The following is a 107,078-nucleotide window of genomic DNA, read 5'->3' as shown; positions in this document are numbered from 1 at the left end:
GATGGCGTGTTCCCACGTCCGGATATCACGGTGGTCGGCCGCGACTAATTCGTCGGGGACGGCGGTCCGTTCGGCCCAGACGGAGCGCTTATACAGATCTCGCTCGCTCAGCCGACGGGCGTATTCGGCCGTCTCGTCGCACTGCCGCAGGCGGACGAGCAAGTCGGCGTCGTCCCACCGGCGCAGGTCCGAGGCCGTCACGTTCGTCGCGGTCAGCAGCCGTTCGGCCCCGCGGCGGAGCATCGATTTGGCGATGCGGGCGACGTGGTGGGCGTAGACGGTCGGGTTCATCAACGCACGAGCGAGCAACAGCGACTCAGCGGTCTGGACGTTCCCCTCGTCTAAGACGAGTTCGCCGTCGACGAAGCGCAACTCCCGGACCAGCCGTTCGTGGTCGATAGTGCCGTAGGGGACGCCGGTGTGGTGGGCGTCGCGGACGAGGTAGTCCATCCGGTCGACGTCGAGTTCGCCCGAGACCAGTTGGCCGAGTTCGCCGTCACCGGCGACGAGATCGGCCACCCGGTCGGTATTCAGGCCGTGGTCGGTGAGCACGCGAGCGACCTCGCCGCGGTCCAGCAGGTCGTGGACGTCGTCGTGGTACTTTCCCGTCTTGCGGTGGATGACCGCCTCGACGTTGTGGCTGAACGGGGAGTGACCCACGTCGTGCAGGAGGGCAGCGGCACGGACCCGCTCGGCCTGCTGGCCCTCGATACCCAGATGCGAGAGCGCCCGGTCGGCGAGGTAATAGACGCCGAGCGAGTGTTCGAACCGGGTGTGATTGGCCGACGGATAGACCAGCGTCACGGTCCCGAGCTGCTTGACCCGGCGGAGGCGCTGGACGGGCGGGGTCTCCAGCAGGTCGGCGGCGACGCCCTCGACCGCGATGTGGTCGTGGACGCTGTCCTTGATGGTGGTCATCGCGTGTCGGTTCGTGAGCCGTCGGCAAAACGGTACTGCCACATCTCGTGACTGTACCGGCCCGAACGGTGGTCAGAGTCGTGCGACCGACCCCAGTAACTCGAGGAGGGCGTCCTCGTCGGCGTCGCCGTACTCGACGGCGTCCATCGGGTCACGCCCCATCTGCTGGACCGTCTCGATGGCCCGCCTCGGGCCGTAGTCGCGGTTGTATACGAGCCACGCGGCCAGTACCTGTCCCGTCCGTCCGATGCCGGCCAGACAGTGGACGACGGTGCGAACCTCGGTATCTACCGACGTCGCCAAAAACGGCAACACCTCCTCGTGGAGGGCCTCCTTCCCGATGAGTTGCTGGTCGGGGACCGGGACGTGGAGGACGTTCGACTCGCCGAACGCGTCGGCGTACCGCTCTACGTTCGACCCGGATTCGTCTAACTGTGTCCCCGCGAGGAGACAGCAGACGCGCTCTACTTGACAGTCGCGAACAGACTGTATCCAGTCCGAGAGGGCCGCGTCGTGGCTGGCAGCACTGTGCCAGCCGGGTGCGCACGCGCCGAAGACGTACTTTTCGTCGGGGGCTGCGGGGGCGAACCTGTGGGCGTGAATCCTACGCATGACTGCTGTTGTCCACTGCCTCTCAGGCCACTAACTTCAGTCTCCCCCCTCGGTTCTCACGACTGATTATCAGCCGACTGACGGGACTGTGTGGGGCGAACTGCCCGCTGTCCGGACAGGGCCACGTTTATAGGTTCACTCACCCCTACGTCGGCGTATGGTGACGTTCCTTGCCGGCGGGACGGGGACGCCGAAACTCCTCGCCGGCGCCGACGACGTGTTCGACCCCGGGGCCACGACAGTCGTCGCCAACACCGGCGACGACGTGGAACTCGGGGGCCACCTCGTCTGTCCCGACCTCGATACGGTCCTCTTTCTCGACGGGGGCGAACTCGACCGGGAGACGTGGTGGGGTATCGCCGACGACACGGCCGAGACACACGCCGAACTCCACCGCCTCGCCGAGGCCGCCGGCCTGTCGACCGGTCCCCAGTACCTCTCCGACGACGCACAGACGGCGGGCCGCGATATCGCCCGCTGGCGGCGATTCTCCGGCGTCGCCGAGTTCATGCACATCGGCGACCGGGACCGGGCGGTCCACGTCACGCGGACCTCGCTGCTGGACGCGGGGCACTCGCTGACGGACGTCACGCGGACGCTCGCCGACGCGTTCGGCCTCGACCGGACGCTCCTGCCGATGAGCGACGACCCGGTGGCGACCATCGTCCACACGCCGCAGGGCCCGATGCACTTTCAGGAGTGGTGGGTCGGGCGGAACGGCGACCCAGCGGTCGACGACGTGGCGTTTCGCGGCAGCGAGACGGCCACGGCCACCGACGCCGTCCTGACCGCCCTCTCGGACCCGGTGGTCGTCGGTCCCTCGAACCCCGTCACGTCGCTCGGGCCGATGCTCGCCGTCGAAGGCATTCGGGACGCGCTCGCCGAGACGCCGGTCGTCGCCGTCTCGCCGTTCGTCGAGGACGAGGTGTTCTCGGGGCCCGCAGCGGACCTGATGGAGGGCGTCGGCCGCGAGGCTAGTACCGCCGGCGTCGCCGAGAGCTACCCCTTCGCGGACGCGTTCGTCCTCGACACCGAGGACGGCACCGACCTCGACAGGCCGGTGGTCCGCACGGACACGACGCTCGACGGCCCCGGAGACGCCGACCGAGTGGCCCGCGCGGTGACCGACGCCCTCTCGGAGGTGGCCTGATGTTCGAGCCACGGGTCGCGCTGGCGAGTCTCAGCGGCGAGGCGGACGCCGCGTGGGCCCGCGCCGTCGAGGACCACGTCGGGTGTGCCTTCCTCGGGGGTGTCGCGCTGGACAGCCCCACGCGTGCGGCCGCCCGCGATATGGTGGACCGCGACCGCTCGGAGTTCCTGCCGGAGGACCCGGTCGCTTTCGTCGACGCGCAACTGGCCGCACTGGCTGGCGCGCCGATTCGACCCGCGTTCAACGTCCGGAGTGCGTCGATCGACCCGATAGCGCGCGCGGCCCGGGTCTGTCGGGACCACGGCGCTCTCCTCGAAGTGAACGCGCACTGCCGACAGGAGGAAATGTGCGCCGCCGGTGCCGGTGAGTCACTCCTTCGAGACGCCGACCGCCTCGCCGAACAGGTCGCCGCCGCGAGCGAGGCGGGGGCGACCGTCTCGGTCAAGGTCCGGACCGAGGTGGCGGGCGTCGACCTGCCCGAGGTCACACGAACCGCAGCGGCGGCAGGTGCGGACGCCGTCCACGTCGACGCCATGGACTCCGAGGCCGTCGTCGGCGACGTGGTCGAAGCGACGGACTGCTTCGTCATCGCGAACAACGGCGTCCGTGACCGGGAGAGCGCGACCGAGTACTTCGAGTACGGGGCCGACGCGGTCAGCGTCGGGCGGGCGAGCGACGACCCTGCGGTCCTGCGGGAAGTCCGGGCCGCCGCCGACGACTTGACCGGTCGCGAGGTGGTACGGTGAGCGACCGCTCGACGGACCAGAACGCCGAACTGGCGCTGTTGCTGGAGGTCAGCGGGACGCCAAAACCCGGCAACGTCGACAGAGAACGGGAGTACGACGACCTCCGGTTCGAGCACTTCCTGGCCGGCGCCGTCGGCGCTCGCCCCGGCCTCGAACTCGCGGCTGCCGGCGAACGTGTGGGCCACGCCTTCGAACGAGCAGTCGAAGGGATGTCCGGCCAGTCGGGCGGTAACACCCAGTTCGGCGCGCTCTTGGTGCTGACGCCGCTGGTCGCGGCCGCGAGCGCGGACGACCTGACGACAGCCGGCGTCGAGCGAGCGGTCGATCAGACCACCGTGGCCGACGCCGCCGACTTCTACCGCGCGTTCGAGCACGTCGACGTGGCCGTCGACGACCCGCCAGAGGGACTCGAACCGCTGGACGTGCGCCGCGGGAGCGAGGCGATACCGACGTTGGAGAAGCGGGGGCTGACGCTGTCGGACGTGATGGCCCAGAGCGCGGACGTCGACGGCGTCGCCGCCGAGTGGTCGAGCGGGTTCGAACGCGTCTTCGAGGCCGCCGAGGGGATACTGGACGACGAGGGGCCGGTCGCCGACCGCGCCTCGCGTGCGTTCCTCCGCTTACTGGCCGCGGAGGTCGACACCTTCGTCGTCACGCGGAACGACCGCGAGACGGCCGCGGAGGTTCAGCGACGAGCGCAGGCGGTGCTGGACGGCGAGGAGGACGCGACGGAACTGGCCGCGGAGTTCGTCGCCCGCGACGTGAACCCCGGGACGACGGCCGACCTCGTCGCCGGGGCGCTGTTCGTCGCGCTGGAACGGGGGCTGGTCGTCTGATGGGCGAGACGGACTGGCCGGCCGAACTCGCCGGCGTCACCGAGTCCGTCGTGACGACGCTGGGACCCAACGACCGTTGGAACGTCGCGGCGTTGGGCCTCACGGCACCCGACGGCGACGGTCCCGTGACGGCGACGACGTGGGGCCGGACCCGCACGTGGCGGAACTTCCGGGAGCGCGGCGAGGGGTACGTCCAGTTCACCCGCGACCCGGTCGACTTCGCGGAGGCGGCGCTCTCCGTCCGCGAGGAGGCCGACCCGGTTTTAGAGCGCGCCGACGCGTGGGTCCGGGTCGGCGTCGAGCGACTGGCCGACGGTGAGGAAGGCGGGACACAGTGGGTCGAGTGGGCGCTCCGGCCAGTCGAGAGCGGCGTCGAACGACGCGTCGTCCCGACGACGAACCGGGGCCACGCCGCAGTGGTCGAAGCGACCGTCGCGGCCTCACGGCTGGACGTACCGACCTACGACCGCGAGACGCTACTGGATCGGCTCGCGTACTTCGAGTCGGTGGTCGAGACGGCCGGCAGCGAGCGCGAACGGGAGGCGTTCGAGCGCGTCCGGGACCTCGTCGACGCCGAGTGGTGAGACACCGCCCGGCACGAATCGCTCGACACCGCGCTCGAAGCCGCTATAACGGGACCGCTGGCGCCGCATCGGGTGATAACGGTTCGCGTCCCGGCGTGGAAGTCGAACCCTTTTTGAACGCCACCTAGCAAGATGCACGCATGGCAATCAAACCCGCCTACGTCAAGAAGACCGGGACACTGCTGATGGAGCGATACCCCGACGCGTTCGGTGCCGACTTCGAGCACAACAAGGACGTCGTCGAGGAAGTCACGAACATCGAGTCCAAGGGCGTGCGCAACCGCATCGCCGGCTACGTCACCCGTAAGTACAACAACCCGGTCGAAGCGTAACTCGGTCTTTCTCTCTACCGCCTCGTCTCGGACAGCGGCGGCACCGCCCTACTGCTCGGCCTCGGCGGCCCGCGAGTCGGACTGGCGCTTGCGGTGGATGATACCCTGCATGTTCGCGGTGCGGGCGGCGATGTCGCGGAACGCCTCGCCCGTCTCGTCGTCCTCGTCGAGGACCAGCGGCTGACCGCTGTCGCCGCCCTCGCGGACGTCCGGGTCCAGCGGGATCTCGCCGAGGAACGGCATCTCGTTCTCGTCGGCGAACCTCCGGCCGCCGCCGCTGCCGAAGATGTCGTGGTCGCCGCCACAGTCCGGGCAGACGAACGTGGACATGTTCTCGACGATACCCAGCACGGGCGTCTCGTGGCGGCCGAACATCCGCAGGCCCTTGCGGGCGTCGTCGAGTGCGACTTCCTGCGGCGTGGTGACGATGACGGCCCCGGAGACGGGGACGCGCTGGAGCATCGTCAGTTGCGTGTCGCCGGTCCCCGGCGGCAGGTCCACGACCATGTAGTCGAGGCTCCCCCACAGCACGTCGTCCCACAGTTGGGTGAGGACGTTGTCGACCATCGGCCCACGGAAGATGACCGGGTCGTCCTTCCCGACGAGGAAGTCCATGCTCATCAGTTTCATCCCGTACTTCTCGACGGGGATTATCTCCTCGTCCTCGGTGGCGCGGGGCGACTCGTCGGCGTTGAGCATCCGGGGGACGTTCGGCCCGTACACGTCAGCGTCGAACAGGCCGACCCGGGCGCCGAGCCGCGAGAGGCCGGCCGCGAGATTGACGGCGACGGTCGACTTCCCGACGCCGCCCTTGCCCGAGGCGACAGCGATGACGTTCTTGACCTCGGGGAGCGGGTCCTCGGCCTCGGGCACGCCGCGGTCGACGCTGGCCGAGAGGTCCACCTCGCGGTCGAGGTCCGAGAGCGCCTCCCGGACCTCGTTGGCCATGCTCGTCTCGGTCGGCGAGTAGGGCGCGCCGAGCGCGAGGTCGATACGAACCTCGTCGTCTGTGACCTCGATGCTGTTGATGAGACCCAGCGACACGATGTCGTCGCCGAGGTCCGGGTCCTGGACGGTCCGGAGACGCTCACGGACGTCGTCTTCGTTCATGTCTCCGGGTAGGCCCCGGAGGTGCGATAAGGATTGTGACAGGACCGGGCGTCCGCCGTCGGTCAGGGCCGCCGGAACGTGTACGTGACTTGCCCCCCGTCCGACCTGCCCTCGACGTGCAGTTCCCCCGCGTCGTGGTCGAAGACGAGGCGGTCGGCCGGTGCGTCGAAGGCGTGCAGCGGCATCCCCGTCGCCACGCGGCCCTCGGGGCCGACCGAGACGTACGTCGAGGCGCCGAACTCCGCGGTGAGCGTGCCGTCGTCGCGCTCGGTGACGCGGTTCGGGCCCGCGAACCGTTCGAGGTGGCTCCGAACGGCTTCGCTGTCGGTCGGGTCGACTGTGGTGCCGCCGTCGGCACGCGCGAGAGTTTTCACGTCGGGTCGTACGGCCGCCAGCGCCGAAGCAGTTGTGCCGCTCGTCCGTGGGGAATACTCACGTATGCGCCGTTCTCACGGGGGGAGCGCCTTCCGTTGCGTTTAAATACAACCCCGGAATAGCTTGGGACAGACTCGTGTAGGGGGACGCGCCCCCGAGTCCGCGTGCCGCGGGCGCGAGTATCAGAAGCACGTGTCGTGGTAGCCAAGCCTGGCCCAAGGCGCAGGGTTGCTAACTCTGTGGCGTACAGCCTCCTGGGTTCGAATCCCAGCCACGACGCTCACCCAACCGATTACCCATATATGAGTGCAGAAGACCCCAACGCGGGCGAGGACGCGGATGCCGAAGAAGAGGAGGACATCCGCTATTTCGTCCGTATCGGACAGACCGACCTCGACGGTACCAAGTCCGTCGAGCGAGCACTGACAGAACTGAACGGCATCGGCCACCGCGCCGCCCGCATCATCGCCCAGCAGGCTGATGTAGACCGTCGCGCGGTGTTCGGGAAGCTCGACGACGACGTCATCGACTCCGTCGTCGAGGCCGTCGAGAACTACGCCGACGAGGTCCCCGAGTGGATGACCAACCACCAGAAGGACTACTTCACCGGTGAGACCACCCACGAGACCGGGAACGACCTCCAGCTCACCCGTCGGCAGGACATCAACCGAATGAAGATGATCGACTCCTACCGCGGCGTCCGCCACAAGCGCGGCCAGAAGGTCCGCGGTCAGCGAACGAAGTCCACCGGTCGTACCGAGGGGACCATCGGCGTCAACGTCGAGGCGATCAAGGAAGAGCAGGCTGAGGAAGCCGCCGCGGAGGATGACGAATAATGGCACTCGGCTCCAACACCAAGTTCTACGAGACGCCGAACCACCCGTTCCAGGGCGAGCGAATCGCCGACGAGAGCAATCTGCTGGGACGCTACGGTCTGAAGAACAAAGAGGAACTCTGGCGTGCCCAGTCCGAGCTTCGTGGCTACCGCCGCGAGGCCCGGAAACTGCTCGGCCAGACCACCCAGACGGACGAGGCCGACGAGTTCCTCGCCCGCCTGAAGCGCTACGGTATCCTCAGCGAGCAGGACACGCTCGACGACGTCCTGTCGCTCGCCGTCACCGACGTCCTCGAACGCCGACTCCAGACCGTCGTCTACCGCAAGGGCTACGCGAACACGCCCGAGCAGGCCCGTCAGTTCATCGTCCACGGCCACATCGTGCTGGGCGGCCAGCGCGTCACGCGCCCGTCGATGAAGGTCGAAGTCGCCGTCGAGGACACCGTCGGCTTCGACGAGAACAGCTCGCTTGCGGACGAACTGCACCCTGAGCGCGCGGAGGCACAAGAATGAGCGAAGCAGAAAACGACGGCATCTGGGGCGTCGCACACGTCCACGCATCGTTCAACAACACCATCATCACTATCACCGACCAGACCGGCGCGGAGACGCTCGCAAAGAGCTCCGGCGGGACGGTCGTCAAGCAGAACCGCGACGAGGCGTCGCCGTACGCCGCCATGCAGATGGCCGAAGTCGTCGCCGAGAAGGCCCTCGACCGCGGCGTCGAAGGCGTCGACGTTCGCGTCCGCGGCCCCGGTGGGAACCAGCAGACCTCCCCCGGTCCGGGCGCGCAGGCGACCATCCGAGCGCTGGCCCGTGCCGGCCTCGAAATCGGTCGCATCGAGGACGTCACGCCGACGCCGCACGACGGCACTCGCGCACCGAAAAACTCCGGATTCTAACCCATGACACAGGACTACGAGGTTGAGTTCGTCGAACGCGGCGAGCGGGAGTCGCTCGTACTGATTCGGGGCATCACGCCGGCGTTCGCCAACGGCATCCGCCGGGCGATGATCGCCGACGTGCCCACGTTCAGTATCGATACGGTCCGCGTCATCGAGAACACCAGCGTGATGTTCAACGAGCAGATCGGCCTCCGACTGGGGCTGGTCCCGCTCACCACCGACCTCGACGACTTCGAGATCGGTGACGAGGTGACGCTGTCGCTCTCCGTGGACGGGCCGGCGACGGCCTACTCCAGCGACCTCGTCTCCAGTGACGGGCTGGTGAAACCGGCCGACGACAACGTCCCCATCATCGACCTCAAGGACGGCCAGCGCCTCGAAGTCGAGGCCGACGCCGTCCTCGATACGGGGAAAGAACACGCCAAACATCAGGGCGGCGTGGCCGTCGGCTACCGACACCTCCAGCGTGTCGAAGTCGTCGGCGAGAAGAGCGAGTTCGAGGACGACGAGCCCAACATCCTCCGCGGCGTCATCGAGGAGGGTGCGGCCGAACACGCCGCCGTCGACGCGACGGACGGCGACCTCGTGCCGACCGACGACTTCGGCAACGACCTCTCCCAGCGCTATCCGGGCAAGGAGGTCGAGGTCACCGACGTCGAGAACGCCTTCGTGTTCCACGTCGAGACCGACGGCTCGTTCACCACCGACGAACTGGTCCTGCGCGCGGTCGAGACGCTGCGTGACCGCGCGACCGAACTGAAAGACGCAGTCCAACTGTAACGCCACATGCCCCGAAACACCCTTTCGACGCCGATGACCGCCCGCCCCCCGAGCGCGAGGACCGAAGGGGTTTTTACGGGGCACGCAAAACGCATGAATGCAAGCAGGGATAGCCAAGTCTGGCCAACGGCGCAGCGTTCAGGGCGCTGTCCCGTAGGGGTCCGCAGGTTCAAATCCTGCTCCCTGCACTTTTCCTACAAAGGAGGAACTCTATGAGCAAGACGAACCCGAGACTCAGTAGTCTCATCGCCGACCTGAAGTCGGCCGCCCGCTCTGCGGGTGGCAACGTCTGGGGCGACGTCGCCGAGCGCCTCGAGAAGCCACGGCGCACACACGCGGAAGTCAACCTGGGCCGTATCGAACGGTACGCACAGGAAGACGAGACCGTCGTTGTGCCGGGCAAGGTACTCGGCTCCGGTGTCCTGCAGAAGGACATCACCGTCGCCGCAGTCGACTTCTCCGGAACCGCCGAGAAGAAGATCGAACAGGTCGGAGAGGCTATATCGCTCGAACAGGCAATTGAAAACAACCCCGAAGGCTCCCACGTGCGGGTGATCCGATGAGCCTCGCCGAATTCGACGCCGACGTCGTCGTCGACGCCCGTGACTGTATCATGGGCCGTGTCGCGTCCGCGGTGGCCGAGGAGGCCCTCGACGGACAGACCGTCGCCGTCGTCAACGCCGAACGCGCAGTCATCACCGGCCGCGAAGAGCAGATCGTAGAGAAGTACAAGAAGCGCATCGACATCGGTGACGACAACGCGTACTTCTACCCCAAGCGCCCGGACGGTATCTTCAAGCGCGCCATTCGCGGTATGCTGCCCCACAAGAAGCAGCGCGGCCGCGAGGCATTCGAGAACGTCCGCGTGTACGTCGGGAACCCACACGACGAGGACGGCGACGTCCTCGAAGGGACCTCGCTGGACCGACTGTCGAACATCAAGTTCGTCTCGCTCGGCGACGTGAGCGAGGCACTCGGAGCGAACAAGACATGGTAACGAACACGTCTGGCAAGAAGAAGACTGCCGTCGCCCGCGCGACGATTCGCGAGGGCGAGGGACGCGTGCGTATCGACTCCCAGCCCGTCGAACTGGTCGACCCGGAACTGGCACAGCTGAAGATGCTGGAGCCGTTCCGCATCGCGGAGGACGACCTCCGTGACGACGTCGACGTCGACGTGTCCGTCGAAGGTGGCGGTGTCATGGGGCAGGCAGACGCCGCCCGAACCGCCATCGCTCGCGGACTCGTCGACTTCACGAACGACGCGGAACTCCGTGACGCGTTCATGGAGTTCGACCGCTCGCTGCTGGTCAACGACGTTCGCCAGTCCGAACCCAAGAAGTGGGGCGGCCCCGGCGCTCGGGCCCGCTACCAGAAGTCCTACCGCTGAGGTGATTCAGATATGATGGTACCGGTCCGGTGTTTCACCTGTGGTAACGTCGTCGGCGAGCACTGGGAGGAGTTCAAGGCCCGCACCCGCGAAGCCGAAGAGCCAGAGGACCCCGAAATGGTCCTCGACGAACTCGGCGTCGAGCGGCACTGCTGTCGCCGAATGCTCGTCTCGCACAAAGACCTCGTCGACATCGTCGCGCCCTACCAATGAACGCACAGGAGAGCCGATACGAGAAGGCCCGCAAACTCGGCGCGCGAGCGCTGCAGTTGGCCCACGGCGCACCCGTGCTCATCGAGACGGAGCACACCCAGCCCATCCTCATCGCGGCCGAGGAGTACGACGCTGGCGTGTTGCCGTTCACAGTCAAGCGAGGTGACCACAAATGACGCTAATTACCGACGTACGACTCCGCCGCGTCCTCGACTCGCGTGGAAACGCGACCGTGGAAGCCGACGTCCTCACGGAGAGTGGGGGCTTCGGTCGCGGCAAGGCACCGAGCGGCGCAAGCACCGGCGAGTACGAGGCGATCGAACTGCCGGCTCAGGAAGCAATCGCGAACGCTCGCGACGACGCGCTTCCGCGCCTCATCGGTGAAGTCCACGCCGGGAACCAACGTGACGTCGACGCGGCGCTCCACGCCGCCGACGGCACGGACGACTTCTCCGGTATCGGTGCCAACTCCGCCGTCGCCATCTCGATGGCGGCCGCGAAGGCCGGTGCCGACGTGCTGGGCGCACCGCTGTTCCAGCACCTCGGCGGCACCTTCCGTGGCAACGAGTACCCGACGCCGCTGGGTAACATCATCGGCGGCGGCGAACATGCCGCGGACGCCACCAACATTCAGGAATTCCTCGCGGCCCCCGTCGGCGCGCCGAGCGTCGAGGAGGCCGTCTTCGCCAACGCCGCGGTCCATCAGGAGGTCCACGACATCCTGGCCGACCGCGACCTGCCAGCGGGTAAGGGCGACGAGGGCGCCTGGGCACCCTCGATCTCGGACGACGAAGCGTTCGAGATCATGGACGAGGCCGTCGAGACGGTGGCCGACGACTTCGGCTTCGCTATCGCGTTCGGCCTCGACGTCGCTGGTGCCGAACTGTACGACGAGGACGAGGGCGGCTACGTCTACGACGACGGCGTGAAGTCGACCGACGAACAGATCGACTACATCGCCGAGAAAGTCGAGGCGTACGACCTCGTCTACGTCGAGGACCCACTCGACGAGAACGACTACGAGGCCTTCGCCGACCTGACCGACCGCGTCGGCGATCAGACGCTCGTCTGCGGTGACGACCTGTTCGTCACGAACGTCGAGCGACTGGAGGCCGGTATCAGCGCCGGTGCGGGCAACTCCATCCTCATCAAGCCCAACCAGATCGGGACGCTCACGGACGCGGTGGACGCCATCGAACTCGCGACCCGAAACGGCTACGAATCCGTCGTCTCCCACCGGAGCGGCGAGACCGAGGACACCACGATTGCACACCTCGCCGTGGCGACCAGCGCGCCGTTCATCAAGACGGGCGCGGTCGGTGGCGAGCGCACAGCCAAGCTGAACGAACTCATCCGTATCGAGGACAACGCAGTATGAGCGGCAACGAAAAAGAGGGTCTCGACGCGTCCGAGTCCGACTTCGACCCGTCCGAGGAGGACGACGAAGCGGTCGACGCAGAGGCCGAGACGGCAGCCGAACAGCCCGCCGACGCCGAGGAGGCCGAGGCAGAGACAACCGAGGACGAGGAAGACGCCGGACCTCAGCTCGACGAGGACGTCATGCCCGACGAGCAGTCCGAGGCCGACCTCCTCATCCCCGTCGAGGACTACCTCGGCGCCGGTGTCCACATCGGGACCCAGCAGAAGACCCAGGACATGGAGCGGTTCATCCACCGCGTCCGTGACGACGGGCTCTACGTGCTGGACGTCTCGATGACGGACAGCCGCATCCGCACCGCCGCGGACTTCCTGGCCAACTACGACCCCGAGCAGATTCTCGTGGCGTCCTCGCGCCAGTACGGTCGGTTCCCGGCCGAGAAGTTCGCCGACGCCGTCGGCGCCCGCGCTCGCACGGGCCGGTTCATCCCCGGCACGCTGACGAACCCGGACTACGACGGCTACATCGAACCGGACGTCGTGGTCGTCACCGACCCGATCGGTGACTCACAGGCCGTCAAGGAGGCCATCACGGTCGGCATCCCGGTCATCGCGATGTGTGACTCCAACAACACCACGTCGAACGTCGACCTGGTCGTCCCGACGAACAACAAGGGGCGAAAGGCGCTGTCGGTCGTCTACTGGCTGCTGGCCAACGAGACGCTCGACCGCCGCGGTGCCGAACCGTCCTACGGTCTCGAGGACTTCGAGTCCGAACTCTAACGCAGGCGTTCGATACCTTCACTTTCTCTCTACACGGCGCGACAGTGGCGACGATAGGCGTCGCTACGGCACAAGACATAGGACAGCCCCCCGAGTACCGGTCGTCGATGGCAGAACAAGATACCCTCCTCAACGCGGTTATCGGGGCTGTCGCGACAGCTATCCTGAGTGGTTTCCCCTTCGCACCGGTGTTCGGCGGCGCACTCGCCGGCTATCTGGAAGGTGGTGACCGAGACGACGGTCTCCGAGTCGGCGCGATCTCCGGGGCCATCGGCCTCGTGTTCACGCTGGTCGTGTTCGCCTTCGTGGGACTGGTCTTCCTCGGATTCCTGCTCGGCGGGATGCCGATGCATCTGGGGGCGGTCGGTGTCGTCTTCCTCGTCGGCGCGGCGGTGTTCGCCGCCGTCTACGTCGTCGGTCTGAGCGCGCTCGGCGGGTGGTTGGGCAACTACGTGAAGTACGACACCGACCTCGGAAACTGACCGGCGACGGTGTGGCCAGCTATATTACACCGGCTGTCGACAGACACAGACGAGATGCGTGAGACGCTCGTCGACGCCGGCTGGGGTGCGTTGGTGACAGTCGCACTCTCGTTCGTCCCGTTCTCGTCGGTCATCGGTGGGGCTGTCGCCGCCAACAGACACGGCAGCGATTACGCGAGTGGGCTGTGGCTGGGGCTGCTTGCGGGCGTCGGCGCGATGGTGCCGTTGCTGGTGCTGTTCGTCCCGGCGCTGTCCATCGCCGGGGCGATCGGATTCGGTATCCACCCGTCCTCGCCGGCGTACGAACTCTTTCTCGCGCTCGTGTTCGCGTTCTTTCTCGCGTACACGGTCGGACTGAGCGCACTCGGTGGCCTTGGCGGCGTCTGGGCGGCGCGACATACGGAGTGGCAGCTAGACCCCGGCCGCTGGCTCTGACCCGCCTTCGGCCCGTAACCGGGCGATTTGGCATGCGATTCAAACGTGTCCAGTCCTAACTTCGATCGATGGCAGAGACGCCGCCCGGACCGAAAGGCGAACCGCTGTTCGGCAGTAGCAGGACGTACGCCGACGACCCGTTCCGGTTCATCTCGACGCTGGAGAGCGCCTACGGTGACGTCGCTCGCTTCGACATGGGGCCGATGGACACCGTCATGCTGTGTGACCCGGCGGCCATCGAACGAGTGCTGGTCTCGGAGAGCGACCGGTTCCGCAAGCCCGACTTTCAGGGGGACGCGCTCGGTGACTTGCTGGGCGAGGGCCTCCTGTTGAGCGAGGGCGAGACGTGGGAGCGACAGCGGCGACTGGCCAACCCCGCGTTCTCGATGGCACGGCTCTCGGGGATGGCCGACCGCATCACCGGTCACGCACAGGACCGCATCGCAGACTGGCAGGAGGGGGACGTCGTCGACGTCGAACAGGCGATGACGCGGACGACGCTCGACGTCATCCTCGATTTGATGATGGGGGTCGAACTGTCCGAACAGCGAGTGCAGACCATCGAGGAGCAACTGATACCGCTGGGACAGCGCTTCGAACCCGACCCGCTCCGCTTTGCCGCACCGGAGTGGCTGCCGATGCCGGACGACGCGGCGTTCGACAGCGCCGTCGAGACGCTCGATGCGGTGTTGGACGACATCATCGAGGTCCGCGAGGGTTCGGTGGGGACGGACGAGGACGGCCCGATGGACTTCCTGTCGGTCCTCCTCCGTGCCCGCGACGACGGCGAGCAGTCGCCCGAGCAGTTGCGCGACGAGATGATGACGATGCTGCTTGCGGGCCACGACACGACGGCGCTGACGCTCACCTACGTGTGGTTCCTGCTCTCGGAGAACCCCGAGGCCGAACGCAAAGTCCACGAGGAACTGGACGAGGTGGTCGGCGACGAGCGGCCGGAGATGGACCACGTCCGCGAACTCGACTATCTGGAGTGGGTCGTTCAGGAGGCGATGCGCCTGTACCCGCCGGTGTACACCATCTTCCGGGAACCGACCGAGGACGTCGAACTGTCGGCGTACCCCGTCGAGGCGGGGACGACGCTGATGCTCCCGCAGTGGGGTGTCCACCGCTCCGCCCGGTTCTACGACGACCCGGGGACGTTCGACCCGGAACGCTGGAAGCCCGAACGGGCGACCGAACGACCCCGGTTCGCGTACTTCCCGTTCGGCGGTGGTCCGCGCCACTGCATCGGCAAGCACCTCGCGATGCTGGAGGCCCAACTCATCGTCGCCACGACGGCCAAGCAGTACCGCCTCGACTTCACGGGCGAGACGCCGCTCGAACTCATGCCGTCGCTGACCGCCCACCCGCGTCAGGAGATGTCGATGCGAGTACAGACGCGAGATTAGGTCGGCGTCGAAGCGTCGCGAACCTGTACCTCGCGTTCGGCCGCGACGTGACCGGTGACCGACAGCGTGACCGGGCCGTCCTCCATGGCCGTGTAGGCCGTGTCGACGTCGAGGGTCGCCGACACCCGTTCGCCCGCGGCGACGGACCGGTCGACGACGTGGGACTCGTCGTCGTCGGCGATTCCCTTCGTGGGCCAGTACACCGCCGCGAGGAAGCGGCCGTCCGTCTCGGAGACGTTCGTCGCCGTCAGCGACACCGACAACTGCTCGCCCTGCGAGACGCTGTCTGGAACGGTCAGGCTGTCGAGTTCGAACTGCGGTGCCGGTGCCGCGAGCGTGTCGCGTGCGTCTGCCGGTACCGGCCACTCGGTCCCGTCCGAGCGCCGAATACGGGGATTCGACGCAGACAGCCGTGACGGAACCGTGAACGCGACGTACGGGCGCTCGTGACCCGCGACGGCGTGGTTCCGCGCGCCCACGGTGTCGGGAAGGCCTTGGTCCCACGCGCTGTCGGCCGTCTCGAACGTGTACGCCAAATCGTGGACGTCTTCGACCCCTCGAACCGAGCCAACGACGTACTGTCTATCCTCGCCGGTCAGTACGCCACCGGACCCCATCGACGAGTCGTAGGTGATGGCCTTCCGGACGACGACGTCCTCGACGGCGACCTTCGTGTGCGTCTGGGACGGCGTTCGCTGGTCGGTCCGTTCGTCGTCCGTGGGTGTCTCGGACGCCTCGTCCGGAGTCGACGGGGATTCAGAGAGACACCCGGCGACACCGGCGAGGCCAGTCCCGAGTGTGGCCAGTACGCGTCGACGTTTCATACACGCCCGTTCCATCGGCGCGTCAAAGGTCTTTCAGGTAGCTCAAAACCCGCTTGTATCGTTCCATCGGGACGTATCGCGGCCACGGCGAGCGACAGACGGCGGCCGGTAGCCCGAAACTGGCTCCGAAAACGCCTAACCCCCTCCGGTCACACGGGCGGGTATGGTCACGTCGAGCGCTCCCGGCAAGGTGTATCTGTTCGGGGAGCACGCGGTCGTCTACGGTGAGCCAGCGGTCCCGTGCGCCATCGAGCGCCGGGCCCGCGTGACGGCGAGAGAGATAGACGAAGGACTTCGTATTCACTCGGAAGACCTCAAACTCGACGGGTTCACCGTCGAGTACGACGGAGACGGAGCGGGTCGACCCGACGTCGACGCGTCGGAGCCCTTACTCGAAGCGGCGATGGGGTACGTAAACGAAGCGGTGGCACAGGTCCGGGACGCCGCCGACGTACCCGACGCCGGCTTCGAGATACGAATCGAGAGCGACATCCCGCTGGGGGCGGGACTCGGGTCGTCGGCGGCCGTCGTCGTCGCCGCCATCGACGCCGCGACTCGCGAACTGGGCGTCGAACTCTCGGCCGAGGCCATCGCGGAACGGGCCTATCAGGTGGAGGCGGCCGTACAGGACGGCGAGGCCTCGCGGGCCGATACGTTCTGTTCGGCGAAGGGCGGGGCCGTCCGCGTCGAGGGCGACGACTGCCGAACCGTCGAAGGCGTCGACAACCTGCCCTTCGTCATCGGCTACGACGGGGGCGCCGGGGACACCGGCGCACTGGTCGCAGGCGTCAGGAGTCTCCGTGAGGAGTACGACTTCGCCGCGGACACCGTCCGCGCCATCGGTGACATCGTCCGTGAGGGCGAGTCAGTACTGGGTTCGGGCGACTACGAGACGCTGGGCGACCTGATGGACTTCAATCACGGCCTCCTGTCGGCGCTGGGCGTCTCCTCCCGGTCGCTGGACTCGATGGTCTGGGCCGCCCGCGATGCGGGGGCGATGGGTGCGAAACTAACCGGGGCTGGCGGCGGTGGCTGTATCGTCGCGCTTGACGACACCGACGACGCGCTCACCGCCCTGAAGTACACGCCCGGGTGTGAATCGGTCTTCCGGGCGGAACTGGACACCGACGGAGTCCGGCAGGAATGACCGTCGTCCTCAAACTCGGCGGGAGCGTCGTCACCGAGAAGGAGACGCCGGAGACTGTCGACGACGAGGCGCTGGCGGCCGCCGCAGACGCCGTCGCGGCCAGCGACCACGACGTCGTAGTCATCCACGGCGGCGGGAGCTTCGGCCACCACCACGCCGCCGAGTACGGCGTGAGTACGACCGAGGGAACGCACGACGTGGCCGGCGTACAGGCCATCCACGGCGCGATGACGCGGCTGAACAGCAGGATCGTCACGGCGCTGACCGAGCGTGGGGTCCCCGCCGTCCCGGTCCACCCGTTCTCGGCGGCGGACCGGGGCGCAGACGGCACGCTCACGCTCCCGACCGGGCAGGTCCGAACGCTCCTCTCCGAGGGGTTCGTCCCGGTGTTGCACGGCGACCTCGTCGCCCACGCGGGCGAAGGAGCGACAGTCCTCAGTGGCGACGAACTGGTCGTCGAACTCGCGCCAGCCGTCGACGCCGACCGGGTCGGCGTCTGCTCGACGGTGCCCGGCGTGCTGGACGAAGACGGTGCCGTAATCGACCGAATCGAGGCCTTCGAGGACGCCGCGGCGGCGCTCGGCGGCAGCGACGCCACGGACGTCTCCGGCGGGATGGCCGCGAAGGTTCGTGCGCTCCTCGAACTCGAGAGCCCGGCCTCGGTGTTCGGCCCCGATGCGCTGTCGGCCTTCCTCGACGGCGACGCGCCGGGGACGACGATCGAGGCGGACCGGTGAACGTACGACCGTCGTAACCTATTTCACCGCCGTTGCTAATTGTAAATTCATGTCTGCTGTTAGCTTACCCGACGTCTACCGCTACGGCGCTCGGTACGTCGGTTACGTCCTCGTGGTCGCCATCGTTGGCGGTCTGTTCGTTGGCATCGGCGTGGTCCTCGGTGCGTCACCTAGCGCGTCGCCCTCCGTTACGACGAACCGAGCACTGCTCGGCGTCGCCGTCGCTGCTATCGGGGTCTTGCTTACGCTTTCTGGCGTGTTCGGACTCCTGCACAAACTCGTCGCCGACGCGACGATGGTCGGTGCTGCCGCGGCCGTCGCGAAAGCGGACGACGCGGCGGCACCGACCGACGCAGCGGCGCCCGACACCGAGAGCCGCGAGGTGAGCGGCGAACAGGAGGCCGCTGGGGCAGCAACCGCCGGAGCGGCTACCGGTTCGACGGCGGAGTCCCGCGACGAGACCCAGACGGAGACGGCCGATTCGGAGCCGAGCGAGACGACGGACGACGACCCGCTCGAATCGACCGCGGCCGAGGCCACCGACGGCGAGACGGCCGAGGCCGGCCCAGCCGAGACGGACGCACCGTCCGAAGCGGTGTCGACGACGGCAGCGACACCCGAAGAAGAGCCCCCGGAAGCGGACGAACCGGCTTCCTCACAGCCCGAGCCGGCGGCCGAAGCCGACGCGGTGCAAGACGACTCCGAACTGATCGCCGAGAGCGACCAGTCGGCGCGCGAGAACGCCGCGGACGGACAGGACTCCCAGCCCGCGGCCGCTGCCGAACCGGCACGAGAGACGGACAGCGGTTCGGAGCCCGATGCAGATATCTTCGGTGGTCCCGCCGAGGAGGCGGCCGACCAGACGACGACTGCGGACGACGACGACGATTCGTCAGCACCGGCCGAGGATCAGGGGCCTGTGGCGGCCGATGCCGCCGCTTCGGACGAGAACGACATCTTCGGTGGTCCCGCTGACGAACAGGCCGACGACGTCGGTCGCACGGACCCCGCCGCGGCCGAACCGCCGGCCGAAGACGACGCGCCGGCCGAACCACAGGAGTGGTCGCCGCCGGACCCGTCGGAGTTCCAGGGCCGACAGCCAGCCGCGTCGGACGACGACCAGTCGAGTCCGGACGAGTCGGTGCCGGTGGACGACCAGTCCACGACCGAGGAGCAGACCGTCTGGGATGTGGAGTCGGGGACCGGACCGGCCGAGCGCGACGACCAGACACAGTCGGCGGGACCACGGACCGCCGACGACCTGTTCGGCGAGTCGGCGTCCGAAGAGAGCGACGAGGACCTGCTCGGGAGTATCGAGTCCAGAGAGACGCGCATCGTCGACGACGTCGCCGAGGAGAGCGACGAGTCGTCCGCCGACGACGTCGAGGACGACGCGACGCTCTCAGACGAAGGCGTCACCGGGTTCGACGTCGATTCGGACAGCGATCCGCTGTCGGACGCCCTGGACGACGAATAGCCGCCCGGAACCCACACCGTTTTAAGAAGCGACGTTGTACGTCCGCGTAACCGAGCGCACGGCCGCCCGCAGACCGCGGTTTGGCGGCCGGCAGACGACGGGGAAAGTCGTCGGGACGTCAGTCCCTTCCACTTCGGGAATCGAGGCTACGGGGTGTACCCGGCCGGCCTCGACGCCCACAGGAACCGAGACGCCGTTTCAGCAGTTACCGTCGTCGCCAGCACCAACCGCGGGCCCGCGGACGGCTTCCACTCGGACCTACAACCATGGAAGTCGAAATCGCAACAATCGGCGGATACGAGGCAGTTGGCCGTCAGATGACGGCCGTCCGTGCAGGTGACGACGTCGTCATCTTCGACATGGGCCTGAACCTCTCGAAGGTACTGATTCACGACAACGTCGAGACCGAGCGGATGCACTCGCTCGATCTCATCGACATGGGCGCTATCCCGGACGACCGGGTCATGTCCGACCTCGAAGGTGACGTGAAGGCCATCGTGCCGACACACGGCCACCTCGACCACATCGGCGCCATCTCGAAACTCGCCCATCGCTACGACGCGCCTATCGTCGCCACGCCCTTCACCATCGAACTGGTCAAACAGCAGATAAAGGGCGAGGAGAAGTTCGGGGTCCAGAACGACCTCGTCAAGATGAGCGCGGGCGAGACGATGCAGATCGGCGAGCGAAACGAACTGGAGTTCGTCAACGTCACCCACTCCATCATCGACGCCATCAACCCGGTCCTCCACACGCCGGAGGGGTCGGTCGTCTACGGACTGGACAAGCGGATGGACCACACGCCGGTCATCGGCGACCCCATCGACATGAAGCGGTTCCGAGAGATCGGTCGCGAGGGCGAGGGCGTCCTCTGTTACATCGAGGACTGTACGAACGCCGGCCGGAAGGGCCGTACGGCCTCCGAGGCGGTCGCTCGTCGCCACCTCAAGGACGTCATGACCAGCATCGAGGACTACGACGGCGGCATCGTCGCCACGACGTTCTCCTCGCACATCGCTCGTGTGAAGAGCCTCGTCGAGTTCGCCGACGACATCGGCCGTCAGCCGGTCTTGCTCGGTCGCTCGATGGAGAAGTACTCCGGCACCGCAGAGCGACTGGACTTCGTGGACTTCCCGGAGGACCTCGGGATGTACGGCCACCGCAAGTCCGTCGACCGCACGTTCAAGCGGATCATGAACGAAGGCAAGGAGAACTTCCTGCCCATCGTCACGGGCCATCAGGGCGAACCGCGCGCGATGCTCACCCGCATGGGCCGCGGCGAGACGCCCTACGAGCTAGACGACGGCGACAAGGTGCTGTTCTCCGCCCGGGTCATTCCGGAACCGACCAACGAGGGCCAGCGCTACCAGTCCGAGAAACTGCTGGGCATGCAGGGCGCCCGCATCTACGACGACATCCACGTCTCGGGCCACCTCCGTCAGGAGGGCCACTACGAGATGCTCGACGCGCTCCAGCCCCAGCACGTCATCCCGGCCCACCAGAGTCTCGAAGGGTTCGCGCCGTACGTGGACCTCGCCGAGAATCAGGGCTACAAGGTCGGCCGCGACCTGCACATCACGCGTAACGGCAACATGATTCAGCTCACGGAATAACCACATGTCCGAAGGTTATCAGCAGGTCGAAAAAGCCATCCTCGCCCGCCGGGAGCGGGTCAACGAGGCCCTCCCCGAGGAGCTTCCAGTGACGCGGCCCGAGCACCTCTACGAGGCGACCCGCTACCTGCTGGACGCCGGCGGCAAGCGACTCCGTCCGACGGTGTTGCTGCTGGTCGCGGAGTCGCTACTGGACGTCGAGCCACTGTCGGTCGACTACCGTGACTTCCCGACGCTCACCGGCGGGCAGGCCGACGTGCTGTCGGCGGCGCTGGCTATCGAGGTCATCCAGACGTTCACGCTCATCCACGACGACATCATGGACGACGACGACCTCCGCCGCGGGGTCCCGGCCGTCCACAAGGAGTACGACCTCTCGACGGCGATTCTGGCCGGCGACACGTTGTACTCGAAGGCCTTCGAGTTCCTGCTCGAAACCGGCGCGGCCGACGACCGGAGCGTCGCCGCGAACAAGCGCCTCGCGAAGACCTGCACCCGCATCTGCGAGGGGCAGTCGCTGGACATCGAGTTCGAACAGCGCGATGCGGTCACGCCCGATGAGTATCTGGAGATGGTCGAACTCAAGACGGCCGTCCTCTACGGCGCCGCAGCGTCCATCCCGGCGACGCTGCTGGGTGCCGACGAGGAGACCGTCGAGGCCCTGTACAACCACGGACTGGACGTGGGCCGGGCCTTCCAGATTCAGGACGACCTGCTCGATCTGACCACGCCCTCGGAGAAACTGGGCAAGCAGCGCGGGTCGGACCTCGTCGAGAACAAGCAGACGCTCGTGACGTTGCACGCCCGTCAGCAGGGCGTCGACGTCGAGAACCTCGTCGACACCGACTCCGTCGACGAGGTGTCCGAAGCCGAGATAGACGAGGCCGTCGCCACGCTCCGCGAAGCGGGGTCCATCGAGTACGCCCGGAACCGGGCGCAGGAACTCGTCACGAGCGGCAAGGAGAACCTCGAAGTCCTCCCGGACAACGAGGCACGCGACCTGCTGGACGGCATCGCGAACTACCTCGTCGAGCGCGAGTACTGACGCCGCGCGGTCGTTTGTACGCCCATCGCCCACGGCGGTAGCGCCGGGTCGGAATTAAGGCGAACCGACACGAACGAGCGTCCGTGACCGAGTTCCTCCTCTACGGCGGGAAAGGCGGGGTGGGAAAGACGACCATCGCGACGGCGACGGGGGTCTCGCTGGCCGAGCGAGGCTACGAGACGCTCGTCGTGTCGACGGACCCGGCCCACTCGTTGGGTGACGCCGTCGAGCGACCGGTCGGAGCCGACCCCGTGGAGATACACAACGGCTTCTGGGGCGTCGAAGTCGACCCACAGGCAGGTATCGACCGCTACCGGACGCTGTTCGAGGCGCTGGCCGCGGAGTTCGCCAGTGCAGGCATCGACCTCGACGAAGACGAGATTACCGACCTGTTCACCGCGGGTGTGATGCCCGGGAGCGACGAACTGGCCGCAGTAGAGGGACTTGCGACCTACGCCGACAGCGACCGGTGGGACCGGGTGGTGTTCGACACCGCACCGACGGGCCACACGCTCAGACTGCTGGACCTGCCGTCGGTGCTTGACCGCGGGATGGCGACGGCGCTGGACCTGCGCGATCAGGTTCGCCGGAAGGTGAACACGACGCGAACGATGCTGTTTGGTCCGATGGCGAATCGACGGCGCGCCGACGGCCCGGACGACTTCACCGAGATGCGCGACCGGATGGAACGGGTCGGGACCGTCCTCCGGGACCCCGACCGGACGGCGTTCCGTGCGGTCACCATCCCGGAGACGATGGCCGTCCGCGAGACCGAACGGCTGGTCGAGCAGTTGCGTTCCTTCGAGGTCCCGGTGACGACGCTCGTCGTCAACAAGGTCGTCGAGGACCCCGGCGATTGCGAGCGCTGTCGTGGGAAGCAGACCGTCCAGGAGGAGGCGATCGCGACGCTACGCGAATCGCTACCGGACCTGGATGTCTGGACGATCCCGGACGAATCGGGCGAGGTTACGGGTCTGGACGCACTCGAACGCGTTTCTACACACCTGGGAACCGATCTGTAGCGCCGGTCAGTCGCGGTGGCGACCGACCACTCGTCGGACCGTCGCCCCGAACCAGACCAGGACGACGCTACAGAGGTAGTAGGTCACGACCAACCCCACGTAGTAGAGCCCGGAGTTCGACACGCCCAGGAATCCCTCGACAGCGTAGACGACGTTCTCCAGCCCCCAGGGGCTGTCGTAGACGAGGATCGACAGCAGGTACGCGGGGACGTACAGGAGTATCGCGACCGGGGAGACGTACGGCTCGGCAGCCGGGGCCACCTGCCCGATAGCAGCCGCAAGCACCGGCAGGTAGGTCGCCGCGACCAGGTAGGCGAACAGTGCGAGCGTGGTCGGCCGACGGAACACGCTCCGAACCTCGGCACCTGTGGAGGGTCGAAGGGCGCCAGTCAGGGAGTGCATGCACGTCGTCGTAGGGACTCGGGGTAGTTTACGTCAATCGCCGACACCTGTGTCACCCCCTGTCGGTCGTATCAGGACGAGATGGCATCGAGCCCCGAAACGTGTTCACTCCGGTCGCGATGGCGCTCGAAGCACGTACTCGCCCACTCGTAGAACGCGGGGTCGCTCCCGTCGGCCAGCGCGTGGAGTTGGCCCTGGTCGTCGTAGGCCAGGAGGAACACGCGGTCGTCGGTCAGCGTCAGCCCGAACGAGAGCGGGTCGGGGTGGCGGTACAGCGAGAAGCCCGGGACGCCGACGACGGTGGCGAACTCGGCCGGGTTCTGCTCGCGGGCACGCTGGACCGTCGGGCCGTCGAGGACGAGTTCGTGTGTGACGCCGTCGAGGACCTGTCCGGCGTGGGCGTCGTGGAACAGGCGACTCAGGACCGGCGAGAGCATCCTGATCGAGTCGGTCGACGCGGACGCGATGGACTCGACGTAGTGGCTCACAGGGGCCTGCGGCTGGTCGGGTTCGCTCCCGACCAGCGTCGCATCGGCGAGGTGCTCCGGGCGTGGGGCCTGGTCGGCCGGGAGGTGGGCGAACAGTGGTTCCCACGATTCGATGGCCGCCAGCGCGTCGAGATACGAGCGGTGCCGCCGTGTGATCAGCCTGCCGGCAGTCGTGAGGTCGTACGCACCGTCGTGTTTCCGCGCCCAGCCACGCTCGGCGAACGCCGCGAGGTTCCGCTGGACGCTGCGGCGTGACTGTCCGAGGTCGTCGTCGAGATCACTCGGCGTCCCCGGTTCGTCGGCGAGCCGTTCGAGGAGTGCGAGGCGGTCCGGAGAGTCCGCGAGGAAGCGGGCAGCGTCGGCGGCCATGTCTCGTCTACCGACCGCCCGGAGGATAACGGTGGCGCCGTGCCAACCCGACGCCGTTTTGACTGGGGCGGTGCCAGAGTCGTGCATGGACGAGGAGCTTCGTGCCCGCATCGAGGAGGCCGCCGAGACGAACGCCCTCCTCAACGCGGTCAAACACGACAGCGAGGCACAGGTCGGGGCCATCATGGGGCCGCTCATGGGTGAGAACCCCGAGTTCAGAGAGCACGGCGACGAGATTCCGGGGATCATTGCGCCCATCGTCGACCGGGTCAACGGGATGGACGCCGAGAAACGCCGTGAGCGCCTGCAGGAACTCGCCCCCGAGAAACTCGAAGAACTCGAAGCCGAGGACGAGGGCGAGGACCACCCCCTGCCCGACCTGCCCAACGTCGAGGAGTACGACACCGTGCGGATGCGCGTCGCGCCGAACCCCAACGGCCCGTGGCACATCGGCCACGCCCGGATGGCCGCCGTCATCGGGACGTACAAGGAGCGCTACGACGGCGAGTTCGTCTGCCGGTTCGACGACACCGACCCCGAGACGAAGCGGCCGGACCTCGACGCCTACGACCAGATTCTGGACGCTATCGACTACCTCGGCTTCGAACCCGACGACGTGTTCACGGCGAGCGACCGGGTGGAGACCTACTACGACTACGCCCGGCAACTCATCGACGCCGAGGGTGCCTACACCTGCTCGTGCCCGCAGGGGGAGTTCTCCGACATGAAGAACAGCGGCGAGGCCTGTCCCCACCGCGAGAAAGACGTCGCCACCGTCCACGAGGAGTTCGACGCGATGGTCGACGGCGAGTACGACAGCGGCGAGATGGTCCTCCGGGTCCGGACCGACATCACCCACAAGAATCCGGCCCTGCGTGACTTCGTCGCCTTCCGGATGATAGACACGCCACACCCGCGCGAGGCGGCCGCCGACTATCGCTGCTGGCCGATGCTGGACTTCCAGAGCGGCGTCGACGACCACCTGCTGGGCATCACGCACATCATCCGCGGCATCGACCTGCAGGACTCCGCGAAGCGCCAGCAGTTCGTCTACGACTACTTCGACTGGGAGTACCCGGAGGTCGTTCACTGGGGGCACGTACAGGTGGACGCCTACGACGTGAAGATGTCCACCTCGACCATCTCGGAACTCATCGCCGAGGGCGAACTCGACGGCTGGGACGACCCGCGTGCGCCGACGGTGGCGAGTCTCCGCCGGCGGGGCATCCGTGGCGAGGCGCTCGTCGACGCGATGGTCGAACTCGGCACCTCCACGTCCAACGTCGACCTCGCCATGTCGTCGGTGTACGCGAACAACCGCGAGATGATAGACGACGACACCGACCGGGCGTTCTTCGTCCGTGACAGCGACGACCACGGCGGACTGGTCGAGCGACAGGTCGTGGGCGGCCCCGACGCGGGCGAACCGCCGTACCACCCGGACCACGAGGACCGGGGCCGACGCGAGATTCCGGTCGTGGGCGGCGTCGCCGTCGAGGGCGACGACCTGCCGGGTCACGGCGAGCGAGTCTGGCTGAAGGGGTACGGCTGTGTTCGCCACACCCGCGACGCCTTCGAGTACGTCGGCGACGACATCGCGGCGGTGCGCGAGGAGGGCGTCGACGTCGTCCACTGGGCGCCGGCCGACGGTCCCGCGCTCCGACTGCGGACGATGGACGGCGACGTGACCGGCGTCGCCGAACCGGGCGTCCTCGACTACGACGCCGACGACGTACTCCAGTTCGAGCGCGTCGGCTTCGCCCGCGTGGACGACGTGGACCCGGACGGCGAGTCGGTCGCGTACTTCGCGCATCCCTAGAGCGTGTAGACGACTGCATGGTGAACGTCGCCGCCGAACACGAGGACGACCAGCGGAACCAGCGACGGACCTACCACCGTCGGTTCTGGTTCCCGAAGCGGGTCGACGACGGGAGCATCGCCGCGAACCACACCAACGGCATCCTCGAAGTCCGCCTGCCCGTCTCCGAGGGTGCCGTCACTCGCGGCAAGCGCATCGAAATCGAAGGCTAACCCGTCCCCGACGCGTTTTTATTCCGTCCAACCGCAGTAGGGGACGTGACAGAGCGCGCTCCGACGACGGTCACCGTCGACCGAGACATCCCCTTCCACGAGGCGGCCGGCGAGACGCTCCTGCTGGATGTCTACGACTCGACGGCCAGTAGCGGGCCGAAACCGGTCGCCGTCCTCGTCCGCGGGGGCGGGTTCACGGTCGGTGACAAGGGCGAGTTCGCCCGCCACGCCATCGACCTCGCCGAGGACGGCTACCTCGTCGTCGAACCGCAGTACCGACTGGCACCCGACCACACCTTCCCGGCCGCACTCGTCGACGTGAAGGCCGCTATCGAGTGGTGCCGGGCGGAGGCGGACGCCTACGGCGCGGACCCACGACGCGTCGTGGCCGTCGGTCACTCCGCTGGCGCGAATCTCGTGACGCTCGCCGCGGCGACGGCCGACGACCCGGCGTTCGAACCGGACCTGTATCCCGGCGCGTCCTCCGAACTGTCGGCCGTCGTCGGCTACTCGGGTGTCTACGACTTCCGGGCGATGGCGGAGACCGACGACGCGGGCGATGCGGACATATACAGGCAGTATCTCGGCGGCGGGCCCGAGGAGGTTCCGGAGGCGTACGAACTCGCCTCGCCGGTGGCACAGGCCACCGTCTCCACGCCGCCGGCGCTGTTGCTCCACGCCGAGGACGACGAGGTGTTTTCGCCGGCCCAGTCGGAACTGCTCGCTCGGACGCTCGATCCCCTGACGACGGTGGCATACGAACCCGTTCCGGGTGGTCACGGCTTTCCCTTCGCGGGAGCGTTCTACGACGACGTCTACGACCGCACCGCTGCGTTCCTCCAGCGTCACGTCGGTGTCACCGACGACCCGATGAGCGTCCACGACGGTCCGTCACTCGACGAGGGACGTGGTCCCGGCAAACCGCCCGGCCGTGGACCGACCAGTGGGCCCGACGACCCTCGTTTCTGAGGCTGACTGTCGAAAGTTTAAGTATCGTCGCCGAGTGTTGTTAGATACCAATGGCCATAGACCCCGAATTCGAGGACAATCGTGACGTGGTCGAACAACACGACGGCCACAACGTCTGGGGGCCGGTCGAGGAACCCGACACGCTGGGTATCCACGGCACCCACGTCGCCGTCGACTTCGACATCTGTCTCGCCGACGGCGCCTGTCTGGAGGACTGCCCGGTCGACGTGTTCGAGTGGGTAGACACGCCCGACCACCCCGAGAGCGAAATCAAGGCCGACCCGGCCCACGAGGACCAGTGTATCGACTGCATGCTGTGTGTCGACGTCTGTCCGGTCGACGCCATCGACGTCGACCCCGGCCGCGCCGGCCGTATCTGAGTCCAGAACGCCCGTTTTCCGTATCGAGTTCGGCGTAGTGGCGGTATCGTCCGTGTCCTCCAGTAGTCGGTCCGGCGGGGTGCTGTGTCCGCCGCATCACCGACGGACGCCCCACGAAACTGTCACCCGTTATTGTGAACATACATTTATGTTCCGCCCGAGATGAGGTACGTTGACGAGAGTCGTGACAACTATGCACACAGTAGTTCTGACAAAGGGGGTCCCCGACTTCCGAGAGGGACAGGTATCCTTCGACGAGGACGGGCACCTCGAACGCGGGAAGACCCCGACGGTGATGAACCCGAACGACAAACACGCGCTCCGGGCGGCGTTCCAGACTCGCGTACGAAACGGCGGTCACGTCTCGCTCATGAGCATGGGGCCGCCGGGGTATCAGGAGGTGTTACAGGAAGGGATGCGCGACGTCTACGCCGACGACCTGTATCTCCTCTCGGACCGGGAGATGGGTGCCGCCGACACGTGGGCCACGGCGATGACTGTCGCCACAGGCATCCAGAATCTGGAGACGCAACCGGACCTCGTGTTCGCGGGGTTCAAGACCGCAGACGGAGAGACGGGCCACACCGGCCCACAGACGGCCTACTGTCTGGACTGGCCGCTGGTCACCCACGTCGTCTCGCTCGACATCGACGAGGAGGCGGGCCTGTTGCGAGCGAAGCGACTGGTCGACGGCGACGTCTCCGAGATAGAGACGGTCGAGGCGCCGATGCCCTGTTTCGTCGTCGCCGACCCCGAGTTCGAACCGACCTACCGGAAGGCCAGCCACCGCCTCGAACACAAACAGTTGCGCGAGGAGACCCAAGAACGCGCCGAGAACTACGAAGACCTGGTGACGGTCTGGGACCACGAAGACCTCAATCTGGACCCGGACTACATCGGCCTCGACGGGTCGCCGACCATCGTCGCCGGCGTCGACCCCATCCCGAAGGCCCCCTCCGAACGCGAGGCGACTGTCGTCGACGGCGACGATTCGGCGGCGATGGAACCGATACTGGACGAACTGACGCCCTACGCAGCAGGTGACTGATCATGCCAGCAATAGACCCCACTGAGTACGAGATCGCCGAACTCGGGCCGAAGATAACAGACGTCGACGACGCCGACGAGTTGCACGAGATGCTGGAACTGGAGGAAGCGGGCGAGGACCGCGCTCCGGTGAAGACGCTCATCGAGGACCGCATCGAGAAGGTCGAAGCCGAGGACGACGGCGAACTCGACCCCGAGACGGTCGACCTGACGGAGATGACCGTCGCGGACATCGCGAACATGGTTCGCGGCGTCGACGACGCCGACGTCCTGCGGGACGTCCTCGAACGCGAACGCGAGGGGAAAGAACGCAAGAGCGCCATCGCCCAGATAGAGAACCGCATCGACTCTGTCGAAGGCAGCGAAGAGCAAGCGGGCGAGGACGTCGAGTACGTCCCGCCAGAGGAGAAGTACCCCGAACTCGACCACCCGACCAACGACAAGCGGTGGGTCGAGGGCACCGTCGGCGCGGAGTACCGCGACATGTGGGTGTACTGTGAGACGCAGGCGGGCGAACTGGTCGACGTCTCGAAGGAGATGCTGGGGAAGGCCCGCGATCTGATGGACCAGTACAACGCGGACTACGACGCCGAGGAACGCGTCGTCGCCGTCCTCGTCGGTGCCGACGCCAGCGACCACGTCGAGGACGCCACCGCCTACGGCGCCGACCTCGTGGTCTACATGGAGGACGACCGCCTCGAACGGTTCCGGCACACGCCTTACACCGAGATAGTCACCGATATGTCTCGGGCGGGGGGCGAACTCGCCAGCGAGGGTCACGCGGACGTCGACTGGAAGGACTACCACGAACCGCGCTATACGATATTCCCCGCGACGAACAACGGCCGGGACCTCTCGGCGCTCGTCCAGGGGGCGCTGGACTCGGGGCTGGCGTCGGACTGTTCGGGGCTGTACATCGAGGAGGCGATGATCTCCAACCCCGCGAAGGTCGGCAACGCGGGCGACAACAAGGAGTTCGAGCGCGTACTTCACATGAAACGGCCGGACTTCTCCGGGTTCGAGTACTCGACCATCCTCTGTATCGACAAGCCCAACCGGGACTTTCACCCGCAGGGGGCGTCCGTGATTCCGGGCAGTTTCGAGATTCCGGACCCGGACTACGACCGCGAGGCGGCGGTGGTCGAGTACGAGATGGACCTCGAAGAGGAGTGGTTCGAGGTGGAGGTCACGGAGTTCGACCGCCTCTCGGGCGGCGTCGACCTGACCGGCAACGACGTGGTGGTCGCCGTCGGCCGGGGCATCGGCGACGACCCGACGACGGGCATCGAACTCGCACTGGACCTCGTGGACGCCTTCGAGGACGCCGACCTCGGCCTCTCGCGCGGGGTCATCACGTCCTCGTACGCGTTCGACAGCCACGTCGAGCAGTACGTCACGGAAGCGCGCCAGATAGGCGAGTCCGGGCAGGTCGTCGAACCAGATATCTACATCGCGGCGGGCATCTCCGGGGCCATCCAGCACAAGGTCGGCTGTGACGAGGCAGACACCATCATCGCCGTCAACACCGACCCGGAGGCCGACATCCGGGACTTCTCTGACTACGTCATCGAGGGCGACCTCTTCGAGGTGCTCCCGCGACTGACCGAGGCCGTCGAGAAGGGGGAACTGGCCGCGGCCGTGGAGGCGAGCGATGACTGACCACGAACACTACGAGGCCGTCGTCGTCGGATGTGGCCCGGGCGGGGCCGCCGCGGCGGCGAACCTCGCGCGCAACGGCGTCGAGACGCTAGTCCTCGAACGCGGCGTCGACGCCGGGTCGAAGAACGTCTCCGGCGGCCTCATCTATGCCGAGGAGTCCGCACCGTACACCATCGACGGCCTGTTCCCGGAGTTCCGCGAGGAAGCGACGGAGCGACCGGTCACCGAGAACTACATCCACAACGTGGCCGGCGACACGGTGAAGACGTTCGACATCGGCGACCTGCACCACCACGACACGGCGTGGGCCGACTCGGTTCTCCGCCGCCGGATGGACTCGTGGCTCGCCGACCGCGTCCACGAACTCACCCACGAGACGGGCGGCGGCCTGTTGACCGAAGTCCACGTCACCGGCCTCCTCCGGGAGAAGGGGGAGATCGTCGGCGTCACCTGCGAGGAACTGGACCCGATAGCGGCCGACATCGTCGTCGCGGCCGACGGCGTCAACTCCGAACTCGCCCGCGACGCCGGCCTGATGGACTGGGAGGACCCCGACGAGTGGTTCCAGGGGGTCAAGGCCGTCGCCGAGATGGACCCCGACACGATAGACGAGCGGTTCGACATCGACGACGACGAGGGCGAGGCCCACCTGTTCTCGGGCGACCTCTTCGATGGGGTGCGCGGCGGCGGGTTCCTCTACACCAACGAGGCGTCGCTGTCCATCGGGACGGTGTTTCACCTCGATTCCATCGCCGAGGAACGGGCCGAACCGCAGGAACTGCTCGACGGCCTGCTGACTCACCCGCTCATGGCCCAGTGGCTGGGCGAGGACTACCACGAACTGGAGTACAGCGCGAAACTCGTCCCGGACTCGAAGAAGGCGGCGCTCACCGCCCCGCACGAGGACCGCCTCGTCGTCGTCGGGGACGCGGCGGGCCAGATGCAGGCTCAAGGCCCCATCATCAAGGGGATGAACCACGCCGTCACGGCGGGTGCGCTGGCCGCCGAAGCCTTCGCCGACGCCCGCTCTCGGGGCGACCCGCACCGCGCCGGCGAGTTCTACGAGCAGAAACTCCACGACGAAGGAGTCATGGACAAACTGCGACCGACCAGCTACAGCGTGGTGGGGAAACTGGGCGAAATCGGGCCGATAGACGGCGTCGCGAACGCCGTCGCGGAGTCGGCTGTCGGTCGCTTCGGCGTCCGAGCGGCGGAGGGACTGGTCGAGCGGGCCTACAACTCCCCGATGCTCGTCTCGATGATTCCCGACACGAAACTGCCCTACGTCACGCTCCCGACGGTCATCGGCGAGGAACTGGGCGAGGTCGTGACCGACGAGAACCACGTCCAACCGCCCGAACTCGACGACCGCATCGGCGACCTGACCTACGACGTGGGCGATCCGCACATCGAACTGGTCGACAACTCCTTCGAGGCGTCCGGCACCGCCGTGACCGCCTGCCCGGTCAGCGCGACGGACTTCGGCGGCGGGTGTTACCGCGACGAGATGGTCCAGACGAACGGCCACGAGGAACACCTCGTCAGTCTGGACACCCAGCCTTGCGTCGAGTGTGGTACCTGCGCCGTCGTCGCCGACACCGAGTGGGAACACCCCGCCGGGGGCAAGGGCGTCGAGTTCGAACAGGGCTGAGATGAGCCACCAGTACCGCGACCGGATTCGGACGCTCGAACGCCGGGCCGACGAGATCGCCGCGGACTTCGACCCGGACCCGCCCGAGGAGGAGCGAGCGATGAACATACTCAGGCGGGGTGTCGGCCCGACGGTGTCGCTGTACTGCGAGGCCCGGACCGGCGGGCAGTGGGTCCGCTTCGACGAGGCGACCTTCGACCGTCTCGAAGCGACGCTGAACCAGTGGCTGGGGCTGTACGCCGCCTGCTACGGGGTCGAACTGGACGGGACGTACTCCGTCCGCACGGCCGCCGAACTGCTCGTGGACACACACGACGTTCGGGACGTCGCGACGGTGCTGACCGGCGTCCCCGAGCGGTAGGCCTCGACGTATTCGGAAGTGTGTTCTCACCCCTCACGTGACAAACAATTAAATACTGGTGTGTGGTAACAGAACCCATGGAGCTCACAGCGCCACTGCAGTTCGACCACGTAGACCGACAGGACATCTACGAGTACGTCGAGTCTCACGGCCGCGTCGACGCCGAGAAGGTTCGCAAGGCCCTGCAGATGGAGCCACGGCCGTTCGGCCACCACGTCGCCATCCTCCAGCGCTCCGGCATGCTAGAGCGCGACGGGGACGAACTCCGCATCGCCTACGAGGACTCGGACACGCAGGAGTTCGAGACCGAGGAGGTGGAGTACACCATCCGGCAGGCCCGGCAGGAAGACCTGAAGGGTCTCGTCGGGGCCATCCGCGCGGCCATCGGGAGCGGGGCCTACGTCGACGCCGAGACGCTCGCCGACATCATCGACAGCGAGGGCGTCCTCCTCCGACACAACGAACTGGAGTCACGCATCTTCTTCGTGGCCTGCGTCGACGACGACGTGATCGGCTGGGTCCACGTCAAACACCCCGAAATCGAGAAGCTCAGCCACACCGCCGAACTCACGCTGGGCGTCCTCGTCCAGTACCGCGGGCAGGGCATCGGGTCGCACCTCCTCGAACGCGGCACCGAGTGGGCCAGCGACCACGGCTACGAGAAACTGTACAACTCTGTCCCCTCGATGAATCAAGACGCAATCGACTTCCTCGAAGCCCACGGCTGGGCGACGGAAGCCGTCCGCGAGGACCACTACAAGTTCGGCGACGACTATGCGGACGAGGTGATGCTGGCGAAGGAACTCTAGGACCAGTCGTCTACAGCGTCATCGAGCGGTTCGGCGACGACGCCGTCTTTCTGTGCCAGCACGCGGGCGTGGGCGGTACAGACGAGTACGTTGTCGGCCCACGGGACGTGTAGCTCCACTGCGGCCTCGTTCTCGCAGTCCGTCTCCTCGCAGGAGGTCATACGAGCGCGACCACCAGCATCGTCACCAGAATCGACCCGGTGAGCAGCGCCTGTACGACGCCGGAGGCGAGCATCCCGGCCGTCGTCACGAGCGCGGCTTTCAGCCCCTTCCGTGCGTCCTCCTGTCGGTAGAACTCGACGGCGAACACCGTCGCGGCGACGCCGAGGATGATACCCAGCGGTCCCGTCAGGAAGAAGAGGACGAGGCCGACGAGTCCGGCGAGGACGGCCGTGACGTTCGACGCGCCGCCGACGCGGGCCGCGACGGCCCCGCCGACGAAGTCGACGACCCACGTCAGCACGCCGACGAGGGTCAGCACCGCCAGTAACAGCGTCCCGGGTTCGGTCATGCCGGTGGCGACCCAGTAGAGGTAGACCCCCGCGAGCGACACCGGTGCCCCCGGCATCTGCGGAATCAGACTGCCGACGACGCCGGCGACCAGCAGTGCGAAGGCGAGACCGACGAGCAGCAGTTCCATCCCCGGTGTCATGTGTGGCGGTCGAGTTCCTCCTGTACCCACTCCTCGCCGTAGAGCCGTGTCAATCTTTCGACGGCTCCGCCGAGCGCCCGCATACACTGCCGACGGGAGACGAACTCCAGTTCCGCGGTCACCTCGTCCCACGGCCGTGCCTGCAGCACTTTCCGGACGAGCAGTCGCTCCTCGCGGTCGCTGAGGGCGTCCTCGTCGGCGGGCGCGACGAGATGGCACACCGTCAGGGAACGGAACGGCGCGGGGTTCGTGTCGAGGATGGCGGCGCCGCCCGGGACGCCGGCGACGAGTCGCCACTCCCACTCGGAGAGGCCCGGGTCCGGCGTGGCGTCGACGGCCCGGAGCGTCTCTCTGACCACGTCCGGGTCGCAGTCGTCCAGCGTGTCCGACAGCACCGCGGCGACGCGGTCACAGAACCACCCGGCGTGGCGGGCCGCCAGTTCCGCCCCGGCCTCGGAACAGGGGTCGACCATCACGGCCGAGTACTCACCGCTCGTATCGTTGCGCGAGGTAGAGAGGTGGACGGTGCCGTAGCCGTTCGCCCGCCAGAACTGCACGAGTTCCGGCGTCGCGCCGTAGCCGACGCCGACCCAGTCCACCTCGTCGGCGAACTCTGCCCGGACCCCACCGAGGAGACGCGACCCGAGTCCCCGTGACCTGACGGCGGCGTGCGTGGCGATGCGGAGGACGCGTTGTCCGACCGGCACCCCCGCGCCCTCGTCGCGCAACTGCGTCGTCAACACGTCAGGTACCATGTTGCCGCGGATGCGCCCGCCCCCGTACATCGTCGCCCGCGTCTCGGCCGAGAGGCCCCCTTCCCGTGCCAGCAGTGCGACGGCAGCGACGTGCCCGTGGTGTGTCAACGCCCGCACCGAGAGGTTCGGCGCGTCGAGCAGACGAGCGAGGTCGGCCGGTTCGGTGCGGTAGTGGGCCAGCACGAGCAACCCGAACACCTCCCGTAAGAGGTGCTCGTCGGCGAGCAAGTCCGCCGTCGAGAGGCGGCGGTACGCGACCGTCTCCGGCGTGGCGTTGGCGACCAACTGCTCGGCGGGCGGGCGGGCGTCGAGCAACAGCGCCCGGAACGCCCACACTTCGACGGGGTCGGCCTCGGCGTAGCGAATCGGCGTCGTCATGGTCACGTCCGTCACCGCGTGGGCGCTCTCGGCCAGACGGTCGCGAAACCGGACCGAGAACCCGCGACCGGCGCCCTCGTAGCCGTGGACCGTCGTCGTGAACGCGACGGCCGGCGCGTCGAGCAGTGCTTCGAGGCGGCGGACGGGGAGCGCGGCGGCCTCGTCGACGACGACCACGTCCGGGTCGTCGGGGAGTTGGACTGCGACGGCAGGTTCCGCGAACCGTATCCGGCCGCCGCCCTCGCCCCCGACGGCGAGTTCGTGGGGTGTGTCGGACCTGTCTCGTTCGACGTCGACGCCGAGCGTCTCGAACAGCGCCCCCGCCCGGACGAACACCTCGGCGGCGCTCCGGTACTGCGGCGCGGTCACGAGGACGTCCGTCCCGTCCAGCGCGAGGTTCGCCGCGGCGAGGCCGGCGGCGCTGGACTTCCCGCGTCCCCGGTCGGCCTCCACGACGACGGCGTGGCCGGGGTCACAGAGCACCTCGAACGCGTAAACGGCGTCCACTTGATCGTCGGTGAGGCAGGCCTCGTAGGTCTCCGGCCGGAAGACCGCGTCTTTGGGTAGTGCAGGCGGTTCGGGCGGGCGTCGTGGCGGCGGGTCGGTCAGGCCGTCGCTCTCGACGGTGTCACCGTCCGCCTCGACGTGGACGATGGCGACGCCCCGGTGGACCCGAAGCGTCTCGACCAGTCGGCGACGGAAGTGGCCGGTCACGTCGGCCACGTCGAACGGCGGCACCGCCAGCGTCTCGTCGAAGGCGTCGCGCCTACCGGGCCACTCGTCCAGCGGCGGCGTCAGGAGGACGAGGAGACCGCCCCCGTCGACGGCCCCGACGGCGGTGCCGAGCGCGTTCGGCCGGAGTTCGTCGTGGGCGTCGAGGACGACGGCGGTTCGGGTCCGACCGAGCAGTTCGCCGGCGCGTGACTGCTCGTGGCGCTCGCAGTCGAGTATCGGCTCGGGGCCGAGAATCGTGGTCTCGTCCCGGGCGACGTCGGCGGCGTCGAGGGCGTCGGCGGCACGGTCGCGGGTCCGCTCGCGGTCGCCGGCCAGCACGAGCAGCCGGCGCTCGTTCGAGCGGCGGGCCTCCGCGCGGAGCGACCGTGCGAGGTCCATACCGAGGCGTCGAACCGGCGCGGTCATGGGCCTGACGGTTCCGCCGGGAACCGGCCCGAACCCGGCGTCGAGCGGCCGGTCGGAGGACGGCTATGCACCCCGTTCGCACGCCATTTCGGCTTCGAAAGCGCTTTTAGGGCCGGTGGCACAGAATGGGGTACAGCCTGCGCCGGGTTGATGATGCTCCCAGCCCTTTTAGGACTACGCGCACCGCCGCGGTGCGCCGCGGGAACGCCCGCGACGGCGGGGGAGCCTGAGCCCGCGCGCAGGAGGTGACCATACAAATGCCAGTATACGTAGATTTCGACGTTCCGGCCGACCTCGAGGACGACGCCCTCGAGGCGCTGGAAGTCGCACGAGACACAGGCAGCGTCAAGAAGGGAACCAACGAGACGACCAAGGCCGTCGAGCGCGGCTCCGCGGAGCTCGTCTACGTCGCCGAGGACGTCCAGCCCGAGGAGATCGTCATGCACATCCCCGAGCTGGCCGACGAGAAGGGCGTCCCCTTCATCTTCGTCGAGCAGCAGGACGACCTGGGCCACGCCGCGGGCCTCGAAGTCGGTTCGGCCGCCGCCGCCGTCGTCGATGCGGGCGAGGCCGAGGGCGACGTCGAGGACATCGCCGCGAAGGTCGAGGAGCTTCGGTGAGGTGACGACGGATGAGTGCTGAGGAATCCGAAGGCAACGGCGCCACGCCCGCCGAGGTCATCGAGATCGTCGGCAAAACGGGGATGCACGGCGAGGCCATGCAGGTCAAGTGCCGCATCCGCGAGGGCGAGAACCAGGGGCGCATCATCACGCGCAACGTCCTGGGTCCCGTCCGAGAGGGCGACGTGCTCCAGCTCCGCGAAACGGCCCGCGAAGCCGACTCCATCGGGGGGCAGTAACGATGCCACAGACGCGCGAATGTGACTACTGCGGCGCGGACATCGAACCCGGTACGGGCACGATGCTCGTCCGGAACGACGGCACGACCATCCACTTCTGCTCCTCGAAGTGTGAGAACAACGCCGACCTCGGTCGCGAGGCTCGCAACCTCGGCTGGACGGAGTCCGGCTACAACGCGAGCGGCGAGAAGCAGGCCGAGGACGAGTCCGCGACGGAAGCGGCTGACGCAGACGAGAACGACGACGTCGACGCCGCACCCGACCTCGAAGCCGCAGAGGAAGACGTCGAGACTGCTGACGACGACGGCGACGAGGACGACGAGGAAGAGGCCGAGGAGGCTGAAGCCTGATGTCGGACGAGCGTACCTTCGTGATGGTGAAGCCGGACGGCGTCCAGCGCGGTCTCATCGGGGACATCGTCTCCCGCTTCGAAGAGCGCGGTCTGAAGATGGTCGCTGGCAAGTTCATGCAGATCGATCAGGACCTCGCCGAGGAACACTACGGCGAGCACGAGGGCAAGCCGTTCTTCGACGGCCTCGTGGACTTCATCACGTCCGGTCCGGTCTTCGCGATGGTCTGGGAAGGTCAGGACGCGACGCGACAGGTCCGAAAGATGATGGGCGAGACGGACCCCGCCGAGTCCGCCCCCGGGACCATCCGCGGCGACTACGGGCTAGACCTCGGTCGGAACGTCATCCACGGCTCCGACCACGAGGACGAAGGCGCCAACGAGCGCGAAATCGCTCTCTTCTTCGACGACGACGAACTCGTCGACTGGGAAAGCGTCGACGAGACCTGGCTGTACGAGTAAGCCGGGTTCTCCGCGACCACACGTTCTTTGCCGTTCGCTCCGATAGTGCCACCCGTGAGCCGAACGCTCTATCAACTGGACGGCTGTCCCTACTGTGAGAAAGTGGCCGACCGACTGGACGAACTCGACGTCGAGTACGAGAGCATCTGGGTCGACGCGTTACACTCCGACCGGGACGAGGTCAAGCGCGTCTCGGGACAGCGCGGCGTGCCGGTCCTCGTAGACGACGAGTACGGCGTCACGATGGCCGAGTCAGAGCGCATTCTGGAGTTCGCCGAGCAGACCTACGCCTGACGACCGAAGGTAAGCGCCGCACCGATGGTCACGAACACCAGCGGGAACAGCACAAAGAGGACGCCGGTGAAGTAGGGGTCTGGCTGCTGGCTGGCCGACCCGACGACGCCCTCCGCCGTCGTGAGGTCCCACCGCTGGACCATCGTCAGTGAGCCCACGAGGCCGACGGCGAGATACCCGACGGTGAAGCCGACACCGACCAGCGCCGCTTCACGGAGACGGCCACCGCTCGGATTCCGGCGCCGTCGCCCCTCGAACAGCCCCCCGGCGACGGTCAACGCGACCACGGGGACGAGGAAGTAGACGACTGGTGAGACGCTCGCCCCACCGTTGGCCAGCGAGAGGTAGAGGTCGTTTCCGTACGGCGACCCGGCTATCTGAATCGTGGCCCGCAGCACCGTCGGGACGTGGTGGGCGTTGAACAGGACGTGGGCGTACTGGATGAACACCGCCGCCGTCGAGTCGATGGCGGGGACGCTCCGGTCGACCGACGAGGGGCCGACGACGAACAGCGCCGCGACGACCAGATACTCGAGGACGAACGTTCCGATAGCCGCCGTGCTCGCCTCTGTCCACGGGAACGTCCGGAGAGGGGCCGACAGAACGGCGTCGTCGGCGTCTCCGCTCGCGGCGGCTGTGTCGTCGGTATCGGCTTGGGTTGTCACTGCGTACCATATTGCTGCACGAAAGATGAGTCTGGTGGTCTTACCGCTCCTCGGGTTCGAAGTCGAGCGCCGCGCCGTTGATGCAGTAGCGCTTCCCCGTGGGTTCGGGGCCGTCGTCGAAGACGTGGCCGAGGTGGCCCCCGCAGTTGGCACAGACGACTTCGGTCCGGCGCATCCCGTGGCTCTCGTCGAGTCGCGTCTCGACGGTCCCCTCGTCGTAGACGTCCCAGAAACTCGGCCACCCCGTCTCGGAGTCGAACTTCTCCTCGCTGTCGAACAGTTCGGCGCCACACCCGGAGCAGGTGAACACGCCAGATTGCTCGACGTCCAGCAGGTCGCTGCTGAACCGCGGTTCGGTGCCGGCCTCGCGGAGGATGCGGTACTCCTCGTCGGTCAGTATCTCCCGCCACTCCTCGTCGTTGTCGGGCAGCTCGCCCTCTTGTTCGCTCATACCCGCTCGTAGGGGCCGGAGGGGTATAAGCCCACGTCAGCGCCCCGGTTCAGTCGTCGGCCGGCGACCGCTTCTCGGGGAGTTCGTGGGCCGATATCGACGCTTTGGGGGCGAGGAACCTCGCGGGGTCGAACGCCGTCAGGTCCTCGTCGTTTGCGACCCGGTCGGGCCAATCGGGGTTCGCGAGCGCGCTCGTCGCGAGCGTCACGAGGTCGGCTCCGTCGTCCACTGCCTGCCGGGCGGCGTCGGGGTCGCCGAGGCCACCGTTGGCGATGACCGTCGTCCCCTCGGTGACGTGTTCGACGGCCGCCTCGGCGAGCGTCGGTCCCTCGTCGCCGAACGTGGGACTGGTCGCGTCCGGTTCCGTGGTGTGGACGTAGTCCGCACCGGCGGCCGAGAGGCGCTCGAAGAACACTGCCGCTGCGTCCTCGCCCTCGGGCCACGCGTACTCGTCGTTGGTTACTCGGGTCTGTGAGAGACGGACGCCGACGACGAACTCGTCCGGCACGGCGTCGTGGACGGCCGAGACGACCGACTCGGGGTAGCGGACCCGCGCGTCCGGGCCACCGCCGTATTCGTCGTCACGCCGGTTCATGTCCGCCGCGAGGAATTCGTTGAGGAGGTACCCGTTGGCGGCGTGAATCTCGACGCCGTCGAACCCGGCCTCGTGGGCGTTCACTGCGGCGTCGACGAACCCATCGCGGGCGGCGTCGAGGTCGTCTTCCGTGGCTCGCTTCGGTTCGGGGAACTCGCCGCTCCCGCCGTAGGCTTCGGCCTTCTCGGCGTCCGGGCCGACGGTCGACGGCGCGAGGGTCGCCTCGCCGTCGACGTGGGGGTTCCCCTGCGTCTGTGCCCCGCCGTGCATCAGCTGGGCGACGACGGGTGCCCCGGCATCGTGGACAGCCTCTGTGACCCGTGACCACGCGGTCACGTGGCCGTCGGTGACGAGTCCCGGCTGGTTCGGATATCCTTGACTGTAGTCGTCGTCGGTGTAGACGCCCTCGGTGATGAGTACCGAGAAGCCACCGTCGGCGAACTTCGCGTAGTAGTCGGCCATCTCCTCGGTGGCCCGACCGTCTGCGGTCGCGCTCACCCGCGTCATCGGCGCGAGACCGACCCGGTTATCGAGCGATAGCGTCCCGAGCGTCGTCGAGTCGAACAACATCTCGGAGGTGAGTACGCGAGGGTCGGCATTAACCGGCCGTTCGGAGTATGCCGAATCGTGTGTTGGCTCCCCACACTGCGCTTCGGTCGGGGGAGACGACGGGACGCTGGCTATTTGCACGGCGGCGTCGAAAGCCGGCCATGCACGTCGACGCCGCCCGCGGGACGGAGGTGCTGGGGGCGATTATCCACGAAGCGAGGGCCGAGAAGATAACCTTCATGGCCGGCTCTATCGCGTACCACGCCTTTCTCTCTATCCTCCCGCTGTTGTTGCTCGTCCTGACACTCGTCCAGCGGACGCAAAACGTCGCCGTGCGCGACTCCGTCGTCGGCATCATGCAGGCCGTGCTGACCGAGCAGTCCAGCGAACTCATCCAGCAGGGGTTGACCGAAGCGGACGCCTCCGCCTCCCTGCTGGGCATCGCGTTCCTCGTCTGGGGCGCGCTCCGCATCTTCCGCGGTCTCGATACGGCCTTTTCGGACATCTACGAGACCAGCAGCGAGAACACCTTCGCCGACCAGTTGCTGGACGGGTTGCTGTTGCTCGCCACCGTCGCGGTGGCCATCGTCAGCGTCGGCGTCGTCGGCAACCTCGTCTCCATCTCTGGCGACGGCGCTCTCGGTACGGGGCTCCGGGGGGCGGTGACGGCCGTTGGCCTGTTCGTGGTGTTCTACCCCATGTACTACGTCTTCCCGGATACCGACGTCTCGCTGGCCGAAGTCGTCCCCGGAACGGCCCTCGCTGCTGTCGGCCTCACCGTCGCACAGGCGCTCTTTACCACGTTCAAGTCCGGCGGCGCCGGGTCCAACCTCGTCGCCAGTATCCTCGTTCTCCTCACGTGGCTTTACGTCATCGGCCTCGTGGTGTTGCTGGGCGCCGTGGTCAACGCCGTCCTCTCGAACCGCTCTGCGGACGTCGACATCGCACCGGTCGTCGGTGGCATCCCGGAACGAGCGACGGACGGTCGCGCGCCCGTCGACCGCGCCGTGTTGCTCGCCGAACTCGACGGCCTCGCCGACCGTCTCGCCGACGGCGAGGCGGCCGTGACGATAGCCGTCGGGGAGGAGACGGTGACGCTCGTCCCGCCGCAGACGGCCACCGTCGACCGAGAGTCGAGCGTGTTCGGATTGGACGACTCGGTGGCGATGACGCTCCGGTGGTGGCCTGACGACTAGAAACGTCGACGTGGCGACGAGAAGAGCCAGGGGTGGGATTTGAACCCACGAACTCTCGATTACAAGTCGAGTGCTTGGACCACCCAAGCTCCCCTGGCGCTCGCGTTCGTCCGTTGCAGGGGGACTGTTTAGAGAGTATCGTTTTCCGTCGACTTTTCGAGTTCGATTCGGTGGGGGGCGTAGCCGTGGTCGGCGTAGAACCGGCGGGCGGATTCGTTCGCGGCCATCACCTCCAGCGCCACGACTGTGGCGCCGTTCTCGGCCAGCGCTTTCTCGCCAGCGGCGAGGAGTTCGCTGCCGATACCCTCGCGGCGGTAGTCGGGGCGGACGTAGATGTTCTCGATGAGGCCCCGCGTGCGTCGCTGTTCGTAGCGCCCTCGCTCCATCGAGACCATGACGAATCCGACGAGCGTCTCCCCGTCACGGGCGACGAGCAGTTCGTCGGCGACGACTCGCTGAAGCACTGCCTCGCGTATCGCGGTCCGATTCTCGGACGCGAGGAGGTGCGAGCCGTAGGTCTGCTGGTCGCGTGCGAGGGCAACCCACTGGTCGACGACGGCGTCCACGTCGGCCGCTGTCGCGAGCGTTATTTCCACAGGGTATCTCGGATGCACGAGTCCAAAACAGTAGTGCCAAAGCGGGTATCAGACGTCCCGACAGTCCGTACACAACAACTGACCGTTGAACGACGCGAGGTTGCGGGTGAAAGTCCCGCAGGCAGAGCAGATGCCCTGTTCTTCGAACGAGTCCTCGGCGGCCGTCGTTCCGTCCGTCGTCGCCCCCTGTCCGGTGGGGGCCATCTGGGCTTCCTCGCGGACCTGCTCTGTCGTTTCGCTCTCTAGTCGCGCGGTCGAGAGGATGTCGTGTTCGGTCAACGTCCCGAGCGGTTCGCCGTCTTCGGTGACGAGGACCCAGTCTGACGACCACGCGGCCATCTGGTCACGCGCTTCCGGAAGCCGGGCGTCCGGTGAGATGGACGGGACCGATTCGGTCATCACCTCGCCGACTGTGGCCGATTCGAGGGTGCCTTCGGAGACGAGATAGCCGAGGATGTCCACTTGCGTGATTACGCCGACTGGATCGTTACCACGAAGGACCAGTGCGGTCGGTTCGTCTTCCCGAACCAGGAGTTCGGTCGTCTCGAGGAGATCGTCAGATTCGCTCGCGCCGACGTACTCGCGGTTCATCACCTCCCGTACGGAGACCGGATCGTTCATGTGTGTCTTTATCTGCCGAGGCGGCTAAAAGATACCTCCATCACGTTTATGCTACGTGGTACCGAAGACCAAGGTTAATTCTCTCCCACCGATTCAGATCGACCTGCGGGTATGACTGCGCCGACCCCGTCGAGCGCCGTCCCGCAACAACGGCGGACGCGCCTAGCCGACCGAGCGGCCGCTATGCGGTATCGGTGATGACGAGTCGGCGGGCCGAATCAGGTCCGGCCTCGACCGACGATACCCCGGTGCCGTAGCTCGACGGTCCCCAGCATCGAGTCGTACTCGACGACCCCTGTCGCCGTCAACTTCGGGATGTGTTCAGTGAACAGTTCGTCACGCATGATCTCTCGGTCGGCATCACTGACTGTCGACTCCGGAATCCCGCGCTGGCGGGCGACGACGGCCGTCGCGAGGTCGCCGACGACCATCGCTCGGTCGCGTTCGTCGAGAATCGACAGGGCTAGACGCCGACTATCCTCCGACAGCAGGTCGTCGACGACGGCCTCCGGTAGCTCCGCCGGGTCGGAATCGCCGTCAGTGCCTCGTGTCGCCATAGTGGAGCGTACGACAGTCTCCTACAAGTATGTGTCGTGGACTCACACCACACGGAGAGCGTCGCCTCGTCACTCAGGCGTGTTCGAGACGGTAGGGCCACAGATCGGCCTCGCGGAGCGCCCGGCCGAGGGCCCTGTGGAAATCTGGGAAGTCCTCGAACTCGCCCTGATCGACGTACTCGAATATCTCCTCGACGCTGACGACCGTCTCGTAGTCGATACGGACCGGATGGTCGCCGTACTGCTCGACGTACTCCTCGGCCGTGAGCGGGAAGTCCTCGTCTTCGTCGATTTTCTTCGCGAGGACGGCGTGTCCGTACTTCCGGCGGCCTTCGCTGCCCTCTTCACCATCTGGGTCGTGCGGCCAGTCCATACGTGTGGCTGGGTACAGCGACACAAAAAGGATTGCTCTCCGGCGACTCGACCCTAGAGTTGGTCGAATCCGCCGCCGCTGCCACCGCCGCCGCCGCGGCGAAGCACCAACACGAGACCGAAGAACACGACGAGAGCGACCCCGATGCCGCCGCCGAGGTAGACGGTGTCGATACCCATCACCGTCGCCGGGACGCCCGCTGGGACCGAGATAGCGGGGCCGTTATCGGGCGCCGTGGTCTCTGCGGGCGTGGACTGACTGGTGGTCGTCGTCGCTTCCGTCCTCGTCGGGGTGTCGTCTGCGACCTGTCCTTCCGAGATGACGATGCTCCCGGCGTCGTCGTCGTTCAATGCGATTTCGTAGGTGCCGGCCGAGCTAACGTCGTGGGTGAGACGAATCGTGCGCTCGCTGTCTGCCGGCATCGTCACCGTCGTCGCGTTCACTCGCTCGTCGTTGACGACCATCGCCCCTTCGTACTCACCGGCGACGCTGCCGTTGTTCCTGACGACGGCTTCGAGGACGAGGCGCTGCCCACTGTCTAACTGCGTCGTGCTCAGCGACGTGTCCTCGACGGTGAACTCGGGTTCGATACGGCCGGCAGCGAACGTCGAGAACTCCGTCGCCGTCACTTCGTAGACGACGCTATTCGCTCGCTCCTCGACGATAGCGGTGTCGAGGGGCTCCCACGCGGACCCGTTGCGGTGGTACAGCGTCACCTCGCTCTGGTCGAGGCCGACCTCGCGGAGTCGGGACCGGTCGAGCGAGAACCGGACCGTGGCCTGCTCGATGTCCGCCGTCGAGTCGACGGTGAAGACGCTGGCGACGGTCGCCGACCTACCAGACGGGACTTCTACCGTCGCCGCCGACGGGTCGGTGTACTCGATTATCTGCTGTGTGTACGACGACTCGCTCGTCTGGACGGTCCACGTCTCGACGGCGAACGAGCGGTTCGTCGAGTTCGGGATGTCGAGCGTGTACGGGCGCGTCGTCGAGACGGACCCCGCGCGCACTTCGATGGCTCGCTGGGCAGCGTCCGCGCTCTCGACCGTCGCTTTCGCCCGCTGAACCTCGACGAGTCCGGCCTCGCGGTCGTTGACCGAGAGTCTGTAGGTCCCGGGTGAACTGAACGAGACCGTCTGGTTGACCTGCACAGACTCGTCTGCCGCGACGACGACCCGTTGTGAGGCGAAGTCGCTACCGTTGCGATTGAACTCGAACGTGAACCCTCCCGACTCGTCGCCGAGGTTCTTCACTCGGGCGGTCACGGTCACGTTCTCGCCGACGAGGACCGTCGACTCCTGTACGTTCGCGTTCGAGAGATACATACTCGGTGCCGCCGCCGCGGGTGTCGCAAGCGCCCCGGCGACGAGGAGGACTACGAGACCGACGGAAACACACCGGCTCCCGATGTCCCATTCGGACCAGATGTCTGGCTGCATCACGTAGTCCTGACCCGTACCAGTGGCTTAAAACCGCCCGGTCGTTACCACGGTTTTTTGAACTATCGTTGCTGAAAAATACGCCGTCGTACCCAATTTCGACACACTCGGTCACCGTCGGTCCAGACAGCCGACTCGGCCGACCCGGGACGAGGCGTTCGTCGGGAATCACGCTGCCCCGACTCTCGCGTCGTTCTCTCTGGACGGACGGTCGGGCTGGGAGGTGAATCCGATGCCAGCGCACTGCGCTCGGTCTACCGTGGTCCGACTGTCAGTCGTACCGATCCCTCTCGCGTGACTCGGAGCAAAACGGTGGGGCTGGGATTTGAACCCAGGAATCCGTGAGGATACCGGTTTTCAAGACCGGCGCAATAGGCCACTCTGCCACCCCACCGCAGGCACTGCTAACGGGTGATTCCTCTAAGGCCTATCGATTACTCGCGAACCAACATTGGGTCGCCGTCGGCGTCTCGCACACGCAACCCCAACTCGTCGAGGACCGTCGTCGTCCGCGGCGGCACCACGCGTCCGGTCCGGACACGGGCGCGGAGCAGGGGGACGATCGTTCGGAGGTCGGCCGGCGTCTCGACGACGGGGTTCGTCGGGAGGAAGTCGACGCCGTGGTCGGCGTCGGCGGCCCGGTCGACGAGCGTTTCGACGGCCGGCGTGGTGTAGGCGTCCTCGAAGTCTATCGGGTCGGCGAACCCGGCGTAGTACACGCGGCCGTCGGTCGACGGCCCGAGGACGACGTCGCTGGAGCGGAGTTTCATCGCGGCGCTATCTATCTGCTGGCGAGCGAGCAACGCGGCGGTCGGTTTCACGGCGGCGACGGTGGCCACGCCCTCTCGGTCGAGCAGGTGGGTGACGGTGTTGCCGATGCGGCCGGCGAACGTCGACCCGACCTGTACTTCGTACCGGGCCTCGCCGGGGTTTTGCAGGGCGTCGTCGAGTGGCTCTCTGACCGCCGCCTCTGGGTCGACGCCGTCGGGCACCTGTTCGCCGGGACGGTAGTTGACGAGCAACTCGGCACCGCTGGCCTCGACGGCGCGACAGACGTCGCCCAGCATCGCGGTGTAGAGGGCTGTCGCCTCGGATTCGTCGAGCGGTCCCGCGGCCAACTCGGGCAGGACGAACCCCTCGACTGGGGGGTCCGCGAGGACTGCGACCGTAGTCATACCTCACTCTGGGGCCGTCTGTGGTTAGTCGGTTCCGTTCTGTGTACGAGACGAGAACACCCGGGTAGGCGACGACGGAGCTATCGACCGCGCCGGCCCTTCGTCTGGCGGTAGTCCTGTCCGAGGACGTCACTGAAGTGCTCTACGAACGCCTCTCGTTCGTCGTCGGTCTGCTCGGCGGGCGGGAGCATCGGCAGAATCTCGAAGCCACGGCCGCGGATGGTCGTCGCGTGGCGCTCCTCGATGTCCAACTCGTCCTCGGAGAGCGTCGTGTACTCGAAGGCCAGTTCTTCGAGGGGGCGCTGGCCGACGGGGAGTAGAATCTCGGGGTTTATCATCCGTATCTCGCTGTTGAGGTACGGTTCGCAGTTCACGACCTCCTCGTCCGTCGCCGCTCGGTCGGGGTGGCGACACCGGGTGACGTAGGTGAGGAAGACGTTTTTCAGGTCGGGTTCGTCGGCGTCGGTGTCCTCGACCATGTCGACGCTGCGGAGGACGTCCAGCAGTTCGCGGTCCGTCTCGCCGGTGAAGGGGATGCCAGACTCGTCGGCGCCCTCGCTCGGCGAATCGCCGAGGACGACGAACTCCGCGCCGACGTCGCCGTAGCCGTGGACGACGTTCTCCCGGGTCTCACACAGCGCCGGGCAGTTCTGACAGTTCTCGTCCATCCCGAACGGGTTCGCGATGGACTCCTGGTTGGCGTCCATGTTAGTCCTCGTCGACGGTCTTGGCGTGCGTCTCGGCGTCCTCGGGGTCGTTCTGCGGGCTGGACGGGTGGTAGTCGGTGTCGTACTCGCCGGGACGCCCGTCGAGGCGGTCGGGGTTGATGCGCCCGCCCAGCAACATGAAGTCGAGCACCGTACAGTACAGCATCGCTTCGACGACGGGGACGGCACGGGGCGGCAGGACGGGGTCGTGACGGCCCGTCACGGTGATTTCCTTCTCCTCGCCGGTCTCCCAGTCGACGGTCGTCTGGGTCTTCGGGATGGAGACCGGCGGGTGCCAGCTAACTTCGCCGTAGATGGGCTGTCCCGTGGTGATACCGCCCTGGATGCCGCCGTGGTCGTTGCCCTCCGGCACCGGGTCGCCGTTCTCGTCGAACGCCCAGTCCTCGTTGTACTCGCTGCCCGCCGTCGTCCGGGCCTCGCGGCCGATGCCGTACTCGAAGTCGTTGACCGCCGGGATGGAGTACATCGCCTGTGCGAGGCGGGAGGGGAAACTGTCGAACCGCGGGGCGCCCAGTCCGCGGGGGACGCCGCGACACTCGAAGTAGATGGCGCCGCCGATGGAGTCGCCCTCTTTCTGATACTGATCGGCCAGTTCGCGCATCTCCTCGGCGGCCTCGGGGTCGGCACACCGGACCTCGTTCTCCTCGGAGTGTTCCAGCATCTCCTCGAAGGTCACGTCGTCCGCCTCGACGTCTCCTATCTGGCAGACGTGAGCCTTGATCGTCACGTCGTAGTCGGACTGTGCTAAGACCTGCTTTGCGACGCCGCCGGCCGCGACCCAGTTGACCGTCTCGCGGGCCGAGGAGCGGCCGCCGCCGCCCCAGTTGCGCGTCCCGAACTTCGCCGAGTAGGTGTAGTCGCCGTGGGAGGGGCGCGGGGCCGTGATGAACGGTTCGTACTTGCCGGAGCGGGCGTCCTTGTTCTGGATGACCATCCCGATGGGCGTCCCCGTCGTGTAGCCGTCCTGTACGCCGGAGTTGAGTTTCACCTTGTCCGGTTCGCCCCGCGAGGTCGTAATCATCGACTGACCGGGTTTGCGACGGTCCAAGTCCTCCTGAATCTGCTCTTCGGAGAGTTCGACGCCTGCTGGAACGCCCGAGACCGTACATCCCATGGCCTCCCCGTGTGACTCGCCGTAGGTCGTCATCCGAAAGAGACGACCGAACTCGTTGCCGTTCATTAGCAACGTTTCGGGGGCGGGGGCATTTGAACCTTGTAGATGCGTACCCCCGATTCGCTGACTGACGGCTACCGGTCGACGGCCGCACCCAGACCCGACAGCACGTCGAAGAAGTTCGGGAAGGAAACGTCGACGTGTTCGGCCCCCGTGACGGTCGTCTCGCCGTCGGCGACGAGGCCGGCGACGGCCAGCGACATGATGATGCGGTGGTCCGCACGGCCGTCGACCGTCGCACCGTGCAGATCCGTGTCCTCGCCGTAGACGACGAGTTCGTCCTGCGTCTCTTCGACTTCGGCACCCATCTTCGTCAGTTCCTCGGCCATCGCGCTCACGCGGTCCGTCTCCTTGTAGCGGACGTGTTCGGCGTCCGTGATGCGGGTGACGCCGTCGGCGGCCGCACCCAGCGTCGCGATGGTCGGCAGGAGGTCCGGCGTGTCCTCGACGCCGACTTCGATACCCGACAGCGCCGAGCGCTCGACGGTTATCTCGCCGTTCTGCTGATCCCAGTCAAGCGTCGCGCCCATCCGGTCGAGGACGTCGACGATAGCCGAGTCACCCTGCGCGCTCGGGAACGCCGAGGTGACCGCCACCGCGTCGTCGCCCGCCAACGCGCCCATCGCGAGGAGATAGCTCATCGAGGAGAAGTCGCCGGGAACGTGGTAGGTGCCGTCCTCGGGGCCGTAGGACTGCCCGCCGGCGACGGTGTAGCCGTCGTCGGTCTGTTCGGCCGTCACGCCGAAGTCAGAAAGCACTTCGAGCGTGATATCGACGTACGGCGACGATTTGAGTTCGGTCGTCAGTTCCACGTCGATGCCCGTGTCGGTGACCGCGCCGGCCATCAGGAGGGCGGTGATGTACTGCGAGGAGACGTCGCCGGGGATGGCGACGGTACCGCCGTCGACGCCGCCGCCGACGACGAGGGGGGCCTGCCCGTTCGCCCGCGTGCTGTCGGCGCGCCCACCGAGTTGCCCGATGGCGTCCAGTAGCGGCCCCTGCGGACGGGACCGGAGCGAGTCGTCGCCGGTGAGGACGGTTAGGTCGTCCTGCAGGGCGGCCGTCGCCGTCACCAGTCGCATCGTGGTGCCGCTGTTGGCGCAGTCGATGACGTCGTCCGGTGTCTCGGGGCGGCCGTCGAACCCTTCGACCGCGATTGCGCTCTCGTCGCTCCGGTCGACGGTGCCACCGTAGGCGGTGACCGCGCGCATCGTCGCCTTCGTGTCGGCGCTGACGAGTGGGTCGTGAACGGTCGCGCCCTCGGCGTACCCGGCGGCGAGGATGGCCCGGTGCGTGTAACTCTTCGACGGCGGGGCCTGCGTGGTCCCCGCGACCGCAGACTCGCGTATCGTGACGTCCATGTCCGGGCGATTGCGGGCGGGCGACAAGAGGCTACCGCTCTGAGAAATCGAGCGAGAACGGACGTGACGGCTCGTTCAGCGCCGAACTGCGCCGACGACGAAAGCCACCAGCGACACGGCGACGACGTGCAACGCGACGAGGACGGCGACAAGCGTGCTGATAACGACCGGAGCGGCCGCGAACGGACTCGTCTCCCCGGTCGCACCGGCCGGAAGGGCGAGGGCGTCGACGATAGCGAGGACCACCAGCGGGGCGACGATAGCCGCGAGGACGCCGAGCGTGGTTCTGCGGGTGAGTTCACCGGCGTCCTGTGCCATCGGATATCGCGACGTGACTGTTGCTATCGGTCCATCGTACGTCGGCTCAGAGCTTAAACAGCTACTGTGGTCACGGCTATCGTGCGACTGGACACTCGTCGTTCGACCGCCGCCCGGACAGTCTCGTCTCTGTCTAGCCCTGTCGGTTCGCTCTCGACGTCTCCCCGGCGCCCGCTGGCGTCCCTTCAGGACGTTGACGTAGTAGCGATACGCGAAGCGGAGGGGTCACCGCGCGTGTTCGTGGCCGATTTCCCGCGGACCGTCGACAGTGCCGTCTCGGTACGGGCACTGCTACCGTGGCGTCGGTAGCCCTTTGCCGTCGCCGCCCGGACGCCTGCGTATGGACCCCGACCTCTCGGCACTCGACGAGTATCTCGACGAGACGGACACCGACGGCTACCTGCTGGATGCAGATTCGGAGGACTCGGACCAGTACTACCTCTCGGGATTCGACGCCCCGGACCCGTTCATCACGCTGTACGACGGGGAGACGCACCTGCTGTTCCCGCGCAGTCTGGAGTTCGGCCGCGCCAAGCGGGAGTCGCGGGCCGAGTCGGTCCAGCGGTACGTGGACTTCGACCACGCCGAACTGGTCGACGAGTACGGCCCCGAGGAGGCCGTTTCGTACGTCCTCGCGGCGTTTCTCTCCTCCTACGACGTCGACAGCGTGGCCGTTCCGCCGCGGTTCCCGCTCAAGACGGCCGACGGCCTCCGCGCACGTGGCGTCTCCGTGACCGCCGACACCGACGGCGTCGTCACCGAGATTCGCGCGACCAAGACCGACGAGGAAGTCGACCACGTCCGCGCCGCCCAGCGAGCGAACGAAGCGGCGATGGCCGCCGCGGAGGACCTGCTTGCGGACGCCACAGTCGACGACGACGGCACGCTCACACACGACGGCGAGACGTTGACGAGCGAACGCGTCAAAGAGGAGATAGAGGTGACGCTCCTGCGACACGGCTGTTCGCTCGACGAGACTATCGTGGCTTGCGGGGCCGATGCCGCCGACCCCCACGACCGCGGAAGTGGCCCGCTGACGGCCGACGAGCCGATTATCGTCGACATCTTCCCGCAGGACAAGTCGACGAAGTACCACGCCGACATGACACGGACCGTCTGTAAGGGCACGCCGAGCGACACTGTCGAGGAGTGGTACGACCTGACCGAGCGAGCGATGGACGCGGCGTTCGACGCGCTGGAACCGGGCGCGACCGGCGAGGACGTCCACGCCGCCGTCTGTGACGTCTACGAGGACGCCGGTCACCCGACACTGCGGAGCGACGACCGGACGGAGACGGGGTTCATCCACAGCACCGGCCACGGCGTCGGCCTCGACGTCCACGAACTCCCTCGTCTCTCGCCGAACGGCGGGGACCTCGAACCGGGCCACGTCGTCACTATCGAACCCGGTCTCTACGACCCCGAGGTGGGTGGTATCCGCATCGAGGACATCGCCGTCGTCACCGAGGACGGCTACGAGAACCTCACCGAGTACGAAAAACGACTGGTGGTGTAGGTGGGCAGGCCGCCCTACAACTGCTCCATCTGCCCACCGCAGTTCGGACACGCGGCTTCCGGTAACTCCGTCTGTTCCCCGCAGACGACGCACTCGTAGCCCATCTCGACCGCTTCGTCCGTGTCGTTGCTGCCGATGCCTGTGAGTCGTGAGAGGAGGCCCATTGGTGTCCTCCACGTTACCATACCACGCGATTTGACAAAGTTCTTGTCACTAGAGATATCATTCCTGCCCCTCCATCATGAACATTTATTATAGATGGGGCAAAAGGAGGTGGTAGCCTATGCTTGTACCCAAAGCAAGTCTCGCCGCACACACACGCTCAGCCCACACAGACGACTACTCTAGACGACCCACACGACCCCCAGGATGACGACACGAATCACGACACCCACCGACGACGACGCGTATCCGACAGACACCCCGACGTTCGACGCGGCGCGCCGGTCCGGTTCCGACCGCGCGCAGATGATGTTCTCACCGACTAGCTCCGCGACTGCCGGTCAGTTCGACACCGACGCGGACGAACCCCGCTGACGACGGGACACAACCGTTTTCCTGCCGGCCGGCAATCGTTCAGGTATGGCCGAATACACCACCGTCTCGATACCGAAAGACCTCGCCGAACGCGTCGAGGGCACTATCGAGGGGACCAGTTTCTCCAGTACGTCGGACCTAGTCCGCTTTCTCCTGCGGAGCATCGTCGTCCAGCACCAGCGAGAGGGCGAACTGACGGAAGCGGAGTTCCAGGACATCGCCGACCAGTTGCGGGACCTCGGCTACCTCGAATAATCAGGCCAGCGACTCTTCGGGCGGTTCGACGTCGAGAATCGTCACGTCCTGTTGCCGTCCCGAGCGGTCGAATGCGGCGAACGACGCCTCGTCCCACGGGGGAATGGCGACGAACACCACCGCGTGCAGGTCGTCCGTCTTACTGACGCCCATGTAGCCGTCGGGGTGGGAGACGAACCGGCCCTGCGTCTGGCCGGCGGGCGTCCCGAGGTCCATCCCGAAGACGGCGTTGACCGACCCGCCGGCCGACGGGAGGTAAAAGTCCGTGAACACTGGCGTCTCGGGGTCTAAGTCCGCGTCGGGTAGCTCCCCGGCCCGCGTGACCGCCAGCGATATCGTCACGTCGTCGGGCTCTGCCTCCCGCGCAAGCCGTAACAGCGTCTCGACGAGGCCGCGTGTGACGTAGACCACGCGTATAGTTGTCGTGGCACGCGTATAACCCCGTCGCCGACGAGCGCCCGAGGGGCCCGGTTCAGCCGAGAACGAGCGACTTGATGTTCTTCGCGTACAGGCTCGGCGTGCGGGAGCGAGAGCCCCGGAGCGCGTAGATGAGCGCCTCCGTAGCATCCGCCATGATGCCGTGGCCGTGGCCGACGAGCAGTCGGTCCGGGTCCAGTCGCTTCAGTTTCGACGGCGGCGTCAGGCGGAGCATCGGGTGGACGCCCAGACGCTCGTCGCCGGCGAGGAAGTAGTCCGCCGTCCCGACGGCTTCGGGGACGACCAGCGTGTCGTCGTCGTCGCCGTACAGCGCCGCTTCCTGCCAGAACGGGTTGTCGAAGAGTTTGTGGACGCCGTAATCGGTGCCCGGAATCTGCCGGCGGACGCGCTCGACCGGCGCGTCGAGGTCGGATTCGACGCCGGACATCCACTCCGGGATGTACACCGGCACGTCGTGGCGGTTGGCGACGGCCGCGCTGTCACGCTTGTGCCGGTCCAGCAGGACGACGACGCCGGCCACCTCGCCGAACTCGGCGAACAGGTCGTCGATGCCGTCGGCGTCGACCGGGTCGACGACGACGACGCCGGCCTCGGTGTCGAGGGCGTGGCTCACCCGCTGCATCGTCTCTTCAGGATGTGGGAGCCAACTGACGCCTCGCTCCCAGCGGTTCGTCTCCTCCCACCCTGTCGACGGCCCGGAGCCTTTCATAGGCATATCGCTCCGTAGGCCCTCAGCGTGGATAAATGTTCGAAACGAGGCCATCTGGAACACGGTACCCGCCTCGGACTGGCCCGCAGGTACGGACAGTTTTGCCCCTCGACTACGAACGTCGTCGTATGGTCTCGCACCCGGAGTGGCTCACGCTCGAAGTGAAGTACACCGACCGGATGACGGCGTTCTACGACGCCTTCCTCGAGATGGACGTGGCCAGAGAGACCGAACAGTCGGCGGTTCTGGCCGCGGGCGACACCGAACTCCGTCTGCGGTCGCCGGGACCGGTCCCCCGTGGTGGCTTACACACCCACTACGCGATGACGATCCCCGAACGCGAGTACGACGACTGGTGGGACCGCCTCGACGAGCGGTTCGACCTCGTCGAGGAGACGTTCGGCGACGAGCGCTCGCTGTACTTCTACGACCCGGAGGGTAACTGCGTGGAACTGGGCGAGCGCCCCCACGAGGGCCACGGCGTCACCGGACTGTTCGAACTCGTCCTCGAAGTCGAGCAGTTGGACGCCGCCGTGGAGTTCTACCGGGCGCTCGGGTTCGAGATGGCCGACGACGGGCGCGAGACGGGCCGTGTGCGGTTGACGACGGGCGAACTGGACCTCGAACTCTGGTCGCCGCGACTCGGCATCGCCGACGCCCGCGGCGGCGTCCACGTCGACTTCGGCGTCGCCGCCGCGGACCCGAAGTCGGTCGCTCGCGAGGTGGCCGACGAGGCACTGGCGGTCACGTCCGTCGACGACGGTGTTCGCATCCGCGACCCGGACGGGCACTACCTGACGCTGGTGTCGCCGTCGTGACGCGCCGCGTAGAACTCAAATGAGGTTTACGAACGTTTGACATTTGGCCTATATGTTCTCAGCAGTGATAATGCGACCCGAACGTATTTTTAAAAGAATGTTACTTCCCCAATCATGGCTGAGCAGACTCGAAAACTTCGGGCGATATGGTTGTCGGCGCTACTCGTGTTCTCACTGCTCGCGTTCGGCGTCGGAACCGTACCCGGCGGTGCGGTCTCCGGTAACGCCGCGTCGAACGCGGCGGGCAACGCCGACCTGACGACGGCGCAGTCGGCCGCCGGGGAGTACGCCGACTACTCGGTCCGTGCTGAGTTCGACCCACTGAGCAAACGAGCACAGACGCTTCGGGTGAACTTCACCGGTACCGGTGCCGACCTGCAGAACGCGCGCGTCAGCGGCGTCACCGTCACCGTCGGTGGCACAAGGCAGGACGTCGGTGTCAGTTCCACGACCGCCGTGAAAAGCGGTGAGGCACTGGATGTCACCCTTGCAAGCGACATCCCCGACGGGAGTCCGGTCACAGTCACGTTCGACGTGCGGTCCGTCCAGAACCCTGCGCTGGCGGACGACCACAACGTGACCATCGACGCCCGGACCAACGGGCAGAACGTCCAACGAGCCAACGACGAAGTGACTATCGTCGAGGGCGGTGACATCACCGGAACGGTAACCAACGAGAGCGGGTCGACACTCACCGACAACAGCGTCGACGTCCGCATCGTCCAGCCAAATACCGGGACCGTCGTGACTAGCTACGGCGTCAACCCGAACAACGGGGTGTACAGGGCCACGGTCCCCGCGGGGACGTACTACGTCAACGTGACGGCGGACGGCTACGCCCGCCAGTCGAGTACGGTGAGTGTCACGACCGGCGGCTCGGTCACGAACGACGTGACGATGGAGCACGGTGGCTGGGTCAACGGGACGGTGACCAACGGCACCGGGATACCGCTGGACGGCGTCCAGATTCAGGCCCTCCGGGCCGGGTCGAACGACCTCGCTGCCACTACGACGACGGCCAGCGACGGGTCGTACTCGCTGGCACTCGACCCCGCGACGAGTTCGTACGTCATCCTCGCTTCGCCGGGCACCGGGGACGACTACGATATCGACTTCCGCGAGGGTGTCACCGTGACCGACGGGGCGACGACGACGGTGAATATGACCACGCCGAGGATTCCCGGCGACGGGACCGTTTCGGTGACGGTCACTGGACCGAACGGACAGGCGATCAACGGCGCGACCGTCAGCTACCGGAGCTCCGACTACCGATTCGGTGGCCGGACGACGACCGACGGCACGGGGAAAGCCACCGTCACGACGTCAGCCGAGACCTATCTGCTCCGCATCGATGCATCCGGCTATGGGCCGAAGGTTCTCCGGGGTGTCACCGTCAACGAGAGCGAGACCACCGACGTGACGGTCTCGCTCTCCTCCCCGGCCACCATCGAGGGGTCGGTCACTGACGTCGATGGGACGGATGCGAGCGGCGTGCAGGTGCTCGTCAGCGACGGCGAGAACTTCTACCCGGCCGCAACGGACAAGAGCGGCGACTACTCCGTTACGGTCTCGCCCGGCAACTACACCGTCTCGGTGTTCGCACGGGACAAGAGCGCGTCCTCGAAGTCGGTCACCTTGCGTTCCGGCGAGACTGGACGGGCGGACTTCACGTTGGAGAAAGCATCGGTCAAGGCGTCGAACGCCACCATCACGTCCGGGCCCGGTGACCGGTCGAACCTCGGGGTGCGGACCGACCTCCAATCGGGCCTCCTCCAGCTGCAACTCGTCGACGAGTCCTCCTACAAGGGCAGCGGCGTCGGCAAGCCCGACAACCTCACCAGCCTCGGCGTTACCGAGTCGACGGAGTTCCGCATCGATCTCACCGTGAAAAACTTCGACCCCAACTCGCTCATCTGGGGGCTCAGAAACGCTAGCTGGGAGACCTCACCCAACGCGAGCGTGAAAGACGGGACCGACATCACCATCACCGGTTCGACGGTCGACCTACAGGCGGTCGCCATCGACAAACACGGCGTCGGCCCGCTGCTGTTCCAGAGTCCGTCGCAAGTGAGTTGGCCGACCGGCCGGGACGCGGCGGCCGACGTCGGATTCACGCGGACGGTGTACTTCGGGCTGTTCGACCTCTCGACGGTGCCCGGACCCGTCCAGAACAACCTCAACGGCATCAGTACGACGACGAACGCCCAGCGGTTCGCGCCGCCGACTTACGACAACGGGTCGCTACAGGTCTGGATGGCCGCACCGAGTAAGAACACGAGCGGTGGGAAACACACCGGGTTCTATCAGGCGACCATCCCGGACGCCCAACTGAACGAGTGGGGCGTCGACGATCCCGAGACCGAACTCGACGTCTCGTTCAAGAACGAGCCCCGGAAGTTCACCGTCACCGAGATCGACGACGGGGCCCGTATCCGCATCGAGAACATCAGCTACTCCGCAGGGTACGCCGAGATATCCCCGAACGAGACGGCTATCAGTTCCACCTCGGGTGGCAGTGATAACGGCGGGTCCAGCGGGACGACCGCCCCCACGGTGAGCGACACCGAGTCCGAAGAGACCACGAACACGACGGCGAACACGACCACGACGCCGTCAGCCGTCGAGGTGTCCGCCGTCCAGAACGCGAGCACCGGCATCGCGACGGCGACGGTGGCGACCGTCCAGGCCAACGAGACGGTGTCGGTCCAGTTCGACGGGGCCGACGACACTACCGCGACCGACGGGGCGCGAATCTCCCGAGTCAACGTCACCGCCGCACACAACGTCGAAAATCTCGACGTGAGCGTCGGCCCGTCGTCTGAGTCGCCCTCGGACGTCCCGGCGCTCTCGACCGAGCGTACTGCCGCGGCCGTCGAGTACGTGACCATCGACACCAGCACCACCGACGGCAACGTCTCCGAGGCGGCGATACACGTCATGCTCACCGAGAGCGAGCGCGAGTCCCTCGGCGTTAGCCGGGCGAACGTCACGGTGTACCGCTACCACGACGGCTGGCAGGCGTTGAACACGACCTCTCTCGGCGACGGCGAGTACCGCGCAGAATCACCCGGCTTCTCGACGTTCGCCGTCGGTGGGCCACAGCGAAGCGTCGAGCGCACCGAGACAGTGACGACCACCGAGACAGTGACGACCACCGAGACCGCGACGGCGACCGCCGAGCGGGCAACTGTCGAATCCACGTCTTCGCCGACGCCGACCGTGACCGGATCGAGCGGCCCCGGGTTCGGCGTCGTCGTGGCGCTACTGGCCGTGTTCGGGGTGGCGCTGCTGGCCCGGACTCGACGGGCATAACCCGCGGTCCGTTTCAGAGCCGGCCGGTGTCGATGGTGACGCCCGGCGGCGTGACGACGAGAAAGCCGCGGAAGTGCATCAGTTCGCCGCCGGACTCCTTGACCGGACGGGCGAACCCGGACGCGAGTTCGTTCAGGTCGCCGTCGACGTCGAGGACGAGGACGGCGCCCTCCTCTATCACGTCTAGCCACTCGTCGTCCTCCTCGGACCCGTCGAGGACGCCGAGGACGACGCGATTGCTCCCGCCCGCGTCGGCGTCGGCCGCCATCTGGTCCTCGACGGCCTGCAGGTCTAGTCCCTCGAAATCACTCATACCCGCGTACAGACGCGGCGACGGCAAAAATCCTCGGCCCGGCGTCTGACGTCCGGCATCCACGAGGGAGCGACCGACCGCACAGAACCGGCCCGATGGACAACTATAAATACCGGAAGTGTCCAGATATAGGTGCTTATGTCCAACAACGAGGGCACGTCGGGATCTCCGGCGGATCGAGTTCTTCCAGGGCACACTGGATTCCACGTCTGAGATAACAGACGCACGGATTTTCGACACCACGCTGCGTGATGGTGAGCAGTCGCCACGCACGTCGTTCAACTACGAGGACAAACGCGAGATAGCCGCTGTACTCGACGAGATGGGGACCCACGTCATCGAGGCCGGGTTCCCCGTCAACTCCGACGCGGAGTTCGAGGCAGTGCGTGACATCGCCGAGTCCACGAGCGTGACGACCTGCGGTCTAGCGCGTGTGGTCGAGAAAGACATCGAGGCGGCCTTAGATTCGGGTGTGGACATGGTCCACACGTTCGTCTCGACGTCGGACGTACAGTTGCAAGATTCCATGCACGCGACCCGGCAGGAGGCACTCGACAGCGCCGTCGAGAGCGTCGAGCGCATCGTCGAGGCCGGTGCCGAGTGCATGTTCTCGCCGATGGACGCCACCCGGACCGACGAGGACTTCCTCGTCGAGGTCATCGAGGCGACGTCCGAGGCGGGTGCGGATTGGATAAACATCCCAGACACCTGCGGGGTCGCGACGCCACGTCGGTTCTACGACCTCATCGAGATGGTCGACGGGCACACGGACGCCCGTATCGACGTCCACGCCCACGACGACTTCGGTCTGGCCTCCGCGAACGCCATCTCCGGCTTCGAGGCGGGCGCGAGTCAGGCGCAGGTGTCGGTCAACGGCATCGGCGAACGGGCCGGGAACGCGGCCTACGAAGAGGTCGTCATGACGCTGGAGTCGCTGTACGACGTCGAGACCGGCATCGACACCACCCGTATCACGGAGCTGTCACGGCTGGTCGAGGAGAAGTCCGACATCCCGGTTCCGGCGAACAAACCCATCGTGGGACGCAACGCCTTCTCCCACGAGAGCGGCATCCACGCGGCCGGCGTCATCGAGAACTCCGATACGTTCGAACCCGGCGTCATGACCCCCGAGATGGTCGGCGCCGAGCGCGAACTCGTACTGGGGAAACACACCGGTGCACACTCGGTACGCGAGCGGTTGGTCGACGCGGGCTACGCGCCGACCGACGCCGAAGTGCGGGAAGTGACCCGCCGCGTCAAGGACTACGGCGCGGAGAAACAGCAGGTCACGATGAGCGAACTGGAACGGTTCGCCACCGAAGTCGGCGTCGACGAGGAGACCGAGGAGGTCCGCGCGTAGGCCGATGACCGGACCTTCGGCCGCGACGAACAGCCACCAGCGGCGCGCAGTGTCGCGTGTTCGCGATCGAGGCGTGCGCCAGCACCTCTCACAGAACGTTTATTACCCGTGGCAAACAGATTTTCGACGTGATGACAGCGCACGCTGGACCGCGGGTTCGACCCATCGCCAGCGGCGCGGACCTTCTTCGCGACGTGCGTATTGTAGGGGCTGTATAGCCCCTCACACCTCACTTTCGTCGCCGGCCGTACCGACTTTCCACCACACAGCAGAGACGCCAGCTATGCACGCAGGACACACACAACCGCGACAGACACACGGGGGGGCGACAGCATGAGCGAACGTGCGTCCGTCCCCGCGGAGGACGAACAGGCAGACGACGAATCGACCGAGGAACAGGCACCGGTCACCACGGGCGCGCAGTCGGTCGTCCGCGCGCTAGAGAACGCCGGCGCCGAGTACATCTTCGGCGTCCAGGGCGGCGCAATCATGCCGGTCTACGACGCCCTGTACGACTCGGACATCACCCACGTGACGATGGCCCACGAGCAAGGGGCCTCTCATGCCGCCGACGCCTACGGTATCGTCACGGGCGACCCCGGCGTCTGCTTCGCCACGTCCGGGCCGGGCGCGACGAACCTCGTGACCGGCATCGCCGACGCGTCGATGGACTCGGACCCGATGATCGCGCTGACGGGACAGGTCCCGACCGACTTCGTCGGCAACGACGCGTTCCAGGAGACGGACACCGTCGGCATCACCCAGCCTATCACCAAGGAGAGCTACTTCGCGAACCACTCGGACACCGTCGGCAACGACGTCAGCGAGGCGTTCGCGCTGGCCGACGCCGGTCGACAGGGACCGACGCTGGTCGACCTCCCGAAAGACGTCACGCAGGGCGAGACGGACGTCGAACCGATGGCGCCGTCGACGCCCGACACCTACGACGTGCCCGAGGAGGCCGACGACGAGGCCGTCCAAGAGGCCGCCGACGTGCTTGCCGACGCCGACCGGCCGGTCATCCTCGCCGGTGGTGGCGTCATCAAGGCCGACGCCTCCAACGCCCTGCGGGAGTTCGCGATGGAGTACGAGATTCCGGTCATCACGACGATGCCCGGTATCGGGAGTTTCCCCGAGGACCACGAACTCTCGCTGGAGTGGGCCGGGATGCACGGCACCGGCTACGCCAACATGGCCATCACGAACACGGACTGCATGCTGGCCATCGGGACGCGCTTCGACGACCGTCTGACCGGCGGCGTCGATTCGTTCGCGCCGGACGCGGACCTCGTCCACGTCGACATCGACCCGGCGGAGATCAGCAAGAACGTCTACGCCGACTACCCGCTCGTCGGGGACGCTCGTGCGGTCCTGCGCCAGTTGTTCGACGCGATGCCGCGCGCGCCCGACGCCGACGAGTGGCGCGAACAGTGCCAGGACTGGAAAGTCGAGTTCCCCATGACCTACGAGATGCCCGACGACGAACCGCTGAAACCGCAGTACGTCGTCGAGACGTTCTCCGACGTGACGCCGGACGACACTATCGTCTGTACCGGCGTCGGCCAGCACCAGATGTGGGCCTCCCAGTTCTGGGAGTACACCGAGCCCCGGACGTGGGTCTCCTCCCACGGCCTCGGGACGATGGGGTACGGCGTTCCCGCGGCCATCGGCGCGAAACTGGCCGCACCCGACCAGGAAGTCGTCTGCTTCGACGGCGACGGCTCGTTCCTGATGACGGTGCAAGGGCTCTCGGTCGCGGTCCGGGAGAACCTCGACATCACGTACGTCATCCTCAACAACGAGGCCGTCGGGATGGTCCGCCAGTGGCAGGACGGGTTCTACGAGGGCCGTCGCATGGCCTCGGAGTATCCGTGGATTCCGCAGTTCGACAAGCTCGCCGAGGCGTTCGGCGCTCGCGGCTTCCGCCTCGAAGAAGCCGAGGACGTCGAGGACACCATTCAGGCAGCGCGCGACTACGACGGGCCCAGCGTCATCGACGCCCACATCGACCCCGGGGAGAACGTCTTCCCGATGGTCCCGAGCGGCGGCGACAACGGCCTGTTCGCACTGGAAGAAGACCATCTGGAGATGCTCTAACGATGACTGGAGGAATGCCAGGCCCCGCGCCCGACGAACGGATGCGCCCCGAGGGCCGACGCAACTCGCAAGGGATTCGCGTCGACCCCGAGGCCGAAGTGACCCACGAACCGCGACAGGCGGTGCTGTCGGCGCTGGTCAAACACCGTCCGGGCGTGCTCTCTGAAGTGTCCGGACTGTTCAGCCGCCGCCAGTTCAACATCGAAAGCCTAACCGTCGGCCCCACGAGTGACGAGAACATAGCCCGGATGACCATCCTCATCGAGGAGCCGGAACCGGGCATCGAGCAGGCCAAAAAGCAGTTGCAGAAGCTCGTGCCCGTCATCTCGGTGATGGAACTGGAACCGGAAGCGGTCCGGCGCGAACTCGCGCTCATCAAGGTCGGTGGCGAGAAACCCGACGACGTCAACGCCGTCGCGGAGATGTACGACGGACAGGCCGTCGACGCCTCCACCGACTCGGTGACCGTCGAGGTCACGGGTAGCAAACAGAAGATAGACGCTGCCGTCGAAGCCTTCCGGCAGTTCGACGTGCAGGAGATCGTGCGGACGGGGGCCGCCGCACTGGAACGAGGCCCCACAACACTCGATAAAGATGACTGACGAACTCACGACGACCGTCTACTACGACGACGACGCAGACGTATCGACACTCGACGACGAGACAGTTGCCGTACTCGGCTACGGCTCACAGGGCCACGCTCACGCCCTGAACCTCCACGAATCCGGGGTCGACGTCGTCGTCGGCCTTCGTGAGACGTCCGCCTCGCGACAGGCCGCCGAAGACGCCGGCCTGCGCGTCGAGACGCCCGACGTGGCGGCCCGCGAGGCCGACCGCGTCGTGATGCTCGTCCCGGACACGGTCCAGCCAGCCGTCTACGAGGCCATCGAGGACGAACTCGACGCCGGCGACACGCTCCAGTTCGCCCACGGGTTCAACATCCACTACGGCCAGATCGAACCGCCGGAGGACGTCGACGTGACGATGGTCGCGCCCAAATCGCCGGGCCACCTCGTCCGTCGGACCTACGAGCGCGGCGAGGGGACCCCCGGCCTCGTGGCCGTCTATCAGGACGCCACCGGCGACGCATTCGAGGAGGCACTGGCCTACGCGAAGGGCGTCGGCTGTACCCGTGCGGGCGTCATCGAGACGACCTTCCAGGAAGAGGTCGAGACCGACCTGTTCGGCGAGCAGGCCGTCCTCTGTGGCGGCGTCACCGACCTCGTGAAGGCCGGCTTCGAGACGCTCGTCGATGCGGGCTACGCCCCGGAGATGGCCTACTTCGAGTGTCTGAACGAACTCAAACTCATCGTCGACCTGATGTACGAGGGCGGCCACATGGAGATGTGGAACTCCGTCTCCGACACCGCCGAGTACGGCGGCCTGACCCGCGGTGAGGAGGTCATCGACCGCGAGGGCATGGAGCAGATCCTCGAAGAGGTCCAGAACGGCGAGTTCGCTCGCGAGTGGATCAACGAGAACCAGGCCAACCGACCCGCCTACAAGCAGTACCGGAACGCAGAACAGAACCACCAGATCGAGGAGGTCGGCGCCGGCCTGCGCGAACTGTTCGCGTGGGGCGAGGACGCCGACCAGCAGAAAGAGGAAGCACCAGCAGATGACTGACACGAACGACACGATGGGCGACGTGGACCACACGCACCCACACACGAACGAGACGTTCGGCGCCGCGTTCAAGCGCGGCCCGGCGGTGGCGGCCGACGGCGGTGAGCGTGACTCAGAGGCCGACGCCGAAGGAGATCGGACAGCGGAGACGATGGAAGACGTCGACCACGAAGCGCCCGGAGAGGGCGTCTCTCGCGCCTACGAGCGCGGCACCGAAGGACGGGACGAGACAGTATGAGTTCCGATAGACATTCCTGCTCGCGTCGCTGCGCGGGCTGTGGCTATCGACCTCGTGCTCAATCACACGGTGATTTCGCATGAGCCAGGGAACACTGTACGACAAGGTATGGGACCGGCACAAAGTCACCACCCTGCCCAACGGGCAGGACCAGTTGTTCGTCGGCCTCCACCTCATCCACGAGGTCACCAGCCCGCAGGCGTTCGGCATGCTCCAGGAGCGCGGTCTCGAAGTCGCGCGTCCCGACCTGACCCACGCGACGGTCGACCACATCGTCCCGACGGCGAATCAGGACCGTCCGTACGCCGACGACGCTGCCGAGCGGATGATGGCCGAACTCGAAGAGAACGTCCGCGACGCGGGCATCGAGTTCTCGGACCCGACCACCGGCGATCAGGGTATCGTCCACGTCATCGGCCCGGAGCAGGGCATCACCCAACCCGGCAAGACCATCGTCTGCGGTGACAGTCACACCTCGACCCACGGTGCCTTCGGTGCGCTGGCGTTCGGTATCGGGACCAGCCAGATTCGCGACGTGCTGGCGACCCAGACTATCGCGATGGAGAAACAGAAGGTCCGCAAAATCGAGGTCACCGGCGAACTCGACGAGGGCGTCGAGGCCAAGGACATCATCCTCGAAATCATCCGCCGTCTCGGTACCGAGGGCGGCGTCGGCTACGTCTACGAGTACGCCGGCGAGACCATCGAGAACCTCGACATGGAGGGTCGGATGTCCATCTGTAACATGTCCATCGAGGGCGGCGCTCGCGCGGGGTACGTCAACCCCGACGAGACCACCTTCGAGTGGCTCGAACAGACGGACTACTTCCAGGAACACCCCGAGAAGTTCGAGGAACTCAAACCGTACTGGGAGTCCATCCAGAGCGACGACGACGCCGAGTACGACGACGTCGTCGAGATCGACGCCAGCGAACTGGACCCCGTCGTCACGTGGGGGACCACGCCCGGACAGGGCATCGGCATCGACGACCCCATCCCGGCACCCGAGGACCTCGCCGAGGACAAGCAAGACACCGCCCGACGCGCCCAGAAGCACATGCGCGTCGAACCCGGAGAGACGATGGAGGGCTACGACATCGACGTCGCCTTCCTCGGCTCCTGTACCAACGCTCGCCTCCCCGACCTGCGCCGTGCGGCCCGCATCGTGAAGGGTCGACAGGTCGACGAGGACGTGCGAGCCTTCGTCGTCCCCGGCAGTCAGCGCGTCCAGCGCGCCGCCGAGGAGGAAGGCCTGAAGGATGTCTTCGAGGAAGCCGGCTTCGAGTGGCGCAACGCTGGCTGTTCGATGTGTCTCGGCATGAACGAGGACCAGCTAGAGGGCGACGAAGCCTGTGCGTCCTCGTCGAACCGGAACTTCGTCGGTCGACAGGGTTCGAAGGACGGGCGGACCGTCCTGATGAACCCCCGGATGGTGGCCGCCGCGGCCATCACCGGCGAGGTGTCTGACGTGCGCGACCTGAAGGAGGTGAACTTAGCGTGAGCGACCCGACAGAGGAGATTCCCGAGGTCGACTACGTCGAGGGAACCGGTATCCCCATCCGCGGGAACGACATCGACACGGACCAGATCATCCCGGCCCGGTTCATGAAGGTCGTTACCTTCGACGGACTGGGCGAGTTCGCCTTCTTCGACCTGCGCTTTGACGACGAGGACAACCAGAAGGACCACCCCATGAACGAGGAGCGGTTCCAGGACGCCAACGTCATGGTGGTCAACAACAACTTCGGCTGTGGCTCCTCCCGCGAACACGCCCCGCAGGCGCTGATGCGCTGGGGCATCGACGCCATCATCGGCGAGGGCTTCGCCGAGATCTTCGCGGGCAACTGCCTCGCGCTCGGTATCCCGACGGTGACCGCCGACCACGAGAGCATCAACGCGCTCCAGCAGTGGGTCGACGACAACCCGGACGGGAAAATCGAGGTCGACGTGGCGGCCGAGACGGTCCGCTACGGCGTTCCGGAATCGGACGATTCCGGAGCCGAGCAGAACTCGGAGAGTTCTGCGCTCGGCAACGAGATTTCCGTCTCCGTCGACGACGCGCAGCGACAGGCACTCGTCGAGGGCATCTGGGACACGACGGCCCTGATGAAAGCCAACCGGAACGCCATCGAGGCGACGGCCGACCAGTTGCCGTATCTCGACCAGACCCGGTCGGACGTCGAAGCGGACGATTAGCTAGGCAGGGGTTCATCCCTGTGGCGGCCCTCGCTGTGTTGCACAAACCGCCAGGACTCACCCAGTGGACGACGCTGGTTCTGTCGACGGTAACCGTATAATACTGTCTGTAGTAGCCAGTGTGCCACTGCGTCGCCGTCGGCAAAACGGCCACCGTCGCTGGCGGGTTCCAGACGGTGGCCAGTCGCGCGCTCACAGCGGGCCTTAGCGACTGTCTAACTAAACCCTGACCGACCACACCAGCGCTATGGCCACGTTCGACGCGAGACAGATGCAATCACTGACTGGGCTTCAGGCCACGGCCCGGACGTTCCTCATGGTCGGGTTCACCGTGGTCGAGACGGTCGCGCTGGGGCTCTGGTTGGCACTCGTCCAGGGGGCGCCGGTCATCTCCCGCCCGGCGGCCATCGGCCTCGGTGTGTTGACGGTCGGGCTCGTCGTCGAACACGTCCTCACCGACGCCACCGTCAACGGCCTCTCATTCTCTTTCCCGCTCGCTCGAATCGTCGGTATCAGCGTCTCCGAGGCGTTGCTCTGGGCCGTGTGGCTCGGTATCGCCGATAGACTCGGCGGCGTCGACGGTATCCTCGTCGCCGGCGCGGTCCTGTCGGTGTTGCTCGTACCACAGCACAGCGTCGAGGACAACATCCTCCGGGGGGAGGCGCCGCTATCGAACGTCGTCAACCTCAACACTATCGGGTTCAGCCTCGTCGAAGGTATCGGAGCGACAGTGTGGCTGTTGCTGGTCTTCGAGGGCCAGCAGTTCGCGGGCCTGCTCGCCACTCTCGGCTTCGGCGGCGTCGACCCGGCCGCGGTCGGCCTCGCGGCGCTGGGCATCTTCTTGCTCGTCGAACACGACATCGGCGTGACGCTGGCCCGGCAGGGGTGAGCGGTCGCCCCGGCCGATTTTAGTTCCGTCCCCTCGAAGCGTAACCGTGACACAGCACGCCCTCCTGCTTGCTCTGATAGTTCTCGTACTCCTCGTTACGGTGGTGTCGGTCGCGCTCTGGGTCGCCCTCGACGCGGCGTCACGCGGTCTGAACCCGTGGTTCTGGGGGTCAGTCGCGGTCGTGACCTATCCCGTCGTCCCGCTGACGCTGTCTCTCCTTCGACGGCGACGGGAGCGAGTCAGCGATCCGGGGCGCCGATACGTCGCCGTGAGGACGCTCGCCGTCGGGAGTCTGGTCGGGTTCCTCACCGCCGCCATCGCCGCGCCGCCGGACCCGTTCACGCAACTGTACTACTGGCTCGGCACGTTTCCGGTCGTGATAGCCGTCGTGTTGGCCGTCGATCGCTACTGGCTCGGCGCTGGCGACCGCGTGACGTTCTGACGCCCGCGAACCGAACCACTTTCACGGACCGCCCGCCTCTCGGCGCACATGACACACGAGATTGCGGTCATCCCCGGCGACGGCATCGGGCAGGAAGTCACGCCCGCCGCCGTCTCGGTACTGGAGGCGCTGGAGACGGTCGACTTCGAGTTCGTCGAGGCTGCGGCCGGCGACGCCGTGAAGGCGGAGACCGGCGAGGCACTCCCACAGGAGACGCGGGACATCGCCGCCGACGCCGACGCGACGCTCTTTGGCGCGGCCGGCGAGACGGCCGCCGACGTCATCCTCCCGCTGCGCGACGTCGTCGGGTCGTTCGCCAACGTCCGCCCCGCACGCTCGTACCCCGGCCTCGATGCGGTCCAACCGGACACAGACATCGTCTTCATCCGCGAGAACACCGAGGGCGTCTACTCTGGCATCGAGAACGAGATCGTCGACGGCGTCCGAACGCTGACACGCGTCGTCACCGAGGACGCATCCCGAGACATCGCCGAGTTCGGCTTCGACTACGCGAAACAGAACGGCTACGACGACGTGACCATCGCGCACAAGGCCAACGTGATGCGCGAGACGGACGGCCTGTTCCTCGAAACCGCCGAGGCCGTCGCAGCGGAACGCGGTGCCGACTACGACACGGCGTTGATGGACGCGCTGGCGATGCACCTCGTGATGACGCCCGAGGAGTACGACGTCGTCATCTGTCCGAACCTCGCGGGCGACATGCTGTCTGACCTCGCGGCCGGCCTCGTCGGAGGACTGGGACTGCTACCGTCGGCGAACGTCGGCGAGGAGAACGCGCTGTTCGAACCCGTCCACGGCTCTGCGCCCGACATCGCGGGCGAGGGCATCGCCAACCCCTCGGCGATGGTTCTCTCCGCGGCGATGCTGCTCGACCATCTCGGCTACGACGAGGAGGCCGGCCGCGTGCGCGACGCTGTCGAGGCCGTCCTCGAATCCGGACCACGGACCCCGGATCTCGGCGGCGACGCTTCCACCGAGGCGGTCACGGCGGCAATCGTCGACGAACTGTAGCGACCGACCGCTCCCTTCTTCGGTCACAAACGCGCAACAGTCGATAGAAAGTGGTAAAACCGAAGCGAAACAATCACGGGAACAGTATGCTCCCGGCCGAACGCAAGCGGACTATCGTCCAGTTAGTGACAGAGCGAGACGGCTGTTCGGTCGCGGTACTCGCCGACGAACTCGAGTTCTCGAAGGCGACCATCCGACGTGACCTCCGTGACCTCGAAGCCGAGGGTCGCATCGAGCGGTCCCACGGTGGTGCCGTTCCGGCCTCCTCGGTCGGCACCGAGCGGTCGTACGACCAGCGCGAGGTCGAGCGACTCGACGCCAAACAGGCCATCGCCGCCCGCGCCAGCGACGAGATCCGCGACGGACAGGTCGTCTTCTTCGACGCTGGGACGACCACGATGGAAGTCGCACGCGCCGCGCCTGACGGCGGCTACGTCGCGGCGACCAACATGCCAGCACTCGCGATGGAGCTTTCGAACCGAGAGATAGACGTCAAGTCCACCGGGGGGACGCTCCGGGCCCGGACGAAGGCGCTGGTCGGGCCGACCGCCGAGGCGTTCTTAGACCGGACGAACTTCGATCTCCTCTTTCTCGGGACGAACGCGCTGGACGCGGAGGCCGGTCTCTCCACACCGAACGAGGACGAGGCCGAAGTCAAGCGGCAGATGGTCGAACGGGCCGGTCGCGTGGTACTCGTCGCGGACAGCTCGAAGTTCGGAGAGCGCAGTTTCGTCTCGTTCGCGGACCTAGACGACGTGGACATGGTGGTTACGGACGGTGAACTCCCGTCCCCCCTCGCCGATGCGTTCGCAGACGCCGACGTCGTCGTCGAAGGAGTCAGCAAATGATCGTTACAGTCACGTTCAACCCGGCAGTCGACCAGACGATTCAGTTCGACGAACCGATGGCACCCGACCACGTCATGCGAGCCACCGATGCTCGGTTCGACGCGGCGGGCAAGGGAATCAACGTCGCCCAGTTTCTCACGGCGCTCGATACGGACTGTGCCGCGACCGGCATCGTCGGCGGGTTCACCGGCGAGTTCATCCGCGACGAACTGGCAGCCGACGGCGTCGAGACGGCCTTCGTCGAAGTCGACGGGACGACGCGGTTGAACACCACCGCGCTGGCCACCGACGCCGAGTACAAACTCAACCACGACGGGCCGACGGTAGACGATGCGGTCGTCGACGCCACTATCGATCGGATTCGTTCGAACGACCCCGAACAGGTCGTCGTCAGCGGCAGTCTCACGCCCGGCGTGTCGCTTTCCGACGTCGACGCCGTCGCCGCGGCCGGCGACTGGGACACCGTCGTCGACATGGAGGGACGCGCTCTCCGCGAACTCGACGAGCAGTACGCGCTGTGCAAGCCAAACCGCGAGGAACTCGGCGAGGCGACCGGTGCCGACGTCTCGACCGTCGAGGGGTGCGCTCGCGCGGCCGACGCCTTCCGCGACCGCGGATTCGACCGCGTACTGGCGTCGATGGGGGGCGACGGCGCGGTACTCGCTACCGGGTCGACGCTTCTGTACGCCGAAGCGCTGGACGTCGACGTAGTCGGGACAGTCGGTGCGGGCGACGCGCTCCTCTCGGGGGTTCTCGCGGCGTGGGACGCGGGTGCCGACGACGCCGCAGCGTTACAGAACGGCGTCGCCGTCTCCTCTCGACTGGTCGAACAGGCCGGCACGGCGGTGCCGGCGCTCGACGACGTCGCGGCGTTGCGAGAACGAGTGACCGTCCGGGAACTGGACGGCTGAGTCAGAACTTCTCGTCGTAGGTGTCGACGAACGACCGGACCTCGCGGAGCGAGGGCTGGTCGGCCGTGCGGACGAAGTGCCCGGCAACGGCGTTGCCGACGACGACGGCCGCCGCCGGCGAGAGGCCGGTCACCAGACCGAGACCGAGACCGGCGTTGAAGTGGTCGCCGGAACTCGTCGTCAGTTCGGGATCGTCGACGCTCGGGACGCTCACGCTCTCGGTGCCGGCCGGAGAGACGACGACCGAGCGGTCGACGCCGTGGCCCACGAACCACGTCGGGTCGAGCGCCTCGTGGACGGCCTCGGCGGCCGTCTCGAAGGTTCGCTCGGCCTCGCCCGCGAAGGCGTCGGCCAGAACGCCGGTCTCGGCGCGGTTCGAGGAGACGACGACGCCGGTCACCTCGTCCAGCCGACCGATGGCCTCGCGGCCCGCGCGCAGGCGGTCTGCGTCGAGTTTCCGCACGTCGCCCGGATCGACGAGGACGTGGTCCGGCGGGGTCTCGATGTCGTTCCAGACGTCACACAGGCCGTCGAGGATGTCGGGCAGGTTCGGCGCTTCGGACCAGTAGCCCATCCCCAGTAGGTCGGCACCGTCGAGGCGCTGGACCAGTCTATCGTGGCCGAATCGCTCGTCGATGTCGGCCCAGTCGAGGTGCATCGTGTCGCCGATCTCGCTCAGCATCAGTTTGCCGTCGTCGAACTCGACGGCGTCGGTGATGCCGGGGGCACCCATCGAGTTGAGATCGAACTCGCCGAACTCCGCCTCGAACGCCTCGTGGACGGGGTCGCCGTACATCCCGACGAGCGTCGGGTCGAACGACCACGTCCCGAAGGCGCGGGCGAGGTGACAGGTGTGGCCACCCGTTCGGCGGCCTTCCTCCAGCCACTCGAACGTGAGGGAACTGTCGGCGGCGACGGAGCGGTCGACCCGCTCTCCGAACGCGGCTATCGTCGCCAGTCGCTCGTAGGTGTCCGGGTCCGTCCGGTCGGCGACGACTTCCCGGACGCGGTCGAGGTAACCGTCGAAGCCGAACACGACGCGGCCAGCGTCTATCGCCTCGGCGTCGGGCAGCTCCTCGCGCGCGTCCGCGACGGCCCGTCGGGTAGCCTCGTCCATGGCCTACAGGACGTCGTCGGCGCTTTCGCCCTCGAAGACGACGCCTTCTAACTTATCGAGGATGTCGTCGGGGTCCTCACGCTGCCAGACGTTGCGGCCGACGGCCAGCCCCGAGACGCCGACGTCCATGCAGTCGGCGACGAGTTCGAGGAAGTCGCGGTCGGAGGTCTTCGAGCCGCCGGAGAGCAGGACGCGGTTGTCGGCGGCGGCGTCGACGGCGTGGGCCATCGCGTCCTTGTCCCGGGGGTATTTCACCTTCGTGAAGTCAGCGCCCAGTTCGAGGCCGATGCGGGCGGCGTAGGCGATGATGTCGCGGCTTCGGTGTTCCTTGACGGCCTGTCCGCGCGGGTACGACCACATCGCGATCGGGAGGTCGTGGTCGCGGGCGGCCTCCTGTACCGGGCGGAAGTCCTCGAACATCTCGGGCTCCTTGTTCACGCCGGGGTAGATGGTGTAGCCGATGGCGTCGGCGCCCAGTTCGGCGGCGTACTCGACCGACCAGTTGTGGGCGGAGTAGGGGTCGCCCATCCAGAGGTCCGAGCTGCCGTTGAGCTTCGCGAGGAGGTTCACGTCGTCCTCGTAGCTGGGGTAGTAGGTCTCTGCGAGTCCTTTGCCGACCGCCAGCGCCGTGACGGCGTCGTGGGTCGCCATCTCGAACACTTCGCGGGGGTCGAGGCGCTCCTCGACGCCGCTGAACTGCTTCGGCCCGTGTTCGAGGCCGTGGTCGTGGGCCAGCACGAGCGTCTTGTCGTTGCGAACGAGCGGCGAGTCTGCTACAGGTCGCATATCGAAAATCTACCCAGAACGCACATTAACAGTTTTCGGTTGTGATTTTTTACTACTGTCCGAGTCTGTTTCTGCACGTCCCCGAACGTTAAGTGTCAGCGAGGGGAACCCTCGACCATGCCGACAGTCGAACTCGACGAGGACACCGTCCAGCGACTCGACGATCTGCGCGTCGAGGACGAGTCCTACGACGAACTGGTGACCGAACTCATCAACATCTACGAGGCCGAGGAACTCACGCTGTTTCACGGCGGCGACGAGTACTAGTTCGTCGCTTGCTTACAGATTGCCTGCCAGCGCCCGTTCGACTCCAGTTTCTCCTGTAATTTGTCGGCGTACTGCTGGGCGAGTTCCGCTGCTTCCTCGGTGCGTTGGTCTGCACCCCCGCCGCCGCCCAATCCGAGTGCGTCCTTGACGCCGGAGAAGAGTCCGCCACCACCGCCCCCGCCGCCGCCGCCGGATTGCTGCCCCATCCCCGGTTGCTGGTCGATGCGGTCGAGTTCCGGCATGATGCTCGGGAGTTTCGACGTGTTCGCTACGATACGGGCTGTCTCGGGGTCCTCTGGTCCCTCTATCTCGAACTCGACGGCGGTCATGACGAGACCCCACTGTTGGCTAGAGAAAGAAGATGCGGTGACCTGGTCGTTGAACAACCGGTCGACTTCCATCCGCTCGCCCGCGATGCGGTCCGTCCAGTCGTTGTCGCTCATGGCTCCCTGTTCGGGGCCCTCACCCATGAGCGTTTCCCGGGCGCGGAAAAATACGGGGTCGGTCGGTGGCCTCAGACGCCGGACTCGATGGCGATGTCGGCGTGGAGTTCCTCACGTAGCGCCGAGTGGACGTGACAGATGTCCTCGCCGAGTTCGACGATGTCCTGTTCGTCGTCGCCGAGGTCTTCTTCGACCGACATGTCGAAGGCGATGGAGACGAGGTCGTCGTCCTCGTCGAGGTCGGCTTCGACGTCGACTTCGATGTTCCCTACGTCGTCGTAGCCGTGTTTGTCCGCGGCGACGCGGAACGCCGGGATGTAACAGGAGGCGTAGTCGGCCGCGAGCACCTCGTTGGCCGACGGGCCGTCGTTGCTCAGGGCGTCGACGACGAGTTCCCACTCGCCGTTGATGACGCTCTCGACTGTGTAGCCTTCCTCGCACGTGCTGGTGACTTCGATGTCTGCCATAGCACTCGGGGAGTCTCGTCCCGGTAACGTAAACGTTGTCCGATAGCGTGTCTCGGTGAGCGAGAACCGACAGCGGATTGAAGGCTGGCGCGCCCGAAGACGCACCCATGACGACTGTCGGATTCATCGGTCTCGGCGCGATGGGAACGCCGATGGCGTGGAACCTCGACGACGCGGGGTTCGACGTCGTCGTCTACAACCGGACGACCGACCACGAGCAACCGTTCGCCGAAGCGGGCGTCTCGGTGGCGGACTCGCCGAAACACCTGACCAAGCGGTCCGACGTGGTCTGTCTCATGGTCAGCGACGGCGACGCCGTCGCCGAGGTGCTCGAACGTGATCTGGGGGTCCTCGACGGCCTCGACGAGTCGACGACGGTGGTCCAGATGAGCACCATCGCCTACGAGGAGACGATGGCCGCGGCCGAACTGGTCGCGGAGGCTGGCGCCCGGTTCGTCGACGCCCCGGTCTCCGGAACTGTCGGCCCGGCCCGCGAGGGGACGCTGGTCGGACTCGCGGGCGGTGACGAGGCCGTGGTCGAGGACGTGCGCCCAGTGCTTGCGGCGATGTGTGACCCGGTCGTCCATTGCGGTGGCGTCGGACAGGGGACCAACATGAAACTGTTCGTCAACCTCCTGCTCGGGAACGCGATGAACGCCTTCGCGGAAGCGCTCGTCTTCGGTCGCAAGAACGGCCTCGCCCTCGATGACATGCGTACCGTCGTCGGGAGCGGGGGCCTCGACTGTCCGCTGTTCGCGGGCAAGGGCGCGGCCATCGCGGACGACGACTTCGAGTCGCGATTCCCGGTCGACTACCAGTTCAAGGACCTCTCACTGGCACTTGCCCGCGCCGGCGACATCGGCGTTCCGCTCTCCCAGACCGCGGCGGCCCGCGAGGCGTTCAGCGCGGCCCGCGCCCGCGGCTACGGTGACGAGGACATGGCGGCCGTACTCAAACCACTCGAAGAAATGGCAAACGTCAGTGTGAACGACGACTGACGACCGTGGCTACAGGTCGTAGGTCTCGTCGCCGTCGAGGACGACGACTTCCGTGTCGCTACCGGCCGCTTTCACTTCTCTCACGAAGTCGTCGGTGTCTATCTCGATTGGCGGGAACGTGTCGTAGTGCATCGGGAACGCGTAGTCGACGTCCAGCCAATCGACCGCGATGGCGGCCTGCATCGGGCCCATCGTGAAGTGGTCTCCGACGGGGAGCGCCGCGGCGTCCGGTTCGAGGTACGGCCCGATGACCTCGCGCATCTCGGTCATCAGACCCGTGTCCCCGGCGTGGTAGAACGTCGTGGACTCCTCGTCGCTGACCTGCGTGGGCTTCGTATCGGAGATGATGAACCCGGCGGGCATCCCGGCGCTCGTGCCGTAGGAGGTGTCGATGCCGTTGGTGTGGTCGGCCCGGTGCATCGTGACGAAGGCGTCACCGATCTCGACGGTGCCCCCGAGGTTCATCCCCATGCCGCCGACGGCGTCGAACTCGCCGAAGTTGTCCTCGCAGTACTCGACGAGTTCCGGCGTGGCGACGAGGCCGGCACCCTCATAGCGGTCCACGTCACCGATGTGGTCGGCGTGGCCGTGTGTCAGCAGGACGTAATCGGGGTCTAGCTCTTCGGGGTCGGTGTCGGTGTAGGGGTTGTCGAAGAACGGATCGATGAGCAGGTCCGTGTCGTCGACGCTGACGTGCCACGTGGAGTGGCCGTGCCATGTGAGTTCCATGAGTCGGCTGTGAATACTCGTGGCTCGCACTTAAGACTACACCGCGACTGGGGCCGTCAGTCGAAGAGACCGAGCGTCGTCGGTTTCCCCTGCGCGTAGCGTATCCAACGCCGCATGTGCCGATTGAGCGCCCAGAAGAGGACCACTACCATCCCGACGAGCGCCGACAACAGCACGACGCCAAGCACCATCGGTTCGTCCGCCGGGAGGCCGAGGAGTGCAACGATGGTGCCGACGAGTGCCATCTCCATGGCACACCGTAGCCCCGGAAGGACGAACCCCGGAGACGGAGTCGAGTCCTGTGACGCATCAGCCATACGTCCCATTTGCTAGCCTCGATATAGTAGTTTGTGCCCCGCGACCGTGGCTTTATTCGGTCGCTCTCCTAACACGTCGGTATGGGTAACGACAGGCTCTCGCGCCGGGGCTTTCTCGGCGCACTCGGCGTCGCCCTCGCCGGGACAGCAGGGTGCCAAGCGCCGGGGCAAGTAGACGGTCCCGCGACGGCCGGGACAGACACGACGCCCCAGTCTCGGCAGTCCCAGCAGTCGACGCAGTCCGGCGGTAGCGTCTACACGAACGTCTATCGCGAGGTTGCGGACTCGGTCGTCTCTATACGGGTCTACTCTCGCATCGGGCGGGGGTCACAGGGCAGCGGCTTTCTCGTCGACGACGAGCACGTCGTCACGAACGAACACGTCGTCGCCGGCGGTGACGAGTACTACGTCCGCTTTGCCGACACGGGGTGGCGACAGGTATCGGTCGTCGGAACCGACGTCTACAGCGACCTCGCGGTGTTACGTGTCCGGAACAGTCCCGACGACGTCTCGCCGCTCACTTTCCGTGACAACGACCCGGCAGTCGGCATGCGGGTCGTCGCCATCGGGAACCCCTTCGGTCTCTCGGGGTCCGTCTCTGAAGGCATCGTCAGCGGCGTCGACCGGACGCTCCGCGGTGCGAACAACTTCTCTATCGCGGACGCTATCCAGACCGACGCGGCGGTCAACCCCGGCAACAGCGGCGGACCGCTCGTCGATTTAGACGGCGGCGTCGTCGGCGTCATCAACGCCGGTGGCGGCGACAACGTCGCCTTCGCAATCTCGGCCCAACTGGCACAGCGGGTCGTCCCGGCGCTCGTCGAAGACGGTACCTACCGCCACTCTTACATGGGCGTGACCCTCCAGAGCGTCGAACCGCTCATCGCCGAAGCCAACGACCTCCGGCGGGCCTCGGGCGTCTACATCGACACGATCGTCGACGGGGGCCCCTCCGACGGCGTCCTGCAAGGGAGCGACGGCTCCGAGACCATCAACAACACGGAGATTCCGGTCGGCGGCGACGTCGTTCGACGATTGGACGACACGCCGACGCCGACCCGGCAGGCGCTCGCGACGTTCCTCGCACTGGAGACCAGCCCCGGCGACACCGTCGACGTGACGATTGTGCGTGACGGCCAGACGCGGACGGTCGAACTGAAACTGGGTCGGCGGCCGCGGCCCTGACCCGTCGGGCGTCAGTTCACTGCGACGAAGCGGTAGTTCAGGACGGCGGCGAAGGCCACCCACAGCAGGTACGGGACGAGCAGCAGACCGGCCCGCCGACGGACCCGGTAGAAGGCGACTGTCGTCGGCAGTAGCAGGGCCAACAGGCCGAGGATGACCCCGAGCGCCAGCGTGAGGTTCTGTGCCTGAAAGAACGTCGGCGTCCACGCGACGTTGAACGCCATCTGTGCGGCGAACAGGCCCAGTGCGAGACGCCGTTGCCGGCCCGCGTCGGCCCGCCAGACGAGGTAGAGTGCGACGCCCATGAGCGTAAACAGGGTCGTCCAGACGACACCGAACACCCACGGCGGTGGGTAGAGACCGGGTTTGACGAGGCGCTGGAACCACGCGGAGTCGGGACCGCCGAGGGCGGCCGGCGCCGCGCCGACGACGTTGACGAGTAGAATCGTCGCGAGTACTCCGGGGAGGTCCCCTCGGCTAAGTCTCGCCGTCTGGGTTGTCAGCATGTAACTCGGTTCGACCGGCTACGACGTATAACTACGCCCGTGGCTGGGGGCCGTTCGAGCGACTGCCGAGAGGCACTGTCCCGCTTACTCGAGCGGTTCGGCGGCGTCGCGTTCGACCAGCGGGTCGGCATTGTCGGCTGGCAGCGTCACCACGTCGTCCGTCGAGAGGTCGTACTCGCGCTGGTCGACGCCGAAGATTTCGCCCACGTCGTCCGTGATACGGACGGTCTTTCTGGCCACGTCGTCCGTCCCACCGTCTCGGTCGCCGGTCGCCGGTGGTTCGTCACCGCCGCCGGCCGTCGCGGCTTCGTCCGGCGGCCGCTGGGGGCCCGGTTCTTCGGGTGGTGGCGTCGGGGCGTCGGTCGTGTCGCCGTCCTCGGCCGATTGTGCGTCGGTACCGGACGAGGCGTCGGCTCCACCGCCCATGAGGTCCGCCGCATCGACGCTCGACGCCGGTTCGTCGGCGGTCCGCTGGGGCGCGTCGGGCGCTACGTCGGACGGCGGGGCTGGCGCCGAATCCTGCGTCGGCGTGCCGGCGTCGTCGGTCGGCGGTTGCGTCGTCGAACTCTCGCCGTCGCCGACGGCGCCGGTCGGTACCTCGCCCGCGATGACGTCCAAGACGTGCTGGCGGTTCTCCTTGATGGCCCCGACCATCGTCTCGAAGAGGTGCCGTTCTTCCTGTGTCAGCCCGTCGTCTTCGGTGGGCATGTCGGCGGCCGCGAGCGACGCCATCTTGACGATTTTCCCGACGCGGCGCTCGTAGATGGCCTCGACGGTCTGTTCGGCGGTCTTGATGTCGTCGGTGAGACGGTTGACCTCCGGCGAGTCGAACGGGTCGTCGGCCCGGTCGGCCGCACGGTCACGTTCCTCGCGGAGTTGGTTGACGAACTGGCCGGCCTCCTCGTAGAACGTCGCGCGCAACTGCTGTAGCTGGTCGGTCTGGCGCTCGCGTGACTGGACCGATTGAAGTTCGTCGAGATTCATTCTGCACCCTTCTCGGCGCGACCGCGGGCCATCAGGAACACGCCCACGTGCTCTGGTACTGTGTGATTACCCGCCTCCACTGTAAAGCTATCCCCGTCGAGTTCGACGAGGCCACCGTCGGTCACCTCGACGGTTATCTCGTGGCCGCGGAAGGTCTCTGGCACCGCGTCGACGAGCGGGTCGAACTCGTCGACTGCGTCCCGGTCGATGCGCTGGACTTCGAGGCCGCTGCCGCCGTGGAGCGACCCGGGCAGACGGATGAGTCGGTTCGTGTCAGTCGTCACCGGTTCGTCGATCGGAGCGTTCTCGTCGGCGACAACCTCGTGGACCAGCACCTGTGAAATCTGGTAGAACGCCGAGTGGACGTCGATGTTGCCGGCGGCTAACTCGTCGTAGTTGCTCCGGGCGGCGTTGAGCGCCGCGGTCGCCTTCCCTTCACCGATGCCCTCGTACCGCTGTAACCGTTCGAGAGCGTCGGTTTCGTCCATCTCCAGCAACGCGTCGACCTCCGACATGATGTGGCGGTGGGCGCGCGCGCTCCACCCGCCCTCGGTGGTGAGCGTGCGCTTCTCGGCGGGGCTAGACCGGCCGGCGGTGCCGGCCACCGTCTCTATCTCGACCAGTTCTTCGAACTCCAGTCCGATGCCGCGAACGTAGTCGACTATCTCCCGTCTGGCGTCCCGTTCGAGGCCGCGTATCGACTCGTCGCGGACGTGGACGTGGTAGCCGCGGCCGCCCGAGAAGACGACGGTCAGGTCGTCGAACGCGAAGTCGTCCTCCAGAAAGTCGAGCAGGCGAACTAACGCGTCCTTACACTTCGCGAGCATCTCGGCGTAGGAGTCCTCGCCGAGGACGACCGAGGGGAGGTGGTCGGCGTCTAAGTCGAAGACGAGGTCCGAGGAGCGCCATCCCTTATCGCTCATCGACGAGGCGCTGGGGTCGTCGTAGCGGCCCGCCGAGAAGTAGACGTGGCGTGGCTTCTTCCGACCGAGGAACTCCTCGATGTCGCCGAGGTCCAGTAGCGAGCGGTGGCGCACCATCGTCTCGCCGGGGCCGTCCGTCCACGGGATGAACCCCCACTCTCGTTCGTTCGCGGCCGGCGGCGGCGCTATCGACGTGCGACGGTAGTGGTCGCCGAAGCGGCCACGGAGATACTCGAGGGTCCGCGCTTCCATCGGTGACTCGGTTGGGGGGACCCGTTCAAAAGGGTTCTCCTACCCGCGCAGGAACTTCGATAATTTGTCGGTTATCGAGTCGTCGCCGAGTTTGAGGTAGTAGGCGTCGCCGCCGTCCTCGTAGTAGTTGTCGATGCGGCGTCGAATCTCGAAGCCGATGTGCTTATAAAAACCCAGTGCGCCCTCGTTCGTCGACCGGGCGTGACAGGTCACGCTCCCGTAGTCTTCGGCGACGCGCGCGACGAGGCGCTTCCCGAACCCGTGGCCACGGTAGTCGTCGTCGACGGCGAGAAAGAGGATGTAGCCATCTCGACGGACCGCGGCGAAGCCCACGAGTCGGTCCGAAGAGCGATCGAGGTAGAGATAGACCGTCGAACGGCGGTACGCGCTTCTGAAAAAGCCCCGGCGCTGCCGGAGTACACCGTCCGCTTCCCGGATGTTCTCTTTGAGTCGCCACGCGTCATCGACGTACTCGTCGTTCCCCCGGTCGACGACCCGTGTTTCGATGTTGACGCTCACTGACACTCACGTAGTAGCGGCACGAATATAATTCCACCGCCGACACGCTGACGCGCAGTTTTTTCCGACTACCCGCCGTCGTCGCCGGCATGAGTGACAGGAGAGCGCCGAGTCGCGTCTCGCCGACGACGGTCAGGACGACGGCACGGCGGGCCGTCGTCACGGGATTCGCCTTGACGATTCCGCTGCTGGTGACGCTGTTGGTCATGGGGGTCATCGTCAACGCGCTCTCGAACGTGCTCGACCCTATCGTGGCGTTCACCTTCGAGATGACCGGGTCACAGATTCGCCCCTCGGAGACGTCGCCGTTGCTCCTGAAGGTGTTCGCGCTCGTCGTGCTGGTCGTCGGCGTCTTCTGTATCGGGTTCGTCGCCGAGCGGCGTTCGGGTAACGGCCGTATCGAGTCAGCGTTCGACGCGACGATGAAGCGCATCCCCGGCGTCGGCTCACTGTATACGAGTTTCGACGAGATGAGCGACATGTTACTGGACAGCGACACGCAGAGTTTCAAGGAGGTCGTCCTCGTCGAGTACCCGACAGCGGGGTCGTTCACCATCGCCTTCGTCACCGCGAGTACGCCCCAGAGTATCGAGGACGCGACGGACAACGGGGAGATGGTGACGCTGTTCATGCCGATGGCGCCGAACCCGGTGATGGGCGGATACGTCATCCACGTCGAGGTGGACCGGGTGTACGACGTGGACATGACCGTCGAGGAGGGCATCCGCTCTATCGTCACGAGCGGGGTCGCTATCGGCGAGGGAACTGTCTCTACACCCATCGGAGCGGGGGACACGACGGCCAGCGCCGGCCACCCGGCACAGGCGCAGTACCAACCGGACGGTGCGATGCGCGAACCGATGCCTCAGACGGACGTACAGGACCGTGAAGCCGCGTACAGCGAGACCATGGACCCAGAACACGCGGAGACGCCAGAGGCTATGGCGCGCCGGCAGGATACCGAGGAGACGGTCGGGACCGACGCGGACCACCCCGAAGAACTCCAACAGGGGAACGGAACGCTCGGTGACGAAAGCGACCTGCCACGAGACATCCAGCCCCCCGACGCCGAACCGGATGCAGAGGCCCAACAGGGTATCGAACGCGACGAAGAGGAACAGGATTAGGTGTCTCGTGGCCCTAGCGGGTGTATGAAACGCCGTTCGATACTCACGGGGGTTCTGTTGGGGGTCGCTGTCGTCGCGACGAGTCGGCCTGCTGTTGCACACGTCGACTACGTCACAGACGGCCCCGGTGCGGCACTCGACGCGCTCGCCTTCCTCATCGAGGTCCTCTCGAATCCGATAAACGCCGCCATCTTCGGCGTGTCCGGACTCGCGGGCGTCGTTGGCATCGCCGCGTATCTCTGGGTCCGTCCGACCATCGCCGACATCGTCATCCTGCGGGAGAAACTCGCCGGCTACGCCGACCTCGTGCCGTGGATGCTCCGACTCGCCGTCGGACTCCCGCTCGTCGGTGCGGGGTTCCAAGGCTACCTGTTCGCGCCGACGGTCACCTTCGACCCGAGCGCAAATCCGCTCGTCAGGGTGCTGTTCATCGGCCTCGGCTTCTGCATCCTGTTCGGACTGGCGACGCGCATCGTCACCGCAGTCGGCCTGCTCACCTATCTGTGGGCGCTGACCGTCGACCCCGGTGTCGTGCTCGCGATGGAGTACGTCCCGGCATTTCTCGCCTTGCTCGTCGTCGGCGGCGGCCGACCGAGCGCCGACGACATGTTACAGGAGGTCGCCAGCACCGAAGGGACCTACTACGGCCGCGTCGACCCGGTCCATCACCTGAAGGCGTTCTTCGACGACGTGACCGACCCCTTCCGCCCGTACGTCCCGACCGTATTGCGGGTCGGGATGGGCGTCGCGTTCGTCTATCTGGGCCTGTTCCAGAAACTCGCCGACCCGGGGAGCGGCCTGTTGGTCGTCGAGAAGTACGACCTCACGGCCGTCGTGCCAGTCGACCCCGGGATGTGGGTCGTCGGTGCCGGCGTGACCGAGATGCTGGTCGGTCTCGCGCTGATCGCCGGCTTCTTCACGCGCGGGGCGGCCGCCGCGTCGTTCGTCCTCTTTACGACGACGCTGTTCGGACTGCCGGACGACCCGGTGCTGGCTCACATCACCCTCTTCGGGATGGCCTCGGCCGTCTTCACGATGGGGGCCGGGCCGATTTCCTTCGACCATTGGTTCGGCCGACCAGCCGTCTCCGACGAGGAACCAGTCGTCCCCGCCGACTGACAGCCGAGCGACCATACACATTTGGGCGTCCGTGGCGGACGTTCACACATGGTGACATACGACACTGGTTCGGTCACGCTCGAACGGGTCCGGGAGTACGTCTGGGAGATTCCGCCGACGGACGGGATGCGCGTGCCGGCGCGCGTTCTCGCGAGCGAGCAGTTGCTGGATGAGATTAGCGACGACAAGACGCTCGAACAGTTGCAAAACTCCGCACACCTCCCCGGCGTGCAGAAGTACACGCTGTGTATGCCCGACGGCCATCAGGGGTACGGCTTCCCCGTCGGCGGCGTCGCCGGCATCGACACCGAGGACGGGTGTATCTCGCCCGGTGCGGTGGGCTACGACATCAACTGCGGCGTCAGGATGCTGACGACACCACTCGAATACGCCGACGTACAGGGCCACGAGGAAGAACTCGTCGACCGCCTGTTCGCGGCCGTCCCCTCCGGACTGGGCGGCGGTGGCGTCTACGAGGGGTCCGTCGAGGACGTCGACGCCATCCTCGAACGCGGGATGGACTGGGCGCTGGAACAGGGCTACGCCACCGAGGCCGACCTCGAGCACTGCGAAGACGAGGGGTACCGCCCAGAGGGCGACGCCAGCGTCGTCTCGGAGAAAGCGAAGAACCGGGGGAAAGAACAGGTCGGGTCGCTGGGCTCTGGCAACCACTTCCTCGAAGTCCAGCGCGTCACGGACGTCTACCGCGAGGACGTGGCGACGGAGTTCGGTCTCTCGCCGGACCAGATCGTCGTTCTCATCCACTGTGGCTCCCGTGGCCTCGGCCATCAGGTGTGTACGGACTACCTCCGACAAATCGAGAAGCGCCACGGCGACTTGCTCGCCCAGTTGCCCGACAAGGAACTCGCGGCGGCACCCGCGGGGTCGCAACTGGCCGACGAGTACTACCGGGCGATGTGTGCGGCCATCAACTTCGCGTGGGTGAACCGCCAACTCGTCATGCACCGGACGCGGGACGTGCTCACGGACGTGTTCGGCGTCGAACGGGAGGACCTCGAACTGCTGTACGACGTGGCCCACAACATCGCGAAGAAGGAGGTTCACGACGTGGACGGCGAGGACCGCGAACTGTACGTCCACCGGAAGGGGGCGACCCGGGCGTTCCCCGCCGGTCGGCCGGAACTCCCGCCGGCCTACGCCGACGTGGGCCAACCCGTCATCATCCCCGGGAGCATGGGTGCCGGGTCGTACGTCCTCCGCGGCGGCGAGAACTCGCTGGCGGAGACGTTCGGGTCGACGGCCCACGGCGCCGGACGGTTGATGAGCAGGACGCAGGCCAAACAGGAGTACTGGGGCGAGGACGTGCGCGACGACCTGCGCGACCACCAGCACGTCTACGTCAAAGCGCAGTCGGGGGCGACGGTGGCCGAGGAGGCACCCGGCGTCTACAAAGACGTCGACGAAGTCGTCCGGGTGTCGGACGCGCTGGGAATCGGTGACCGCGTCGCCCGAACCTTCCCCGTCTGCAACGTCAAGGGTTGAGACGGATCGTCGTAGTCTCGTACCGGTATCGTCGGCATCGGTACACAGCTCCGACGATCCGTACGACTCATACTGGTGGCTGTAAGTTCGTACAGATATTCACCACCCCGGGGTGGCGAATTACTTCAGTTTGTTACAGCCACCAGTATCACCCGCCGCTCCACTCGTCCAACTTCGTCCGGTTGCCGCTCCGGTTGTAGTATATCTCGACGGTGTCTCTCGCGCTCACGCGTCGCCCGTAGGCGTTGCCGCTGCTCAACTGCGCGATGTCACCGGGTTCGACCATCGACGTGTTGTTCCGGTTCGCGAGTCGTGCCCACGTCACCCGCTTGCTTGGCCCCTCGAACTCGATTTTGCCCGCTTCGAGCTGGTCGCCGCGGCTGTAGGTCACCAAGAGGAGTTCGTTGTCGCTGACGTAGTCGTAGGTGAAGTTCGCTTGCAGGCCGCTGCCGCTGTCGTCTTCGACGACGAGGACGTTCAGGCCGACGATGGCCGTCACGAAGATGGTCAGGAAGACGAGGACACCGACGCCTATCGACTCCGACATCCCCATCGTGTCGTCGCTGAGACTGCGCCCACCCATCGCCTGCCAGTTACATGGGTAGACGGCGTTAAATGCTGTTCGGCTCCCCGAGAGGGGAAAGCACATATCGATTCGGGTCACAACCCCCCACATGATAGACGAGACAGTCGAGGAAATCGAGGAGATGCAGACCCACAGTTCCTCGACGGTGGCGATGAAGGCGGCAAAGGCGTTGCGCGCCCTCACAGACCGGGAGTTCCCGACGGTCGAGGAGTACCTCCGGACGCTGGAGCGCAACAGCAACGCCCTCCGGCGGGCGAATCCGTCGCACGCATCGCTTCACACCACGCAGTTGGAGATCGTCGAGGCCGTCACGGACGCCGACCCGGACGACGTGGCCGCCGCGAAGCGACTCACTGGGGAGGCCATCGACGCGGTCGTCGACGAAGTGGAGTACGCGAAGGACCGCGCGGCGGCGCGCGCCGCAGACCTCATCGCGGACGACGACACGCTGTTGACACACGACTTCTCCTCGACGGTGTTGACGGCTATCGACGACGCGCTTGAATCGGGACGCTCCTTCGAGGTGTACACTACCGAGTCCCGACCGCGGTTCCTCGGCCGGAAGATGGCACGGAAACTCGCGGAGCGAGACGGGGTGGACGTGACGCTCATCGTCGACAGCGCGGCGGGCCACTACCTGTCCGAGTGTGACCGGGTGCTGGTCGGGATGGACTGTATCGTAGCGGACACGCTGTACAACCGGGTCGGCACCTACCCCATCGCCACGGCCGCCGAGGACACCGGCGTCCCGATGACTGTGGTGGGGGCAGACGCGAAGTTCGTCGACGGCGCGTTCGCCTTCGAGAACGAGTTCCGGTCGCCGGCAGAGGTACTGCGCGAACCGGCAGAGGGGTTCGGCGTGGCCAATCCGGCCTACGACGCGACGCCGACGTCGCTACTCGATTCGGTCGTCACAGACGAAGAGATACGCGAGTACTAGCGGTCGCTCACGACCGTCCGGCAGTCGGGACAGCGGCGGGTCCGCGTGTCACCGGTCAGTTCGACGTGCCAGTCACCACCCACTGGACTCTCGTGGCCGCAGGCCGGGCAGAACAGCACGCCCTTCGAGCGCTGATGGATCGACCGCTGTGGGTCAGCGGCGTCCACCGGGTGGGTTTCGATAGAAGTCATCACTTCTAGAGAGGGGCCGGAGCGTGAAGTATGTGTTGACAAATTGTTTAATTATTCACGGAGAAACGCCCTGTCTACGAGTTCCGACCGGTACCTACTGTGTGACACGTTCGCCTCCCTCGGGCTCACATGTACATCCGGTCGTCTGGCATCATTTCCTCTTGGCTCGCTTCGATTCGCTCGGCCAGCGCCCGGTACTGGGCCTCGACGGTGGCGGCGAACTCGGCGAGCGGCTCGGTGTCGACGTCGATGTCGTGGGTCGCCGAGAGCGCCTCGACGAGACGGACCGCGGCGGCGGCGTCTGGCGCCTGTGGGTGGGCCGGCGTCGTGAACACGCCGACGGGGCGTTCGTCGTCGGGGATTCCCCGGGCGACCAGTTCCGCCGTGGCCCCGTCTAAGAACCCCGTCCCCATCGCCCTGATGTCGGTATCCGAGAGATAGCGCTCCCGGTAGTCCTCGGTGGCGATGTAGAACGGGACGTGGTCCTCGGGGCCGTGTGCGACGGGAACGCCCGAGAGGACAGTGAGGTTCGTCGGCGTCAACTGCGCGTAGACGTCGTCGACGGCGTCGGCGAAGGACTCGGCCATCTGTGGCGGGACGAACCGCTCGCTGATGACGACGCCCAGTGCGGTGTCCTCGTCGGCGTACAGGCGCGTGTGATGTCGCGGGACGCCGTTCTCGAACGGCGTGATGGTCGGTGGACCGCCGCCGTTCAGGTAGCCCACCTGCTCCATCGGCATCTGGTCGACGAGGTAGTCGACGGCGGTGAGTCCGGCGAGACCGTACTCGGTGAACCCGACGGCGAGCGTGTCGACGTCAGGCGGTTCGGCGGTCAAATCGAAGGTGGGTCCGGCAGTGCCAGCTGATACCATGGTGACTGTCTCGTCTGCCGTCGTCTAATCGGTTTGGGAGGGGAACGTTTTTCTCGTGGGACCGTTCAGTCTGTGCCATGCATCCCGGCTACGTCGTGTTGTTTCAGACGGCGTCGCCGACACCGACGCCAACGGCGACACCGACGCCGACGCCAACGGCGACGCCGACGAACGCGACGTCGACCCAGACGGCCGCGGAGGCGACCCAGACGCTGTTCTCGTGGCTCCCTTTCGAGATACCCCTCTGGGCGTCCCAGTTGCTGACGTCGCTGCTCGTCATCGTACTGGCGCTACTGGCGTCGCGCCTTCTCGTTCGCTTGCTCGGCCGTCGCGTCGCACAGCGGTTCCGCCGCCCCAGTCTGACGCGGACGGCCCTCCGAGGTATCCGGGTTGGCGTCTACGTCTTAGCCCTGCTGACGATCATGGGCATCTACGGCCTCGGTATCGGCGACATCGGCCTCTCGGTGGCCGTCTTCTCCGCCGTGGTGGGTGTCGTGGTCGCACCCATCGTCGGGAGTTTCATCTCCGGCGTCTTCCTGCTGGCCGACCAGCCCTACGAGATCGGCGACATGATCGAACTGGCCGACCGAGGCCAGCGAGGGTTCGTCGAGGACATCACGCTCAGACACACCAAGGTGTTCACGCTCGACAACACCTTTCTGGTCATTCCGAACGGGTCGATGCGCGACCGGGACGTCGTCAACTACTCCGCAGAGGACCCGCGAACCCGCCTCTCGCTGGACGTGCTGGTAACCTACGAGAGCGACATCGCCGAGGCCCGGAAACTCGTCGAACGTGCGGCCCGCGACGTGGACAACGTCATCGAGGGCGGCCCCAACATCCGCGTGGGGGCGGCCCGCTACCCCGCTGCACCGACGGCGTACATCAACGAGTTCGGCGACCACGGCGTCCTGTTGACGCTTCGCTACTGGGTGACGGAACCGTACAAACTACTGGCCTCTCGGTCGAAGGTCCAGACCAACGTCTGGGACGCACTCGACGACGCCGACGTCGAAATCGCCTATCCCCACTCGCACCTGTTCTTCGACGAGACGAGCGGGGAGATGCAGGTGTCGCTGTCCGAGAGCGACGCTGGACCGGGACCCTCGCCCGGCGCTCAGTTCCCCGACGAACGCGACGCCGAGTAACCCGACCGCTTGCTGTCGGGGCTGACCGTGACGACGTCACAGTCCAGTTCCTCACGGAGGAAGTGCTCTATGTCCGGGTCGTCGACGAGGCGGCGAACCATCGACCGCCAGCGACTCACCTGTTTGTCGCCGATGACGACGACGTCGGCGTCCTGTGCGGCCACCTCGTCGAGAATCGTCTCCTCGACGAGCATCCCCGACCGGACGACGTAGCGTGTCCGTCGGAGGTGTCCGAACTCACGTTCGACGGCGCTCTTCAGTTGCGACCGCGATATCTTGTGCCCGTTCTGATAGAGGTTGACGTGGAGAACGGTGAGGTCCGCGTCCGCTTCCTCGGCGACTCGGATAGCCTCGGCGAGGGTGGCACGCGAGTTCTCGGAGAGGGGATAACGAACCGGGACGACGACCTGTGGCATCACCGGAAGGTTCGGTGGCCGGGGTTAAATCCCTAGCGACGCACCACTCGACCGGTGACCGACGGATCGATGCCCTCGGCTCGCGCGTACTCCGCGAGGACCTCGTACTGAAGCGCCCCCACGTCGACGCGGTGGGTGCCCGTGAGGACGGGGAACTCGACCGGGGTGTGGAGCAGATAGTCCGTCGTCGCGACGGTGTAGGTCGCTTCCGGGTCGACCGGTTCACCGCCGACGTGAAGCCGTTCGACGGTCCGACTCTCGCGGTCCCAGACGACTTCGAGGCCGCTGAGGTGAGCGTTCCACCAGTCCGGCTCGCCGTAGGGGACGACCTGCCCGCTGGCCTGTCGGCAGAGCGTCCGGAGTTCCGCGCCGGTCACCTCGGCGACGACGACGGGTTCCTCGAACGGGACGACGGAGACGAGGTCGGCGACCGTCACGTCCCCCGACAGCGGCGTCTCGTCCTCGCGCACGCCGCCACCGTTCTGGAGGCCGACGTCGGTGTCCATTGCCCACCGGTAGGCGTCGGCGACGACGTTACCGATGCGGCTCTCGCCGCCGTAGGTGTCCATCCGCTCGCGGGAGATCGGTTCCTCGACGGTGGCGACGACCTCGTCCAGTCCGGTCTCTGCTAGTCGGTCCTCGATGGCTCCAGCGACGCGCTCGTCGGGCGCGGCATCGTCGACGGTCTTGAACTCCGCGGTCGGTTCGGTGCCGTCGAGCGCCACTGTGACGACCGTATGGCCGTTCGATCCGGGTCGGGCCAGCAGGGTCCCGTCGACGCGTTCGATGCGCCGCTGGTGGACGTGGCCGCCCAGAATAACGTCGACGTCGCTTCGGCGAGCGAGGTCGTCGTCGGCCCGCCCGAGGTGTGAGAGGACGACCACGTACTCGGCGCCCGCGTTCCGCAGTGCCGCTTCCGCGTCGGCCACCGCGTCGAACGGATCGGTGAACGTCAGCGGTTCGGCGGCGGGGCTGGCAGCCCCCGTCTCTGGTGCCGTGACGCCGACGAACCCGATTCGGGTGCCGGCCACCTCGCGGACGGCCCACTGTGCCGTCTCGTCGGCGAGGAACCGTCCGTCGCCGTTCCGGACGTTGGCGGTGAGCCACGTCTGTGGCGACGCCTCGACGACGTCCCGAGTGGCATCCAGACCGTGGTCGAAGTCGTGGTTTCCGAACGTCTCGAACGCGGGGTCGACGGCCGAGAAGAGGTCGAGCGCTTGTCGCCCGTTCGTCACCAGCGAGAGGACGCCCGGCGCGGTGTTGTCGCCGGTCCCGACGAGCAGCGCGTCCGGACCGTCGAGCGATTGGAGCGTGCCGGCAAGCCGACCGATCCGGTCGGGGTCGTCGTAGGCGTTCTCGACGTCCGAATAGTGGACGAGGCGGGGACCCATCACTCTCAGTAGCGGGACGGAGCGGCAAAGCGGTTGCGCCGCCGACGGGACGACCGGACGGGAGCGTCACGCGATTCGAGAGACCGATGAGGGCCGTCGCCCCTCGAAACCGGTCGCGTAGCGCGGGTCCTGCGGCGAGACGGGGTTGACGCCAGCGTCGGGATCGAACGCCCGTCGGCGTCTGGGACCGCAGTGATTTAGCCGCTGGATCTGTTTCACTCGGTATGGACGAACGTGACGGTCCGGACGGGACGACGCTGTACGTGGACCGCGAGGACGGCGACATCGGCACGAAGGGTCCCTTCTACGTCGTCTACCGCGGCGAGGGCAGAGAGCGCCGGTGGGGGTACTTCTGTGGTAACTGTGAGACGTTCAACAACGCCATGGACTCGATGGGCCGAATCCGTTGTAACGAGTGTAGCAACCTCCGGAAGGCGGAGGAGTGGGACGCCGCCCACGAGTAACGCCGTCCGTTTCCTGTCGCCCGATTGTCGAGTGGGAACGTTTATACTCTACCCACTGGTAGGCGTTGGCAGATGGGGGCCGTTACCACATCACTCGGCGAGCAGGCCCAGTCGATATTCGACGATATCGGGTACACCGTGTCGCGCACCGACAGCGGATTGCGAGCAGAACACAAGTGGCGCGTCGTCCGTGTCACCGTCCTCGACGGCGACGAGACACTCCCGGAGACGGGCGACTTGCGTTGTTTCGTCACGTGGTCGTCGGAGGCGACGACACTCGCACGACGTCTCACACGGATGGACGTCGAGTACGAGTGGGCGATCATCGGCGTCCGGGAGGACGGCGACTACGACATCGTCCACCCCGGGACCAAGACTTAGGGACGCCCCCACCGACCTTGGGGCGTGCAGATGAACGTCATCGCTACCGCGCTCGAACAGTTCCTCACCGACGTCCAGAGCGTTCTCCCCGACTTGCTTACTGGATTGGTCTTTCTCGTCATCGCAGGCATCGCTATCAAGGCTCTCATGTTCGTCGTCCGGACGATACTGAAGCGGGCACTCCCCGGTGAGGCACCGGTGTACCGACAGTTCGTCGCGACGATCGTCCTCGTCTTCCTCTGGTTCGGCGTCGTCCTCTCCTTTCTCTCTATCGTGGGCCTCACGCTGGTCGCTGCGTCGCTGGGGACGGCGACCGGATTCCTCGCGCTGGGCGTCTCCTATGCGCTGTCGGGCATGATTGCCGACGCCGTCGCCGGTGTCTACCTCCTCCGGGACCCGGACTTCAACCCCGGCGACACCGTCACGGCGGGCGACACGACGGGCGAGGTGACGGCTATCGAACTCCGGAAGACGCGCTTCGACGTGGGCGGCGACACGGTGGTTCGGGCCAACGCGGACATCGAAAAACGCTGGACGAAAGTGACCGACGACGCCTGAATCCGCTCGTCGGAACCTGCCGCTGCGTGTGGTGATACACCCGTTGACACGCGATACTTATGCGTGTCGACACCGAACGGTGTGGTATGTTCGTGGGGCATGCCCTGCTGGCGTTCGCTATCGTGGCGCTCGGGGCCAGACGACTGGACGTGCGTCCGAAGCGTGCGCTCCAGTACGGGTTCGTGGGCGGTCTGTTCGCCGCCGTGCCCGACGTAGACGTGGTGTACGCACCGGTCGGACTCCTGATGCGCTCCGTCGAGACGGTCGGGCCAGACGTGTTCTGGGCGACGGCCAACGTCATCCACCGTGGCCCGACGCACTCGTTGGTGATGGGCGCCGTACTCGCCGTCGCCGTCGGCCTGTGGGCACACGGTACCCGTCCCACCAGAGCCGCTTCGCTGTCGCTGCTGTCGCTCCTCGTCGGCGCTGCCGGACTCGTTAGTGGCGCTGTCGGTGCCGTCGTCGTCCTCGCGTTCGCGCTGGCCGGCCTCGGCGTCGCCGTGTTCAGTCGGCGCCTCGACGTGCGTCCGCGGACGCTGTTCGCCGTCGCGTCCGTCGGCCTCCTCTCACACCCCTTCGGGGACCTGTTCACCGGGTCGCCGCCGGCACTGCTGTACCCCTTCGACGTGGTGCTGGTCGCAGAACGCATCGCGCTCCACCCCCACGCGACGGGGCACTTGCTCGCGGCCTTCGCGGTCGAACTGGGGGCGGTCTGGTTGGCCGTCTGGACGTACGCCCGTCTCACGGGGTACCGCCTGCCCGCCCTCGTCAACCCGCGGGCGTCGCTGGGCGTCGGCTACGCCGCCGCCGCCATCATGCTTCCGGCACCCACGCTGGAGCAGTCCGCACACTTCGTGTTCAGCGTCCTCGCTATCGGCGTCGTCGGCGCACCGGTCCGTCCGTTCTCGCGCGGCGTCGATTCTCTGGAGGCCGTCGTCACCGGGTTAGCGGCCGTCAGCGTCGCGGTGGTCGCCTACGCGCTCGCCTACGGCGTCCTCTGACCTCCGATAGTGTTTTCCACGCAGCGCCGTATCTGACGGACATGAGCCCCGACGTGACCGAGTTGTTACGCGACCGGCGGACCAACGCATTGGTGAGTTGGGTCGTGATCGCGATACTGGTCACCGTCGTTGCGGGTAGCGTACTGAAGACGCAACTTCTCTGGGCCGCCTTCGCCGCCACCGTCGCCGCACTCGCACTCCTGCCGCCGGTGTTACTGTGGAACCGTGACGCGATGCTCCCGTGGGAGATACTCTTTCTCGCCGCCCTCCCGGTCGTCGGCCGTCTGTTCGCGACGGTGTCCGTGACCGGCAACCTCGCGACGTACCTCTCCATCGCGGCCATCGCGCTCATCCTCGCCGTCGAACTCCACGTGTTCACGCCGGTGAAGATGACGCCGCGGTTCGCCGTCGTGTTCGTCGGCGTGACGACGATGGCCGCCGCCGGCGTCTGGGCCGTCGTCCGCTGGACCGCCGACCAGCTACTCGGGACGACGTTCATCCTGGACCCCGCGCTGACCGAACACGCCATCGAACGCGCGCTCATGTGGGAGTTCGTCGCCTCGACCATCGCCGGGGTCGGCGCTGGTGTCGTCTTCGCGTACTACGTCCGCCGACAGATTGGCACGACCCGGGTTCCCGAGGAGGTGCAACCCGACCTATGAGGATTCGGGACTACCTCGGTATCACCCCCCGTCGACAGCGCCAAGCCTCCCGAGTGATGACGCTCGCGATGGTCGGCATCCTGGCTATCGGTATCGAACGCGGGAGCACGGGCGTCATCGTCAACACTGGGGTCGGTCTGCTGGTGACTCAGCTCCCGCCGCTGTTAGAGCGGGACTTCGGCATCGCGCTGGACCCCGCACTCACCCTGTGGATAACGACGGCGGTGTTCCTCCACGCCGTCGGCGTCCTCGGTCTGCCGTGGTCGGAGACGAACTTCTACGCCGGCATCTGGTGGTGGGACCACGTCACCCACGCGCTGTCGTCGTCGCTCGTCGCCGCCGTCGGCTACACGACGGTCCGGGCGCTCGACCGCCACTCCGATGAGATACACCTCCCGCCGCGGTTCGTGTTCGTGTTCATCCTGCTGTTCGTGCTGGCGTTTGGCGTCGTCTGGGAGGTCATCGAGTTCACCATCACGTTGGTCGCCGAGGCCACCGGCAACGCCACTATCCTCACTCAATACGGCCTCGAAGACACGATGCTGGACCTCGTCTTCGACACTATCGGCGCCGTCGTCGTCGCTATCTGGGGCACCGCTCACCTCACCGACGTCGTCGGGTACGTCGAGGAGTGGCTAGAGACGCGGACCGGGTGAGAAGCGGACCGTTTCGCCGTGGTTAGATCGGGTCTAACAATGTCGAAACCGTAAGTATCTGAACGTGCAGTATGTCACCACAAACCAGACGTTCCGTACTCCGGTCGCTCGGTGCGGCCGGTGCAGTCGTTGGGGTCACTGGCAACGCTATCGCGGGCGGTAGAGGCGCTGCAGACCACCACAAAAAGCTCGCGGCGGTGCGGCGGGCAACGAGGAAGTATCAGGACGTCGCGAAAGCCGAGGCGGACGGATACGTCACCGACGGGCACTGCGTGGCCCACCCCCAAGGGAAGGGGGCCATGGGCGTCCACTACGTCAACTTCCTCGACGCGAACGGGAATCCCACGCACCTCGATAACTCGCTCGACCCGATGAATCCGGAAGTGCTCGTCTACGAACCGAACAACGGGAACATGAACCTCGTTGCCGTCGAGTGGATTTCGACGGAACCGTTCACCATGTTCGGACACGAGTCTCACGAGGGGCCGGGACCGTGGTACTCACTCCACGCGTGGCTCTGGAAGGCGAACCCGAACGGCACCTTCGCGAACTTCAACCCCAACGTCGACTGCTCGAACGGGGAGTGAGTCGTCCCGACGGCGTCGTCCAACGCCGCCGGCCCATGATACTCCTTCACAAAGATATTTGTCGGTACCGCGTGAAGTCCGACCGAGGCGTGCCCGCATCGGACGGTCGTCTCACGACAGCACACGGTGACAACAGATGGTTTTCAAGAAGATCACACTGATCGGAACGAGCTCGGAGAGCTTCGACGCCGCCGCCGACGACGCAATCGAGCGGGCGGAGGCGACACTGGACAACCTGAAGTGGGTAGAAGTGGACGAACTCGGCGTCGAGATAGCGAGCGTCGAGGGTCGTGAGTACCAGGCAGAGGTGACGGTCGCCTTCGAACTCGAAGACTAGGTCCGGAACGACTCGCCACAGCCACACTCGCTGACGACGTTCGGGTTCTCGACGTGGAACCCGGCGCCCTGCAGTCCGCCTTCGTAGTCGAGTACCGACCCCTCGATGTAGTCGATGCTGGCGCCGTCGACGAACACCCGCAGGCCGTGGCGCTCGTAGACGGTGTCGTTCTCCTCCGGTTCGTGATCGAAGCGCATCCCGTAAGAGAGGCCGGCACAGCCACCCTGCTGGACGAACAACCGCAGACCGGCGACGTCGGTGTCCATGTCCTCACTCTCTAGGAGCGCTATCGCTTCCTCGGCGGCTTCCTCGGTGACACCCACGTCCTCGCCACCGAGTTGTGGCTCACCGTCGACGGTGCTGCTCATACTGATAGATGTGCCCCCGAACGTGTTAACACTGACGCCGCTTCGCACCCCACGTCGGGGTTCGCTACGCGCCACGGCTCTCTTCGGTCGCCGTTCCACCGAGGGCCGCGTCTGCGCGCCCCTCGCTATTCGAACCGCTTCCGCACGCTCTCGGCGTGGGCTTCCAGCCCTTCGGCCTCCGCGAGCGTCGTGATCGTCTGGCTGAGGTCTCCCAACGAGTCCTCGGAGAGGCGCTGGACGGTCGTCGACCGGACGAACGTGTCCACGGAGAGGCCGCCAGTGACGCGTGCGGCCCCGCCGGTCGGGAGGACGTGGTTCGTCCCGGCGGCGTAGTCACCGGCCGCCACGGGGCTGTACGGGCCGAGGAAGACCGACCCGGCGGACGGAATCCGGTCCAGCAGCGCCTCGTCGTCGTCGGCCTGTATCGAGAGGTGTTCGGCGGCGTACTCCTCGGCGAACAGCACCCCCTCGCTCATCGACCGGGCGAGGAAGACGCCGGAGGCGTCGTTGTCCAGTGCGCCCCGAATCACGGACTCGCGGTCCCGTTCGCTCGCCTGTTCCTCGACGGCTTCGGCGACGCTCTCGGCGAGGTCGGCGTCGTCGGTGACGGCGACGACGGAGGCGTTCTCGTCGTGTTCGGCCTGTGCGACGAGATCAGAGGCGACCAGTTCCGGGTCGGCCTCGCCGTCGGCGACGACCATGATTTCCGAGGGCCCGGCGAGGAAGTCGATGGCCACGTCGCCGCGCACCTCGGCCTTCGCGGCCGTGACCCAGCGGTTGCCCGGGCCGACGACGATGTCCGTCGCGGTCACCGTCTCGGTGCCGTAGGCGAGGGCGGCGATAGCCTGTGCGCCGCCGACCTGATAGACGGCGTCCGCGCCGGCGACGTGGATGGCCGCCAGCGTGACGGGGTTCACCTCCTCGGCGGGTGGCGTCGCGACGGCGACGTGTTCGACGCCCGCGACCTTCGCGGGGACGACGCCCATAAGCGCGCTGGAGGGGTAGGCCGCGGTGCCGCCGGGGGCGTAGACGCCGGCGCTGTCGAGCGGTCGGAACCGCCGACCGAGTTCCCGCCCGTCGAAGTCCTCGCGCCAGTCTTCGGGCACCTGTCGCTCGTGGAACGCCCGGATGTTCTCGGCGGCGTCCTCGATGGCCGCGCGCACGTCGTCGTCTATCGCCTCGTAGGCGCGTTCGGCGGCGTCGGTGATGTCGACGTTGCCGACTTCCACGTCGTCGAACTCGCTGGCGAAGCGGCGGAGGGCGACGTCGCCCTCTTCGCGGACCTGCGAGACGATGTCCCGGACGTCGTCCCTGACCGCGTCGACGCCGGCGTCCCTCTCGAACAGGGCCGAGCGCTCGTCGGGGCCGAGGTCGGCGACACTGCGTACGTTCATACCCGGTCAACGTGACGGGCGGAAAAACGGGTTTCCCTTCGCCGGTGGTCAGGGCGTGACGCCGATGACCGTCCCGTCCTCGCCGGCGAACGCGAGCGAGTCACCGACGACGAGCCGTGTGAGTCGCGATTCGGCGGCGAACGACCACGCCGTCTCGCCCGTGTCGGCGTCGAGTGCGAGGACGTGCCGGTCCCGGTCGTCCTCGCTCTCCGAACGCTGTATCACCAACTGACCGTCGAGCAGACCGGACGGCCGGGCCAGGTACGCGTCCACCGGTGTCCGCCACGCAATCTCTCCGTCGGACAGCGAGATAGCGGCCGCCTCCTCGTTGACGACGTACAGCGTGCCGTCGGCAACCGGGGCGTCGTAGACGGTCGCGCTCACGTCGGCGCGCCACTCGACCTCGCCGGTCGCCGGGTCGAGACTCGCGACGGCGTCGCCGCCGACGAGCAACTGGTCGCCCACGGCCTGTGTCGTGTAGGCGTTCCACTCGTCGAAGGTCCACGCCTGCGCGCCCGTCGCGGCGTCGATACCGTGGACCGTCGGTTCGCGCGGGTCCGCGGCGCTTACGAGGGCGACGGTGTCGCCCACCACAGAGAGCGTCCGGTACTGATATTCCGGGACGGAGTACGCCCACGCCCGAGTCCCGTCGGTGCCGAACACGTCGAGGACGCCGTAGGCCGGGACGTACACTCGCTCGTCGGTGACGAGGCCGCCGCTCGGGTCGCCGATTTCGACGGCCCACCGTTCGGTCCCGTCGGCGAGCGAGAGCGCGTACAGCGTCTCGCCCGAGGACTGGACGTGGTCGTCGGTGGTCGCCACGTACGCGGTGTCGTCTGTGACGGCGAGGACGTCGAGCCACCAGTCGGTCGGCGAGAAGTCCCATCGTTTCTTTCCTGTCCCGGCGTCGACGGCGTGGAGCCGCTGTGCCGAGTTGAGGCCGTCGCCACCCGCGACGGCCAGCACTATTCCGCCGCCGACCGCCGAGTCCTGAATCTCCCGTCCGGCGTCGTAGGTCCACTGTCGGTTCCCGTCCGAGGAGGACAGCGCGGAAAGCGTCCCGGCGTCGGTCCCGACGTACAGGCTGTCGCCGGTCGGCGTCGGTGGGTTCACCACCGTGCGGGGAGCGACCGGGTCCACGCGACGTGGTCGGCGTCCGCGTACGCCTCTGTCCCGTCGGTCGACGCCCCCGAGTCGTCGGTGGCGTTCGACGACCCGGTTCCGTCACCCGCAGGATTTCGGTCGCCGTCGGTCAGGCATCCGGCTACGCCGGTGGCCGCCGTGAGTGCGAGAAACGCGCGTCGAGAGGGCATATACCCCGATCCTGCCGAGACGGGCACATATCTTCTGGACGGTTCGACGGTGGTTTGAGCGACCGGTGAAAGCGGGCAAAAAGCGCTCAGGCAAGCCACTCGTCGGGCTTGGTGTTGTAGTCGATGTCCGTCGCCGCGAGGTGTTCGACGTCGCTCCACGGGACGTCCTCGATGGTGACTTCGTCGCCGTCGTAGCGTAGTCGCTTGCCGACCTCCTCCGGTTCGGGTTCGCGGTCGCGGCGCTTCGCGACCTCGATGTCGTGGTCGTCGAACTCCTTGGTGATGGTCAGCAGGTTCACCGGCCGCCCCCAGAGTTCGAAGACGCGCTTTAGGACCGCCGTCGCTTGACTCCGGTCGAGCATCACGCCGTTGTACTGGTGGGTCAAGAGCAGTTCGTTGCGGTTCTGGTAGTTGCCGTCCTCGACGACGACGGTCGGTTTGCCGAAGTTCGTGAAGTTCAGCATCAACTTCTTCTTGACGTCGGCGTGGTCCGTCGAGGTGACCCGGTAGTCGCCGGAGGCGTGGGTGTACTCGTAGGTGAAGTAGTCGTTGTCGTCGACGAACTCCTGCGTGAGGAACTCGTCTAAGAACGTCACGTCGTTGTGGCTCTCGCGAATCTCGCGCATCCGCTCCCAGCCGCGGGTGTACTCGACGTCGGCCAGCGCTTCCTCGATGCTGTCGTAGCGCGCGTCGTCGAACATGTAGCGGGAGACGCGCTCCAGTCCCTCCTGTCCGACCCGCGAGACGAACCCGCGATACTGGGGCTTCAGGAGCGAGTAGTGTCGCTGGGCCAGCCCCTCGTAGGTCAGGACCTTCCACGGGTAGCGGTCGACGTCGAACTCGCCGTCGCGGGCCGCTTCGAGGCCCTCGGCGTCCACGCGCGGGTCCTCGGGGTCGAGTTCGTCGAGGTGGCCGGCCACGTCGCGGAGCCACGCGGGCGGTTCGAGGTGCTCTTGTACCTCTGTGAAGTCCACGACGTCGCCGAACGTCCGCCACGTGACGCCGTCGACGCGGAGCAACCGCTCGACCACTTCCCGGCGGTTCTCGGTGTTCTCGACGTACTCCCATATCTCCATGCCGAGTTTGTACGGGTTCAGCCCCGGCGACCCCAGCACCTGCGCCATGTGGTCGGCGTAGAGGACGAATTCGTCGTCGCCGGCGAAGCGTTCGCCGGTCATCATCAGCGACTCCCAGTAGGCCGCCCACCCCTCGTTCATCACCTTCGTCATCTTCTGTGGGGCGAAGTAGTACGCCTCGCGGCGCAACATCTCCAGGACGTCCTTCTGCCAGTCGGTCATCTCGACGGCCTTGCCGGCGTCCTCGTCGTAGGCCATCCCGTGCTTCCTGAGGAACCCGAGGACGTCCTTGTCGGGTTCGGCCGGGAAGGAGACGCCCTCGCCGTCGTCGTCCTGTGCGTCCAACCACTCGTCGTCGAACACCTGCCGCCTGACCTCCTCGGAGAGGTCCAGTTCGTCCAGTTGCTCGGTGACGTCGACGCCCTCGATGTCCTCGAAGTGTTCCTCGGCCGTCTCGACCGGACTGTACGGCTGATGTTGGTCGATGTTGTCCTCCAGACAGAGGACGTGGTCGACGAACCGTTCGACGGCCCCGCGCTCTATCTCGGGGTCCTGCATGTACTCCCGGATGGCGTCGGCGTGTCGGGCCAACATACCGGCGGCGTCCGGGCCTCTGTCCCGGCCTTCTCCGTCCGCCGACCGGGGTGCGCCGTCGCTGAACATCTTGAACCACTTGTTGTTCGCGAAGAAGTCGGCGTGGGCCTCGACGTGCGTGATGACCGCCTTCTGGTCGGCCAGCGTGTTCGACTCCTGTAGGAAGGCGTGGGACGGGTCGTCGTTGTTGACGATTTCGAAGGCCTTCCCGCCGAGGAACTGGCCCTGCTTCTGCTGGCGGTCGTACTGCATCCCCCAGCGCCAGTGCGGGTACCGCTGCTGGAACCCGCCGTAGGCGATGAGTTCGTTCATCTCGTCGTAGTCGACGACCCAGTAGTTCACCGGGTACGGTGTGAGGCCCAGTCGACGAGCGAGTTTGCCCGCCTCCTGAACCGGTTCTTCGAGGTCGTCGGCGATGCGTTGTTTGGCGAATCTGTCGTCGGTGCTCATCCGTTGTCCTCCGTACTCAGTATCTCGTAGATGGCCTCGACCACGTCCCCCGGCGAGGAGACGTAGGCGACGGCGACGTTGTCGCTGTCGCGGAACGTCCGCTCGACTTCCTCGGCGTGGGTGGCGTTGATCGCGTTCCCGCTCGGTTGGGTCTCCACGTAGGCGTGGAGGTTCGCGGGAATCTGCTCCATCAGCGGGATGACCTTCTCCTCGGTGTCGTTCGAGGAGTTCTCGCTGTCGCCCGCCGCGAACACGTAGCGGTTCCACTCGCTCCACGGGTACTCCGCTTCGAGTCGCTGTGCGGCGAGTTCGTACGCACTGGAGATGCGCGTCCCGCCGCCCGAGCGGATGCCGAAGAACTCCTCGCGTTCGACCTCCCACGCGTCGGCGTCGTGGGCGATGTAGACGAACTCGGCGTTGTCGTACTTCCCTTGGAGGTACCAGTCCAGCGGCGTGAACGTCCGTTCGACGAGTTCGCGCTTCTTCTGGCGCATCGACCCGGAGACGTCGCGGATGTTGACCACGACGACGTTCTTCTCGCGCTCCTCGACGATTTCGGGGTAGCGATAGCGCTCGTCCTCCCGGCGGAACGGAATCTCGTCGACGCCCTCGCGTCGGATGCGCGTGGGAGCGTCCTCTTCCTCGACGTTGGCCTCCATCTCCTCGATGGTGTCCCACGCCCCCCGTTCGCTCGACGGGACGTCCTCGTAGGCGTCCTCTATCCACGCCTTCGAGACGGGGATGTTCTTTCCGCGGGCCCACTCGAACACCGTCGCCGGCCCCCAGCCGTCGACTTTCAGCGCCTCGCGGACGTAGTCCTCGTCGAAGTCCATCGCGAGCTTTCGCTTCAGCCCCTTCTTGAACAGGCGTTCGAAGTCCAGCGTCGAGGAGGGGCCGGTTCGGGTGATGTCGGTGAAGTCACCCTCCTTCTCCTCGATGACCTTCTTGCCCTTCGGTTCGAGGTCCAGTCCGAGTTGCTCGTCGAGTTCCTTCGCGAACTCCTCGGGGTCCATCTCGTAGTACTCGTGTTCGCCGCCCTCCTCGCCGGGGTCGCCGTCCTCGTCGCCGTCGTCGCCCGGCTGGGGCTGTGGTTGGCCGACCGGGTCGCCCGGTTCGGCACCGTCACCCTGCCCGACGCCGCCCTTGTCGCGCTGGTCGTAGGCGAACTCCGGGAGGTCGACGATTTTGATGGGGATGCGCACTTCGTCGCCGCGGGACTGCCCCAAATCGCCGTACTGGATGAACTCGGCGAGGTCCTGCCGGCGGTCCTCGCCCACCTCACGGTACCGTTCGAGGTCGTCTTTCAGTCCCATCGGTAACTCACCTGATTCATGACGTGCCGGCTGGTCAGTTCGGCGGCGGCCTCGCTGTAGCCGTGCATGTCGACCATGTTCTCGATAGTCATCTGCTTGAGTCGAGCCGTCTCGGTCCCCGACGGCGGTTCGTCCCACTGTCGGGGATCGAAGTCCTCGAACGTCCGCTTGACGTCGTCCCAGTCGTGGCTCCCGAGGACGGTCTTGATGACCGGAATCTCCTTCGGGGAGACGTCGCCGACGCGGAACTCCTCGTCGCGGCGCTGCCACGCGTGGCGGTTCAGCGCCGTGATTATCTTGTCGGTGCGGAACGCCTCGACGGCCTCGTCGGGGTCGTTGTCGTCGTAGTTCTCCTCGTCGAACCGGCCGAGGTGCTCTATCTCGAACACCTTCATCTTCAGCGGGTCCGGGTCGACGTACTCGCCGCGTTCGTTCTCTATCTGGTCGTCGGAGGCCCACGCGTAGACGTGTTCGATGTACTCTTCGACGGTGGCCTCGTCGACGCGCTTGTCCCGCATCATCGCGTCTAACACGTCTCGCTCCTGTTCGCCGAAGATATGATTCTTCACCGGGACGACGCGCTCCTCGTACTCGGTGGCTTCCGCCGCCGAGAACACCGGGGCGTCGCCCATCCCCTCGGCGACGGCGTTCAGCACGTCTCGGGGCATGATGACGTGTTCGACGGGCAGGTCCGGGTGGTGGCGGTCCTGGGTCTCGTGGAGGAGGTCCGCGACCACGTCACGGACGTAGGTCACGGGGATGCCGTGGTCCCCGTCGTGGTCCGTCGTCTCTAAGTCGTAGTCGTCGATGTCGATTCGCTCGTCGCCCTCCATCAGGTAGCCCCGGTCGAACAGGAGCGCTTTGTCGACGAGGTCCAGTCCGTTCGGGACGTTCGAGGCGTCGAGTCGCGAGGCGACGGCGTACAGCGCGGCGGCCTCGATAGTGTGTGGCGCGAGTTCCTTGTCCGTCGCCGACGCCACGTCGTCACGGACCGAGACGGTCACTGGCTCCTGGATCCACGTCTCCAGTTCCTCCCACGAATCGGGGTCCCAGACAGTCGTCTCGTTGGTCAGTTCCCGCCGGAGCAGTTGGGCCTCAAGCGAGAGGTTCGTCAGGTACGTGAACTCGTGTTTGTCCAGCCGACGTTTCAGCGCCTTCAGCGGGTCCTGTCCCTCTCGGTCGGCGTGCTGGTTCAACTGTGCCTCCAAATCGGGGTTCGAGATGATGACCAGTTGCGTATCGACGTCCATCCCGATGCCCTTGTCCAGTTTGACGCGACTCTCGTCGGGGACGTTCAGCAGTTTCTGGAGCAGGTCGGCGTGCTGTGCGGCGTCTTCGACCACCGTCAGTAGGCCGTTGCCCTGCGAGAGGACGCCGTCGTAGGAGAACGCCTGCGGGTTCTTCCGACCCCGAGAGTCCAGTTCGCGGAGCATGCCGTGCATCCACGACCCGACCAGTCGCTCCTTGGGCGTCCCCTCGTCCTCGGAGTGGAGGACGCCGATGCCGTGTCCCACGTCGACGACGAAGTTTTTCACCCGGAGGTGAGCGGGGTCGGTGACCGCCGAGAACAGGTCCTCGGTGCCCTGCCGTCGGTACTGCTCTTCGAGGTAGTCGTAGGCCTCTCTGGAGAACGGGTCCAGTTCGCCGTCGACGTGAATATCGATGTGATCGTCCAGCCGCTCGTTGATTTCGGCCAGCAGGTCGGTGCGGACGTCCGCCGGGAACACCGTAAGCGGGTGTACCTGCACCGGACTCTCGTACCAGTCGTCCTCGTCTTCGACCGGTGCGTCGCCGTAGGTCAGGGCGCTGTCGCTCCCGCCCGCGCCGGCGACGTTCCACTCGACGGTGTATCGCCGGCCTTCGGGCGTCTTCGAGTACTCCCGGAGGCCGTTGATGAGACACCGCTTCAGTTCGGACTTGCCCGTCGCCGTCGGGCCTTCGAGCCAGACTATCTTCTCGTCTTTCCCGCGCCCCGCGGCGATAGAGCGCAGGTCGTCGACGAAGGCGTTCAGCACCTCCGTATTACCGAGGATGGCGTGTTCCCCGTCGTTGTACGGGTCGTCGAAGAAGCGGTAGCGCTCTTTCTCCTCGCCTTCCTCGATGACGGTGCGCGTGCCCGCCGCCTCGATGGCTGCGAGCATGTACTTCGAGGCGTGTGCGGCTATCCCGGGCGTCTCGAGGACGGTGTCGACGTACTCGGCGAGGCTCATCGGCGCCTCGTAGGTGGCGTCAAGCGAGTCGTCCGCCCGGCCGATGTACTCCTCGCCGCTCATCTAGTCCTCCATCTCGCTTTTAGCGACCTCCGCGCCGGCGAACTCGAGCACTTCACGGGCACCTTCTTCGGAGTAGTCCTGCTCGATCAGGGCGTCTATCCACTGATTGCGCTCGTCGTCGTCCATCTCGCCGGAGGACACCAGCGCCGAGAAGTTGATGTTGTGTTTCTTGTCTTCCCAGAGTTTGCGCTCTAAGGCGCGGCGCAAGCGGTCGTTGTCCTGCGGGTTGAACGTATCGCCCTCGCGTGCTCTCCGTGAGACCCAGTTCGACACTTCCTGCCGGAAGTCGTCTTTTCGGTCTTCGGGCAGGTTGAGTTTCTCCTCGACGGAGCGGAGGAACTGCTCGTCCGGTTCCTGCTCGCGGCCCGTCAGTTCGTCCTCGACGGTGTCGTCGTCGATGTAGGCCATGACGTGGTCCATGTACTTCTCGCCCTGTCGCTGGATCTCGTCCATGTCGTAGGCCAGCGCGTGGCGCACGTCCTCGATGGCCCGTTCCTTGTACTCTTCGCGGACGAGTTCGAGGAAGCGGTAGTACTGGTCGAAGGACTCCTCGTCGATGGAACCGTGGTTCTCTAAGTTGCCTTCGAGGTGGTTGAACGTCGTCAGCGGCGAGAGGAACTGCCTGTCGCGGTGCATCGAGTCCATGATGGCCTCGGCGATCTCGTCGCCGATGAACCGCGGGGAGACGCCGTCCATCCCTTCGCCGATGTCGGCGGTGGTGGCGGCCTCGTCGCGGAGCTTCTTCACGTCGATGTCGTCGGCCTCGTCTATCTCGCCGTTGTAGGCTTTGGCCTTCTGGACGAGGTCGACCGACTCCGTGTCGGGTTCCTCGATGCGGGTGAGGACGCCGAATAGGCCGGCCATCTCCAGCGTGTGCGGTTCGACGTGGATGTCCGGTAAGTCCGCGTTCCGGAGCATCTTGTTGTATATCTTGGCCTCTTCCTCGTACTGGAGGACGTACGGGAAGTCGATGCGTTTCGTCCGGTCGTTGAACGCCTCCATCTTCTCGTCGCCCTTCTTGTCCCGGTACTCGGGCATGTTCGTCCGGCCGACGATGACCTGGTCGATGTCGATACGCGGGTTGTTCTTCGGTTTGATCGTCTGTTCCTGACTGGCGTGCAGGAAGTCATAGAGGAACTCGCGCTGGAGTTTCAGCAGTTCCTCGCCGGAGAAGATGCCGCGGTTGGCGTTACAGAACGCCCCGGAGTAGTCGAACGCTCGCGGGTCGCTCTCGCCGTAGATAGCTATCTTCGAGTAGTTGACGTCGCCGGTCAGTTCCGTCTCGTCCTGGTTCTTCTTGTCTTTGGGTTCGAACGTCTCGATACCCTGTCGCTGGTTCTCGTCGGCGACGAACCGGACGATTTCGACGTGGTTCTCTAAGACGGCCTGCAGGTCGTCGTCGTAGTTGGCCAGCAGGTGGTCCATGTAGAACTCCGAGGCGGGGTCGAGCGCCTGCTCGTTCCGGATGGTGTAGGGGGCGTCGAGTTCCTCGTTGATGTCCTCGATGACCCTGTCTCGCTGGTCCTGTGGCAGCAGCACCATCGGGTCCTGATTCATCGGCGACCGGACCACGTCGTCGGCCGGGTCCTGATCGCCGATGACGTCACAGAGGTTCGTCCAGCGGAACGTGTACATCCGCCCCTCGTCGCGGCGGGTGTAGTCCTCGAAGTACCGACGGACCTGTCGGTCGAAATCGGACTTCCCGGACCCGACGGGACCGAGCAGTAACTTGATTCGTTTCTCTGGACCGAGACCCCGCGCTCCGGACTTGACCTTGTTCACGAACTCGTGTATCGCCTCGTGGACCTCGCGGCCGTAGAAGGTGTTCTCGCCGTCGTGAAGCGGGTCTTCGCTGGCTATCTCGTACTCTACGACGCCGGCGTCCTCGTCGTAGGACGTCCCGTAGTAGTCGAACATGTCCGCGACGCGCTGGTGGGCGTTGCGGGCGATTCGCGGTTCGTCGTACAGTTGGTCGAGATACCAGTCGAAACTCCGCGTCGTCCGGAGATCGGCCGGTATCGTGTCTTGGTACTCCTTGCTCAGCGCTTCCAGTGTCTCTTTGTTCTTGCTCATGCTATCTCTGTGAGTTCGGCACGCGATGGCACGCGGGCACGCAGGGCCAGCGTGTCGGACTCAGTACACCGATGCCACCAACTGCCGCTCCGTGCGTGCAGGCGGGCGGCCGCGGTAGGACCCGTTATTGCGGGCCGGTAGTCGTACCATGCCATGTGTGCTGGCCGGGTGGTCGCGGGGACGGACCCACCCCAGTGGTAACGGGTGACAGTGGGTTACTGTTTCCGATACTATTTAACACATGAGTGCTTCAGCATAAAGAACCTTTTCCCGTTACCCATATAACGCCGGGTTTTCGACGCCTCGAATGAGGACCTAATACGGAGACGGCATCGCTGAGGTACGGATTCACACGAGGGTGAGCGCCGAGACGATTTATAAGTGCCCCTCCCGAAAGCGGGCGACGAGTCAGTAGTCGATAGAGTATTGCCTGCCGAGACGAAGCCGTCGGTATGGACCTCGACGGACTGGCCGACGACTGGACGGTCTGGAACGAGACCGAGGCGAAACTCATCCTCGCGTACCGTCCGGACGTCTTCGACAGCCAGAACTTCCCTGCGCCCTGTCTCCCGACGATATACCTCACACGGGGGAAACGAACCCGCCGACCCGGCCTCGACCGGTCGGGCGATGACTGGTACGTCACCCTGTATCTGGAACCCGAAGTGGACCGCGACGCCGAGTCCTTCGAGGACCGGGCGTCCGCAGTCGACGCCGCCGTCGACCTCGCGAACCGCTTTGCCTCGGGCGAGGTCGACTACCGCTCGCTGTATCAGGTACCGCGCGATGACTACCTCGACGAACTCGACGACCTGACCGGCCGGTCCTGACCCTTAAATTCCGCCCGGATCTATCCCTCACTATGACCACTGTAACGCTCGTCGGGACGCGCCTCGCGGAGGTGGGCGAGGAGTTCGTCTACCACGGCGAGGCCGACGGTTGTGCCGGGTGTCCGTACCGGACCCAGTGTCTCAATCTCACGCCCGGCCGCCGCTATCGCATCACCGAGGTCCGCGAGAGCGGCCAGACGCTCGACTGCGCGATCCACGACACCGGCGTCCGCGCCGTCGAGGTCGAACCTGCCCCCATCCGTGCCAACGTCCCGACCAAAGGTGCCTACGCCGGCAGCAACGCGTCGCTGGCAGGTCCCTGTCCCCACACCGAATGTCCGAGCCACCAGTACTGTGAGCCGATGGGCGCCGAGTTCGACGAGGAGTACCGCATCGAGGAGGTCGTCGGCGACCCGCCACACGACTACTGCATGCTCGACCGGGACCTCACGCTGGTCGAGTTGGACGCCCCCGACGACGCGTGAGCGACACCCCGAGTGCTGATACGGACGCCGACGACTCGCCGTTCGGCCACACGCACTTCGTCGACGACGACTGTCTGGCGAGTCCGCCGGCCGGGAAAGTCGTCCGATTCCGCGAACGACCCGACGACCCCGAAACCGACCCGCTCCGGTTCGACATGTGGCTGGCCGCCGAGGGATCACACGGCCCGATGCGTCACGTCCACCCCGAGCAAGTGGAACGGCTGTCCGTACAGTCCGGGACGATGGGTATCACCCACGAGGGCGACCGACGGCAGTTGACCGCCGGTGCGACGGCCGTCGTCCCTGCCGGCGACGTCCATCGGTTCTGGAACGCCGGGGACGACGTACTCCACGTCAGGGGGTCGGTGACGCCCGGCCTCCGCACCGAACAGTTCATGCGGGTGACCTACGGCCTCGCCCGCGACGGCGCCCCGGTCACGCCGTCGGGGATGCCGCTGAACGCCCTCAGGTTGGCGGTGCTGCTCGACGAGTTCGACGACATGCTGTTGCTCGCGCATCTCCCCATGTGGCTCCAGTTGCTCGGGATTCGCACGACCGCAGTCCTCGGTCGCGCCGTCGGCTACGACAACCGCTACCCCGAGTACCTGCCGGTGAGACGTGAGTGACGGCGTCGACCTCAGTCGAGGACGCCGACGTGATCAGCCGTGTAGCCGAAGACGTCCTCGTACCCTTCCGCAGAGAGGAGGATGGGATGGAACGGTTCGTCGGCGAGGACCTGATCGCCGTCGGCGGCGGCGATGGGTTCACCGGCCGCCAGTTCCTCGAAGTTCCGGGCGTACACCTCGTACTCCTCGGCGGCGGCCTTCGGAATCGGGTCGCCGAGCTGGAACACCGGGAGCGACTCGGTCCGGGTCGGCGCCGGGTCGTCGGTGACGCCCGTCGCGGCGAGGAACTCGCGGATGACCTGTTCGGCGTTGGCGGCCGCCTCCGGTGACCCCTGATACCCACACTCCACCTCGATGGCGGCGGGGACGACCGAGAAGAGTCGGCCCTCGTTGACCCCTTTGGTCTTGACCACGGCGTCGACGGAGAGTTTCGGACAGATGTCACGGACCAGCGTCGTCACGTCGTCGACGAGCGCGAACATGCCGTCGTAGGACTGGGTGGAGTGCAGCGACAGCACGGTACAGCCACGCAGTTCGGCGGCGAGTTCGGCGGCCAGTCGGTCTTCGCGGGCCTCGCTTTCGGGGTCGCCGGGGAACGCTCGATTGAGGTCGGTATCGAGGTATCGCTCGCCGGCGGCCAGCGCCGCCTCGTTGCCGACGACGAACTTCACCGGCCGGGAGACGGTCGGCGGGTCCGTGAGGACCGCCTCGATACCGTCCCGACCGCACGGCTCGTCGCCGTGGATGCTCCCAACGACGGCGACGTCCGGTTCTCCCTCACCCAGTTGTTCCACTCGCATTCGGTCGTAGTTGTGCTCCCGGCCATTAGAGTCGTGTGGATTCCGTGCGGCGACCGAGTGTCAGTCGAGGTCCTCGGCGAACGCGACGTCGGTCTCGTCGGCGACCGGGTAGCCGCCGTCGAGTCGTATCTGCCAGCCGTCGAGCACGCTCGGGTCCTGCAGCGCGTTCGTCACTGTCGTCCGAACGTCCAGTAAGTCGACGCCGTAGTAGTCGTTGGGAACCCCGCGAAAGTACTGCAGCGAGGTGCGAAACAGCGAGCGCATCCCGTCGTCGTCCTCGAAGTCGAAGTGCTTGTAGGCGCCAGCGGCCACCTGTACCATCCCGTGGAGGAACTTACTCTCGGTGGACCCCCGGCCGTAGTTGTACCACTCGTCTTCGAAACAGTCGTGTGAGTCGTGAAACTCCCCGGCGTTGTACAGACGGACGCCGTGAACGACGGCCCGCCGGAGCGTCGCGTGCTCCCACTGCCCGTCCGCCCGCCATCCGGCCGGGTCGCCGTCCGGCGGGGCGACAGTCGGGTCTCG

General features: G+C 66.4%; 128 protein-coding genes and 4 tRNA genes (2 of these 132 cut by a window edge). 78 read left to right on the top strand and 54 right to left on the bottom strand.

Going from position 1 to position 107,078, the window contains the following annotated elements; translation table 11 throughout:
• Positions 1-918, bottom strand: partial view of an HD domain-containing protein gene (locus IEY28_RS06420; protein ID WP_166970871.1) — the 5' portion only. It extends 306 nt beyond the left edge of the window; 918 of the gene's 1,224 nt are visible here — the first part of the coding sequence; the start codon lies at positions 916-918; the stop codon falls past the left edge of the window.
• A gap of 72 nt (positions 919-990) precedes the next feature.
• Complete coding sequence (locus IEY28_RS06415) at positions 991-1,530, bottom strand: protein-tyrosine phosphatase family protein (RefSeq protein WP_188995570.1); 540 nt, start codon at positions 1,528-1,530, stop codon at positions 991-993.
• 157 nt (positions 1,531-1,687) lie between these two features.
• On the opposite strand from IEY28_RS06415, the gene cofD reads away from it, so the two are divergent.
• The 5 genes from cofD (at position 1,688) to IEY28_RS06390 (ending at position 5,178) form a co-directional block, all read left to right on the top strand.
• Positions 1,688-2,680 carry a 2-phospho-L-lactate transferase gene (cofD, locus tag IEY28_RS06410; protein WP_188995568.1) on the top strand — a complete coding sequence of 331 codons (993 nt, stop codon included), beginning with the start codon at positions 1,688-1,690 and terminating at the stop codon, positions 2,678-2,680.
• Positions 2,680-3,426, top strand: coding sequence for a tRNA-dihydrouridine synthase (locus IEY28_RS06405; protein WP_188995565.1), 747 nt, complete (start codon positions 2,680-2,682; stop codon positions 3,424-3,426). The genes cofD and IEY28_RS06405 overlap by 1 nt, the downstream gene beginning before the upstream one ends.
• Positions 3,423-4,262, top strand: a complete 840-nt coding sequence (locus IEY28_RS06400; protein ID WP_188995563.1) for a triphosphoribosyl-dephospho-CoA synthase — start codon at positions 3,423-3,425, stop codon at positions 4,260-4,262. The genes IEY28_RS06405 and IEY28_RS06400 overlap by 4 nt, the downstream gene beginning before the upstream one ends.
• Positions 4,262-4,846, top strand: a complete 585-nt coding sequence (locus IEY28_RS06395; protein WP_188995561.1) for a DUF447 domain-containing protein — start codon at positions 4,262-4,264, stop codon at positions 4,844-4,846. The genes IEY28_RS06400 and IEY28_RS06395 overlap by 1 nt, the downstream gene beginning before the upstream one ends.
• Before the next feature lie 140 nt (positions 4,847-4,986).
• Entirely contained in the window at positions 4,987-5,178 is a 192-nt protein-coding gene (locus tag IEY28_RS06390; protein WP_166970859.1) for a 30S ribosomal protein S17e, read from the top strand.
• 48 nt (positions 5,179-5,226) lie between these two features.
• Here IEY28_RS06390 and IEY28_RS06385 read toward each other — a convergent pair whose 3' ends face one another.
• Positions 5,227-6,288, bottom strand: coding sequence for an Mrp/NBP35 family ATP-binding protein (locus IEY28_RS06385; protein WP_188995559.1), 1,062 nt, complete (start codon positions 6,286-6,288; stop codon positions 5,227-5,229).
• A 62-nt stretch (positions 6,289-6,350) separates the two neighbouring features.
• Positions 6,351-6,662, bottom strand: a complete 312-nt coding sequence (locus IEY28_RS06380; RefSeq protein WP_188995557.1) for a hypothetical protein — start codon at positions 6,660-6,662, stop codon at positions 6,351-6,353.
• A gap of 195 nt (positions 6,663-6,857) precedes the next feature.
• On the opposite strand from IEY28_RS06380, the gene IEY28_RS06375 reads away from it, so the two are divergent.
• The 16 genes from IEY28_RS06375 to IEY28_RS06300 all read left to right on the top strand — a co-directional run bounded on the left by IEY28_RS06375 (position 6,858) and on the right by IEY28_RS06300 (position 15,271).
• Positions 6,858-6,942 (top strand) — tRNA-Ser (locus tag IEY28_RS06375).
• Positions 6,943-6,965: 23 nt separating this feature from the next.
• Entirely contained in the window at positions 6,966-7,499 is a 534-nt protein-coding gene (locus tag IEY28_RS06370; RefSeq protein WP_188995555.1) for a 30S ribosomal protein S13, read from the top strand.
• Complete coding sequence (locus tag IEY28_RS06365) at positions 7,499-8,011, top strand: 30S ribosomal protein S4 (protein WP_188995553.1); 513 nt, start codon at positions 7,499-7,501, stop codon at positions 8,009-8,011. Before IEY28_RS06370 ends, IEY28_RS06365 begins: the two co-directional genes overlap by 1 nt.
• A complete protein-coding gene (locus IEY28_RS06360; protein ID WP_166970851.1) occupies positions 8,008-8,400 on the top strand; it encodes a 30S ribosomal protein S11 in 393 nt (130 codons plus the stop codon). The genes IEY28_RS06365 and IEY28_RS06360 overlap by 4 nt, the downstream gene beginning before the upstream one ends.
• 3 nt (positions 8,401-8,403) lie before the next feature.
• Positions 8,404-9,183, top strand: a complete 780-nt coding sequence (locus tag IEY28_RS06355) for a DNA-directed RNA polymerase subunit D (RefSeq protein WP_166970850.1) — start codon at positions 8,404-8,406, stop codon at positions 9,181-9,183.
• A 103-nt stretch (positions 9,184-9,286) separates the two neighbouring features.
• A tRNA-Leu gene (locus tag IEY28_RS06350) sits at positions 9,287-9,371 on the top strand.
• Between the two features lie 24 nt (positions 9,372-9,395).
• Positions 9,396-9,746: a 50S ribosomal protein L18e gene (locus IEY28_RS06345; protein ID WP_166970848.1), complete on the top strand. Its 351-nt coding sequence runs from the start codon at positions 9,396-9,398 to the stop codon at positions 9,744-9,746.
• Entirely contained in the window at positions 9,743-10,180 is a 438-nt protein-coding gene (locus IEY28_RS06340) for a 50S ribosomal protein L13 (RefSeq protein ID WP_188995551.1), read from the top strand. Before IEY28_RS06345 ends, IEY28_RS06340 begins: the two co-directional genes overlap by 4 nt.
• Positions 10,174-10,572, top strand: a complete 399-nt coding sequence (locus IEY28_RS06335) for a 30S ribosomal protein S9 (protein WP_188995549.1) — start codon at positions 10,174-10,176, stop codon at positions 10,570-10,572. The genes IEY28_RS06340 and IEY28_RS06335 overlap by 7 nt, the downstream gene beginning before the upstream one ends.
• A 12-nt stretch (positions 10,573-10,584) precedes the next feature.
• Positions 10,585-10,785, top strand: coding sequence for a DNA-directed RNA polymerase subunit N (locus IEY28_RS06330; RefSeq protein WP_166970841.1), 201 nt, complete (start codon positions 10,585-10,587; stop codon positions 10,783-10,785).
• Positions 10,782-10,961, top strand: a complete 180-nt coding sequence (locus IEY28_RS06325; RefSeq protein WP_135303168.1) for a DNA-directed RNA polymerase subunit K — start codon at positions 10,782-10,784, stop codon at positions 10,959-10,961. Before IEY28_RS06330 ends, IEY28_RS06325 begins: the two co-directional genes overlap by 4 nt.
• Complete coding sequence (eno, locus tag IEY28_RS06320) at positions 10,958-12,163, top strand: phosphopyruvate hydratase (RefSeq protein WP_166970838.1); 1,206 nt, start codon at positions 10,958-10,960, stop codon at positions 12,161-12,163. Before IEY28_RS06325 ends, eno begins: the two co-directional genes overlap by 4 nt.
• Entirely contained in the window at positions 12,160-12,945 is a 786-nt protein-coding gene (gene rpsB, locus IEY28_RS06315) for a 30S ribosomal protein S2 (protein WP_166970836.1), read from the top strand. The genes eno and rpsB overlap by 4 nt, the downstream gene beginning before the upstream one ends.
• Before the next feature lie 107 nt (positions 12,946-13,052).
• Positions 13,053-13,427 (top strand): DUF5518 domain-containing protein, encoded by a 375-nt coding sequence (locus IEY28_RS06310; protein ID WP_188995547.1) that lies wholly within the window; start codon positions 13,053-13,055, stop codon positions 13,425-13,427.
• A 54-nt stretch (positions 13,428-13,481) separates the two neighbouring features.
• Positions 13,482-13,862, top strand: coding sequence for a DUF5518 domain-containing protein (locus IEY28_RS06305; protein ID WP_188995546.1), 381 nt, complete (start codon positions 13,482-13,484; stop codon positions 13,860-13,862).
• Between the two features lie 68 nt (positions 13,863-13,930).
• Complete coding sequence (locus IEY28_RS06300) at positions 13,931-15,271, top strand: cytochrome P450 (RefSeq protein WP_188995544.1); 1,341 nt, start codon at positions 13,931-13,933, stop codon at positions 15,269-15,271.
• Here IEY28_RS06300 and IEY28_RS06295 read toward each other — a convergent pair.
• Positions 15,268-16,095 carry a hypothetical protein gene (locus tag IEY28_RS06295; protein ID WP_188995542.1) on the bottom strand — a complete coding sequence of 276 codons (828 nt, stop codon included), beginning with the start codon at positions 16,093-16,095 and terminating at the stop codon, positions 15,268-15,270. The two genes, IEY28_RS06300 and IEY28_RS06295, sit on opposite strands and share 4 nt — an antisense overlap.
• A 163-nt stretch (positions 16,096-16,258) precedes the next feature.
• Between IEY28_RS06295 and mvk the strand changes: the two genes are divergently transcribed.
• From mvk to IEY28_RS06265, 6 genes are all read left to right on the top strand, one after another.
• A complete protein-coding gene (gene mvk, locus IEY28_RS06290; protein ID WP_166970825.1) occupies positions 16,259-17,242 on the top strand; it encodes a mevalonate kinase in 984 nt (327 codons plus the stop codon).
• The gene (locus IEY28_RS06285; protein ID WP_188995540.1) at positions 17,239-17,979 is read left to right on the top strand and encodes an isopentenyl phosphate kinase; all 741 of its coding nucleotides are present in this window, start codon (positions 17,239-17,241) and stop codon (positions 17,977-17,979) included. The genes mvk and IEY28_RS06285 overlap by 4 nt, the downstream gene beginning before the upstream one ends.
• Positions 17,980-18,028: 49 nt before the next feature.
• Entirely contained in the window at positions 18,029-19,456 is a 1,428-nt protein-coding gene (locus IEY28_RS06280) for a hypothetical protein (RefSeq protein WP_188995539.1), read from the top strand.
• 266 nt (positions 19,457-19,722) lie between these two features.
• The gene (locus IEY28_RS06275) at positions 19,723-21,069 is read left to right on the top strand and encodes a ribonuclease J (RefSeq protein ID WP_188995537.1); all 1,347 of its coding nucleotides are present in this window, start codon (positions 19,723-19,725) and stop codon (positions 21,067-21,069) included.
• 4 nt (positions 21,070-21,073) lie between these two features.
• Positions 21,074-22,114, top strand: coding sequence for a geranylfarnesyl diphosphate synthase (idsA3, locus tag IEY28_RS06270; RefSeq protein ID WP_188995535.1), 1,041 nt, complete (start codon positions 21,074-21,076; stop codon positions 22,112-22,114).
• A gap of 83 nt (positions 22,115-22,197) precedes the next feature.
• Positions 22,198-23,136, top strand: coding sequence for an ArsA family ATPase (locus IEY28_RS06265; protein ID WP_188995533.1), 939 nt, complete (start codon positions 22,198-22,200; stop codon positions 23,134-23,136).
• Between the two features lie 6 nt (positions 23,137-23,142).
• Here the strand turns inward: IEY28_RS06265 and IEY28_RS06260 are convergent, their stop codons facing one another.
• Together IEY28_RS06260 and IEY28_RS06255 are read right to left on the bottom strand one after the other, a co-directional pair.
• Positions 23,143-23,538: a hypothetical protein gene (locus tag IEY28_RS06260; protein ID WP_188995531.1), complete on the bottom strand. Its 396-nt coding sequence runs from the start codon at positions 23,536-23,538 to the stop codon at positions 23,143-23,145.
• 71 nt (positions 23,539-23,609) lie between these two features.
• Positions 23,610-24,395: a helix-turn-helix transcriptional regulator gene (locus tag IEY28_RS06255; protein WP_188995529.1), complete on the bottom strand. Its 786-nt coding sequence runs from the start codon at positions 24,393-24,395 to the stop codon at positions 23,610-23,612.
• Between the two features lie 85 nt (positions 24,396-24,480).
• Here IEY28_RS06255 and IEY28_RS06250 point away from each other — a divergent pair, with 85 nt between their 5' ends.
• The 9 genes from IEY28_RS06250 (at position 24,481) to IEY28_RS06210 (ending at position 33,302) form a co-directional block, all read left to right on the top strand.
• Positions 24,481-26,214 (top strand): glutamate--tRNA ligase, encoded by a 1,734-nt coding sequence (locus tag IEY28_RS06250; protein WP_188995527.1) that lies wholly within the window; start codon positions 24,481-24,483, stop codon positions 26,212-26,214.
• Between the two features lie 17 nt (positions 26,215-26,231).
• On the top strand, positions 26,232-26,426 hold the full coding sequence (locus IEY28_RS06245) for an Hsp20 family protein (RefSeq protein ID WP_188995525.1): 195 nt from the start codon (positions 26,232-26,234) through the stop codon (positions 26,424-26,426).
• A gap of 45 nt (positions 26,427-26,471) precedes the next feature.
• A complete protein-coding gene (locus IEY28_RS06240) occupies positions 26,472-27,395 on the top strand; it encodes an alpha/beta hydrolase (protein WP_188995523.1) in 924 nt (307 codons plus the stop codon).
• A gap of 50 nt (positions 27,396-27,445) precedes the next feature.
• Positions 27,446-27,775 carry a 4Fe-4S dicluster domain-containing protein gene (locus tag IEY28_RS06235; protein WP_166970807.1) on the top strand — a complete coding sequence of 110 codons (330 nt, stop codon included), beginning with the start codon at positions 27,446-27,448 and terminating at the stop codon, positions 27,773-27,775.
• A gap of 193 nt (positions 27,776-27,968) precedes the next feature.
• The gene (locus IEY28_RS06230; protein WP_188995521.1) at positions 27,969-28,823 is read left to right on the top strand and encodes an electron transfer flavoprotein subunit beta/FixA family protein; all 855 of its coding nucleotides are present in this window, start codon (positions 27,969-27,971) and stop codon (positions 28,821-28,823) included.
• Between the two features lie 2 nt (positions 28,824-28,825).
• On the top strand, positions 28,826-30,481 hold the full coding sequence (locus IEY28_RS06225) for an electron transfer flavoprotein subunit alpha/FixB family protein (RefSeq protein ID WP_188995519.1): 1,656 nt from the start codon (positions 28,826-28,828) through the stop codon (positions 30,479-30,481).
• Positions 30,474-32,132: an FAD-dependent oxidoreductase gene (locus IEY28_RS06220; RefSeq protein ID WP_188995517.1), complete on the top strand. Its 1,659-nt coding sequence runs from the start codon at positions 30,474-30,476 to the stop codon at positions 32,130-32,132. The genes IEY28_RS06225 and IEY28_RS06220 overlap by 8 nt, the downstream gene beginning before the upstream one ends.
• 1 nt (position 32,133) lies before the next feature.
• Positions 32,134-32,493: a DUF8055 family protein gene (locus IEY28_RS06215; protein ID WP_188995515.1), complete on the top strand. Its 360-nt coding sequence runs from the start codon at positions 32,134-32,136 to the stop codon at positions 32,491-32,493.
• A gap of 77 nt (positions 32,494-32,570) precedes the next feature.
• Positions 32,571-33,302 carry a GNAT family N-acetyltransferase gene (locus IEY28_RS06210; RefSeq protein WP_188995513.1) on the top strand — a complete coding sequence of 244 codons (732 nt, stop codon included), beginning with the start codon at positions 32,571-32,573 and terminating at the stop codon, positions 33,300-33,302.
• Here the strand turns inward: IEY28_RS06210 and IEY28_RS06205 are convergent.
• The 3 genes from IEY28_RS06205 to tmcA are packed head-to-tail and all read right to left on the bottom strand — an operon-like array spanning position 33,299 to position 36,200.
• Positions 33,299-33,463, bottom strand: coding sequence for a DUF8014 family protein (locus tag IEY28_RS06205; protein ID WP_188995511.1), 165 nt, complete (start codon positions 33,461-33,463; stop codon positions 33,299-33,301). The genes IEY28_RS06210 and IEY28_RS06205 overlap by 4 nt on opposite strands.
• The gene (locus tag IEY28_RS06200) at positions 33,460-33,954 is read right to left on the bottom strand and encodes a DUF456 family protein (protein ID WP_188995509.1); all 495 of its coding nucleotides are present in this window, start codon (positions 33,952-33,954) and stop codon (positions 33,460-33,462) included. Before IEY28_RS06200 ends, IEY28_RS06205 begins: the two co-directional genes overlap by 4 nt.
• The gene (gene tmcA / locus IEY28_RS06195) at positions 33,951-36,200 is read right to left on the bottom strand and encodes a tRNA(Met) cytidine acetyltransferase TmcA (protein ID WP_188995507.1); all 2,250 of its coding nucleotides are present in this window, start codon (positions 36,198-36,200) and stop codon (positions 33,951-33,953) included. Before tmcA ends, IEY28_RS06200 begins: the two co-directional genes overlap by 4 nt.
• A gap of 284 nt (positions 36,201-36,484) precedes the next feature.
• On the opposite strand from tmcA, the gene rpl7ae reads away from it, so the two are divergent.
• Genes rpl7ae through IEY28_RS06170 form a run of 5 tightly spaced genes read left to right on the top strand, consistent with a single transcriptional unit; the run spans position 36,485 to position 38,191 of the window.
• A complete protein-coding gene (gene rpl7ae, locus IEY28_RS06190; protein ID WP_188995505.1) occupies positions 36,485-36,847 on the top strand; it encodes a 50S ribosomal protein L7Ae in 363 nt (120 codons plus the stop codon).
• A gap of 11 nt (positions 36,848-36,858) precedes the next feature.
• Complete coding sequence (locus tag IEY28_RS06185; RefSeq protein WP_166970787.1) at positions 36,859-37,086, top strand: 30S ribosomal protein S28e; 228 nt, start codon at positions 36,859-36,861, stop codon at positions 37,084-37,086.
• A gap of 2 nt (positions 37,087-37,088) precedes the next feature.
• On the top strand, positions 37,089-37,436 hold the full coding sequence (locus tag IEY28_RS06180) for a 50S ribosomal protein L24e (protein WP_188995503.1): 348 nt from the start codon (positions 37,089-37,091) through the stop codon (positions 37,434-37,436).
• Positions 37,433-37,897 (top strand): nucleoside-diphosphate kinase, encoded by a 465-nt coding sequence (gene ndk, locus IEY28_RS06175; RefSeq protein ID WP_188995712.1) that lies wholly within the window; start codon positions 37,433-37,435, stop codon positions 37,895-37,897. Before IEY28_RS06180 ends, ndk begins: the two co-directional genes overlap by 4 nt.
• 54 nt (positions 37,898-37,951) lie before the next feature.
• Positions 37,952-38,191, top strand: a complete 240-nt coding sequence (locus IEY28_RS06170) for a glutaredoxin family protein (RefSeq protein ID WP_188995501.1) — start codon at positions 37,952-37,954, stop codon at positions 38,189-38,191.
• Here the strand turns inward: IEY28_RS06170 and IEY28_RS06165 are convergent.
• From IEY28_RS06165 to IEY28_RS06155, 3 genes are read right to left on the bottom strand one after another with little or no spacing between them, the layout of a single operon-like run.
• Positions 38,182-38,856 carry a DUF7978 family protein gene (locus IEY28_RS06165; RefSeq protein WP_188995500.1) on the bottom strand — a complete coding sequence of 225 codons (675 nt, stop codon included), beginning with the start codon at positions 38,854-38,856 and terminating at the stop codon, positions 38,182-38,184. The two genes, IEY28_RS06170 and IEY28_RS06165, sit on opposite strands and share 10 nt — an antisense overlap.
• Before the next feature lie 40 nt (positions 38,857-38,896).
• Positions 38,897-39,307, bottom strand: coding sequence for a peptide-methionine (R)-S-oxide reductase MsrB (gene msrB / locus IEY28_RS06160; RefSeq protein ID WP_188995498.1), 411 nt, complete (start codon positions 39,305-39,307; stop codon positions 38,897-38,899).
• Between the two features lie 49 nt (positions 39,308-39,356).
• Entirely contained in the window at positions 39,357-40,472 is a 1,116-nt protein-coding gene (locus IEY28_RS06155; protein ID WP_188995496.1) for an oxidoreductase, read from the bottom strand.
• 140 nt (positions 40,473-40,612) lie between these two features.
• Here IEY28_RS06155 and IEY28_RS06150 point away from each other — a divergent pair, with 140 nt between their 5' ends.
• Positions 40,613-41,647 (top strand): YhjD/YihY/BrkB family envelope integrity protein, encoded by a 1,035-nt coding sequence (locus IEY28_RS06150; protein WP_188995494.1) that lies wholly within the window; start codon positions 40,613-40,615, stop codon positions 41,645-41,647.
• A 24-nt stretch (positions 41,648-41,671) separates the two neighbouring features.
• Here IEY28_RS06150 and IEY28_RS06145 read toward each other — a convergent pair.
• From IEY28_RS06145 to IEY28_RS06090, 12 genes are all read right to left on the bottom strand, one after another.
• A tRNA-Thr gene (locus IEY28_RS06145) sits at positions 41,672-41,745 on the bottom strand.
• 30 nt (positions 41,746-41,775) lie between these two features.
• The gene (locus tag IEY28_RS06140) at positions 41,776-42,243 is read right to left on the bottom strand and encodes a GNAT family N-acetyltransferase (protein ID WP_188995492.1); all 468 of its coding nucleotides are present in this window, start codon (positions 42,241-42,243) and stop codon (positions 41,776-41,778) included.
• A gap of 48 nt (positions 42,244-42,291) precedes the next feature.
• On the bottom strand, positions 42,292-42,864 hold the full coding sequence (locus IEY28_RS06135; protein WP_188995490.1) for a CBS domain-containing protein: 573 nt from the start codon (positions 42,862-42,864) through the stop codon (positions 42,292-42,294).
• Positions 42,865-43,082: 218 nt separating this feature from the next.
• Positions 43,083-43,421 carry a DUF7344 domain-containing protein gene (locus IEY28_RS06130; protein ID WP_188995488.1) on the bottom strand — a complete coding sequence of 113 codons (339 nt, stop codon included), beginning with the start codon at positions 43,419-43,421 and terminating at the stop codon, positions 43,083-43,085.
• Positions 43,422-43,494: 73 nt separating this feature from the next.
• Positions 43,495-43,794: a DUF5785 family protein gene (locus IEY28_RS06125; protein ID WP_166970764.1), complete on the bottom strand. Its 300-nt coding sequence runs from the start codon at positions 43,792-43,794 to the stop codon at positions 43,495-43,497.
• A gap of 53 nt (positions 43,795-43,847) precedes the next feature.
• Positions 43,848-45,233: a PGF-pre-PGF domain-containing protein gene (locus tag IEY28_RS06120; protein WP_188995486.1), complete on the bottom strand. Its 1,386-nt coding sequence runs from the start codon at positions 45,231-45,233 to the stop codon at positions 43,848-43,850.
• A gap of 310 nt (positions 45,234-45,543) precedes the next feature.
• Positions 45,544-45,627, bottom strand: a tRNA-Ser gene (locus IEY28_RS06115).
• A 40-nt stretch (positions 45,628-45,667) separates the two neighbouring features.
• Positions 45,668-46,408, bottom strand: a complete 741-nt coding sequence (locus IEY28_RS06110) for a glycosyltransferase family protein (protein ID WP_188995484.1) — start codon at positions 46,406-46,408, stop codon at positions 45,668-45,670.
• A gap of 80 nt (positions 46,409-46,488) precedes the next feature.
• Positions 46,489-47,115: a uracil-DNA glycosylase gene (locus tag IEY28_RS06105; RefSeq protein ID WP_188995482.1), complete on the bottom strand. Its 627-nt coding sequence runs from the start codon at positions 47,113-47,115 to the stop codon at positions 46,489-46,491.
• 1 nt (position 47,116) lies between these two features.
• Positions 47,117-48,316: a chorismate synthase gene (gene aroC / locus IEY28_RS06100; protein WP_188995480.1), complete on the bottom strand. Its 1,200-nt coding sequence runs from the start codon at positions 48,314-48,316 to the stop codon at positions 47,117-47,119.
• 68 nt (positions 48,317-48,384) lie between these two features.
• Positions 48,385-49,671, bottom strand: a complete 1,287-nt coding sequence (gene aroA, locus IEY28_RS06095) for a 3-phosphoshikimate 1-carboxyvinyltransferase (RefSeq protein WP_188995479.1) — start codon at positions 49,669-49,671, stop codon at positions 48,385-48,387.
• Between the two features lie 75 nt (positions 49,672-49,746).
• Positions 49,747-49,989 (bottom strand): hypothetical protein, encoded by a 243-nt coding sequence (locus tag IEY28_RS06090; protein ID WP_188995477.1) that lies wholly within the window; start codon positions 49,987-49,989, stop codon positions 49,747-49,749.
• A 340-nt stretch (positions 49,990-50,329) separates the two neighbouring features.
• Between IEY28_RS06090 and IEY28_RS06085 the strand changes: the two genes are divergently transcribed.
• Complete coding sequence (locus IEY28_RS06085; protein WP_188995475.1) at positions 50,330-51,505, top strand: M24 family metallopeptidase; 1,176 nt, start codon at positions 50,330-50,332, stop codon at positions 51,503-51,505.
• Positions 51,506-51,519: 14 nt separating this feature from the next.
• On the opposite strand, the gene IEY28_RS06080 is transcribed toward IEY28_RS06085, so the two are convergent.
• Entirely contained in the window at positions 51,520-51,669 is a 150-nt protein-coding gene (locus IEY28_RS06080; protein ID WP_188995473.1) for an FmdB family zinc ribbon protein, read from the bottom strand.
• Between the two features lie 205 nt (positions 51,670-51,874).
• On the opposite strand from IEY28_RS06080, the gene IEY28_RS06075 reads away from it, so the two are divergent.
• Both IEY28_RS06075 and IEY28_RS06070 read left to right on the top strand, forming a co-directional pair.
• Positions 51,875-52,042 carry a hypothetical protein gene (locus IEY28_RS06075; RefSeq protein ID WP_166970748.1) on the top strand — a complete coding sequence of 56 codons (168 nt, stop codon included), beginning with the start codon at positions 51,875-51,877 and terminating at the stop codon, positions 52,040-52,042.
• A gap of 45 nt (positions 52,043-52,087) precedes the next feature.
• Positions 52,088-52,297: a ribbon-helix-helix domain-containing protein gene (locus IEY28_RS06070; protein WP_166970745.1), complete on the top strand. Its 210-nt coding sequence runs from the start codon at positions 52,088-52,090 to the stop codon at positions 52,295-52,297.
• Here IEY28_RS06070 and IEY28_RS06065 read toward each other — a convergent pair whose 3' ends face one another.
• Together IEY28_RS06065 and IEY28_RS06060 are read right to left on the bottom strand one after the other, a co-directional pair.
• Positions 52,298-52,708, bottom strand: coding sequence for a JAB/MPN domain protein-containing protein (locus IEY28_RS06065; protein ID WP_188995471.1), 411 nt, complete (start codon positions 52,706-52,708; stop codon positions 52,298-52,300). It abuts the gene before it with no gap.
• A 61-nt stretch (positions 52,709-52,769) separates the two neighbouring features.
• Positions 52,770-53,450: a hypothetical protein gene (locus tag IEY28_RS06060; protein WP_396275497.1), complete on the bottom strand. Its 681-nt coding sequence runs from the start codon at positions 53,448-53,450 to the stop codon at positions 52,770-52,772.
• Positions 53,451-53,572: 122 nt separating this feature from the next.
• Here IEY28_RS06060 and IEY28_RS06055 point away from each other — a divergent pair, with 122 nt between their 5' ends.
• Both IEY28_RS06055 and IEY28_RS06050 read left to right on the top strand, forming a co-directional pair.
• Positions 53,573-54,262 (top strand): VOC family protein, encoded by a 690-nt coding sequence (locus IEY28_RS06055; protein ID WP_188995469.1) that lies wholly within the window; start codon positions 53,573-53,575, stop codon positions 54,260-54,262.
• A 114-nt stretch (positions 54,263-54,376) separates the two neighbouring features.
• Complete coding sequence (locus tag IEY28_RS06050; protein ID WP_188995467.1) at positions 54,377-57,574, top strand: carboxypeptidase regulatory-like domain-containing protein; 3,198 nt, start codon at positions 54,377-54,379, stop codon at positions 57,572-57,574.
• Between the two features lie 13 nt (positions 57,575-57,587).
• Here IEY28_RS06050 and IEY28_RS06045 read toward each other — a convergent pair whose 3' ends face one another.
• On the bottom strand, positions 57,588-57,887 hold the full coding sequence (locus IEY28_RS06045) for a DUF5779 family protein (protein ID WP_188995465.1): 300 nt from the start codon (positions 57,885-57,887) through the stop codon (positions 57,588-57,590).
• 109 nt (positions 57,888-57,996) lie between these two features.
• Between IEY28_RS06045 and IEY28_RS06040 the strand changes: the two genes are divergently transcribed.
• The 12 genes from IEY28_RS06040 (at position 57,997) to pfkB (ending at position 69,526) form a co-directional block, all read left to right on the top strand.
• The gene (locus IEY28_RS06040; protein ID WP_396275511.1) at positions 57,997-59,247 is read left to right on the top strand and encodes a LeuA family protein; all 1,251 of its coding nucleotides are present in this window, start codon (positions 57,997-57,999) and stop codon (positions 59,245-59,247) included.
• Positions 59,248-59,580: 333 nt separating this feature from the next.
• Positions 59,581-61,344, top strand: a complete 1,764-nt coding sequence (gene ilvB / locus IEY28_RS06035) for a biosynthetic-type acetolactate synthase large subunit (protein ID WP_188995462.1) — start codon at positions 59,581-59,583, stop codon at positions 61,342-61,344.
• 14 nt (positions 61,345-61,358) lie between these two features.
• The gene (ilvN, locus tag IEY28_RS06030; protein ID WP_166970735.1) at positions 61,359-61,946 is read left to right on the top strand and encodes an acetolactate synthase small subunit; all 588 of its coding nucleotides are present in this window, start codon (positions 61,359-61,361) and stop codon (positions 61,944-61,946) included.
• Positions 61,939-62,970, top strand: a complete 1,032-nt coding sequence (gene ilvC / locus IEY28_RS06025) for a ketol-acid reductoisomerase (RefSeq protein WP_188995460.1) — start codon at positions 61,939-61,941, stop codon at positions 62,968-62,970. Before ilvN ends, ilvC begins: the two co-directional genes overlap by 8 nt.
• Entirely contained in the window at positions 62,963-63,208 is a 246-nt protein-coding gene (locus tag IEY28_RS06020; protein ID WP_188995458.1) for a DUF7989 family protein, read from the top strand. Before ilvC ends, IEY28_RS06020 begins: the two co-directional genes overlap by 8 nt.
• 79 nt (positions 63,209-63,287) lie before the next feature.
• Positions 63,288-64,709 (top strand): 3-isopropylmalate dehydratase large subunit, encoded by a 1,422-nt coding sequence (leuC, locus tag IEY28_RS06015; protein ID WP_188995456.1) that lies wholly within the window; start codon positions 63,288-63,290, stop codon positions 64,707-64,709.
• Entirely contained in the window at positions 64,706-65,404 is a 699-nt protein-coding gene (leuD, locus tag IEY28_RS06010; protein WP_188995454.1) for a 3-isopropylmalate dehydratase small subunit, read from the top strand. The genes leuC and leuD overlap by 4 nt, the downstream gene beginning before the upstream one ends.
• 271 nt (positions 65,405-65,675) lie before the next feature.
• Positions 65,676-66,293 carry a hypothetical protein gene (locus IEY28_RS06005; RefSeq protein WP_188995452.1) on the top strand — a complete coding sequence of 206 codons (618 nt, stop codon included), beginning with the start codon at positions 65,676-65,678 and terminating at the stop codon, positions 66,291-66,293.
• A 46-nt stretch (positions 66,294-66,339) separates the two neighbouring features.
• Complete coding sequence (locus IEY28_RS06000) at positions 66,340-66,735, top strand: hypothetical protein (protein ID WP_188995450.1); 396 nt, start codon at positions 66,340-66,342, stop codon at positions 66,733-66,735.
• 48 nt (positions 66,736-66,783) lie between these two features.
• Positions 66,784-67,767, top strand: coding sequence for an isocitrate/isopropylmalate dehydrogenase family protein (locus tag IEY28_RS05995; RefSeq protein WP_188995448.1), 984 nt, complete (start codon positions 66,784-66,786; stop codon positions 67,765-67,767).
• An 86-nt stretch (positions 67,768-67,853) separates the two neighbouring features.
• Positions 67,854-68,615 carry an HTH-type transcriptional regulator GlpR gene (gene glpR / locus IEY28_RS05990; protein WP_188995446.1) on the top strand — a complete coding sequence of 254 codons (762 nt, stop codon included), beginning with the start codon at positions 67,854-67,856 and terminating at the stop codon, positions 68,613-68,615.
• Complete coding sequence (pfkB, locus tag IEY28_RS05985) at positions 68,612-69,526, top strand: 1-phosphofructokinase (protein WP_188995444.1); 915 nt, start codon at positions 68,612-68,614, stop codon at positions 69,524-69,526. The genes glpR and pfkB overlap by 4 nt, the downstream gene beginning before the upstream one ends.
• A gap of 1 nt (position 69,527) precedes the next feature.
• Here pfkB and IEY28_RS05980 read toward each other — a convergent pair whose 3' ends face one another.
• Positions 69,528-70,643 carry a hypothetical protein gene (locus IEY28_RS05980; protein WP_188995442.1) on the bottom strand — a complete coding sequence of 372 codons (1,116 nt, stop codon included), beginning with the start codon at positions 70,641-70,643 and terminating at the stop codon, positions 69,528-69,530.
• A gap of 3 nt (positions 70,644-70,646) precedes the next feature.
• A complete protein-coding gene (locus IEY28_RS05975; RefSeq protein WP_188995440.1) occupies positions 70,647-71,429 on the bottom strand; it encodes a class I fructose-bisphosphate aldolase in 783 nt (260 codons plus the stop codon).
• Between the two features lie 117 nt (positions 71,430-71,546).
• On the opposite strand from IEY28_RS05975, the gene IEY28_RS05970 reads away from it, so the two are divergent.
• Positions 71,547-71,696: a DUF7557 family protein gene (locus IEY28_RS05970; RefSeq protein ID WP_188995439.1), complete on the top strand. Its 150-nt coding sequence runs from the start codon at positions 71,547-71,549 to the stop codon at positions 71,694-71,696.
• On the opposite strand, the gene IEY28_RS05965 is transcribed toward IEY28_RS05970, so the two are convergent.
• On the bottom strand, positions 71,693-72,139 hold the full coding sequence (locus tag IEY28_RS05965) for a DUF5799 family protein (protein ID WP_188995437.1): 447 nt from the start codon (positions 72,137-72,139) through the stop codon (positions 71,693-71,695). The genes IEY28_RS05970 and IEY28_RS05965 overlap by 4 nt on opposite strands.
• A gap of 71 nt (positions 72,140-72,210) precedes the next feature.
• Positions 72,211-72,606 (bottom strand): OsmC family protein, encoded by a 396-nt coding sequence (locus IEY28_RS05960; RefSeq protein WP_188995435.1) that lies wholly within the window; start codon positions 72,604-72,606, stop codon positions 72,211-72,213.
• Between the two features lie 107 nt (positions 72,607-72,713).
• Here IEY28_RS05960 and IEY28_RS05955 point away from each other — a divergent pair, with 107 nt between their 5' ends.
• Complete coding sequence (locus IEY28_RS05955; protein WP_188995433.1) at positions 72,714-73,604, top strand: NAD(P)-dependent oxidoreductase; 891 nt, start codon at positions 72,714-72,716, stop codon at positions 73,602-73,604.
• A gap of 9 nt (positions 73,605-73,613) precedes the next feature.
• On the opposite strand, the gene IEY28_RS05950 is transcribed toward IEY28_RS05955, so the two are convergent.
• Positions 73,614-74,333 (bottom strand): metal-dependent hydrolase, encoded by a 720-nt coding sequence (locus IEY28_RS05950; protein ID WP_188995432.1) that lies wholly within the window; start codon positions 74,331-74,333, stop codon positions 73,614-73,616.
• 56 nt (positions 74,334-74,389) lie between these two features.
• Positions 74,390-74,650, bottom strand: coding sequence for a hypothetical protein (locus tag IEY28_RS05945; RefSeq protein WP_188995430.1), 261 nt, complete (start codon positions 74,648-74,650; stop codon positions 74,390-74,392).
• An 81-nt stretch (positions 74,651-74,731) separates the two neighbouring features.
• Between IEY28_RS05945 and IEY28_RS05940 the strand changes: the two genes are divergently transcribed.
• Positions 74,732-75,835, top strand: coding sequence for a S1C family serine protease (locus IEY28_RS05940; RefSeq protein ID WP_188995428.1), 1,104 nt, complete (start codon positions 74,732-74,734; stop codon positions 75,833-75,835).
• Positions 75,836-75,846: 11 nt separating this feature from the next.
• Here IEY28_RS05940 and IEY28_RS05935 read toward each other — a convergent pair whose 3' ends face one another.
• The 4 genes from IEY28_RS05935 to IEY28_RS05920 form a co-directional block, all read right to left on the bottom strand.
• Complete coding sequence (locus IEY28_RS05935) at positions 75,847-76,341, bottom strand: TspO/MBR family protein (protein WP_188995426.1); 495 nt, start codon at positions 76,339-76,341, stop codon at positions 75,847-75,849.
• An 84-nt stretch (positions 76,342-76,425) separates the two neighbouring features.
• A complete protein-coding gene (locus IEY28_RS05930; RefSeq protein WP_188995424.1) occupies positions 76,426-77,325 on the bottom strand; it encodes a hypothetical protein in 900 nt (299 codons plus the stop codon).
• A complete protein-coding gene (priS, locus tag IEY28_RS05925; protein WP_188995422.1) occupies positions 77,322-78,500 on the bottom strand; it encodes a DNA primase small subunit PriS in 1,179 nt (392 codons plus the stop codon). Before priS ends, IEY28_RS05930 begins: the two co-directional genes overlap by 4 nt.
• 39 nt (positions 78,501-78,539) lie before the next feature.
• Entirely contained in the window at positions 78,540-79,019 is a 480-nt protein-coding gene (locus IEY28_RS05920; protein ID WP_188995420.1) for a GNAT family N-acetyltransferase, read from the bottom strand.
• 89 nt (positions 79,020-79,108) lie between these two features.
• Here IEY28_RS05920 and IEY28_RS05915 point away from each other — a divergent pair, with 89 nt between their 5' ends.
• From IEY28_RS05915 to IEY28_RS05905, 3 genes are read left to right on the top strand one after another with little or no spacing between them, the layout of a single operon-like run.
• Positions 79,109-80,146, top strand: coding sequence for a DUF502 domain-containing protein (locus tag IEY28_RS05915; RefSeq protein ID WP_188995418.1), 1,038 nt, complete (start codon positions 79,109-79,111; stop codon positions 80,144-80,146).
• A 24-nt stretch (positions 80,147-80,170) separates the two neighbouring features.
• Entirely contained in the window at positions 80,171-81,265 is a 1,095-nt protein-coding gene (locus tag IEY28_RS05910) for a DoxX family protein (RefSeq protein ID WP_188995416.1), read from the top strand.
• A 48-nt stretch (positions 81,266-81,313) separates the two neighbouring features.
• On the top strand, positions 81,314-82,768 hold the full coding sequence (locus tag IEY28_RS05905) for an RtcB family protein (RefSeq protein ID WP_188995414.1): 1,455 nt from the start codon (positions 81,314-81,316) through the stop codon (positions 82,766-82,768).
• A gap of 148 nt (positions 82,769-82,916) precedes the next feature.
• Here IEY28_RS05905 and IEY28_RS05900 read toward each other — a convergent pair whose 3' ends face one another.
• Positions 82,917-83,351 carry a type IV pilin gene (locus tag IEY28_RS05900; protein WP_229783076.1) on the bottom strand — a complete coding sequence of 145 codons (435 nt, stop codon included), beginning with the start codon at positions 83,349-83,351 and terminating at the stop codon, positions 82,917-82,919.
• Positions 83,352-83,442: 91 nt separating this feature from the next.
• Between IEY28_RS05900 and IEY28_RS05895 the strand changes: the two genes are divergently transcribed.
• Positions 83,443-84,294: an eIF2B alpha/beta/delta subunit family protein gene (locus IEY28_RS05895; protein ID WP_188995412.1), complete on the top strand. Its 852-nt coding sequence runs from the start codon at positions 83,443-83,445 to the stop codon at positions 84,292-84,294.
• On the opposite strand, the gene IEY28_RS05890 is transcribed toward IEY28_RS05895, so the two are convergent.
• Positions 84,291-84,485 carry a DUF8106 domain-containing protein gene (locus IEY28_RS05890; protein ID WP_188995410.1) on the bottom strand — a complete coding sequence of 65 codons (195 nt, stop codon included), beginning with the start codon at positions 84,483-84,485 and terminating at the stop codon, positions 84,291-84,293. The genes IEY28_RS05895 and IEY28_RS05890 overlap by 4 nt on opposite strands.
• 125 nt (positions 84,486-84,610) lie before the next feature.
• Positions 84,611-85,357 carry a proteasome assembly chaperone family protein gene (locus IEY28_RS05885; protein ID WP_188995409.1) on the bottom strand — a complete coding sequence of 249 codons (747 nt, stop codon included), beginning with the start codon at positions 85,355-85,357 and terminating at the stop codon, positions 84,611-84,613.
• 77 nt (positions 85,358-85,434) lie between these two features.
• Here IEY28_RS05885 and IEY28_RS05880 point away from each other — a divergent pair, with 77 nt between their 5' ends.
• Positions 85,435-86,505 carry a mechanosensitive ion channel family protein gene (locus IEY28_RS05880; RefSeq protein ID WP_188995407.1) on the top strand — a complete coding sequence of 357 codons (1,071 nt, stop codon included), beginning with the start codon at positions 85,435-85,437 and terminating at the stop codon, positions 86,503-86,505.
• On the opposite strand, the gene IEY28_RS05875 is transcribed toward IEY28_RS05880, so the two are convergent.
• Positions 86,475-86,921, bottom strand: coding sequence for a universal stress protein (locus IEY28_RS05875; protein WP_188995405.1), 447 nt, complete (start codon positions 86,919-86,921; stop codon positions 86,475-86,477). The genes IEY28_RS05880 and IEY28_RS05875 overlap by 31 nt on opposite strands.
• A 32-nt stretch (positions 86,922-86,953) precedes the next feature.
• On the bottom strand, positions 86,954-88,312 hold the full coding sequence (locus tag IEY28_RS05870; RefSeq protein WP_188995403.1) for a bifunctional metallophosphatase/5'-nucleotidase: 1,359 nt from the start codon (positions 88,310-88,312) through the stop codon (positions 86,954-86,956).
• A 224-nt stretch (positions 88,313-88,536) separates the two neighbouring features.
• Between IEY28_RS05870 and IEY28_RS05865 the strand changes: the two genes are divergently transcribed.
• From IEY28_RS05865 to IEY28_RS05830, 8 genes are all read left to right on the top strand, one after another.
• Positions 88,537-88,776, top strand: coding sequence for a DUF5816 domain-containing protein (locus IEY28_RS05865; RefSeq protein ID WP_166970668.1), 240 nt, complete (start codon positions 88,537-88,539; stop codon positions 88,774-88,776).
• A 72-nt stretch (positions 88,777-88,848) separates the two neighbouring features.
• Positions 88,849-89,157, top strand: coding sequence for a DUF7116 family protein (locus IEY28_RS05860; protein WP_188995401.1), 309 nt, complete (start codon positions 88,849-88,851; stop codon positions 89,155-89,157).
• 24 nt (positions 89,158-89,181) lie between these two features.
• Complete coding sequence (locus IEY28_RS05855) at positions 89,182-89,715, top strand: mechanosensitive ion channel domain-containing protein (RefSeq protein WP_166970644.1); 534 nt, start codon at positions 89,182-89,184, stop codon at positions 89,713-89,715.
• Between the two features lie 86 nt (positions 89,716-89,801).
• Positions 89,802-90,716 carry a metal-dependent hydrolase gene (locus IEY28_RS05850; RefSeq protein ID WP_188995399.1) on the top strand — a complete coding sequence of 305 codons (915 nt, stop codon included), beginning with the start codon at positions 89,802-89,804 and terminating at the stop codon, positions 90,714-90,716.
• 41 nt (positions 90,717-90,757) lie between these two features.
• Complete coding sequence (locus IEY28_RS05845; RefSeq protein WP_188995397.1) at positions 90,758-91,378, top strand: hypothetical protein; 621 nt, start codon at positions 90,758-90,760, stop codon at positions 91,376-91,378.
• Entirely contained in the window at positions 91,375-92,034 is a 660-nt protein-coding gene (locus IEY28_RS05840) for a DUF2238 domain-containing protein (protein WP_188995395.1), read from the top strand. Before IEY28_RS05845 ends, IEY28_RS05840 begins: the two co-directional genes overlap by 4 nt.
• 71 nt (positions 92,035-92,105) lie before the next feature.
• Complete coding sequence (locus tag IEY28_RS05835) at positions 92,106-92,621, top strand: hypothetical protein (RefSeq protein ID WP_188995393.1); 516 nt, start codon at positions 92,106-92,108, stop codon at positions 92,619-92,621.
• 136 nt (positions 92,622-92,757) lie between these two features.
• Positions 92,758-92,958 carry a dodecin gene (locus IEY28_RS05830; RefSeq protein WP_166970634.1) on the top strand — a complete coding sequence of 67 codons (201 nt, stop codon included), beginning with the start codon at positions 92,758-92,760 and terminating at the stop codon, positions 92,956-92,958.
• On the opposite strand, the gene IEY28_RS05825 is transcribed toward IEY28_RS05830, so the two are convergent.
• The 8 genes from IEY28_RS05825 to IEY28_RS05790 form a co-directional block, all read right to left on the bottom strand.
• Entirely contained in the window at positions 92,955-93,326 is a 372-nt protein-coding gene (locus tag IEY28_RS05825; protein ID WP_166970632.1) for a HesB/IscA family protein, read from the bottom strand. The two genes, IEY28_RS05830 and IEY28_RS05825, sit on opposite strands and share 4 nt — an antisense overlap.
• A 125-nt stretch (positions 93,327-93,451) precedes the next feature.
• The gene (gene hisD / locus IEY28_RS05820) at positions 93,452-94,720 is read right to left on the bottom strand and encodes a histidinol dehydrogenase (protein ID WP_188995391.1); all 1,269 of its coding nucleotides are present in this window, start codon (positions 94,718-94,720) and stop codon (positions 93,452-93,454) included.
• Between the two features lie 48 nt (positions 94,721-94,768).
• Complete coding sequence (locus IEY28_RS05815; protein ID WP_188995389.1) at positions 94,769-95,860, bottom strand: outer membrane protein assembly factor BamB family protein; 1,092 nt, start codon at positions 95,858-95,860, stop codon at positions 94,769-94,771.
• A complete protein-coding gene (locus IEY28_RS05810; RefSeq protein WP_188995387.1) occupies positions 95,830-96,033 on the bottom strand; it encodes a twin-arginine translocation signal domain-containing protein in 204 nt (67 codons plus the stop codon). Before IEY28_RS05810 ends, IEY28_RS05815 begins: the two co-directional genes overlap by 31 nt.
• Positions 96,034-96,119: 86 nt before the next feature.
• On the bottom strand, positions 96,120-98,153 hold the full coding sequence (locus IEY28_RS05805; protein ID WP_188995384.1) for a SpoVR family protein: 2,034 nt from the start codon (positions 98,151-98,153) through the stop codon (positions 96,120-96,122).
• Positions 98,150-99,466 carry a YeaH/YhbH family protein gene (locus IEY28_RS05800; protein WP_188995382.1) on the bottom strand — a complete coding sequence of 439 codons (1,317 nt, stop codon included), beginning with the start codon at positions 99,464-99,466 and terminating at the stop codon, positions 98,150-98,152. Before IEY28_RS05800 ends, IEY28_RS05805 begins: the two co-directional genes overlap by 4 nt.
• Entirely contained in the window at positions 99,457-101,739 is a 2,283-nt protein-coding gene (locus IEY28_RS05795) for a PrkA family serine protein kinase (RefSeq protein ID WP_188995381.1), read from the bottom strand. Before IEY28_RS05795 ends, IEY28_RS05800 begins: the two co-directional genes overlap by 10 nt.
• Positions 101,740-103,812 (bottom strand): PrkA family serine protein kinase, encoded by a 2,073-nt coding sequence (locus tag IEY28_RS05790; RefSeq protein ID WP_188995379.1) that lies wholly within the window; start codon positions 103,810-103,812, stop codon positions 101,740-101,742.
• A 452-nt stretch (positions 103,813-104,264) separates the two neighbouring features.
• Here IEY28_RS05790 and IEY28_RS05785 point away from each other — a divergent pair, with 452 nt between their 5' ends.
• Genes IEY28_RS05785 through IEY28_RS05775 form a run of 3 tightly spaced genes read left to right on the top strand, consistent with a single transcriptional unit; the run spans position 104,265 to position 105,753 of the window.
• A complete protein-coding gene (locus IEY28_RS05785; RefSeq protein ID WP_166970620.1) occupies positions 104,265-104,642 on the top strand; it encodes a DUF5820 family protein in 378 nt (125 codons plus the stop codon).
• Positions 104,643-104,674: 32 nt separating this feature from the next.
• Entirely contained in the window at positions 104,675-105,127 is a 453-nt protein-coding gene (locus IEY28_RS05780) for a UPF0179 family protein (RefSeq protein WP_188995377.1), read from the top strand.
• The gene (locus IEY28_RS05775; protein WP_188995375.1) at positions 105,124-105,753 is read left to right on the top strand and encodes a cupin domain-containing protein; all 630 of its coding nucleotides are present in this window, start codon (positions 105,124-105,126) and stop codon (positions 105,751-105,753) included. The genes IEY28_RS05780 and IEY28_RS05775 overlap by 4 nt, the downstream gene beginning before the upstream one ends.
• Positions 105,754-105,764: 11 nt before the next feature.
• Here the strand turns inward: IEY28_RS05775 and IEY28_RS05770 are convergent, their stop codons facing one another.
• A complete protein-coding gene (locus tag IEY28_RS05770; protein WP_188995373.1) occupies positions 105,765-106,553 on the bottom strand; it encodes a M14 family metallopeptidase in 789 nt (262 codons plus the stop codon).
• Between the two features lie 60 nt (positions 106,554-106,613).
• A protein-coding gene (locus tag IEY28_RS05765) for a DUF309 domain-containing protein (protein WP_188995371.1) crosses the window boundary here: on the bottom strand, positions 106,614-107,078 show its 3' portion. Its footprint extends 15 nt past the window's final position; only the last 465 of its 480 coding nucleotides appear in the window; its start codon lies beyond the right edge, outside the window; the stop codon is at positions 106,614-106,616.

It is taken from the genome of Haloarcula pellucida, assembly GCF_014647235.1.
GTDB lineage: Archaea > Halobacteriota > Halobacteria > Halobacteriales > Haloarculaceae > Haloarcula > Haloarcula pellucida.
This window is presented reverse-complemented; position numbering and strand designations above follow the sequence as displayed.

What these genes read in the sequence shown, in the direction of transcription:
- IEY28_RS06415 (WP_188995570.1), bottom strand. Translation starts at nt 1,530, where the DNA reads ATGCGTAGGATTCACGCCCACAGGTTCGCCCCCGCAGCCCCCGACGAA.
- cofD (WP_188995568.1), top strand. Translation starts at nt 1,688, where the DNA reads ATGGTGACGTTCCTTGCCGGCGGGACGGGGACGCCGAAACTCCTCGCC.
- IEY28_RS06405 (WP_188995565.1), top strand. Translation starts at nt 2,680, where the DNA reads ATGTTCGAGCCACGGGTCGCGCTGGCGAGTCTCAGCGGCGAGGCGGAC.
- IEY28_RS06395 (WP_188995561.1), top strand. Translation starts at nt 4,262, where the DNA reads ATGGGCGAGACGGACTGGCCGGCCGAACTCGCCGGCGTCACCGAGTCC.
- IEY28_RS06390 (WP_166970859.1), top strand. Translation starts at nt 4,987, where the DNA reads ATGGCAATCAAACCCGCCTACGTCAAGAAGACCGGGACACTGCTGATG.
- IEY28_RS06385 (WP_188995559.1), bottom strand. Translation starts at nt 6,288, where the DNA reads ATGAACGAAGACGACGTCCGTGAGCGTCTCCGGACCGTCCAGGACCCG.
- IEY28_RS06370 (WP_188995555.1), top strand. Translation starts at nt 6,966, where the DNA reads ATGAGTGCAGAAGACCCCAACGCGGGCGAGGACGCGGATGCCGAAGAA.
- IEY28_RS06365 (WP_188995553.1), top strand. Translation starts at nt 7,499, where the DNA reads ATGGCACTCGGCTCCAACACCAAGTTCTACGAGACGCCGAACCACCCG.
- IEY28_RS06360 (WP_166970851.1), top strand. Translation starts at nt 8,008, where the DNA reads ATGAGCGAAGCAGAAAACGACGGCATCTGGGGCGTCGCACACGTCCAC.
- IEY28_RS06355 (WP_166970850.1), top strand. Translation starts at nt 8,404, where the DNA reads ATGACACAGGACTACGAGGTTGAGTTCGTCGAACGCGGCGAGCGGGAG.
- IEY28_RS06345 (WP_166970848.1), top strand. Translation starts at nt 9,396, where the DNA reads ATGAGCAAGACGAACCCGAGACTCAGTAGTCTCATCGCCGACCTGAAG.
- IEY28_RS06340 (WP_188995551.1), top strand. Translation starts at nt 9,743, where the DNA reads ATGAGCCTCGCCGAATTCGACGCCGACGTCGTCGTCGACGCCCGTGAC.
- IEY28_RS06335 (WP_188995549.1), top strand. Translation starts at nt 10,174, where the DNA reads ATGGTAACGAACACGTCTGGCAAGAAGAAGACTGCCGTCGCCCGCGCG.
- IEY28_RS06330 (WP_166970841.1), top strand. Translation starts at nt 10,585, where the DNA reads ATGATGGTACCGGTCCGGTGTTTCACCTGTGGTAACGTCGTCGGCGAG.
- IEY28_RS06325 (WP_135303168.1), top strand. Translation starts at nt 10,782, where the DNA reads ATGAACGCACAGGAGAGCCGATACGAGAAGGCCCGCAAACTCGGCGCG.
- eno (WP_166970838.1), top strand. Translation starts at nt 10,958, where the DNA reads ATGACGCTAATTACCGACGTACGACTCCGCCGCGTCCTCGACTCGCGT.
- rpsB (WP_166970836.1), top strand. Translation starts at nt 12,160, where the DNA reads ATGAGCGGCAACGAAAAAGAGGGTCTCGACGCGTCCGAGTCCGACTTC.
- IEY28_RS06310 (WP_188995547.1), top strand. Translation starts at nt 13,053, where the DNA reads ATGGCAGAACAAGATACCCTCCTCAACGCGGTTATCGGGGCTGTCGCG.
- IEY28_RS06305 (WP_188995546.1), top strand. Translation starts at nt 13,482, where the DNA reads ATGCGTGAGACGCTCGTCGACGCCGGCTGGGGTGCGTTGGTGACAGTC.
- IEY28_RS06300 (WP_188995544.1), top strand. Translation starts at nt 13,931, where the DNA reads ATGGCAGAGACGCCGCCCGGACCGAAAGGCGAACCGCTGTTCGGCAGT.
- IEY28_RS06295 (WP_188995542.1), bottom strand. Translation starts at nt 16,095, where the DNA reads ATGAAACGTCGACGCGTACTGGCCACACTCGGGACTGGCCTCGCCGGT.
- mvk (WP_166970825.1), top strand. Translation starts at nt 16,259, where the DNA reads ATGGTCACGTCGAGCGCTCCCGGCAAGGTGTATCTGTTCGGGGAGCAC.
- IEY28_RS06285 (WP_188995540.1), top strand. Translation starts at nt 17,239, where the DNA reads ATGACCGTCGTCCTCAAACTCGGCGGGAGCGTCGTCACCGAGAAGGAG.
- IEY28_RS06280 (WP_188995539.1), top strand. Translation starts at nt 18,029, where the DNA reads ATGTCTGCTGTTAGCTTACCCGACGTCTACCGCTACGGCGCTCGGTAC.
- IEY28_RS06275 (WP_188995537.1), top strand. Translation starts at nt 19,723, where the DNA reads ATGGAAGTCGAAATCGCAACAATCGGCGGATACGAGGCAGTTGGCCGT.
- idsA3 (WP_188995535.1), top strand. Translation starts at nt 21,074, where the DNA reads ATGTCCGAAGGTTATCAGCAGGTCGAAAAAGCCATCCTCGCCCGCCGG.
- IEY28_RS06260 (WP_188995531.1), bottom strand. Translation starts at nt 23,538, where the DNA reads ATGCACTCCCTGACTGGCGCCCTTCGACCCTCCACAGGTGCCGAGGTT.
- IEY28_RS06255 (WP_188995529.1), bottom strand. Translation starts at nt 24,395, where the DNA reads ATGGCCGCCGACGCTGCCCGCTTCCTCGCGGACTCTCCGGACCGCCTC.
- IEY28_RS06250 (WP_188995527.1), top strand. Translation starts at nt 24,481, where the DNA reads ATGGACGAGGAGCTTCGTGCCCGCATCGAGGAGGCCGCCGAGACGAAC.
- IEY28_RS06245 (WP_188995525.1), top strand. Translation starts at nt 26,232, where the DNA reads ATGGTGAACGTCGCCGCCGAACACGAGGACGACCAGCGGAACCAGCGA.
- IEY28_RS06235 (WP_166970807.1), top strand. Translation starts at nt 27,446, where the DNA reads ATGGCCATAGACCCCGAATTCGAGGACAATCGTGACGTGGTCGAACAA.
- IEY28_RS06230 (WP_188995521.1), top strand. Translation starts at nt 27,969, where the DNA reads ATGCACACAGTAGTTCTGACAAAGGGGGTCCCCGACTTCCGAGAGGGA.
- IEY28_RS06225 (WP_188995519.1), top strand. Translation starts at nt 28,826, where the DNA reads ATGCCAGCAATAGACCCCACTGAGTACGAGATCGCCGAACTCGGGCCG.
- IEY28_RS06220 (WP_188995517.1), top strand. Translation starts at nt 30,474, where the DNA reads ATGACTGACCACGAACACTACGAGGCCGTCGTCGTCGGATGTGGCCCG.
- IEY28_RS06215 (WP_188995515.1), top strand. Translation starts at nt 32,134, where the DNA reads ATGAGCCACCAGTACCGCGACCGGATTCGGACGCTCGAACGCCGGGCC.
- IEY28_RS06210 (WP_188995513.1), top strand. Translation starts at nt 32,571, where the DNA reads ATGGAGCTCACAGCGCCACTGCAGTTCGACCACGTAGACCGACAGGAC.
- IEY28_RS06205 (WP_188995511.1), bottom strand. Translation starts at nt 33,463, where the DNA reads ATGACCTCCTGCGAGGAGACGGACTGCGAGAACGAGGCCGCAGTGGAG.
- IEY28_RS06200 (WP_188995509.1), bottom strand. Translation starts at nt 33,954, where the DNA reads ATGACACCGGGGATGGAACTGCTGCTCGTCGGTCTCGCCTTCGCACTG.
- tmcA (WP_188995507.1), bottom strand. Translation starts at nt 36,200, where the DNA reads ATGGACCTCGCACGGTCGCTCCGCGCGGAGGCCCGCCGCTCGAACGAG.
- rpl7ae (WP_188995505.1), top strand. Translation starts at nt 36,485, where the DNA reads ATGCCAGTATACGTAGATTTCGACGTTCCGGCCGACCTCGAGGACGAC.
- IEY28_RS06185 (WP_166970787.1), top strand. Translation starts at nt 36,859, where the DNA reads ATGAGTGCTGAGGAATCCGAAGGCAACGGCGCCACGCCCGCCGAGGTC.
- IEY28_RS06180 (WP_188995503.1), top strand. Translation starts at nt 37,089, where the DNA reads ATGCCACAGACGCGCGAATGTGACTACTGCGGCGCGGACATCGAACCC.
- msrB (WP_188995498.1), bottom strand. Translation starts at nt 39,307, where the DNA reads ATGAGCGAACAAGAGGGCGAGCTGCCCGACAACGACGAGGAGTGGCGG.
- IEY28_RS06155 (WP_188995496.1), bottom strand. Translation starts at nt 40,472, where the DNA reads ATGTTGTTCGACTCGACGACGCTCGGGACGCTATCGCTCGATAACCGG.
- IEY28_RS06150 (WP_188995494.1), top strand. Translation starts at nt 40,613, where the DNA reads ATGCACGTCGACGCCGCCCGCGGGACGGAGGTGCTGGGGGCGATTATC.
- IEY28_RS06135 (WP_188995490.1), bottom strand. Translation starts at nt 42,864, where the DNA reads ATGAACGATCCGGTCTCCGTACGGGAGGTGATGAACCGCGAGTACGTC.
- IEY28_RS06130 (WP_188995488.1), bottom strand. Translation starts at nt 43,421, where the DNA reads ATGGCGACACGAGGCACTGACGGCGATTCCGACCCGGCGGAGCTACCG.
- IEY28_RS06125 (WP_166970764.1), bottom strand. Translation starts at nt 43,794, where the DNA reads ATGGACTGGCCGCACGACCCAGATGGTGAAGAGGGCAGCGAAGGCCGC.
- IEY28_RS06120 (WP_188995486.1), bottom strand. Translation starts at nt 45,233, where the DNA reads ATGCAGCCAGACATCTGGTCCGAATGGGACATCGGGAGCCGGTGTGTT.
- IEY28_RS06110 (WP_188995484.1), bottom strand. Translation starts at nt 46,408, where the DNA reads ATGACTACGGTCGCAGTCCTCGCGGACCCCCCAGTCGAGGGGTTCGTC.
- IEY28_RS06105 (WP_188995482.1), bottom strand. Translation starts at nt 47,115, where the DNA reads ATGGACGCCAACCAGGAGTCCATCGCGAACCCGTTCGGGATGGACGAG.
- aroC (WP_188995480.1), bottom strand. Translation starts at nt 48,316, where the DNA reads ATGAACGGCAACGAGTTCGGTCGTCTCTTTCGGATGACGACCTACGGC.
- aroA (WP_188995479.1), bottom strand. Translation starts at nt 49,671, where the DNA reads ATGGACGTCACGATACGCGAGTCTGCGGTCGCGGGGACCACGCAGGCC.
- IEY28_RS06090 (WP_188995477.1), bottom strand. Translation starts at nt 49,989, where the DNA reads ATGGCACAGGACGCCGGTGAACTCACCCGCAGAACCACGCTCGGCGTC.
- IEY28_RS06085 (WP_188995475.1), top strand. Translation starts at nt 50,330, where the DNA reads ATGGACCCCGACCTCTCGGCACTCGACGAGTATCTCGACGAGACGGAC.
- IEY28_RS06080 (WP_188995473.1), bottom strand. Translation starts at nt 51,669, where the DNA reads ATGGGCCTCCTCTCACGACTCACAGGCATCGGCAGCAACGACACGGAC.
- IEY28_RS06075 (WP_166970748.1), top strand. Translation starts at nt 51,875, where the DNA reads ATGACGACACGAATCACGACACCCACCGACGACGACGCGTATCCGACA.
- IEY28_RS06070 (WP_166970745.1), top strand. Translation starts at nt 52,088, where the DNA reads ATGGCCGAATACACCACCGTCTCGATACCGAAAGACCTCGCCGAACGC.
- IEY28_RS06060 (WP_396275497.1), bottom strand. Translation starts at nt 53,450, where the DNA reads ATGCCTATGAAAGGCTCCGGGCCGTCGACAGGGTGGGAGGAGACGAAC.
- IEY28_RS06055 (WP_188995469.1), top strand. Translation starts at nt 53,573, where the DNA reads ATGGTCTCGCACCCGGAGTGGCTCACGCTCGAAGTGAAGTACACCGAC.
- IEY28_RS06050 (WP_188995467.1), top strand. Translation starts at nt 54,377, where the DNA reads ATGGCTGAGCAGACTCGAAAACTTCGGGCGATATGGTTGTCGGCGCTA.
- IEY28_RS06045 (WP_188995465.1), bottom strand. Translation starts at nt 57,887, where the DNA reads ATGAGTGATTTCGAGGGACTAGACCTGCAGGCCGTCGAGGACCAGATG.
- ilvB (WP_188995462.1), top strand. Translation starts at nt 59,581, where the DNA reads ATGAGCGAACGTGCGTCCGTCCCCGCGGAGGACGAACAGGCAGACGAC.
- ilvN (WP_166970735.1), top strand. Translation starts at nt 61,359, where the DNA reads ATGCCAGGCCCCGCGCCCGACGAACGGATGCGCCCCGAGGGCCGACGC.
- ilvC (WP_188995460.1), top strand. Translation starts at nt 61,939, where the DNA reads ATGACTGACGAACTCACGACGACCGTCTACTACGACGACGACGCAGAC.
- IEY28_RS06020 (WP_188995458.1), top strand. Translation starts at nt 62,963, where the DNA reads ATGACTGACACGAACGACACGATGGGCGACGTGGACCACACGCACCCA.
- leuC (WP_188995456.1), top strand. Translation starts at nt 63,288, where the DNA reads ATGAGCCAGGGAACACTGTACGACAAGGTATGGGACCGGCACAAAGTC.
- IEY28_RS06005 (WP_188995452.1), top strand. Translation starts at nt 65,676, where the DNA reads ATGCAATCACTGACTGGGCTTCAGGCCACGGCCCGGACGTTCCTCATG.
- IEY28_RS05995 (WP_188995448.1), top strand. Translation starts at nt 66,784, where the DNA reads ATGACACACGAGATTGCGGTCATCCCCGGCGACGGCATCGGGCAGGAA.
- glpR (WP_188995446.1), top strand. Translation starts at nt 67,854, where the DNA reads ATGCTCCCGGCCGAACGCAAGCGGACTATCGTCCAGTTAGTGACAGAG.
- pfkB (WP_188995444.1), top strand. Translation starts at nt 68,612, where the DNA reads ATGATCGTTACAGTCACGTTCAACCCGGCAGTCGACCAGACGATTCAG.
- IEY28_RS05980 (WP_188995442.1), bottom strand. Translation starts at nt 70,643, where the DNA reads ATGGACGAGGCTACCCGACGGGCCGTCGCGGACGCGCGCGAGGAGCTG.
- IEY28_RS05975 (WP_188995440.1), bottom strand. Translation starts at nt 71,429, where the DNA reads ATGCGACCTGTAGCAGACTCGCCGCTCGTTCGCAACGACAAGACGCTC.
- IEY28_RS05970 (WP_188995439.1), top strand. Translation starts at nt 71,547, where the DNA reads ATGCCGACAGTCGAACTCGACGAGGACACCGTCCAGCGACTCGACGAT.
- IEY28_RS05965 (WP_188995437.1), bottom strand. Translation starts at nt 72,139, where the DNA reads ATGAGCGACAACGACTGGACGGACCGCATCGCGGGCGAGCGGATGGAA.
- IEY28_RS05960 (WP_188995435.1), bottom strand. Translation starts at nt 72,606, where the DNA reads ATGGCAGACATCGAAGTCACCAGCACGTGCGAGGAAGGCTACACAGTC.
- IEY28_RS05955 (WP_188995433.1), top strand. Translation starts at nt 72,714, where the DNA reads ATGACGACTGTCGGATTCATCGGTCTCGGCGCGATGGGAACGCCGATG.
- IEY28_RS05950 (WP_188995432.1), bottom strand. Translation starts at nt 74,333, where the DNA reads ATGGAACTCACATGGCACGGCCACTCCACGTGGCACGTCAGCGTCGAC.
- IEY28_RS05945 (WP_188995430.1), bottom strand. Translation starts at nt 74,650, where the DNA reads ATGGCTGATGCGTCACAGGACTCGACTCCGTCTCCGGGGTTCGTCCTT.
- IEY28_RS05940 (WP_188995428.1), top strand. Translation starts at nt 74,732, where the DNA reads ATGGGTAACGACAGGCTCTCGCGCCGGGGCTTTCTCGGCGCACTCGGC.
- IEY28_RS05935 (WP_188995426.1), bottom strand. Translation starts at nt 76,341, where the DNA reads ATGCTGACAACCCAGACGGCGAGACTTAGCCGAGGGGACCTCCCCGGA.
- IEY28_RS05930 (WP_188995424.1), bottom strand. Translation starts at nt 77,325, where the DNA reads ATGAATCTCGACGAACTTCAATCGGTCCAGTCACGCGAGCGCCAGACC.
- priS (WP_188995422.1), bottom strand. Translation starts at nt 78,500, where the DNA reads ATGGAAGCGCGGACCCTCGAGTATCTCCGTGGCCGCTTCGGCGACCAC.
- IEY28_RS05915 (WP_188995418.1), top strand. Translation starts at nt 79,109, where the DNA reads ATGAGTGACAGGAGAGCGCCGAGTCGCGTCTCGCCGACGACGGTCAGG.
- IEY28_RS05910 (WP_188995416.1), top strand. Translation starts at nt 80,171, where the DNA reads ATGAAACGCCGTTCGATACTCACGGGGGTTCTGTTGGGGGTCGCTGTC.
- IEY28_RS05905 (WP_188995414.1), top strand. Translation starts at nt 81,314, where the DNA reads ATGGTGACATACGACACTGGTTCGGTCACGCTCGAACGGGTCCGGGAG.
- IEY28_RS05900 (WP_229783076.1), bottom strand. Translation starts at nt 83,351, where the DNA reads ATGGGTGGGCGCAGTCTCAGCGACGACACGATGGGGATGTCGGAGTCG.
- IEY28_RS05895 (WP_188995412.1), top strand. Translation starts at nt 83,443, where the DNA reads ATGATAGACGAGACAGTCGAGGAAATCGAGGAGATGCAGACCCACAGT.
- IEY28_RS05890 (WP_188995410.1), bottom strand. Translation starts at nt 84,485, where the DNA reads ATGACTTCTATCGAAACCCACCCGGTGGACGCCGCTGACCCACAGCGG.
- IEY28_RS05885 (WP_188995409.1), bottom strand. Translation starts at nt 85,357, where the DNA reads ATGGTATCAGCTGGCACTGCCGGACCCACCTTCGATTTGACCGCCGAA.
- IEY28_RS05880 (WP_188995407.1), top strand. Translation starts at nt 85,435, where the DNA reads ATGCATCCCGGCTACGTCGTGTTGTTTCAGACGGCGTCGCCGACACCG.
- IEY28_RS05875 (WP_188995405.1), bottom strand. Translation starts at nt 86,921, where the DNA reads ATGCCACAGGTCGTCGTCCCGGTTCGTTATCCCCTCTCCGAGAACTCG.
- IEY28_RS05870 (WP_188995403.1), bottom strand. Translation starts at nt 88,312, where the DNA reads ATGGGTCCCCGCCTCGTCCACTATTCGGACGTCGAGAACGCCTACGAC.
- IEY28_RS05865 (WP_166970668.1), top strand. Translation starts at nt 88,537, where the DNA reads ATGGACGAACGTGACGGTCCGGACGGGACGACGCTGTACGTGGACCGC.
- IEY28_RS05860 (WP_188995401.1), top strand. Translation starts at nt 88,849, where the DNA reads ATGGGGGCCGTTACCACATCACTCGGCGAGCAGGCCCAGTCGATATTC.
- IEY28_RS05850 (WP_188995399.1), top strand. Translation starts at nt 89,802, where the DNA reads ATGTTCGTGGGGCATGCCCTGCTGGCGTTCGCTATCGTGGCGCTCGGG.
- IEY28_RS05845 (WP_188995397.1), top strand. Translation starts at nt 90,758, where the DNA reads ATGAGCCCCGACGTGACCGAGTTGTTACGCGACCGGCGGACCAACGCA.
- IEY28_RS05840 (WP_188995395.1), top strand. Translation starts at nt 91,375, where the DNA reads ATGAGGATTCGGGACTACCTCGGTATCACCCCCCGTCGACAGCGCCAA.
- IEY28_RS05835 (WP_188995393.1), top strand. Translation starts at nt 92,106, where the DNA reads ATGTCACCACAAACCAGACGTTCCGTACTCCGGTCGCTCGGTGCGGCC.
- IEY28_RS05830 (WP_166970634.1), top strand. Translation starts at nt 92,758, where the DNA reads ATGGTTTTCAAGAAGATCACACTGATCGGAACGAGCTCGGAGAGCTTC.
- IEY28_RS05825 (WP_166970632.1), bottom strand. Translation starts at nt 93,326, where the DNA reads ATGAGCAGCACCGTCGACGGTGAGCCACAACTCGGTGGCGAGGACGTG.
- hisD (WP_188995391.1), bottom strand. Translation starts at nt 94,720, where the DNA reads ATGAACGTACGCAGTGTCGCCGACCTCGGCCCCGACGAGCGCTCGGCC.
- IEY28_RS05810 (WP_188995387.1), bottom strand. Translation starts at nt 96,033, where the DNA reads ATGCCCTCTCGACGCGCGTTTCTCGCACTCACGGCGGCCACCGGCGTA.
- IEY28_RS05805 (WP_188995384.1), bottom strand. Translation starts at nt 98,153, where the DNA reads ATGAGCACCGACGACAGATTCGCCAAACAACGCATCGCCGACGACCTC.
- IEY28_RS05800 (WP_188995382.1), bottom strand. Translation starts at nt 99,466, where the DNA reads ATGGGACTGAAAGACGACCTCGAACGGTACCGTGAGGTGGGCGAGGAC.
- IEY28_RS05795 (WP_188995381.1), bottom strand. Translation starts at nt 101,739, where the DNA reads ATGAGCGGCGAGGAGTACATCGGCCGGGCGGACGACTCGCTTGACGCC.
- IEY28_RS05790 (WP_188995379.1), bottom strand. Translation starts at nt 103,812, where the DNA reads ATGAGCAAGAACAAAGAGACACTGGAAGCGCTGAGCAAGGAGTACCAA.
- IEY28_RS05785 (WP_166970620.1), top strand. Translation starts at nt 104,265, where the DNA reads ATGGACCTCGACGGACTGGCCGACGACTGGACGGTCTGGAACGAGACC.
- IEY28_RS05780 (WP_188995377.1), top strand. Translation starts at nt 104,675, where the DNA reads ATGACCACTGTAACGCTCGTCGGGACGCGCCTCGCGGAGGTGGGCGAG.
- IEY28_RS05770 (WP_188995373.1), bottom strand. Translation starts at nt 106,553, where the DNA reads ATGCGAGTGGAACAACTGGGTGAGGGAGAACCGGACGTCGCCGTCGTT.